Source organism: Aliidongia sp. (assembly GCF_035943795.1).
In the GTDB taxonomy this organism is placed as follows: Bacteria; Pseudomonadota; Alphaproteobacteria; order ATCC43930; family CGMCC-115725; genus Aliidongia.
Genome location: NZ_DASZBY010000100.1, coordinates 111,928 through 207,679, shown reverse-complemented (window position 1 = coordinate 207,679; position 95,752 = coordinate 111,928). Strand labels below are relative to the sequence as shown.

Sequence of the window (95,752 nt, the reverse complement as noted above, 5' to 3'; positions counted from 1 at the left end):
CTGACGGACAAAAGCAGCCATCCGCTTTGCGGCCTATTCACTATGTCAGCAACGAGCCTGCGAGCTTCCGGCAATCGCTGCTTTGCTTCCCGCTCAGCTATCCCGGTTGGTGCCACGCAATCCTACAAACTGCGGCAGAATGATAACCATGGCGAATAATCAGAGCGTGAGCACCGGTCGCGAAACATGCTCTTGCTTTTGGAACAAAACAGAAACATTATGACTGCCATCTTCAACCGACGGTGGATGGTATGGGTCGTTTTTCCCTAGCCGCTTTTGGCGGCATTTTCGGCTGGTTGTGGGCTCGCACCGCCGTAGCGTTGCCGGGCCACGGGGTTTCCGGCATCTCGGTGTCCTGTTATTTACGGGACGGTTTCGCCTTCATCCCGACCTTCGGGCGGGAGGACAGCGGGGTCAGGCGGATGGTCGAGCCCGTGGCCGTCGTGCCCGTGACGGACGGCGAAGCGCTGCACCAGGCGATCAGGCAAGCGATCGAGCGCGGTGAACCTCGCCTGCCCACCCTCGATCGCCGAAGGCGACAGGTAGCCTTGCCGCCGCTGCCCCGTTTGGCCGGGGTCGGAAGCTGGTCGTCGTTCTATGAGGGCGTCACGATCTGGCAGATCGAACGGCGGGGCGGCGCCTATCGGATTACCCCGAAATTGCTGGATAGGGCCAGCCGGCGATGGATTGCGGATGCCACCAACGCAATCCGGTTGCCGCCGGACACCGACCTCGACGCCCTGTGCGACCGTGCCGCCGCGATTTTCGCCGCCGAGTCTCCGATGCCGAAGCGCCAGCTACAGGCGATCTGCTACCTGAGGCGGGGCATTGTCTATGTTCCGAGCTATGGGCGGACCTCCACCGGCGTGCATCGGATGATCGAACCGATCGCGGCCATCCCGTTACAAAACACCGACGAGATCCGGGCAGCCATCGAAGATCGGTTTCGTCGCGGCAACCCAATGCTCGGGACAGAGCCGTCCCTCCGGGATGAAAAGCGGGACGCCTTACTGGTTCTCGCAGGCGCGGAAAGCTGGACGGCTTTCGATCGAAGCTCGACCGGCTCTTGGAAAATCGCCCATGACGAGGACGGGTTCAAAATCACCCCTGGACGCCTCTATTCCAAGAAAGGCGGCTGGACGACGGACGAGGACGCGGCCATTTCCCTGCCCACCGGCACTGCTGTTGAAGCGGCATGCGATTGCCTGATCGACATGATGCGCGCGACCGTGCCGCCGGAGTCCGGCATCCTCGAGCCGCACATGCCTTCGGCCGTCGAACAGCTTCGGACCGACCCCGAAGAAGAGCCATACGTGGTCTTGCCGATGTCACCCGATCGGATCGACGAACTGTCCGACTTCCTCGAATGGATCGCGAACGTCGAGCCCAAGGACGCGCCGACCATCCGCGACGAGATCAAACGCTACTACTACGATCACGGCGATGAGGAGGGCGGCGACGCGCTCAATCGAGCCCTCGATGAGGCGCTGGTCGCCACCCATCTCCTTGAACGCGCGAAGATCCTCGACCGATACGAACTTTACGTCCAGAAGGATTGGATCGAGGAGCACTGGACCGAGTGGGCTCAGCCGACGGCCAGTTCCAGCATCCTCAGTTCCTCGTCCACATAGCGTCCCGGTGCGAGCCTGAGCGCCTTGCGTTCGATGCCGAAGACCTCGAACCCGGCGGCGCCATAGAGCGCCTTTGCCGGCTCGTTCGTAACGGCGACGCCGAGCTGCAGGATCTCCAGTCCCTCGATCGTGCGGGCATGGGCGATCGCCGTGTCGAGCAGGCGGCGGGCGAGGCCCAGGCCGCGGGCGTCGGCTGCGACATAGACGCCCCAGATCAGGCCCTTATGCCGCTCCTTGGCGCCGGGCCGGACCGCGAGGCCGGTGAGCGCGACGAGCCGGCCATCGCGGAACGCGCCGAAGATCGCCGATGGCGGCGCGTCCGGAATGCGGCTGGCGAATTCCGCTTCGCCGCGCTCAACCTCGTCTTCATAGGCGGCACTGAACGCGTCCGGCGCCAAGCGTAAGCCTTCGAGCCGCAGGGCTCGGAAGCCGGCGGCATCGGCCTGGGTCAGCGGCCGGATCCCGATCGCGCTCACGGTCTCGCCCGCAGCAGCGCCACCACGCCGATCGCGACCGCCGTGCCGAGATAGAACCCTGCGATGATGTCGCTCAGCCAGTGAAAATCGGCGCCCAACAGGCCGATCACGACCAGCGCGATCAGGGCCGCCCAGACCGCGCGCAACCGCGGCACGCAGAGCCACAGCACGACCATCGGCGCCGTGATCAGGGTCGTGTGGCCCGACGGGAACGAGAACCAGCCGGCGCCGCCGTGGAACGGTTCGAAGCCGAACACGCCGTCCCTGATCCAGGACGGGTTGTTGTTGGTCCAGGTCTCGGGCCAAGTGCGGCCGAACAGGATCTTCAGCTCGTCCTTGATGACCAGGGCCGCGACGGTCGCCAGGCAGAACGCCAACAGCACCCGTCCGCGCGCACCCGGGCGCCAGCCGGCGACCACGGCGATGCCGGCACCGATCAGGCCCAGCACGGCCAGCGGCGGGATCGGGTCGACGATCCAGGTCAGCCAGATGAAGCCTTGCTGGCCATGGAGATGGGCGTGCGACCAGGTCGAGACCGGCCGGTCGGCGAACCCGATCGCCAGCAGCACCAGGACGGCGCAGCTGGCCGCCGCCCAGAAGAAGGATCGGGCGGACGGACGGACGGACGGGGGCATCGATGTCTCCGGCGAAGCGATGAATTCCGCCGGACGCTAGCATGGAATCGATGACGGATCGGAAACGCGAAACGCCGGCCCCTCGCGAGGCCGGCGTTCCGATATCAAGCGACGATCCTGGCCGGATTACTCGGCGAAGACCGGTTCCTTCTCCGCCGGTTCCGACCCGCCGCCGGGCTTCTCCGGGGCCGAGGCCTGGAACGTGAAGGCGAGCTTGTCGTCCTTGACCGTGACGGTGACGACGCCGCCCTTGGCCAGCTTGCCGAACAGCAACTCCTCGGCCAGAGGCTTCTTGATGCTCTCCTGGATGACCCGGCCCAAGGGCCTGGCACCATAGAGCGGGTCGTAACCCTTCTCGGCCAGGTGATCGCGAGCGGCCTGGTCGAGCTCGATCGTGACGCCGCGATCGGCCAGTTGCACTTCGAGCTGCAGGACGAACTTGTCGACGACCTTGTGGATCGTCTCGCGCGACAAGGCCGCGAACGAGATGATGCTGTCGAGCCGGTTGCGGAATTCCGGCGAGAACAGCCGGTTGATCGCCTCCTGATCGTCGCCGGTGCGCACGTTGCTGCCGAAGCCGATCGCCGGCTTCGCCATCTCGGCGGCGCCCGCATTGGTCGTCATGATCAGGATGACGTTGCGGAAATCGACGTTCTTGCCGTTGTGGTCGGTCAGCTTGCCGTAATCCATCACCTGCAACAGGATGTTGAACAGGTCCGGATGCGCCTTCTCGATTTCGTCGAGCAGCAGCACGCAATGGGGATGCTGGTCGACCGCGTCGGTCAGCAACCCGCCTTGGTCGAAGCCCACATAGCCTGGCGGGGCGCCGATCAGGCGCGAGATCGTGTGCCGCTCCATGTATTCCGACATGTCGAAGCGCGTGATCTCGATGCCGAGTGTGCGGGCCAGCTGGCGCGCGACCTCGGTCTTGCCGACGCCGGTCGGGCCCGAGAACAGGTAGGAGCCGATCGGCTTTTCCTGGTCGCGCAAGCCCGCCCGCGCCAGCTTGATCGCAGACGTGAGCGCCTCGATCGCGCTGTCCTGGCCGAACACCATGGTCTTCAGGTCGCGGTCGAGGTTCAGCAGCACTTCCTTGTCGTCGCGCGACACGCTCTTGGCCGGAATGCGGGCCATGGTCGCGATCACCGCCTCGATCTCCTTGTCGGTGATCGTCTTGCGGCGCCGGCTCTCGGGCAGCAGCATCTGGGCGGCACCGACCTCGTCGATCACGTCGATCGCCTTGTCCGGCAGCTTGCGGTCGTTGATGTAGCGCGACGACAGCTCGACCGCGGCCCGGATCGCCGCCGCCGTATAGCGCACCTTGTGGTATTTCTCGTAATAGGGCTTCAGGCCGCGCAGGATCTTGACCGCATCCTCGACCGACGGCTCGTTGACGTCGATCTTCTGGAAGCGCCGGACCAGCGCCCGGTCCTTCTCGAAGTAAGACCGATATTCCTTGTAGGTGGTCGAGCCGATGCAGCGGATCGTGCCGCTGGCCAAGGCCGGTTTCAGCAGGTTCGATGCATCCATGGCGCCGCCCGAGGTGGCGCCGGCGCCGATCACCGTATGGATCTCGTCGATGAACAGCACCGCATGGGGCTGCGCCTCGAGCTCCGACAGCACGGCCTTCAGCCGCTCCTCGAAATCGCCGCGATAGCGGGTGCCGGCCAGGAGCGAGCCCATGTCGAGCGAGTAGATCACCGCGTTCTGCAGCACTTCCGGCACTTCGAGCTGGACGATGCGGCGGGCTAGGCCCTCGGCGATGGCGGTCTTGCCGACGCCCGGATCGCCGACATAGAGCGGATTGTTCTTGGACCGACGGCACAGGATCTGGATGGTGCGGTCGACCTCCGCCTCGCGGCCGATCAGCGGGTCGATCTTGCCGGACTTGGCCTTTTTGTTGAGGTTGACGGTATAGGCGTCGAGCGCGTCATGACCGCGCTTGGCACCGCTCTTCTCGCCATTCTCGACCCGCTCCTCCTCGGCGCCCTGGACCCGGCGGGTCTCGGAGCGGCCCGGCGCCTTGGCAATGCCGTGGGAGATGTAGTTGACCGCGTCGAACCGGGTCATCTCCTGCTCCTGCAGGAAATAGACGGCATGGCTCTCGCGCTCGGCGAACATGGCGACCAGCACGTTGGCGCCGGTCACTTCCTCGCGACCGGACGATTGCACATGGATCGCCGCCCGTTGCAGCACGCGCTGGAAGCTGGCGGTCGGCTTGGCATCCTCCACATGGGGCGAGACGAGGCTCGCCAGTTCGTTGTCGACATAGCCGGCGAGATCCCGGCGCAGCTTGTCGACGTCGACCGTGCAGGCGCGCAGCACGGCGACAGCGTCCTGGTCCTCGGTCAGCGAGAGCAGCAGGTGCTCGAGTGTCGCGTATTCGTGACGCCGCTCGTTGGCATAGGCCAGGGCTCGATGCAGCGTCTTCTCAAGGTTCCGCGACAGCATGGGGCGCTATTCCTTCTCCAGAGTGCACTGCAAAGGATGCTGATGCTGCCGAGCAAAATCCATGACCTGCGTCACTTTTGTCTCGGCAACCTCGTAGGTGAAAACGCCACAGATCCCAACGCCACGACGATGCACGTGCATCATGATCGTGGTCGCCTCCTCCCGGTTCTTGGAGAAGAACCGCTCGAGCACGTGCACGACGAATTCCATCGGCGTGTAATCATCGTTCAGCATCAAGACCTTATAGAGCGAAGGCTTGCGGGTCTTGGGCTTGGTCTTGACGACGACGCCGGTCGAATGGTCGTCGTCGTCGCGTTTTTCGATGTCGCTCATCGTTGGCTCGGGGCAGGCAGTCTCGGGTGATCCATTGGGTCCGAAGGCGTCGCTAGAGGGAAAGGCTCGGGAGAAACTATATGGGATCGGATGGCGCGTACCCAAGCCCCTTGGGTCGTGCCGCGCCCGAATCCTGCATGTGCAAGGACCCGGAATCGAAAACGGCCCCCCGGCGTGAGCCGGGAGGCCGTCGGATCGATCGCCGCCATAGGGGAGGAATGGCAGCGACCGATGGCGCGAAGGAATGCGCTCGGGGAAGGACGGTCTCAGGCGACCGGCTTCAGAGCCTTTTCCGAAGCGGCGGTGACACGGGCGCCGATCGGCGCGCTCGAGTCGGTCGCCAGCTTGACGGTCATTTCGCCGATCTTGGTCGAATTGGCGACCAGCTTCTCGAACGAGGTCTTGGCGAAGTCGGCCTGCAGCTCGACGACGTCCTTGAGGGTCTTGGCGGCGAACAGCGCCTTGGTGGCGGCGGCGCTGCTCTCGAGCGACGACTGGGTCAGGCTGACGACTTCCTTCGACAGGGCCTCGAAGCCCTTGGCGAACAGCGTGTTGGCCTGAACGAAAGCCTCGAGATTGGCCTTACCGAAAGCGGCGAAGTCTTCGTAGCCCTTGAAGGTCTGGGTCGACATGGGGAACACCTTGATTTGGGGAGTGGAAAGGACGGGGGGGATCGTCGAGGCCTTTGGGGGAACGATTGACGGAACCGGCGCCTCGACGACCGGCTTCGAAACGTGCTTTTCAACCACGGCGGCGGCGGCGGCCGCCTTGACCACGGGTGCGACCGGCACCGGGGATTTCTCGATGGCGGCGGCCGGAGCGGCCGCCGGGGCCGCAACGACCGGCTCGATCCTGGGGGCGACCGGAGCCGGAGCCGCGACGGCGGCCGGGGCTGCGACGGGCCCGGGAGCCGGGGTCCTGGCCGGCGCGGCTTCGACAGCGACGGGCTTCGCGGCGGCGACCGGCTTGGCAGCGGCGACAGGAGGTGTCGGCGCCTTCACGGCGGCGGGCTGCGCAACGGCGGGCTTGGCGATGGGGGCTTTCGCGGCGGAAACCTTGGCGGCCGGCTTGGCAGCGACGGTCGCGCTCACAGCCTTGGTCGGCTTGGCGGCGACGGGCTTCACTGTCTTCTGATCCGAATTCGTCATCTCAGGTCCTCCACGAGCGGGTCCGGGGTGGGCTTGAATTCCCGCTCCCAGCGATTGCTGCACCGCAACACATCCCAGAGATAGGGGTACCCGTTCCTGGAGTCAATGATTTTTTTGTGCACTGCAACATAATCTGTGAAAAGGCACGAAATCCGCAGCCCCGCTTCCAACGCCCTCGACCTTGGGCAAGGCTTGATGCGAGACCGCCCCCTGAGGCATTCTCTGGTGCGCCGGGGGCTCGAGGGCGAGCGGACGGAACGAATGGGAAGAAGCGGTTGACCTATTGCGTCGGGATCAAGATTCGAGAGGGGCTGATCGCCCTCTCCGACGGCCGGGTGACCTCGGGCAACCAGGTGTCCCATGCCCGCAAGCTGACGCTGCACGGCGCCGAAGACGGCCGGTTCATGGTCATGACCTCCGGCCTGCGCTCGGTGCGCGACAAGACGCTGGCCTTTCTGGAGCGGGATATGCGAGCCCCCGGCGCCAAGCCGTTCCGCCGGATCCTCGACGCGGTCGATGGCTTCTGCACGGCCCTCCGCAAGGTCAAACTTGAGGACCAGGAGGCGCTGGAGGCCGCGGCCTTGCCGCTCAATCTGCATTGCATCATGGGCGGCAAGCTGGTCGACGATGCCGAGCCCGGCCTGTTCATGATCTATCCGGAAGGCAACTGGATCGCGTGCGACGAACGCACGCCCTATCTCTCGGTCGGCTCCACGTCCTACGGCAAGCCGATCCTCGACCGGGCCCTCAGCTACGACACGCCGATGCAGGCCGCCCTCAAGATCGCCTATCTGTCGTTCGATTCGACCCGGTTCAGTGCGGCCGACGTGGGGTACCCGATCGATCTCGCCACGCTCTCGACCGAGGACGGCAAGATCCGCCTGGCCGAACTGGACTATGACGATCTCATGGAACAGAGGCAGTGGTGGAACAGCCATATCACCCAGCTGGCCGGTCAATTGCCCGACGGTCCCTGGGTCGAAAAGCTGTTGCCCTAACCTTCTGAAATGAATCAATCAATCACCGCCCCGGCCCAGACGGGAGCGGTATTCCCGCACGTCGAAGTCAGAACAGACTCTGTGTTCGCGGCCGATCATTTGCGGTTGATCCGCCGGGTGCAGGGACTCGTTCCCGCTTTATTCCAGTCGATGGGGGGAGAGCGGCGACTTGTCGCGACGCAAAAGATTTCCACAGCTAAATTCAACTGATGCATCGAAAGATGATGGACAGAGATTCACTATTTTTTTAATGTCTCGTCGTATCGATACGATGGAACGTCTTTGTTGGGGGAGGCCGAGTTGAGCATCCATTCAATTCGGCGGTCGCGACGCCAGGGGGGCTTGGCAGTTGCAACCGTTCTTTTGGGCATGACCTGTCTAGCCGGCGGCTCTACTTCCGCCTGGGCCGGTTATGCCTCGATGGTCATCGACAGCACGACGGGGGAAGTGCTGAATGAGGTCAATGCGGATGAATTGAACCATCCGGCGTCGTTGACCAAGATGATGACGCTGTACATGACTTTCGAAGCCTTGCAGCGCGGCAAGATCACGCTAGATACGCGCATGCCGGTTTCCGAATTCGCCGCCGCGAAGATGCCGACCCATTTGGGCGTTCCGGCCGGCGACATGGTTTCGGTCAAGGAATGCGTCCTCGGCATGGTCGTGCTGTCGGCGAACGACTGTGCCGCCATCGCCGGCGAGTATCTGGCGGGCGGCAGCGAGACGGCTTTCGCCCGCATGATGACCGACAAGGCGCACGCGCTGGGCATGACCAACACGACCTTCCGCAATGCGTCCGGACTGCCCGACGACGAGCAGGTCACCTCAGCGCGCGATCTGGTCAAGCTCGCCCAGCATCTGCACGACGATTTCCCCCAATATTACCGCTTCTTCGCCACGCGCGAGTTCATCTTCCGCGGCCGGGTCATCAAAGGGCACAACCACCTGATGTACCGTTATGCCGGGATGGACGGGCTCAAGACCGGCTTCACGTCGGCCTCCGGCTTCAATCTGGCCTCGTCGGCCGAGCGTGACGGCCATCGCCTGATCGGCGTGGTCATGGGTTCGACCAGTGGCGGCGTGCGCGACAATCTGATGGCCACCCTGCTCGACAACGGCTTCGCCCATCGGCAGACCGACCCGATGCTGGTGGCCGAGGCCGGCGGCCAGAGTGCGCGGACGGCCAAGCGCCTGTTCGCCGGCGCCGGCAGCGTGCTGGCCGCCCTGTCGCCGATCCCGAAGGCGGAGGCCGCCACACCGGCCGCGACCCAAGCGCCGGCTTCGGCGCGGATCCTGCGCGCCCATGCCGCCAAGCCCGGCGGCATCGTGACCGCGGTGTCGAGCGAGCGCTGGGCCGTCCAGGTCGGCGCCTTCAGCAGCCATTCCCAGGCTGAGGAAGCCGCCGATCACGCGATCCGCCTCGCCGGCGTGCGTGGCCAGACCTCGATCCTGGCCCCGGAGAGGAACGAGAAGCACAAGATCTACCGCGCCCGCCTGAACGGCTTCTCGACGGAACGCCAGGCGCGCGACGCCTGCGGGGCGCTCCACAAGAAAGGCCACCTCTGCGTCGTGGTTCCTCCCGGCAAGGGCAGCGTCAAGCTCGCCCGAAACTGATCCCGCTCGCCCACGGCACAGTACGAAGCCCGTCCGGCACCCGGACGGGCTTCGTCGTTTCAGCCGTGCCGATCACGCGCGGCCGCTGAGGTCCGTATTCTTGATCGGCAGCGAACGGATGCGTTTGCCGGTCGCGGCAAAGATCGCGTTGCATAGCGCCGGCGCGATCGGCGGTGTGCCCGGCTCGCCGATGCCGCCCCATTTGGTGCCGCCCGACAGCGCCAGATAGGTCTCGATCACTGGCGCATCGGCGAAGCGCACCATTTCATAGGCATCGAAATTGGCTTCCTGGACCCGGCCGTCCTTGATGGTGATCTCGCCATAGAGTGCCGCGGTCAGGCCGTAGATCACGGCGCTTTCGATCTGCATCTCGACGGTGCGCGGATTGACGACATGGCCGCAATCGACCACGGCGACCACGCGCGGCACCTTGACCTCGCCCTTGGGACTGACCGAGACCTCGACGATCTCGCCGACGATGGTGCCGAAACTTTCGTGGATGGCGATGCCGCGGCCCTGGCCCGCCGGCAGCTTCTTCGACCAGTCGCCCTTTTCGGCGAGCGTATCCAGCACCTTGAGGAAATCGGGCTTGCCGGCCAGCAGCTCGCGCCGGAACCGATATGGGTCCTTGCCGGCCGCCACCGCCATCTCGTCGACGAAGCTTTCGAGCGCGAAGGCGTTCTGGGAACTGCCGACCGAGCGCCAGAACATCACCGGCACGTGGGTGTTCTTCAAAATACAGTCGACATTCAGATTGGCGACCGCATAGGGCACGTTCGACAGGCCTTCGACCGCCGAGGGCTCGACCCCGCTGGCGACCGGATCGCGGCCGAGCGAGCGGCTGATCGAGCCGACCGCCGTGCGCATGTCCCAGGCGACCGGCATTCCGTCGGTGCCCAGACCCGCCTTGAAGCGGATCGCCGCCTGAGGCCGGTAGCGGTCGTGCTGCATGTCCTCTTCGCGCGTCCACACCAGCTTGACCGGCTTGCCGACCGCCTTGGCGACGATGACCGCCTGCTCCAGCTCGTCGTTGATCGCGCGCCGACCGAACCCGCCACCGAGGAAGCAATTGTGGATGAAGACCTGTTCCGGCTTCATGCCTGCGGCCTTGGCCGCACGTTGCAAGGCACCATCCGGGTCCTGGGTGCCCATCCAGGCGTCGAGCCGATCGCCCTGGATATGGACGGTCGCGTTCAACGGCTCCATCGCCGCATGGGCGACGTGGGGGGCCTCATAGAGCGCATCGACCTTCTTTGCCGCCTTGGCCAGGGCCGCAGTGACGTCGCCCGCATGCTTGGCGTTGGCGGCCGGCCCGTCGAGGGTGTCGCGATATTCCTTGCGGAACTGGTCGCTGTCGGTGCCCGCCCCAGCGCCTTCGTCCCAGGTGATGACGAGGTCGGCAACCGCCTGCTTCGCACGCCAGAAACTGTCGGCGACCACGGCGATGCCGCCCGGGATCGGCACGATCTGCCGGATACCGCGCCGGCCCCTGACCTTGCTGTCGTCGACGTGACGGACCGTACCGCCGAATACCGGGCAGGTCGTGACCGCGGCATAGACCATGCCATCGATCCGGGTATCGATGCCGAACTTGGCTTGGCCGTTGACCTTGACCGGCGTGTCGAACCGGGCCTGCGGCTGGCCGATCAGGCGGAACTGGTCTGGAGTCTTGATCGCCGGCTCCTCGGCGAGCGCAATCTTGGCAGCCGCACCGGCCAAGGCGCCGTAACCCAGCCAGCGCTGGCTGGCCGCATGCGTGACCTTGCCGTCCCGGGCGCTGCAGTCGCCCGCCGGCACCGCCCATTGCTGGGCCGCCGCCGCGATCAGCCGGACCCGGGCGCTGGCGCCGGCCTGCTGCAGGAACTCACGCGAGCGCCGGACGGCGCCGCTGCCGCCGGTGCCCATGCGCCCATAGGGATGGCCATCGACCAGGTTGCGGTGCGCCTCGGCATATTCCGCGCGCACCTTGGTCCAGTCACACTCCAGTTCCTCGGCCACGATCATCGGCAGGGCGGTGAAGATGCCCTCGCCCATTTCCGACTGCGCGACGCGGATGGTCACGCTGTCGTCGGGCTCGATCAGGATCCAGGCATTGATTTCGGCCGCCTTGACATCGGTGATCGACGCCCAGGGCGCCGCATCGATCGCCAAGGCGTCGGCGCGACCGGGCAGCGCCAGGCCGATGGCGAGGCCTCCGGCGGCCGACAGGCCTGAGGTGATGAAGAAACGGCGCGAGAGCGGAACCAGATGGGTCATCGCATCCCTCCCCTAGCGCACGATCAGCGCGGCGGCGCGGTGGATCGCCTTGCGCATGCGCGGATAGGTGCCGCAGCGACAGATGTTGCTGAGGTTCCGGTCGATGTCGGCATCGGTCGGCCTGGGATTGGCCGCCAGGAACGCAGCCGCCGCCATGATCTGCCCGGACTGGCAATAGCCGCATTGCGGCACGTCCTCGGCGACCCAGGCTTTCTGGACCGGGTGGCTGCTGTCGGGGGACAGGCCCTCGATCGTGGTGATCCTGCCGCCGACCGCGGCGCTGACCGGCAGGGAGCACGAGCGTTGCGCCTCGCCATCGACGTGGACGGTGCAGGCGCCGCACTGACCGATGCCACAGCCGTATTTCGTCCCGGTCATGCCCAGTTCGTCGCGCAGCACCCACAAGAGCGGCATGTCGTCCTCGACATCGAGCCGATGGACCTTGCCGTTCACGGAAATCTCGATCATCGCCTGGTAGCCCCCGGTTAGCCCTAGGACGCGAAGTCGACTATCATGGACACACGGATGGAACGGCCTAGCGTCCACAGGCCTTTCTCCGCGACGGAATAAACTTAGATCACAAAGCGTCCCGTCGCGAGAGCGGGTTGTAACCTGCGACCCTTTGCCCGCAAAAAAGGCTGCCCTCTATTGCAATGCAACCGGGTTTCTTGACGTAGGGCGATCCGCACGGCTATGCCGTATTCTCTTGGCGAAGGAGTCGATCCGACCGTGACCATCTGGGCCCGCATCGTCGAAGGGGTGCAGGAGCTGTCCTGGGGCAATCTGTTCGGCCTCGAGGACGAGTCCATGCGCGCGCTCGATGCCGACGCGTCGCGCGCCCGGGACCTGGTCCGCGACGAGGACCGGCCACAGGCGACGAAGCAGGTGGGCTTCACCATCGCGGTGATCGCGCTGGGCGCCAAGATGGCCAAGGCCGACGGCACCGTGAGCCCGGTCGAGATCGAAGCGTTCCACCAGGTATTCAGCGCGCCCGAGGAAGAACGCGCCAACGTCGAGTTCTTCTTCAACCTGGCCCGGCGCAGCACGGTCGGCGCCGACACTTATGCCCGCCAGGTCAAGAAGCTGCTGGGTCACCACAAATCGGTGCTGGAAGACCTGCTGGGCGCCCTGTTCCACATCGCCAAGGCGGACGGCGTCATCACGCCGGCGGAAGATGCCTATCTGCGCTCGATTTCCGAGATCTTCGGGTTCGAGGAATATTGCTTCCGGCGCATCCGGGCCTATCACGTGGGCTCGGAGCATGCGCCGGTCGTCGAAGAGGATCCCTATCTGATCCTGGGCGTCGAGCCCTGGTCGGACATGGAGGTCATCAAGAAGCGCTGGCACGAGCTGGTGCGCGACAATCATCCCGACCGGGTCATGGCGCAGGGCCTGCCGGCGGAATTCGTCTCGATCGCGACCACCAAGCTGGCGCTGATCAACGCGGCCTACGACAGGCTCGCCAAGCAACACAAAGGGAAAGCCTGATGGCGGTTCAACCGCCGCTCCTAGCCCTGCAGAACGCGACCCTCACCTACGGCGGCAGACCTACCTTCCAGGAGGTATCGGTCGCCGTTGCGCGTGGGGAGCGGATCTGTCTGGTCGGCCGCAACGGCAGCGGCAAATCCACCCTGTTGAAATGTCTCGCCGGCACGATCGAACTCGACGCCGGCGACCGCTTCATCCAGCCCGGCGCCCATGTCGCCTACATGCCGCAGGAGCCGAATTTCGATCCGGCCATGACCATCGCGGACCATGTGGCGCTGGGCCTGCCCGGCCATGAGCAGGACGGCGCCACCCGCTACAAGGTCGAGGCGATCCTGGCCGAGGTCGGGCTCGATCCCGACCGAAAGCTGGTAGCACTGTCGGGCGGCGAAGGCCGCCGCGTCTCGCTCGCCCGCGTGTTCGTGGCCGAACCGGACGTGGTCCTGCTGGACGAGCCGACCAACCATCTCGACATTCCCGCGATCGAATGGCTGGAGGCGCGGCTCGCCGACTATCGCGGCGCGATCCTGATGATCAGCCATGACCGGGCCTTCCTCAACCGGCTGTCGCGCCGGGTCATCTGGCTCGACCGCGGCCGGCTGCTCTCGCTCGACCAGGGCTTCCTGGGCTTCGACGATTGGGCGGAGCGCGTGCTGGCGGCGGAGGCGGCCGAAGAGCAGCGGCTCGACAAGAAGCTGATCGCCGAGACCCTGTGGATGCGCCAGGGCATCTCGGCCCGGCGCACGCGCAACATGGGCCGGGTCCGGGCACTGCAGGACCTGCGCCAGGACAAGGCGGAGCGCGTCGGCATCCGCCAGGCCAAGCTTGGCACCGCCGCCTCGACCGAGACCGGCGGCCAGCTGGTCGTCGAGGTCAAGAACATCTCGAAGAGCTTCGCCCAGACCCTGCCCGATGGGACCAATGCCACCCGGGTGATCGCCCAGGATTTCTCGACCAAGATCGTGCGCGGCGAGCGGATCGGCATCATCGGCGCCAACGGCGCCGGCAAGTCGACCCTGCTGAAGATCCTGACCGGCGAGATCGAGCCCGATGCCGGCAAGGTCCGCTTCGGCGTCAATCTGGTGCCAGCCTATTTCGATCAGCTGAGGAGCCGCCTCGACGAAGAGGCGAGCGTGCGCGACAACCTGACCGAAGGCCGGGGCGACAGCGTGTTCGTGCGGGGCGTGCCGCGCCACGTGAATTCCTATATGCGCGACTTCCTGTTCGAAGATCGCCAGGCGCTGACCCCGGCCAAAGCGCTGTCGGGCGGCGAGCGCAACCGGCTGCTGATCGCCAAGGTTCTGGCCCAGACCTCGAATCTCCTGGTGCTGGACGAGCCGACCAACGATCTCGACATGGATACGCTCGAGCTGTTGGAAGAGGTGCTGGCCGACTACGAGGGCACGCTCTACCTGGTCAGCCACGACCGCGACTTCCTCGACCGGCTGGTGACCTCGGTCATCGCGGTCGAAGGCGACGGCGAGATCGCGGAATATGTCGGCGGCTATACCGACTATCTGCGCCAGCGGCCGACCAAGCTCGATCCGGTCAAGGCTGCGAAGCAGGCCGCGGCGCCAGCGCGGACCGACAAACCGAAGACCGCGCGGCTGGGCTTCAAGGAACAGCACGACCTGCAGCGCCTGCCCGGCGTGATCGAGAAGCTGGGCAAGGAGCAGGCGGCCCTGCAGCAGACGCTGGCCGACCCGAAGCTCTACGCTCGCGACCGGGCGGCGTTCGACATGGCGAGCGCGCGACTGGATGGCTTGCATGTCGAACTGGCCGAAGCCGAGGACCGTTGGCTGGAACTGGAAATGAAGAAGGCCGAACTGGGCTGATATGAGGAACCCCCTTCCCCGCGGGGGAGGGTCTGGAAGGTGGACGCATGGAATACGGCGAACTGCTCGAAAACATCGTCCACGAGATCCGCCCCTATTTCGGCAAGGGCAAGGTCGCGGATTATATCCCCGCGCTGGCGAACGTGCCGTCCACCAAGTTCGGCATGGCGATCGCGACGGTCGACGGCACGGTCCACACCATCGGCGACGGTGAGGAGCCCTTCTCGATCCAGAGCATCTCCAAGGCCTTCACCTTGATGCTGGCGATCAGCCAGGTCGGCGACGAATTGTGGACCCGGTGCGGCAAGGAGCCGTCGGGCAGCAAGTTCAATTCGCTGGTCCAGCTCGAATATGAAGAGGGCGTGCCGCGCAACCCGTTCATCAATGCCGGGGCGCTGGTCGTGACCGATTGCGTCATGTCCCATTCCCGGGCGCCGAAGAACACGATCCGCGACTATGTCCGGGTGCTGTCGCAGAACTTCGCCGTCGATTTCGACGAGGAGGTCGCCCGGTCGGAGCGCGAGACCGGCTTCACCAATGCGGCGCTGGCCAACATGCTGGCGAGCCACGGCCGGCTGGGCAATCCGGTCGCGGCCGTGCTCGATACCTATTTCCACCAATGCTCGCTCGCCATGAGCTGCGCCGATCTCGCTCGCGCCTTCCTGCCGCTCGCCAACCGCGGCCTGTCGCCGATCCTCGAAGAGGCCGTGCTGACCGAACGCCAGACCAAGCGCGTCAACGCGCTGATGCTGACCTGCGGCATGTATGAGTCGGTCGGCAGCTTCGCCTATCGGGTCGGGCTGCCGGCCAAGAGCGGAGTCGGCGGCGGCATCGTGGCGGTGCTGCCGTCGAAATTCTGCGTCGCGGTCTGGTCGCCGGAGCTGGACCGGTCGGGCAATTCGCTGGTCGGTACGGCGGCGCTCGAGGCGCTGACCCGCCTGACCCAGCTGTCGATCTTCTGATGATCGTCCGCGAGCGCCCCTCGCCCAACTTCGGCCCGCGCCCGCCCGGCACGCCGATCGACATGCTGCTGCTGCATTATACCGGCATGCAGAGCGCCGAGGCGGCACTGGTCCGCCTGTGCGATCCCACCTCAGAGGTCAGTTGCCATTGGCTGGTCGACGAGGACGGCACGGTCCACCGCCTGGTCGACGAGCGGATGCGCGCCTGGCACGCCGGCAAGGCGTTCTGGGCCGGGCGGCGCGACATCAACGACCGCTCCATCGGCATCGAGCTGGTCAATCCGGGCGAGGAATGGGGCTATCGGCCGTTCCCATCGGCCCAGATGGCGGCGCTGGCCGAACTGGCGAGGGGGATCGTCGCACGCCATCCCATTCCGGCCCATCGCGTGCTGGGTCATTCCGACGTGGCGCCCGACCGCAAGCAGGACCCGGGCACGCTGTTCGACTGGGCCTGGCTCTCTGCCCACGGCATCGGATTGTGGCCGGTGGCGGGCACACCCACCGCGCGGATCGACCCGGAACGGCAACTGGTCGGGATCGGGTTCGAAGCGGCGACGCCCCAGACGGTCGCCGCATTCCAGCGCCACTACCGCCCAACGGGGGTCGACGGGCGGATCGACGATGAAACCGCGCTCAAAATTGCCCAGGTCGCCACCCTGCATGGGATTTGATGGGCGAAACGCCCAATTTCGCCATCGGCATGGGAAAACATGGGACGATCGCGTGAACGGTCATTGACGCGGGTTCCCGGCGGCCTTAATCCAGCGCGACCAGACGGCCGGATGACCGCTGTCGGCTTCACGCCGGTAGAGGAAAGTCCGGGCTCCACGGAAAACACGGTGCCGGATAACGCCCGGCGAGGGCGACCTCAGGGAAAGTGCCACAGAGAGCAAACCGCCAACCCCAGGCCCATCGCGAGATGGCCGGGCGGCAAGGGTGAAAGGGTGCGGTAAGAGCGCACCGCGACCTCGGTAACGAGGGCGGCATGGCAAACCCCACCGGGAGCAAGACCAAATAGGGATGGCTGGCAGGCGGCGGCTTCTTCGGAGACCGTCGACCGGCAGGCGGGTTTTCCGCGCCGTCATCCGGGTCGGTCGCGCGAGGCGCCTGGCAACAGGCGTCCAAGAGGAATGGTCATCTCCTGCCCGCCTTCGGGCGAGCGGGGACAGAACCCGGCTTACAGGCCGTCTGGTGTTCTCTTCCCGGTTCCGCCGGCTCTTCGAGAACATACAGAGAACGCATCAAACTTTACCGAATGCTAAGAACTGGTGAGTCGGCCCGGCGCCGGACGTCGGATAACGACTGGCAGGTGCCGAGCGTGCACCCTCCCGTTTCTTTGTTTGACTGGTGTTTTACTGTCGGCGGACATTGACGGGCATACGAGCCCATGTTATCCCATGTCATCCCATGGCGGAGGGCGATTGGTTGGGGGAACTTCCAGTCGTCCGTGGCAGCCGCGCCTCGCCCCGGGATGCTGTTGGGGGAGCCCACGTGCGGCTTTTTCTGTCCACTTACGTGAACAAGATCGACCGGAAAGGGCGGGTCTCGGTACCCGCCCTCTTTCGGACCGTCTTGTCCGGACAGAACTCGACCGGCATCCTCGCGTTCCGCTCGTTCAAGCATGCCGCACTCGATTGCAGCGGCCTGGCGCGGGTCGAGGAAATGGCGGCTCAACTCGAGACTCTGCCGGAGTTTTCCGAAGAATACGAGAACCTGTCGGCCCTGTTCGCCGACATGAAGCAGCTGCAGATCGACGGCGAAGGCCGCATCACCCTGCCCGAGGAGCTGCTGCAGTTCGTCGGCATCACCGACAACGTCGCCTTCGTCGGCCAGGGCAAGAATTTCCAGATCTGGGAACCGGCCGCGCAGGAGGCGTTCCAGGCAGCCCGCCGGCAGAGCGCCCGCGACAACAAATTCATCATGCCGCCGACCGCCCGCATGCCGGCGCCTGCCGCCGAGGGCACGCCATGACCGAGGGCCTGCACATCCCGGTGCTGGTCGACGAGGTCGTGCTCGCCCTCGCCCTGGGTCCCGACCAGGTCGTGATCGACGGTACGTTCGGACGAGGCGGTTATTCCAAGGCGATCCTGGCGGCAGCCCCGGTGGCACTGGTTGGCATCGACCGCGATCCGACCGCGATCGCGAGCGGTGCGGCGATCGCGGCCGCCCATCCCGGTCGCCTGACCCTGGTCGAGGGCAAGTTCGGCGAGATGGCGCAATTGCTGAGCCGGCTCGGCATCGACCAGGTCGACGCGGTGGCACTCGACATCGGCGTGTCCTCGCCGCAGATCGACGATCCAGCGCGCGGTTTTTCGTTCCGGTCCGACGGTCCTCTCGACATGCGCATGGGCGGCGACGGTCCCGATGCGGCCCGTGTAGTGAACACCATGGGCGAGGCGGAATTGGCCGACATCATCTATCGCTACGGCGAGGAGCGCCTGTCGCGCCGGGTCGCCAAGGCGATCGTGACGGCCCGCACCGAAATGCCGATCGAGCGCACCGCGGCGCTGGCCCGCATCGTGCGGTCCTGCGTGCCGGCCAGCAAGGACGGCATCGATCCCGCGACCCGCACGTTCCAGGCGCTGCGCATCTATGTGAACGACGAACTCGGGGAACTCGCGCGCGGTCTGGCCGCGGCCGAGCGGCTGCTGAAGGCCGGCGGCCGGCTCGCCATCGTCTCGTTCCATTCGCTGGAAGACCGGGTCGTGAAAAACTTCCTGAAGGCCCGTGCCGGCGCCGAGCCCGCCGGCTCGCGCCACCTGCCCGACGCCACCGCCCAGCGCCGGGCGCCCAGCTTCCGGCTGATCCATCGCAAGCCGATCGTGGCCGGTCCCGAAGAATTGGCGCGCAATCCGCGTGCGCGCTCCGCCAAGCTGCGCGTGGCCGAGCGGACGGCCGCCCCCGCATGGCCAGCCCCGACCGGGGCGGAGGAGCTCGCCGCATGATGCGCTCATCGACATTCCTCTCGCTGATCCTGGTGTGCGGCCTCGGCTTCGGCCTGTTCAAGGTCAAGTACGAGGTCCAGTCGCTCGAAGACGAACTGGGCAAGATCAACCGCCAGACCGTGACCGACCAGGACGCCATCCACGTCCTGAAGGCGGAATGGAGCTATCTGACCCAGCCGGTCCGTATCGGCGACATGGCCGCGCGCCACCTGGCACTGCAGCCGGTGACCTCGGCCCAGATGGGCAGCTTCGACCAGCTGCCGCTGAAGTCCGATCGCCCCGCCATTGCCGACGGCGGTGACATCAAGATCGAGGCGGTGCTGAAGGCGATGCAGGTCGCGTCCAAGCCGAACCCCATCATCCATGCGACCAACGTCGCCGCCATCAAGCCCGGAGGCGATCGATGAAGCCGGTCGCCCCGCTCGAGAACGACGACAATCCCTGCCGTCCCCGGCATTTCAAGCCGACGATCGCCGCCCCGTCCGACGGGGACACGCGCGTCAACCGCTCGCTCGACATGAGCCGCAACCGGTTGCTGGTGACCGCGGGCGCCTTCCTGCTGGCTTTCACCATCATCAGCCTGCGCCTGGCCGACGTGACCCTGCTGAAGACGCCGGATCCGGAGATCGCCAAGCTGGGCCAGCCGGCTGCCGCCAAGGTCGCCCACTTCAGCCGCGGCGACATCGTCGACCGCAACGGCGTCGTGCTCGCGACCACGCTCGAAAGCTCGTCGCTGTTCGCCAACCCGCGCACCATCACCGAGCCGGCCAAGCTGGCCAAGCAACTGGCGAAGATCCTGCCCGGCGCCAAGGAAGCCGACCTCTATACCAAGCTCGCCTCGGACAAGAGCTTCGTGTGGATCCAGCGGCGCCTGACGCCGACCCAGGAATTCCAGGTCAATTCGCTGGGCGTGCCCGGTCTCGATTTCCAGCGCGAAGAGCGGCGGATCTATCCGCAAGGGCCGCTGGCCGCCCACGTGGTTGGCTATTCGGACCTGGACGGCAAGGGCCTGGCCGGCATCGAGCGTTCGTTCGACGCCGCTTTGAGCCAGTCGACCGAGCCGCTGAAGCTGTCGATCGACATCCGCCTGCAGGCGATCCTCAAGGAAGAGATCCAGAAGCAGATCGACGCCTTCACCGCCGTCGGCGGCACCGGCATCATCATGGACATCAAGTCCGGCGAAGTGCTGTCGCTGATCTCGCTGCCGGACTTCGATCCGAACGACCTCAACACGGTCGTACCGGAGACGATCTTCAATCGCGCGACGCTCGGCGTCTACGAGATGGGCTCCGTCTTCAAGATCTTCAACACCGCGCTGGCGCTCGAGAACAAGACCGCGACCCTGTCGAAGATGTACGACATCTCGAAGCCGATCACGATCGGCCGCTTCACCATCCACGACGACGAGCCGATCCATCACGCGATCCCCGTGGCGCAGATCTTCGCGGTCTCGTCGAACATCGGCTCGGTCCACATGATCCAGGAGCTGACGCCGGAGATCCAGAAGGAGTTCCTCGGCCGCCTGGGCCTGCTGCGCCCGGCCCAGATCGAGATCCCCGAGATCGGCAGCCCGCAGGTGCCGAACCCGTGGCGCGAGATCAATTCCTGGACGATCGCGTTCGGCCATGGCCTGTCGGTCAGCCCCGTGCAGCTCGCCGTCGCCGCGAGCGCCGTCGCCGACGGCGGCATCCTGCGCCCGGCGACCTTGATCAAGCGGCCGGCCGGCTTCGTGCCGCCGGGCCAGCGCGTGCTGTCGCCCCGCACGGCGGAACTGATGCGCGAGCTGTTCCGCTACGACGTGACCGACGGCACCGGCAAGAAGGCCGAGGTGCCGGGCTACCTGGTCGGCGCCAAGACCGGCACGGCCGAGAAGATCGGCGCGCATGGCGGCTATATGCACCATGGCAATCTGTCCTCGCTCATCTCATTCTTCCCGATGAGCGATCCGCAATACATGGTCTACGTCATCATCGACGAACCCCATGGCGACCGGAACAACAAGGCGCAGGCCTCCTACGGTTTCACCACCGGCGCATGGACGGCGGGTCCGGCGGTGCAGCGCATCATCGCCCGAATGGCGCCACTTTTGGGGCTTAAGCCCATCGAAGAGACGCCGGACATCCATCGTGCCCTCACCGTCGATATTCCCGGAATGGGCCCCAAAGTTGCGGCTAACTGATCTCATGACTGCGTGCGCCCCGAAACTTGCCGAATGGGCTGCCGCCAGGGACCCGGAAATCCGGTCGATCACCGCCGACTCACGCCTCGTTTCGCCCGGCACGCTGTTCGTAGCGCTGCCGGGCGTCGCCCTTGATGGGCGCCGCTTCATCGCCGACGCGATCGGCCGCGGCGCCGCCGCCGTCCTGACCGACGCTGAGGGGGCAGCCGCCCATGCCGGGGCGGCTGTGCCGGTGCTGGCCGACGACAATCCGCGCCGGTCGCTGGCCTTGTTCGCCGCCCGGCTGCACAGCCCGCAGCCCAAGACGGTCGCGGCGGTGACCGGCACGAACGGCAAGACTTCGACCGCCAGCTTCACACGCCAGATCTGGGCCGACGCCGGCGAACGCGCCGCCTCGATCGGCACGCTGGGCATCGAGGGGCCGGATGGCCTCAAGCCCGGCGCCATGACCACGCCCGATCCGGTGGCGCTGCATCGCGCGCTGGCCGACCTCGCGGCCGACGGCATCGATCACGCGGTGCTCGAAGCCTCGTCCCACGGGCTCGACCAATATCGTCTGGACGGCGTGCGCATCGTGGCCGGCGCCTTCACCAACCTGACCCAGGACCATCTGGATTATCACCGGACCATGGCGGCCTATCTGGCGGCCAAGCTCCGACTGTTCGAGCATGTGCTGGCACCGGGCGGCACCGCCGTGCTGAACGCCGACATCCCGGAATTCGCCGATGCCGCCGCGGTCGCGCGCGCCGCCGGCCATCCGATCCTCGATTTCGGCAGCCACGCCGGCGCGCTGCGCCTGGTCGACCGGACCTCGACGCCCACCGGGCAGCGGCTCGACCTGGAAATCCTCGGACGCCAGCGGACGATCGAGCTGCCGCTGGTCGGCACGTTCCAGGCGATGAACGCGCTGGCCGCCCTCGGCCTCGCGATCGCGACCGGCATCGATCCGGACCGGGCACTCGACGCACTGACCCGCCTGCAGGGCGTGCGCGGCCGGGTCGAACTGGTCGCCACCCTGGCGAACGACGCCGCCGTGTTCGTCGATTACGCCCATACGCCCGACGGGCTGGAGAAGATCCTGACCGCGCTGCGTCCGCACGCGACCGGCAAGCTGATCGTGGCGTTCGGGGCCGGCGGCGACCGCGATCCGACCAAGCGGCCCTTGATGGGCGCCATGTGCGCCCGTCTGGCCGACGTGCAGATCGTGACCGACGACAATCCGCGCAGCGAAGAACCGGCCCTGATCCGGCGCGCCATCCTGGCCGCCTGCCCCGATGCCATCGAGATCGGCGATCGTGCCGCGGCCATCGGCCATGGCATCGGCCTGCTCGACGCAGGCGACGTGTTCGTGATCGCCGGCAAGGGCCACGAGCAGGGCCAGACCGTCGCCGGCATCGTCCATCCGTTCGACGATGCCGAGGTCGCTCGCGCCGCCATCGACGCCCGCGGCCTGAAGCGATGACCGCCCGCATCCCCCCGCTCTGGACCCCCGCCGAGTTGGCGGAGGCGGTCCGGGGCGCGGCTTCGGGCCGTGCCCCCGAGAGCATTCCCGGCATTTCGATCGACAGCCGCACGGTCGCGGCCGGCGAGGCGTTCCTGGCGCTAGTCGGCCCGAATTTCGACGGACACGACTATGTCGCCAAGGCGTTGGCCCAGGGCGCCGGTCTGGCCATCGTCGCGCACCGGCCGGCGGATGTGGCCGAGGATGCGTCGCTCGTCCTGGTCGACGACACGCAGAGCGCGCTCGAGCGGCTGGGCGCCGTCGCCCGCGCGCGCGCGCGCGCGACAGCGCGCATCGTCGCCGTGACCGGCAGCGTCGGCAAGACCTCGACCAAGGAGGCGCTGGCCCATTGCCTGGTGCCGCAGGGCCGCACCCATTGGGCGACCGGCAGCTTCAACAATCAGTGGGGCGTGCCGCTGTCGCTGGGCCGCATGCCGCGCGACACGCAATATGGCGTGTTCGAAGTGGGCATGAACCATGCGGGCGAGATCCGCGCGCTGACCGCCCAGGTTCGCCCCGACGTCGCGATCGTGACCACGATCGAGCCGGTCCATCTCGAATATTTCAGCGGCATCGAGGCGATCGCCGACGCCAAGGCCGAGATTTTCGAGGGCATGGCGCCGGGCGCCGTGGCGATCCTGAATCGCGACACCCCGATGTTCGGCCGGCTGGCCGATGCCGCCCGGGCGCACGGCCTGCAGATCGTCTCGTTCGGCGAGCAGGCGCAGGCGGACGCACGGCTCGTCTCCGTGGCCTTGGGTGCGGAGGCGAGCGAGGTCGAGGCCGTCATCGCCGGCCGGCGCATCGCCTATCGCTTGGGCGTGCCGGGCAAGCATCTCGTACTGAACTCGCTGGCGGTTCTGGTCGCGGTCGAGGCGCTCGGCGCCGACCTGGCCCAGGCAGCCGCCGCACTGGGCACGCTCGCCGGCGTCACCGGCCGCGGCAAGTGGCTGACCCTCACCGTCGCCGGCGGCAGCGCCACTCTGATCGACGAAAGCTACAACGCCAGCCCCGTTTCCATGCGCGCCGCCTTCGCCGTGCTGGCGGCACAGCGTCCCGCAGGCCGCGGGCGCCGTATCGCGGTGCTGGGCGACATGCGCGAGTTGGGATCGGCCGGGCCGGCCCTGCACGAAGAGCTGGCGGCACCGCTGCTCGCCAGCGGCGCCGACCTGGTTTTCGCCTGCGGCCCGCTGATGCGCGGGCTGTTCGACGCCCTGCCGGCAGCGCTGCGCGGCGCCCATCGCGACAGCGCCGCAGAACTGGCGCCCCTGGTCGCGGGCGCCCTCGGCGCCGGGGATGTCGTCACCGTCAAAGGTTCGCTCGGCACCCGTATGGCCGACATCGTCAAGCCGCTCGTCAGCGGCACCGCATTCCTGAAGAGCCAGTCCGTATCATGTTGAATCTCCTGGCTCCCTTCGCCGACCAGTTCGTGCTGTTCAATTTGTTCCGCTACATCACGGTGCGATCGGGCGGCGCGTTCCTGACGGCTCTGGTCATCAGCTTCATCATGGGGCCGCACGTGATCGCCTGGCTGAAGTCCAAGCAGGGCGAGGGCCAGCCGATCCGGACCGACGGGCCGGAAGGACACCTGAAGAAGAAGGGCACGCCGACCATGGGCGGGTTCCTGATCCTGATGGCGCTGTCGATCTCGACCCTGGTCTGGATGGACCTGTCGAACGGCTTCGTCTGGGTCACCTTGTTCGTGACCATGGGCTTCGGCGCGGTCGGTTTCGCCGACGATTACCGCAAGCTGACCCGCCGGTCGCACAATGGCGTCTCCGGCCGCAAGCGCCTGCTGATCGAAGCCTTGATCGCCGGCATCGCCGCCGTCGCGATCGTGCAACTGACCGGCGACGGGCTCGCGACCAAGTTCGCGCTGCCGTTCCTCAAGAACGCGCTGTTCGAGCTCGGCATCTTCTTCGTGCCGGTCGCGATGTTCGTCATCGTCGGCGCTTCGAACTCGGTCAACCTGACCGACGGGCTCGATGGGCTGGCGATCGTGCCGGCCATGATCGCCGCGGGCTCGTTCGGCCTGATCGCCTATCTGGCCGGCAACGTCGTCTATGCCAACTACCTGCAGATCCATCACGTGCCGGGAACCGGCGAGCTCCTGGTGTTCTGCGCGGCGCTGATCGGTGCCGGCCTGGGCTTCCTGTGGTTCAATGCGCCGCCGGCCATGGTGTTCATGGGCGACACCGGCTCGCTCGCGATCGGCTCGGCGCTGGGCGCCATCAGCGTCATCACCAAGAACGAGGTGGTGCTGGCCATCATCGGCGGCGTGTTCGTGCTCGAGACCGTGTCGGTCATCGTCCAGGTCGCCAGTTTCAAGCTGACCGGCAAGCGCGTGTTCCGCATGGCGCCGATCCACCATCATTTCGAGAAGAAGGGCTGGCACGAGCCGACCATCGTCATCCGGTTCTGGATCATCGCCGTCATCCTCGCGATGATCGGCCTCTCGACGTTGAAGCTGCGATGATCGCCACCCTGCCCTTCCGCGATCGGACCGTGGCCGTGCTGGGCCTTGCACGCTCCGGCCTGGTCGCCGCCCAAGCGCTGGAGGCGTCCGGCGCCCGCGTGGTCGCCTGGGACGATGGGGAGAAGGGCCGCGCCGCCGGCCGCGCCGCCGGTCTTTCGCTGGCCAACCTCGCGACAGTCGAGCCGCTCGACTGGAGCGCGCTCGTCATGAGCCCCGGCATTCCGCTGACCCACCCGACGCCGCACCCGGCCGCCACCCGCGCGCTCGACGCCGGCATCGAGGTGATCGGCGACATCGAGCTGTTGGCCCGCGCCGGCACAGGCGCCCGGTTCCTGGGCATTACCGGCACCAACGGCAAGTCGACCACGACGGCCCTGATCGGCCACGTCCTGGCCGCCGCGCGTCGGCCCGCCGCCGTCGGCGGCAACCTGGGCATCCCCGCGCTGTCGCTGCCGGAACTGGGGTCGGACGGCCATTACGTGATCGAGATGTCGAGCTTTCAGCTCGACCTGGTCTCGACCCTGCGCTTCGGCACGGCGATCCTGCTCAACGTCACGCCCGACCATCTCGACCGGCATGGCGACATGGCGGGCTATATCGCGGCCAAGCGGCGGATCTTCCACAACCAGGTGGCCGGCGACACCGCGATCCTGGGCGTCGACGACGATCATGTCCGGGCGCTCGCCGCCGAACTGACGCAGGGTCCGGCACGACTCGTCCGGATCTCGGCCGAGGGGCCGGTCGCGGGCGGCGTCTCCGTCGTCGACGGCCGGCTGATCGACCATCTGGACGAAGCGCCCGTCGCGATCATGGACCTGCGCCCGGTACCGACCCTGCCCGGCCGGCATAATTGGCAGAACGCCGCCGCGGCCTATGCCGCCTGCCGCGTCGCCGGCGTGGCACCGGCCGAGATCGCCGCGGCGCTCGCGACATATCCCGGCCTGCCGCATCGCCAGGAGTTGGCCGCAAGCCTGCCCGGCCTGCGCTTCGTCAATGATTCCAAGGCGACCAACGCCGATGCGGCCGCCAAGGCGCTCGGCTGCTACGAGCGGATCTACTGGATCGCCGGCGGCCTGCCCAAGGCCGGCGGCATCGCCTCGCTCGCGCCCTTCTTTCCGCGCCTGGCCGGCGCCTTCCTGATCGGCCAGGCCAGCGACGAATTCGCGCGCACCCTGGACGGCCACGTCGCGGTCACGCGGTCGGGCGATCTGGCCACCGCCATCGCCGATGCCACGGCCGCCGCCCGCCGGGACGGCACCGCAGACGGACGCGGAGACGGCGTCGTACTGCTGTCGCCGGCCTGTGCGTCCTACGACCAATTCGCCAGCTACGAGGCGCGCGGCGACGCGTTCCGCGCCCTTGCCCGCAAGATTGTCGACGAGGCCCGCCGATGAGTATCGCCCGTACCGACCAAAGCATGATCGGCCGCTGGTGGTGGACGGTCGACCGCTGGACCGTGCTCGCGGTCGGCGTGCTGTGCGGCTTCGGCGGGCTGCTGATCCTGGCGGCGAGCCCGGCGGTGGCCGAGCGCATCGGCGCCGACAGTTTCTATTTCGTGCGCCACCAGATGCTGATCATGCCGGTGGCGCTCGGTCTCATGTTCTTCATCTCGCTGCAATCGCCGCGCACCATCCGGCGCGTGGCCATGGTCGGATTGGCAATCACCGTCGTCCTTCTGTGCATGACCTTCGTCATGGGCACCGAGATCAAGGGCGCCCGGCGCTGGGTCAGCCTGGCCGGCATCTCGATCCAGCCGTCGGAATTCGTGAAGCCGTTCTTCGCCATCGTCTGCGCCTGGCTGTTCGCCCAGCAGAAGAACCCGCATGTCGTGATCCCCGGCAATGCCATCGCCATCGCGCTCTACCTGCTGACCGTCGGCCTGCTGCTGAAGCAGCCGGACCTGGGTCAGGCGGTGGTGGTCAGCACGATCTGGTTCACGCAATTCTACCTGGCCGGCCTGCCGATCATCCTGGTCGGGCTGCTGGCGCTGGCCGGCGCCGGCGGCCTGGTCGGCGCCTATTTCATCTTCCCGCACGTGGCGAGCCGCATCGACCGGTTCCTCGATCCCTCGACCGGCGACAGCTACCAGGTCACCCGCTCGATGGAGGCGTTCGCCAACGGCGGCCTGTGGGGTCGAGGCCCGGGCGAGGGCACGGTCAAGGAATACCTGCCCGACGCCCATGCCGACTTCGTGTTCGCGGTCGCGGGCGAGGAATTGGGCCTGGTGATCTGCCTGGTCATCGTCGTGGTCTTCGCCTTCGTCGTGCTGCGTGGCTTCGCGCGGCTGTTCCACGAGAACAACCTCTATGTCGTGCTCGGCGGCACCGGCCTGCTGGTGCAGTTCGGGCTGCAGGCGGTCATCAACATGTCGTCGACCCTGCACATGATCCCGACCAAGGGCATGACCCTGCCGTTCCTCAGCTATGGCGGGTCGTCGCTGATCGCACTGGGCCTGGGCATGGGCATGCTGCTGGCCTTCACCCGGCGGCGCTATGGCACGGGAGAGCTGGTGTGACGGCTGCCCGTTCCTTGGTCGTGCTCGCCGCCGGCGGTACCGGCGGCCACCTGTTTCCAGCCGAGGCGCTCGCCCGCGCGCTGGTCGGGCGCGGGCGTCCGGTGGCGCTCGTGACCGACAAGCGCGGCAAGGAATTCCCGGTCGCCGGCGTGGATACCTACCGGGTCCGCGCCGGTCGGCTCGGCGGCGGGCTGCTGGGCAAAGTCCGGTTCGCGCTCGACCTGGGTCGGGGCATCCTCGAGGCACGCCGCCTGCTCGGCCGGTTGCGCCCCGGCGCGGTCGTGGGCTTCGGCGGCTATCCCTCGATGCCGACCATGGTGGCCGCGACCAGCCTGAAGCTGCCGACCCTGATCCACGACCAGAATGCGGTGCTGGGCCGGGCCAACCGGATGCTGGCGACCCGGGTGCGCGCCATCGCGACCTCGTTTGAACGGGTCTCGGGCGTGCCCGCGAGCGACCGAAGCAAGATCGAGCGTACCGGCAATCCGGTGCGTCCGGCGGTCGTCGCGGTGCGCGACCTGCCCTACGTGGCGCCGGACGCCGACGGTCCGGTCCGTCTGCTGATCATCGGTGGCAGCCAGGGCGCGCGCATCCTGTCGCGCGTCGTGCCGGAGGCGCTGAAGGCGCTGCCGGCCGCCCTCAAGGCCCGTCTCGTGGTCAGCCAGCAGGTGCGGCCGGAAGACCTCGATGCCGTCGAGGCCGCCTATCGCGACAGCGGCCTCGCCATCGAGACCAGGCGGTTCTTCGACGATATCCCCGAACGGCTCGCGGCCGCCCACCTGGTGCTGGCACGCGCCGGCGGCTCGACCACGGCCGAATTGACCGTCGCCGGCCGGCCGGCCCTGCTGGTGCCGTTCGCCGGCGCGATCGCCGACGAGCAGACCGCCAACGCGCGCGTGCTGGTCGAGGGCGGTGCCGCCTGGCTGCTGAGCGAGGCCGACTTCACCGTCGAGCGGGTCGCGCGCCTGCTGGGCGAGATCCTGACCGACGGCCCGGCGTTGGCGCGCGCCGCCGCCGCCGCCCGCGCCTTGGGCGAACCGGCGGCCGCCGAGCGGCTGGCGGATCTGGTGGAACGTTTGACCAAAGAGGAAGACCGGCCATGAGAGCGCTGCCGCTCAGCATCGGCACGGTGCATTTCGTCGGAATCGGCGGCATCGGCATGAGCGGGATCGCCGAGATCCTGCACAACCTCGGCTATTCGGTGCAGGGCAGCGACGTGTCCGAGGGGGGCAATACCCAGCGGCTGGTCAAGCTCGGCATCCCGGTCAAGATCGGCCATGTCGCCGAGAACATCGAGAATGCCCAGGTCGTCGTCGTGTCCTCGGCCATCAAGTCGGACAATCCGGAGCTGATGGCGGCCCGCGCGCGCCTGCTGCCGGTCGTGCGCCGGGCCGAGATGCTGGGCGAACTGATGCGGCTGAAATGGTCGATCGCCATCGCCGGCACCCACGGCAAGACCACGACGACCTCGATGGTCGCGGCCGTGCTCGACGCCGCCAACCTGGATCCGACCGTGGTCAACGGCGGCATCATCAATGCCTACGGCACCAATGCGCGGCTCGGCGCCGGTGAATGGATGGTGGCCGAGGCGGACGAGAGCGACGGCACCTTCACCCGCCTGCCGGCGACGATCGGCATCGTCACGAACATCGACCCGGAACATCTTGATTTCTATGGAAATTTCGAGGCGGTCCAGGCCGCGTTCGAGAGCTTCGTCACCAACATCCCGTTCTATGGCTTCGCGGCGCTGTGCGTCGACCACCCGGTCGTCCAGAGCATGATCCCGCGCGTGTCGGACCGCCGCATCGTGACCTACGGCCTGTCGCCCCAGGCCGACGTCCGGGCGACCAATGTCGAGATCGACCCGTCGGGTGCGGTCTATGACGTGGTGCTGACCGACCGGATCTCCGGGGTCCAGCGCACGCTCGACCGGGTCAAGCTGCCGATGTACGGCCAGCACAACGTGCTGAACTCGCTGGCCGCCATCGCGGTCGGCAGCGAGATGGGCATCGAGGACGCGGTCTTGAAGACGGCGCTGGCGAATTTCGGCGGCGTGAAGCGGCGTTTCACCAAGACCGGCGTCTCGGGGGGTGTGACCGTGATCGACGACTACGGCCATCACCCGGTCGAGATCTCGGCCGTGTTGAAGGCCGCGCGCCAGGCGACCCATGGTCGGGTCGTGGCCGTGGTCCAGCCGCATCGCTACAGCCGCGTCGCCAATCTGTTCGACGATTTCTGCCGCTGCTTCAACGACGCCGATCTGGTGCTGGTCGCCGACATCTATGCGGCGGGTGAAGCCCCGATGCCGGGCATCGATCGCGATCACCTGGTCCAGGGGTTGATCGCCCGCGGCCATCGCCATGTCCTGGCGCTGCCGAGCCCCGCCGAGCTGCCCGCCATGGTCAAGGATCTGACCGGCCCCGGCGACATGGTCGTGTGCCTGGGCGCCGGATCGATCACCAATTGGGCGAACGGCCTGCCGGCGGCGCTGGACCAGCTGGCCGGGGCGAAGGACGCACGATGATGCCCGCCCGCCAGCCCCTGAACTTGATCGAGCGCCTGCCCAAGGTGCGTGGCCGCCTGGTCGCCGATGCGCCCTTGGCGGCCAACACCTGGTTCCGCGTCGGCGGCCCGGCCGAGGTGCTGTTCCGTCCGGCCGACATGGCGGATCTGACCGATTTCCTGGCGGCGAAGCCCGCCGACGTGCCAGTGACCGTGATCGGCGTCGCGTCCAACCTGCTGGTGCGCGACGGCGGCGTGCCCGGCGTGGTCATCCGCCTGGGCCGCCCGTTCGCCGACGTCGCGGTCAAGGGCGACCAGGTCTATGCCGGCGCCGGCGCGCTCGACGCCAACGTCGCGGAAAGCTGCGCCCAGGCTGGTCTGGGCGGCCTGGAATTCCTGTCCGGCGTTCCGGGCACGATCGGCGGTGCCCTGCGCATGAACGCGGGCGCCTATGGTGCCGAGATCAGGGACGTACTGTCGGGCGCCGCGGTCATCGACGGCTCGGGCCATCACCTGGTCGTGACGCCGGACGAGCTCGACCTGGGATATCGCCATTGCGGTGCGCCGGCCGACTGGGTGTTCCTGCACGCGACCTTGAAGGGCGTGCCGGAGGATCCGGCGGTGGTCGCGGCACGCATCGCCGACATCCAGGCCCAGCGCCAGGCGACCCAGCCGATCCGGTCCCGGACCGGCGGCTCGACCTTCGCCAACCCGCCCGGCCACAAGGCGTGGGCGCTGATCGACCAGGCCGGCTGCCGCGGGCTGGTGCGCGGCGCCGCCATGGTATCGCAATTGCATACCAATTTCCTGATCAACCGCGGCGAGGCGACCGCCGCCGACCTCGAAGGCCTAGGCGAGGAAGTGCGCCGCCGGGTGTTCGAAACCAGCGGCATCACGCTCGACTGGGAAATCAGGCGGATCGGCCGCCCGCTGCCGGGCATCGAGGGGGTGGCGCCATGACCGCTGCCGCCAAGAAGAAGCGCGTCGCCGTGCTGCGCGGCGGCTGGTCGGCCGAGCGAAAGGTGTCGCTGTCGACCGGCCGGGGCTGTGCCGACGCGCTGCGCCAATCGGGCTATGACGTGGTCGAGATCGACCCGCCGCGCGACCCGGCGACCTTCGCCACCCTGCTGCTGCCGCGGCCGGACGCGGTATTCAACGCGCTGCACGGGCGCGGCGGCGAAGACGGCCATATCCAGGCCATGCTCAACCTGCTGGGCATTCCCTATACCCATTCCGGCCTGCTCGCCTCGGCCGTCGCCATGGACAAGCCGATGGCCAAGGCACTGTTCGCCGCCGCCGGCCTGCCCGTGGTCGAGGGCCGCGTCGCCAGCCGCGAGGAGATCCTGGCCGGCACGGTCATGGATGCCCCCTATGTGGTGAAGCCGGCGAACGAGGGCTCCTCGGTCGGCGTGATCATCGTGCGCGAAGGCGAGAACCGGTCGATCGCCGCCAACGAGATCAAGGACACCATGCTGGTCGAACGCTTCATTCCGGGGCGCGAGTTGACCGTCGCCGTGATGGGCGACCGCGCCTTGGGCGTGATCGAGATCGTCGCGCGCGGCACCTGGTACGATTACGAGGCGAAATATGCGGCGGGCGGCTCGTCCCACATCTGCCCGGCCGAGCTGCCGCCCGCGATCTACGCCGAGGCCGAGCGTATCGCCGTCGCAGCACATCAGGCGCTGGGCTGCCGGGGTGTCAGCCGGGCCGACTTCCGCTACGACGACACCGTCGAAACACCGGGCCGGCTCTACCTGCTCGAAGTCAACACGCAACCCGGCATGACGCCGACGTCCCTGGTGCCCGACGCGGCCAAGGCGGCGGGCATTTCCTATGCCGAACTGTGCGCCTGGATGGTGGAGTGTGCCGCATGCGACGCGTGAAACCGGCGGCGAAGAACCTCGAAGGCGCGAAGCGCCTGCTGCTGAAGCGGCGGATCGTGCGCTGGCTGCCCCGTCGGCCGACGCGCGTGCTGGCCGCCGGCCTGGGCGTGGGCGCGGTGATCTTCCTGGCCATCGCCGCCGCCGACCAGCTGGATCACGGTTCGCGCCTGTCCGGCGCCCTGCTGGCGACGACCGCCGCGGCCGGTTTCACGGTCCAGGCGCTCGATGTCGAGGGCCGCGAGATGACGACGCCCGACGAGATTCTGGCCGCGGTCAACGCCAAGCGCGGCGCGCCGATCTTCGGCGTCAGCCCGGCCGCCGCCAAGCTGCAGCTCGAAGCGTTGCCCTGGGTCCGCACCGCCGCGGTCGAGCGCCAGCTGCCGGGCCGCCTCTATGTCAAGCTGACCGAGCGCAAGCCGCTCGCCCTCTGGCAGCGCCACGGCAAGATGGTGCTGATCGACCAGGACGGCGTGGTCGTGGCGACCGAGCATCTGGATCGCTATTCGAACCTGCTGCTGGTCGTGGGCGACGACGCACCGAAACATGCCCAGGCCCTGATCGGGATCCTGGGCGCGCAGCCGGACCTGATGAAGAAGATCCAGGCCGCGGTCTGGATCAACGATCGGCGCTGGAACCTGAAGCTGGACAGCGGCATCGACATCGAACTGCCCGAAACCGGCGTGGCCGAGGCCTGGACCCATCTGGCGGCAATCGATCGCGACCATGGGCTGCTGGCCCGCGACATCGAGCGGGTCGACCTGCGGCTGGCCGACCGGGTCGTCGTCAAGGTGAGCCAGGAGCCCGCCAAGGCGCCGCAGGGCAAAAACTCCAAGCCGGCGGCAAAGAAGACATGAGCAAAGCCGCATCCCGTCCCCGCGGCGCGCTGATCGCCGCCGTCGACATCGGCACCACGAAAGTGTGCAGCTTCATCGCGCGCCGCGAGACCGGCGGCCCGCGCGTGCTGGGCATCGGCCATCAGGTGTCGCGCGGCGTGCGAGCCGGCCAGATCGTCGACCTGGACGCAGCCGCGACCTCGATGCTGAACGCCGTCCATGCAGCCGAGCAGATGGCGGGCGAAACCATCACCCAGGTCGTGGTCAACCTGTCGGGCGGCTTTCCCGCCTCGCGCATCGTGCCGGTCGAGATTCCGATCGGCGGGCGCGAGATCGTCGATGCCGACATGAAGCGCGTGCTGAACCAGGGCCATGCCTATCGCGAGCCGACCGACCGCCAGATCATCCATTCGATCCCGGTCGGGTTCTCGATCGACGGCAGCCGGGGCATCCGCGACCCCCGCGGCATGATGGGCGAGCGCCTGGGCGTCAACATGCATGTCGTCTCGGCCGGCTCCGCCGCCGTGCGCAACATGATGGCGGCGGTCGGCCGCTGCCACCTCGAAGTCTCCGGCATGGTGGTCTCGCCCTATGCGGCGGGCCTGGCCGCCCTGGTCGACGACGAGATGGAGCTGGGCGTCACGGTCATCGACATGGGCGGCGGCACGACCTCGATCGCCGTATTCTACGACGGCTCCATCGTCTATGCCGACACGGTGCCGGTCGGCGGCGTCCATGTGACGAACGACATCGCGCGCGGCCTGTCGACCCCGATCAGCCACGCCGAGCGGATGAAGACGCTCTACGGCAGCGCCATTCCGTCCCCGGCCGACGAGCGCGAGACGATCAGCGTGCCGGTCGTGGGCGAGGAAGAGGACGGCCACACCAACCACGTGCCGAAATCCCACCTGATCGCGATCATCACGCCGCGCCTGGAAGAGACGTTCGAGCTGGTGCGCAACCGGCTGGAGACCTCGGGCTTCGACAAGCTGGCCGGCCGGCAGGTCGTGCTGACCGGCGGTGCCGCCCAATTGCCCGGTACGCGCGAGCTGGCCGGCATGATCCTCGACAAACAAGTGCGAATCGGCAAGCCGACCCGGATTTCAGGGCTGGCCGAGGCGACCGGCGGGCCCGCCTTCGCGACCGCGGCCGGGCTGCTGCATTTCGCCACGTCGGAACGGGCCGAAACCCGAGGCCGGGACCCGAATGCACCGGATGCGCCCAAGGGCATGTTCGGTCGGATCGGTGGTTGGCTGAAGGAGAATTTGTAGTATGCCGACACCGTTTTTACTACCGCCTATTGATCTGGCCAGCCGATTCGAGCAGAATCGCAGCATCTGGCGAGGGGCCGGACAGATCAGACTTCGCGTTCGATTCGCCCTAGTTGCTGAACCCCGTAACCGACTGCTCGGCGGCTGTGCCCTGACCCGGAGGACCCCATGACCATCAATCTCAGCATTCCCAAGGAATTCAGCGACCTGACCCCGCGCATCATGGTGGTCGGCGTCGGCGGCGCCGGCGGCAATGCGGTCAACAACATGGTCCGCGCCAATCTGGTCGGCTGCGAGTTCATCGCGTGCAACACGGACGCCCAGGCGCTGCAGCATTCGCTGGCCGACCGCAAGGTCCAGCTGGGCCAGTCGGTCACGCGCGGCCTCGGCGCCGGCGCCCGGCCCGACGTCGGCCGCCAGGCCGCCGAAGAGGCGGCCGAGGAGATCCTGACCCACCTGAACGGCTCGAACATGGTGTTCATCACCGCGGGCATGGGCGGCGGCACGGGTACGGGAGCGGCCCCGGTCATCGCGAAGATGGCGCGCGAGAACGGCATCCTGACCGTCGGCGTCGTGACCAAGCCGTTCCAGTTCGAGGGTACCAACCGCATGCGGCTGGCCGAGGCCGGCATCGAGGAACTGACCAAGTTCGTCGACACCTTGCTGATCATCCCGAACCAGAACCTGTTCCGGGTCGCCAACGAGCGCACAACCTTCGCCGAGGCCTTCAAGATGGCCGATGACGTGCTGTATGCCGGCGTGCGCGGCGTGACCGACCTCATGGTCATGCCGGGCCTGATCAACCTCGATTTCGCCGACATCCGCGCCGTCATGAGCGAGATGGGCAAGGCGATGATGGGCACGGGCGAGGCCGCGGGCGAGAAGCGCGCGATCGATGCCGCGGAAGCCGCGATCTCGAACCCGCTGCTCGACGACGTGTCGATGCGCGGCGCGCGCGGCGTTCTGATTAACATCACCGGCGGTTCGGACATGACTCTGTTCGAGGTCGACGAGGCCGCGAACCGCATCCGCGAGGAAGTGGATCCGGAAGCGAACATCATCTTCGGCTCGACCTTCGACGAGAAGCTGGAAGGCAAGATGCGCATTTCGGTCGTGGCGACCGGCATCGACGCCGAAGTGTCGAACGCGGCGCGCGCCATGGTCGCGGCCCAGGCGTTGGCCGCCCAACAGCAGGCCGAACGGCAGAAGGCCGCGATCTCGACCCCGCTCGCCGCCGCCTCGGAAGCCCTGGGCGAGACCTCGGGCGGACGGCTCGACGAGCCGGCATCGATCGCCAACCTGACCCGCAAGGCGACGACCGCCGTCCATACCATGGGCGAGCTGCCGATCCAGACCCCGCAGCAGCGGGCACCGGCCGCCCCGGTCGAGCAGCGCCCCTCGGCCGAAGTAGCCGGCGACGCGTTCCTCGCCCCGCGCCCGATGCAGCCGGCCGCAACGCGCGGCGACGCGGACCAGCCGCTGGGCACCATGCGCGCGACCCAGCCCCAGACCACGGCGAAGCGCCAGGGCGGGCCGAGCCTGTTCCAGCGCATCATCGGGCGCGGCCATGTCGAGCCGCCTCGCGCGCCGCAGCAGCCGGCACCGCGAACCCAGCCCCCGGCGGCACCGCGCCTGAACGGCGTCGATCCGGCGGAGCGTGCGCCGCAAAGCAGCGAAGAGGACTACCTGGACATCCCGGCGTTCCTGCGCCGCCAGGCCAACTGATCCCCTAAGGATCGGTCTCGACTGACGAGGGCGTCGCCGGCAACGGCGGCGCCCTCGTTTTCACAACCGCAGGAAATCGGTCGGACCGTTGACATCTCACAGCAGAGTCGCAAAATAAGCCTTTGTTCTGGAACCAATATTTTACCACTCGCGCTGCAACATTCGTTCATCAAGAGTGATTTGTTAGAGACGAGGCCAATCGCTATTCATTAAGCACCGATGAAGGCCCGCTGCCCTCACGACATAGATTCGGGTTTGGTCATGTTTCACAAGGGTGCCGTCCTGCAGAAGACGCTGAAGGCGCCGATCCATTGCACCGGGGTCGGGCTTCATAGCGGCATCAAGGCAGCGATGACCCTGCGTCCGGCGCCGGCCAACACGGGTATCGTGTTTCGCCGCCTGGACGTGGCAGGCGCGCCGGTCGAGATCAAGGCCGATTGGCGCCATTCGGTCGAGTCGGCTTTGTGCACCGTTCTGACCGACGGCAACGGCACCACGATCATGACGATCGAGCATCTGATGTCGGCGCTCGCCGGCTGCGCCGTCGACAATGCGATCGTCGACATCATCGGCCCCGAGGTGCCGATCATGGACGGTTCTGCCGCCCCCTTCGTGTTCCTGATCGAATGTGCCGGCACGATCGAGCAACTGGCGGCGCGCCGCTTCGTCAAGGTGCTGAAGCCGATCCATGTCGAGCAGGGCCAGAGTTCGGCCGACCTGGAGCCGGGCGACGGCTTCTCGGTCGATTTCACCATCGATTTCGCCAGCAAGGCCATCGCGCGCCAGACCACGCACGTGACGGTCGAGCCCGGCATCTTCAAGACCGAGATCAGCCGCGCCCGCACCTTCGGCTTCCTGGCCGAGGTCGATCAGCTGCGCGCGGCCGGTCGCGCGCTCGGCGGCTCGCTCGACAATGTCATCGTGATCGACGGCGACAAGGTGTTGAACGAGGGCGGCCTGCGCTATCCCGACGAGTTCGTCCGTCACAAGGCGCTGGACGCGATCGGTGACCTCTATCTGGCCGGCAGCCCGATCCTCGGCCGGTTCGAAGGCGTGCGGTCGAGCCACGCGCTCAATCGCCGGACGCTCGAAGCGCTGTTCGACGACGCCGACGCCTGGTGCTACGTCACGCTGGCCGAGGCCGAGTCGCTCGACGCCTGGCAGGAGCCGGCGCGCGCCACCGCCTGATCGGTGTCGAAATCGGCGCGGACACCTGTCCGTACCGCCCCTCTCGCCGAAGCCGCATGACTGTGCTAAGAGACCCGCTCTGCCGGCGTGCTAGCCCGGCCTTGCCGGCGGCTCTACGCCCTCCGGCATCACTGAAGGACCATGTAGCGGGATGCTGAGACTTCGGACCGGCCGTGTTTTGGCCGCCCTTGCTCTGATGTGCGGGCTGGCTCTCGCCGGATGCTCCGATACGGACAAGGACACCTATAAGGACCAGCCGGTCGAGACGCTCTACAACGCCGCCGTCGACCAGATGGGCGACCAGCATTGGGCGACGGCCGGCAAGCTGTTCGACGAAGTCGAGCGTCAGCATCCCTATTCGGTCTGGGCGACCAAGGCCCAGCTGATGCAGGCCTATGTCCAGTACCAGGGCGACAAGTACGACGCCGCCATCACCGCCGCGGACCGCTTCATCCAGCTGCATCCGGGCCATCGCGACGTCTCCTACGCCTATTACATCAAGGCGATCTCGTACTACGAGCAGATCGTCGACGTGGAGCGCGACCAGCATGATACCGAGCTGGCGCTGAAGGCACTCGACGACGTCATCACCCGTTTCCCCGACTCCCGCTACGCCCGCGACGCGCGGCTGAAGATGGACCTGACGCGCGACCATCTGGCCGGCAAGGAGATGGAGATCGGCCGCTATTACGAGAAGCAGGCGCAATATGTCGCGGCGATCAACCGCTTCCGCAAGGTCATCGGCGATTTCCAGACGACCAGCCACGTGCCGGAAGCGCTTGCCCGCCTCGCCGAATGCTACACCGCCGTCGGCTTGAACGAGGAAGCCAAGCAGACCGCAGCCGTGCTGGGCTATAATTATCCGGATAGCCCCTGGTACCAGGACACTTACGACCTGGTCGGCGGCCGCCGCGTCGTCGCCGAGGACAGCAAGCCCGGCTGGTTCAGCCGGACCTTCAGCTCGATTTTCTGATCCGGCCGGCGCACCCGGCGCGCGCCGCCGGACCTCCTGCCGGCTCTAGCTCCCGATCCCGTTCGCTTGTATGGTCGGCCCTGCCATGAAGCCGCCCAGCGTGTCGCCCGACCCATGCTCTTGAGCCTGACGATCCGCGATGTCGTTCTGATCGAGCGGCTGGATCTGGCCTTTCCCTCTCATCTTTCCGTGCTGACCGGCGAAACCGGGGCCGGCAAGTCGATCCTGCTCGACGCGCTCGGGCTGGCGCTGGGCGCACGTGCCGAGAGCGGCCTGGTGCGGCGCGGGGCCGCCCAGGCGATCGTCGCCGCCGAATTCGACATCGGTCCGGATCATGCCGCCCGCGCCATCCTGGCCGAACAGGGCATCGAGGCCGAGGACACGCTCGTGCTCCGCCGGGTGCTCGGCACCGACGGGCGCTCGCGCGGTTTCGTCAATGACCAACCGGTCGGTGTCGGCCTGCTGAAGCAACTGGGCGATACCCTGGTCGAGATCCAGGGCCAGTTCGAGCAGCGCGGCTTGATGGATCCGGCGAACCACCGCTCTCTGCTCGATGCCTTTGCCGGCGCACGCGGCGATGTCGAGGCAGTGCGGACGGCCTGGCAGGCCTGGCGCGACGCGCGGACCGAGCGCGAAACGGCGGAGGCCGCCCGGACCAAAGCGGCGGCCGACGAGGAATTCCTGCGTCATGCGTTGGGTGAGCTGGATGCGCTGAAGCCCCAGCCGGGGGAGGAAACGCAACTGGCCGACCAGCGCGCGCGCCTGATGCACCGAGCCCAGGTCGCCGAAGCGATGGCGGCCGCGGCCCATGAGCTGGCGAGCGACCGCGGTGCCGAACATGCGCTCAACGTCGCCGCCCGTGCGTTGGAGAAGGTACGCGACAAGGCCGGCGGCACGCTCGAACCCGCGATCGCGGCACTCGAACGCGCTTTGGTCGAGACCGAGGAGGCGCGCGCGGCGCTCGACCAGGCGATCGGCGACCATGAGCGCGACGGCGATCTGGAAAGCGTCGAGGAGCGCCTGTTCAACCTGCGCACCCTCGCCCGCAAGCATGGCGTCTCGGTCGACGCGCTGGCGGCCCTGCGCGACGAGATCGCCGGCCGCCTCGGCACGCTCGAAGACGGCGAGGCCGGTCTGAAGCGGCTGACCACCCGGGAAGCCGAGACGCGCGCACGGTACGCCGCTGCAGCCGAGCGGCTGACCCGCCTGCGCCGAACCGCCGCCGGCAAGCTCGACCGGGCGGTGCAGACCGAACTGGCCCCCCTGAAACTCGACCGGGCGCGCTTCTCGACCACCCTCGCGACGCTGGAACCAGCGGATTGGGGACCGGACGGGGCCGAGCGCGTCGCGTTCGAGGTCGCGACCAACCCCGGCGCCGCACCCGGGCCGATGACCAAGATCGCGTCCGGCGGCGAGCTGTCGCGTTTCCTGCTGGCGCTCAAGGTCGTGCTGGCCCGCGTATCGAGCGTCCCGACCATCGTGTTCGACGAGGTCGACAGCGGCATCGGCGGCGCCGTCGCCGCCGCGGTCGGCGAGCGGCTGGCGCTGCTGGGCCAGGAGTTGCAGGTCCTGGTCGTGACCCACAGCCCCCAGGTGGCGGCACGTGGCCGGCACCACTGGCGCGTCGCCAAGAACCAGGCCAAGGATACGACCGTCACTCGGGTCGACCGCCTGGACGAGGCGGAGCGGCGCGAGGAGATCGCCCGCATGCTGTCCGGCGCCAGCATCACCGAAGAGGCCCGCGCGGCCGCCACGAGCCTGCTGTCGGCCGGCGCGGCACTCTAGAGAGTTTCGTCCGCACGATCTTTCCTGGTGTCGATGCGGCGCCCGCAATCTTAGCTTTCTGTGCGCAACCGGTATCGTGAGGCACCTTGGTTCACCGCTTCCACCCGCTCGTCCTGGCGATCCTGTCGAGCGTTCCGATCTGGACGGCGCCAGCCCTGGCCGAACCGTGCACCCTGAAGCAATTGGCGTCGATCGATACCGAAAGAGCCGAGGGACGACTGATCATACCGGTCGGACTCGACGGCCGGGCCAGTCGCCTGTCGGTCGATACGGGCGCGCCGATCGGGATATTGCGCGCGAAACTGGTCGACGATCTGGGTGCCTCCCGACGAACGCTGGACAAGGGCGCCGTGATCGATATCGCCGGCGTCAGCTTCGATCAGGCCGCGAGCGTGCACGAGTTGAAACTTGGCGAGATGACCGCCCGCGATGTCGAGTTCCTGATCCATCGCGACCCCGCGCGGGACGGCGGAGCGGACGGTACCTTCGGCGCCAATTTCCTGACGGCGTACGACGTCGAATTCGACTTCGGTCGCAACAAGATGAACTTGTTCCTGAAAAACACCTGCGACGGCTCGGCCGCCTATTGGTCGCGCCACGCCACGAAACTGCCACTTCGGGTCGACGCTTCGCTGCACACGTTCGTCGAGGTCACGCTCGACGGCCAACTCCTGCTGGCGATGATCGACACCGGCTCGAGCGAGTCGATCCTGTCGCTGACGCGGGCCAGGCTGCTCTTCGGGATCGATCCCGTGGCGGCGAAGCTGGCGACCGACGGCACGATGCGAAGCGGCACCGGCGAAAAGCTGCCCTTCTACCGTCATCGCTTCGGGGCATTGGCCCTCGGCAACATCGAGATCCGGAATACCGAAATGGTACTGACCGACGACCGGCTCGCCGACTTCTATCGAACGACCAGAATGGTCGGCGACCACCCCGACTGGGAAAAGTCGTTGCATCCGGACCTGATCCTTGGCCTGCACCATCTGGAGCGGCTGCACATCTATCTGGGCTACGGCAAGAACCTCGCCTACCTGACCGCTGACGGTTCCTAACTCGGCGGCTCGCCGCCCGGGTCGGCGACCAGCCCGGCGGCCGCAATGCCGGCGAGCGCGCAGGCCTCGTCCAGATCGGACCGGTCGCCGCTGATGCCGACCGCGCCCAGCAGCCGGCCGGCCTGGTCGCGGATCAATACGCCGCCCTGGACCGGCACCATGTTGCCGCCGGCCAGCTCGGTCAAGGTCGCGAAGAAGGCCGGATTGGCCGCAGCGCGCCGGGCCAGCTCCCGGCCGCCGAAACCCATGCCAAGCGTGCCCCAGGCCTTGCCCGTCGCGATCTGCGGCCGGAGCAGGCTGGACCCATCCTCGCGCTTCAAGGCAACGAGGTGCCCGCCGGCATCGAGCACGGCGACCGTGAGCGGCTGCAGTCCGCGGGTGCGCCCTTCGGCGAGAGAGACGTCGATGATCTGGGTAGCGGCGGCGAGCGTCAGCATGGGACCTCCAGGGATCGGGAAGAACGCCAGGGCACGATCCGGTTTCGTCGGACCGCGCGGAACAACAAGACCACGCCGAACAGAACCCATACGGCAAGGCCCGGTACCGAGGCTTCGGGCCCGAAGGCGCCGCCGGTCAACCAGCCGGGACCCGCGATCCGGGCATCGATCAGGCTGGGAAAAGACGCGCCGGAATCGAGCAGGCCAAACAGCGCGCTCTGGGCGAAGTTCCAGCCGAAATGCAGGCCGATCGGCAACCACAGCCGCCGGGTCGCGAGATAGGCGGCGCCGAGGGTGACGCCCGCGCCCAGCGACAAGGCGATCACCGGCCAAGCCCCGGCTCCGGTATTCTCGATATGCGCCGCTCCGAACAGGATGGCGGACGACACGAGTGCCACCCCGCTGCCGGCCCACCGCTCGATCAGGCCCAGCACGAAGCCCCGGGCGATGATTTCCTCCATGACGCCAGCACCGATCGCCATCAAGGCCGGTGCGGCGAGATCGAACGGACTATGCCAGCCGACGATGCGATAACACCCGGTGACGGCGAGCAGCAGGACGACCAGGGCCGCGAAAATGATGCCGAGCGCGGCGCCGACGCCCGTTTCGGCCACGGCAGGCCGAAGCGCCAGCTCCGAGCACGGTCGCCGCTCGACGAAACGAACTTGCAGGCCGTAGGCGACGGCGATCGCGCCGGCCAAGGCCAGATAGGCAAGCCAGATCCGGAGCGGCCAAACCTGGCCCGCCACGAGTTCGGGCGCCGGGCCGAACAGCATCCGGTTGCCGACGACCACCGCCCCGCCACACAGCGAAATCAGCGCGACCGCCGCCAGCCCGTAGAGCAGCAGCATCCCGAACGAGAGCCGCTCCGGCGGAGAATGTGCTGCTTCATAGAACTGCATGGCGGGGTTCGTTCCGATATCGGCGAGATTCAGTCGGAAAATATCAGCAGGCCTACACGAAAGACGATCGAGAAGATAAGCCATGCCTCTTCTCCGACCGATCACTTCGCGCTAGAGGAAGAACAGCAGCTGCCCGCCCTGGAGAAACGATGACCGCGCCCAGCCTTCGCCACCAGTCGACCGATAGTGCGGCACTGACCCTGGAGGAAGCGGCCGAAGCCGCGGCCGACCTGGGTGCGGCGATCGAGTACCACGGCCGGCGCTACCATGCCGAGGACGCGCCCGAAATCTCCGATGCGGAATATGACGCGCTCTATCGGCGGCTGCAGGCGATCGAGGCCCGGTTCCCGGAGCTGATCCGCGAGGACAGCCCGACCGCGCGCGTCGGCGCCGCACCCTCGTCCGGATTTCGCAAGGTTCGCCATGCCATCCCCATGCTGTCGCTCGGCAATGCGTTCAGCCGCGAGGACGTGCTGGGCTTCCTCGACAGCGTGCGCAATTTCCTGGCCGAGCTGCGCGCCGATCCGGAGCAGGCGGTCGAGGTGATCGCCGAGTTGAAGATCGACGGGCTCAGCTGCTCGCTGCGCTACGAGGGCGGCGTGCTGGTCCAGGCGGCGACGCGCGGCGACGGGCAGGAGGGCGAGGACGTGACCGTCAACGTCCGGACCATCGGCGACGTGCCCAAGCGCCTGCCCGCGGGCGCGCCCGACGTGCTGGAGGTACGCGGCGAGGTCTATATGACCGACGCGGATTTCCTGGCGCTGAACGAACGCCAGCAGGCGGCGGGCGGCAAGCTGTTCGCCAATCCGCGCAATGCCGCCGCCGGCAGCCTGCGCCAGCTCGATGCCGCGATCACCAAGGCGCGGCCGCTGCGTTTCTTTGGCTATGCCTGGGGCGAGGTCAGCCAACCGCTGGGCAAGACCCAGGCCGAGGCCCGTGCGGCATTGCAGGGCTTCGGCTTCACGCTCAACGAACCGAGCCGGATCTGCCGTTCGGTCGACGAGATGATCGGGTTCTACGACGAGATCGGCGATCGGCGGGCGACGCTCGGCTTCTCGATCGACGGCATCGTCTACAAGATCAATCGGCTGGACCTGCAGCATCGGCTGGGCTTCGTCTCGCGGGCGCCGCGCTGGGCGATCGCCCACAAGTTTCCGCCGGAGCAGGCGCGGACCCGGCTGAATGCGATCACGCTCCAGGTCGGCCGGACCGGCGCCCTGACCCCCGTCGCGGAGCTGACGCCGATCAATGTCGGCGGCGTGATGGTCGGCCGTGCCACGCTGCACAACGAGGATTACATCGCCGAGAAGGACATCCGGGTCGGCGACATGGTCGTGGTGCAGCGCGCCGGCGACGTCATTCCGCAGATCGTCTCGGTCGTCCCAGAGTCGCGCGCGGGCGACCCGCCGAAATGGGAACCGCCGCAGGAATGCCCGATCTGCCACAGCGCCGCCGTGCGCGAACCGGGCGAGGCCAAGCGCTTCTGCACCGGCGGGCTGGTGTGCGAGGCCCAGGCGGTCGAGCGGCTCAGGCATTTCGTGGCGCGCGACGCCTTCGACATTGAGGGGCTGGGCACCAAGACCGTGACCGAGTTCCACGAGGCCGGACTGATCAAGACTCCGGCCGACATCTTTCGCCTGAAGCGCGGCGACATCGAGGGGCGCGAGGGGTGGAAGGAGCTGTCGATCTCCAAGCTGCTGAAGTCGATCGAGGACCGCCGCACCGTTCCGCTCGACCGCTTCATCCTGTCGCTGGGCATCCGCCAGACCGGGCAAACGACGGCGCGGCTGATGGCCAAGCACTACCGGACGCTGGCCCATTGGCAGGAGGCGATGACGGCGGCGGGCGATCCGGAAAGCGATGCGTACCAGGAACTGCTGAACATCGACGGCATCGGCGCCGACACGGCCAAGGACATGACCGACTTCTTCGCCGAGAAGAATAATCTCGACGCCCTCGCCGATCTCGAAAGCCTGCTGACGGTCGAGGATTTCATGCCGCCGGCCGGGCGCGAGGGTGGCGCGCTCGACGGCAAGGTCGTGGTCTTCACCGGCACGCTCGTGCAATTGAGCCGGGGCGAAGCGAAGGCGCGTGCCGAGGGCGCCGGCGCCAAGGTGACGGGATCCGTTTCGGCCAAGACCGACTATCTGGTGGTCGGCGCCGACGCCGGGTCGAAGGCGGCCAAGGCCGAGGCGCTGGGCGTCAAGACCATCAGCGAGGACGAGTTCATCGCCCTGGTCGCGGGATGAAGCGCCGCGAGGAGACAGCATGACGACAGAAACCCTGGGCTTTTCCACAGAGCGGCTGCAGCGCATCACCGCCGGTTTCGAGGCTGGTGTCGCGGCGGGGCGGATCGGCGGCGCGGTCGCGGCCGTGATGCGCCGGGGCGAGACCGCCTATTTCGAGGCGACCGGCTATCGCGACAAGGCGGCGGGCGACGCCATGGCCAAGGACGCGATCTTCCGCATCTATTCGATGACCAAGCCGCTGACCAGCGTCGCCGCCATGATTCTGGTCGAGCGCGGGCAGCTGCTGCTGGGCGATGCGATCTCGAAATACCTGCCGAGCTTCGCCAACCAGCAGGTCGCGGTCGTGCCCGAGGGCGGCGGCCCGCTGGTCCTGGAACGCGCGCGCCGGCCCGCGACGATCCAGGACCTGCTGCGACACACCTCCGGCCTGGTCTACGACATGCTGTTCGAGACCACGCCGGTGAAGCGGCTGTATCGCGAGGCCGAGATCTCGACCGCGCGCGAGTCGCTGACCGACAAGGTCGACCGCCTCGGCCGCCTGCCGCTGGCCCATCAGCCGGGCGAGGTGTTCGAATATGGCTATTCGACCGACGTGCTGGGCCGGGTGATCGAAATCGTCGCGGGCCAGCCGCTCGACGCCTTCATCGCGGCCGAGGTCACCGGGCCGCTCGGCATGGTCGACAGTGGCTTCTGGGTGCCGCCCGCCCAGATCCATCGCCTGGCCGAACCGGTCGCCGACGCGGCCGGCAAGATCCCGCCGTTGCGCAAGGTGACCGAGCCGCCGTTGATGCTGTCGGGCGGCGGCGGCATGGTCGGCACCACGGCCGACTATCTGCGCTTTTGCACCATGCTGCTGAACGGCGGCGCGTTGGACGGAGTGCGCATCCTGGGCGCGAAGACCGTCGCCTACATGACCACGGACCATCTGGGCACGAAGCGGCGCGACAACAGCACCGGCCGCCATCTGCTGGGCGCCGGCCACGGCTTCGGCCTGGGCTTCTCGATCCGGCTGGCCGACGGCGAGAGCGACATGCCGGGCAGCGCCGGCGACTATTCCTGGGGCGGCTATGCGGGCACCCAGTTCTGGGTCGACCCGAAAGAGCAGCTGATCGCCGTCATGATGATCCAGCAGCCGAACGAGTTCACCGACTATTGGCGGCTGTTCCGCAACCTTGTCTACCAGGCGATCGTGGCGTGAGCTGGTGACCCGCCTGACCCTGCGCATCGATTTCGGGCCCGAGGACGCGATCGGGCCGGGCAAGATCCGGCTGCTCGAACTGCTGGCCGAGACCGGTTCGATCGCGGCGGCGGGGCGCGCCATGGACATGTCCTATCGCCGGGCCTGGCTGCTGGTCGCCGCCCTGAACGGCATGTTCCGCGAACCGGTCGTGGCGACCAAGCTGGGCGGCAAGGCCGGCGGCGGGGCCGAGATCACCCCGTTCGGCGCCGACGTCATCGCGCGCTATCGCGATATGGAGCGCCTGGCCAAGGCCGCGATCGCCCCGCACCTGACCGAGCTGGAAGCGGCGCTGAAGCGGAGCTGACCGCCCACGTCAGCGTCGCGCCGCCGCCCTCTCCAGTTCCTCGATGAACAGGCGCAGCCCGCGGTCCAGCATCTTCGCGCTGCGCATGACATAGCCGAGGTCACGCGAGACGGCCGGCGCCAGCGGACGGACGACCGTGCCCGGCACGGGATCCGGCAGGGCCAGTTGCGGCATGACCGAGGCGCCGAGCCCGCTGCCGACCAGCATCTTGATCGCCTCGATGCTGCCCAGCGCCATGATCGGGCGGGGCCGGATGTCGCCCTGGCGGAACCAGCCGTCGATGACGCTGCGCGTCTTGCCGCCCGGTTCGTAGAGGATGAGCGGCAGTGCCGCGAGATCGGCTGGCGACAGGATCGCGGCCGCCGGTGCCATCGCGGTCGGCAGCAAGGCTACCAGCGGATCGACCAGCACCCGCGTGGCGCTGAGCGAGCGCCCGACGCCGGGCGACAGGGTGGCCAGCACGATGTCGAGATCGCCGGCCTCGAGCCGCTCCAGCATGTCCTCGCTGTTGCCGGTCGAGATGATCACGTCGAGGCCCGGCATGCGCCGCTTCATCGCGGCCAGCACCTCCGGCAGCAGGTAGATGCAGGCGGTCGCCCCTGTGCCCAGACGGATGCGGCCGGTCTCGCCGGCGCGGTGCGCCGCCACGGCCGTCATCGCCTCTTCGACCGCCGCCTGAGCCCGGCCGGCCGGGCCGATCAACGCCTCCCCAGCCGAGGTCGCCGCGACACGCCCCCCGGCGCGGACCAGCAGGCGCGCGCCGAGGATCCGCTCCAATTCACGCAATTGCTGGCTGGCCGCCGGCTGCGTCACGTTCAGCGATCGGGCCGCGGCAGTGACGCTGCCGGTCTCGATCGCGGCCAGGAAGATCCGAAGCTGACGCAGGCTGGGACTGGGCATAAGGAAAAATAATTCTGATGCGCCGCATTGGAAAGTTTTTCTTCTCACGGATTTGAGATGGGTGCAGCCTTGGCGAACCAAAACACCCCCATGAGCCCGCCTCGATGACCGACCGAACCTTGCCCATTTCCGCCGCCACGATCCGACCGAGCCGGGAAGACGACATGGCTGCGATCGCCGCGATCTATTGCCATCACGTGCTGACCGGCACGGCCTCGTTCGAGACCGAGGCCCCCGACGTCGCGGAGATGGCCCAGCGGCGCGCCGATCTGCTGGGGCGCGGCATGCCGCATCTGGTGCTGGAGCAGGACGGGCTGGTTCGCGGCTACGCCTACGCCGGTCCCTATCGGCCGCGCGCCGCCTATCGCGACACGGTCGAGAATTCGGTCTATCTGGCACCCGACGCCATCGGCCTGGGCTTCGGCCGCCGCCTGCTGACGGTGTTGATCGAGGAATGTACCGCGCGCGGCCTGCGCCAGATGGTCGCCGTCGTCGGCGACAGCGCCAACCTGCCGTCGATCCGGCTGCATGAGCGGATGGGTTTCCGCAACGTCGGCACGCTGGCGGCGGTGGGCTATAAGCATGGCCGCTGGCTCGATACCGTGCTGCTGCAGCGGACACTCGGTGCCGGCGATGCGGCCCCGCCGATCGACCGGGCGGAATGAGCGGAAACCCGCGCCGCCTGACCGTCGCTCTCGGCGCGACGCAGCTGGTCTCCTGGGCCACCAGCTTCTACATGCCCGCCGTCGTGGCGACGCCGGCCTCGGCGGACCTCGGCATGAGCCGGCTCGCGATCCTCGCCGGATTTTCCTGGGCTTTGCTGGCGGCAGGTTTCTGTGCCCCCCATGTCGGCCGATGGATCGGCACCCATGGCGGCCGGGCGCCGCTGACCGTCGGCAACCTCGCTATGGCGATCGGGCTGGGGTTGCTGGCAATGGCGCACGGCCCGGCGCTGTGGTACGGCGGCTGGACGATCATGGGCATCGGCATGGCGCTCAGCCTGTACGACGCCGTGTTCGCGACCTTGGGCCGCATGCTCGGCGCCGACGCCGGTCCCGCCATCACCGGCGTCACGTTGATGGGCGGCTTCGCCAGCACCGTCGGTTGGCCTGCCGGCGCGTACCTGGTCGAGACGGTCGGATGGCGCGACACCCTGCTCGTCTACGCGGCGGTTCAGCTGGCCGTGAACCTGCCGATCATACTGCTGATGGTGCCCCGGCAGGGCGTCGCGCGAGCGTCCGGACCGGCCGCCGCCACGAGGCCGGTCGGACGGAGCCGGCACCAGGCGCTCGCCTGCCTGGCCGGCTTCTTCACGATCCGCTGGTTCGTAACGTCGGCCCTCGCCGTCGCCATCCTGCCCCTGCTGGGCGGCATGGGCCTGACGGCCGGCGAAGCGATTGGCGCCTCCGCCCTGATCGGACCGGGACAGGTCGCGGGACGGCTGCTGGAATGGTCGTCGGGCGGACGTTTCGGCTTGATCGGCCGCGCCGCGCTCGGCGCCGGCTTGGCGCCGGTCGGCATCGTCGTCCTGCTGTGGGGCGGCGGCATCGTCGGGGCTGCACCGGCTGCCTGCCTGTTCGCCCTGCTCTATGGGATGAGCAACGGCATCATGACCATCAATCGCGGCACCCTGCCGCTCGCGATCTTCGGCCCGGACAATTATGCCGCCCTGCTCGGCTGGCTCGCCGTTCCGGTGCTGCTGGCCCAGGCCGTGGCGCCGACCCTGACCGCGCCGCTCGTCACGCGCCTGCCCGCGACCGAAATCTTCGGCGCGGCCGGCCTCCTGGCCGGCGTCGCACTGCTGCTGTTGCTGCCGCTCCGCCCCAAACGGGCGGTTGCGGCCGAATAGTGGACCTCGACTATTCCCGCCAGAACGGCTTGCGGATTTCGCTGAGGGCGGCCGCGCGCGAAACGCCCATGTCCTGGAGATCGCGGTCGTCGCACTGGGCCAGTTCGGCCCGCTCGCGGGTACGCTGAACCCACAGTGCGAACACTTCACGGAACTGGGCGATGCGGCTGGTCTGGTCGATCGACGGGGCCAGGGAAACGGTCGGCGCGGCTTTGAAGGAAATGCTCATGTCATGCTCCTGACGACACGGCGTTTCCACCCCGGGGGCTTATAAACTTGCCCATATACTGCGATGCAACATGCAATAGGTAGCAGTTCTCCTGGCGCTTTCAACAGCAATTTTTGCGCTGCACAAATATCCGGCATGCGTTTCCGCCATGGCAAAGCCGTCACATGCCGACCAGCAGGGCGGCCAGCCTGGGCGCCCGATATTCGATCCCGGCCTCCGTTCCGGTCGGGAAGTTCAGCTGTCCGGCCTGGTCGAGTGTGACGCCTGCTGTCCGTCGTGCCGACCATGAAGATCATCGCCTGGCGCAAGCGCGCGCCCATCTTGCCCGGCGACGCCGAGGTCGCGGTGGTGCGCCGCTGGCTGGCGGCCGAATGGGTAGTGTTCGCCTGTATTTCCCTGCTGGCGGCCGCCCTGGGACTGGGGCTTGAGCGCTGATCGCTAGTCGATGAACAGCATGCCCTGGCGCTGCCGCACGGTTTCCGTCAAGGCCGCCAGCCCGTCGAATGCGGCGGTCCCATGGGCGATCAGCCATTCACCATCTTTGCCATCGATCGCCGCGCGCAGCATTTCCGCCTGGCCGGCCAGCCGGCGGTCGATCGCCAGCAGGATCACCAGGGTCGCCGCTTCCTGCCGGTGGCGTTCGATCATCCGGTCGTTTTCGGGCACGGGCAGCGCCCGGATCTGCCCCTCGACGGCACCGATCGCCTGGGACAGCCGCTCCAGCGCCTGCGCGCCGGCAACAGCATCGGGATCGGGCCGCGGCTGGGCGCGCGACGGCGGCGGCAGGAAGGTTCGCCGATAGGCGCTTTCCGCCGCCTCGACCGAGGATCGTGCGCTGCCGAGCAGCCAGCAGACCTTGTTGCGGATCAGCAGATCGTCGGTCCGCAACTGGTTTTCGAGCCGATAGAAATTATAGCCCCAGCCGTGGAACAGGTTGATCGCGATCTGGTCGATCTCGTCGGTATCGGCGTAGAATGCCGAAGGCCCCGTCATTTGCGCGCCGCTTCCGGCACGCCTGTCTCGATGCTGAGCGGATAGATGCCACCGGCCGCTCCGCCAATGTTGAATGGCAGGCCTGCCGCGGCATTGGGTGCCGAAACCAGGCCCATGTCGGCCATGCGCAGGGCCAGGTAGTAGCGCACCGCCTCCATCGGCGTCAGACCCAGCGCCTGCAGCGAGATCAGCTCGCGCATCCGCTCGTCCTTCGGCAGGATCAGCACTTTCAGGTCGTTCAGCATGATGCCGTAGACCTTGAGGAAATCCGCGAGGTGGACCTTCACGCCTTCGCGGATCTCGTTGATGTGCTCGTTGATGTTTTCCATCTTGGTGACCTGGACGACCTGATTGATCGCCTGCTCGATCGCGGGGCCGGCATAGTCGGCCACTTCCTGGATGTCGATGGTGTTGCCGTTGAACGGCAGATGGGTGATCAGGTCGAGGGCCGCCGCTTTGCTGTCGACATGGACGTAATAATCGACCTGGTAGGCCATCTCCGCCATCTCGGCGCTGGTCGCAACACCCTTGCTGCGCACCAGCAGCTTGGAGCGGTTGATGTAGATCACCTCGAACACCCAGGGCGAGGCGCCGCCGAAGAAACCCTGGACGATCGAGCCGACCAACGGCTTGTCGGGGGTGGTGAGCGCATATTGCCCGGTCTCGTAGATGTCGAGCACGGCGCCACGCGACTTCAGCACGCAGAAATGATTGCTCTCGACGGTCAGCAGCGAGCCGGAGACGATGCTCTCGTCCACGATCTTCACCGCCAGCACCTTGGTGCCGAGCATGTCGGTGCCGTCGCGCTGCAGCGACGTGATGACTTGACGCGTGATGGCCATGGATTGATCCCCGAGATGATGCCGAGGGCGATCGGCGCCCGCCATACCTATACGTGCGTCGATCGTCCGCGGCCACCTCCGAGCAGGGAGCTGTCTGTGTTATCTCAGGGGCCGCCGAGACGACGCCCTTGCGTCAGTTGCTGGTGCGCACCGCGACGCTCGTCACTCCGTGGGACGTGCCACCCGAGTCGTTGAATCGCACGAACAGCCGAGACGTCGCCGGGGCGAACGGGACGGCGCCGGTTGCCGTGACGAAGATCGAGAAGGTCGGCGTCGCGTTGGCGGGAAATCCGACGGAGATCGAGGCGGCCGGCGGCGCTAAGCATTGCGCTGTGACCGGGTCGCTCTGGCAGATCGTCGCCGTTACCGGCAACGCGGCAGCGCCGGTGTCGACGGACGCGATGATCAATCCCGCGGCACCATTGTTGTCGGACGCCACGGCGAACGATCCCGGCACGCCGCCCGAGAGCGGCACCGTCACGACGCCGTCGCCCGAGGTCGTCGCGGCGAGCGCGATGATGTCGCTGACGGGGGTGGCCGAGTAGAGCAGATCGACGGTATTCACGCCGGCATAGATCGGAGCAGATCCCACGCCATCACAACCAAATGCGACAGACTGAGTGATTCCGACGACCGCAGAAGCAGACTCGAACGACAGCAGGAAGGTCTGGGAGCCGTTCGGTGCCAGCGTCACCGGCGTATCCAATTGCCCGACCAGGGCGTTGGTCGACGGGTTCGTCGTCTGATAATGGAATGAAACGCCGTTGACGCCGCCGAGCGGCAACGCGACCGAGCAATTCGATAGCGCCGTGGAGCCGGAGTTGAGGAGGGTCGCGAAAACCGTCGCATTGGTTCCCTCAGTGACGGACCGGCCATCTGGCAGAACCGCCGCGGCCAGCGGGCTGGTCGACGCAGGACCGACGAAAGCGCCGACCGCTACAGCCCCTGCGGCAACCGGAATCGACGCATCGAGAACGCCGCTCTTCGCATCCATCTCACCGACGAAGCCGTTTTGGTAGCTGGTGAAATAGATCTTCTTCCCGTCGGGAGCGAGCGCGATGGAGGCGATGGTGAACCCGCCGGCGTTGTTCGGAAGGGTGGGAATGAGCACGTTCTGAAAGGTCGAATCCGCCACACGGAAAATCAGGATGGCATTGATGTTGAGGTAGGCAAGATCACCGTCCGGTGAGAACGCGATCGCGTTGGGCGATCCCTGCCGAACAGTGGTCTTGACGACGCTTGTCGCGGTGTCGATGACGCTGAAGCCCGATCCGTTCGACGCATAGACGGTCTTTCCATCCGGCGTCACGGCGATGCCGCCTTGAGGCAGACCGAATTCGCCGGAAATCCGGATATCGATCGCAGTAACGAAGCTGTTCGTCGTGGCATCGATGACGGAAACCGATTCGTCGGAATCGTTTATGACATAGAGGCGCGATCCATCGGCGCTGAGAGCCGCATTGGCCGATCCGCCGGCAGGCACGTTACCGACGCGCGAAATAAGTGGAATGGTCGCCGAGACGACGTCATGGGCGAGATCGACGACCGAGACCGAACTGTCGCCGCCATTGACGACATAGGCTTTTGTCCCATCAGACCTGACGACCACTGCGTTCGGCTGGCGTCCCACGGGCACTGTGGCCGTTACCGTATTGGTCGATCCGTTGATGATCGAAACCGTACCGTCGGTCTGGTTGGTGATGAGGACCGCGGCCCCGTCCGGCGTGATCGCAACACCGAGCGGGCCATGGCCGACCTGGATCGTTGCCTTGACCCGATGACTCGTCGCATCGACAACCGAAACGGATGGTGAGCTAGGACTGGGCAAATAAGCGTTTTGCGCGCGTGCGCCTGTCGCCAAGAGGAGGAACCCGCCACCGAGAAGCGTGACGGCAACCAGAATTTGCTTGTGCAACATGGAAACTACCTTGGTAAGCGGCGATCAGGTGTCCCTTCGACGTCCTCTCGAACCGGCGCCCTCAACTTCACATTCTTATGCCAACACGAGCCAGCGTTAAAGTTGCATTTTTAGAAACCGCCGATTCCGCGAGGAAGCAGCAGACTTGACGCCTGCTGTCCATGCTTCCCGGCCCGGCGGCACCGGCTCAATCGACGGTGCGCACCGCGACGCTGGTCCCGCCGTGAGACGTGCCACCCGAATCGTTGAACCGCACGAATAGCCGGGACGTCGCTGGGGCGAAGGGGACAGCTCCGGTCGCCCTGACAAAAATCGAGAACGTCGGCGTCGCGTTGGCGGGAAATCCGACGGAGATCGATGTCGCCGGCGGCGCGAGGCACTGCGCTGTGACCGGATCGCTTTGGCAAATCGTCGCCGTCACCGGCAGCGTGGCGTCGCCGGTATCGACGGAAGCGATGATCAGGCTGGGGGCGCCATTGTTGTCGCTGGCGACGGCAAAGGCGCTTTCCGCTCCGGCGGACAACGGCACGGTCACGATGCCGTCGCCGGACGACGTAGCCGCAAGCGCGATGATGTCGGGTACCGCAGTCGCGGAATAAAGCAGGCCGACCGTGTTCACCCCTTCGGTGATGGGGGCAAACCCAGTGCCGTGACAGCCGAAGGCCAGCGATTGAGACAACCCCGAAACGGCGGAGGCAGTTTCGAAAGACAGCACGAAGGTCTGTGAGCCGTGCGCCGCGATCGTCACGGGTGTGTCCAGCTGTCCGACGAGCGTGTTCGTCAATGGATCGGTCGTCTGATAGTGGAACGAGAGGCCGTTGACGCCGCCGAGCGGCAGGGCGACCGAACAACTCGCCAGGTCGGTGGAACCGGTGTTGAGCATCGTCGCGAAGACAGTCGCCGTCGTGCCCTCGGTGACGGACCGCCCGCCCGGAAGAACGGCCGCGGCCAAGGACGAGGGAGCGTCCGGACCGATATATGAGCCGAGGAACGGCACCCGCGTGCCGGAAACATCGGTCAACGAGTCGACGATCCCTACCTTGGTATCCATTTCGCCCAGGGCATTGCCGAACGGGTCCATGAAAAATAGTTTGCTTCCATCCCGCGACACGACGAGCGAGGTGTTGAAAACGAGAGTCTGGCTGTTAATCTGGCTACTCAATATGGTCTGATAGCTGCCATCCGACGTCCGATGGACCGCAAGTCCCGCCGCAGTCATGTAGGCGAGCGTGCTGTCGGGCGAAATCGTGATGCTGCCGGGCGACCCTTCCCGCACATTGATCCTGATGCTGTTGGTCGCGGTGTCGATGATGCTGAAACCCATGGCGTTGGCCGCAATCACCGTCTTGCCGTCCGGCGTGACGGCGATGCCGTTTTGCGGAAGTCCGGCTTCTCCGGGCACCTGCAAGTCTATGGCCGTGACGAACCGATTGGTCATCGCGTCGATCACGGAGACCGACTCGTCGGATGTGTTCATCACATAGACACGCGAGCCGTCGACGGTGATGACGGCATTGGCCGACCCGCCGGCCGGTACGTTGCCCACGCGCGAAATCAGGGGGATCGTGGTGGTCACCACGTCCCGCGTCAGGTCGACGACGGACAGGGTGCTGTCGCCGCCATTCACCACATAGGCGCTCGACCCATCGGGCTTGACCACGACGGCATTCGGCTGGTGCCCGACCGTCACGGTCGCCAACACCGTATTACTGAAACCGTCGATGACCGAGACCGTTCCATCGGTCTGGTTGGTCACCAGAACGATCGCGCCGTCCGGCGTTATGGCAACGCCGAACGGGCCATTGCCGACGGCAATCGTCGCCAGCAGCTGATGGCTGACTGTATCGACGACCGATACGGAAGGCGAAACGCCGTTTGGCAGATAGGCATTTGCCGCGCGTGCGGCAGGGGTCGAGAGAAAGAGGCCGATGCCCAGAAAGGCCGCGGTGAGCAGAACGGGCGTGCGAGACATCGGAAATTACCTGAAGAAGCAGCGAGAAAAGAGCGACCGTTCAGGCTTCGTTGCCTCGATGCGTCGCACAACCTATCCTTTGTAAGCGAAGATCGCTCAGCGTTAAACTTGTATTTTCAGATCAAAGCGGCGCGGTCGTGGCCTCCAGCCAGGCGCGTGCCGCCGGGTCATCGAGAAGCGGCAGGACGATCTCGCGCGTTTTGGCGTGGTAGGTGTCGAGCCAGGCGATCTCGTCCACCGTCAGCAGCGACAGATCGATCGGCGTGCGGTCGATCGGGCAGAAGGTGATGGTCTCGAAGCCGTACATCTCGCGCTCCGCACCCGGGATATCGAGTGTGGTCACGACGATCAGGTTCTCGATGCGGATGCCGAAATGGCCTTCCTTATAGTAGCCGGGCTCGTTCGAGAGGATCATGCCGGGCATCAGCGGCTGGGTATCGGCGAAGGCGGCGATGCGCTGCGGACCTTCGTGGACGCTGAGGTAGCTGCCGACGCCATGGCCGGTGCCGTGGTCGAAATTGACGCCGGCCTGCCAGAGCGGCAACCGGGCCAGCACGTCGATCGCGCCGCCGGTCGTGCCCTTGGGGAAGCGTGCCATCGACAGCGCGATATGGCCCTTCAGCACGCGGGTATAGCGATCCTTCATCTCCGCCGTGGGCGAGCCGATCGCGATCGTCCGCGTGATGTCGGTCGTGCCGTCGAGATATTGCGCGCCCGAATCGATCAGATAGAGCGTGCCCGGCTCGAGCGACCGCTCCGTCTCGGGGCCGGAGCGATAATGCGGCAGGGCCGCGTTCGGGCCGGCCGCCGAGATCGACGGGAACGACAGGTCGCGGAACCGGGCGCCCTCGGCCCGGAAGGCTTCGAGCCGGTCGGAGACGGCGATCTCGGTCAGGCCACCCTTCGGCGCCTCGGCGGCGAGCCAGGCCAGGAAGCGCACCATGGCGGCCGCATCGCGCCGGTGGGCGCGGCGCGAGCCGTCCAGTTCGACCTCGTTCTTCACTGCCTTGGGCAGCTTGCAGGGATCGGCCGCCCGCACCAGCTTGGCGCCGGCGTGGCCCAGCCGATCGAACACCCAGGAGGCGGTCGTCGCCGGATCGACCTGGACCACCTTGCCGCCCATCGCATCGAGCGCCGGGCCGAATTCGGCCATGTCGCGCACGGCGACGCTGTTGCCGAGATGGGATTCGAGGCCGGGCGCCAGTTTGCGCCGGTCGATGAACAGGTCGAGCTGGCCTTCCTTGTCGAGGATGGCCAGGCCGAGGGCCAAGGGCGTATGCGGCACGTCGGAGCCGCGGATGTTCAGCAGCCAGGCGAGGCTGTCGGCCATGGTCAGCACCGTCGCGTCGCGCTTGTCGGCGCCCAGCGCCTCGCCGATCTCGCGGCGCTTGTCGGTCGAAGACTTGCCGGAGAATTCCAGGTCGTGCGGACGGACGGGCCCGAGCGGAGCGGCCGGGCGACGCTCCCAGGCGGCGTCGAGCGGATTGGTCTCGACCGGCACCAGCTCGGCACCGGCTTTCGTAACGCCGGCGCGCAGCTTGTCGACCTGGGCCGGGGTCAGCAGCCAGGGATCATAGCCGAAGCGCTGGCCGGCCTTGAGCGCGGTCGCGACCCATTCCTCCGGTGGTTCGGTAATGAAGTGCCGGAATTCGAACAGGTTGGCATCGACCTCGGCACGGACCTGCACCGTATAGCGGCCATCGACGAAGATCGCGGCCCGGTCGGCCAGCACGACGGCGGCGCCGGCCGAGCCCTTGAAGCCGGTCAGCCACTGCAGGCGCTCGTTGCCGGCCGGCACGTATTCGTTCTGGAACTCGTCGGCGCGCGGCACGAGGAAGCCGTCGACCCCGAGCTTGGCAAGCCCGGCGCGGACCGCGGCCAAGCGCTTGCCATGGGTCGCGGCCTCGACCGGCGCCGGGGCCTCGTCATGGGCGACCTGGTCCTTGAGTGCCACCAGCTGCGCCACGAGCGCCGACGAAAGCGACGAGGCGACCAGCACGCACCAGGCTTCCGGATCACGCTCCTCGGCGGAACCCAGGACACCCGAAATCAGGCTGCGGACCTCGGCGACCGTGTAAACGGACCCTGCCTTGGCGAGCAACCCCGCCAAAACGGCGTCGCCCTGATAGGTCAGCCGACAATCCTTCTTCTGCATCATAGCACCGTAGACTTAGCGACATGCCGGCACCATTACCGGCGGCGAGAGGCTAGAGGCCGCAGGATTGCGGCACAAGAGCCCTGATTCTTACCGGTTTATTGCAGTGCGTCATGCGCGGACCCGTGAGCTGGAGTGCGCTAGACCCTCTGCCGTTTCGCGCGAAGCTGCCTATTTTGTGCGTTGCGGCATAATTGAAGTCGCAAATATCTTTCTGGAGTAACTTCGTATGTTCACGATCCTCTCGGCCGCCGTGCGTGGCTTTCGTGTCTGGCAGGAACGCCAGCGCGTTCTGAACGAGCTTTATTCGATGGACGACCGTTCGCTCGCCGACATCGGCCTGCGCCGTGCCGACATCCCGTTCGCCATCAGCCCGAAGACCGACCTCGCCGTCGAAGCCCGTCCGGTTTTCGCCAATGTCGGCCATGTCGCCGCCAACAACAGCGTCAAACAGCGCGCCGCGTAATCCGCGACGCCCCGTCCGCCGGTTCGGCCAGACGGGTTCTATATTCATCCCAAGGGGGGATGATCCGATGAGTAACGTAGCGACCTTGACCATCTCGGGATCCAGCCAGTCCGGCGGCCCGATCCACCTGCTGCTGACGGCCTATCGCCACCTGGCGCTGCGTATCGAGCGCGCCCGCGTGAGCGGCCATCTCGCCGACCTCGACGACCGCCTGCTCGCCGACATCGGCCTCGCCCGTCGCGACATCGCGAAGCTGCTCCGCTAGAGAGCAGACGAGGAACGCTGCTTCCCGCGTTCCTCCAGACTGCAAGCCACCCGCCGGCGCCAGGCGGTCTCGTCCCTCGAGATCTCCCAACGCGTCGGCCAGGGTGGTGTGCGCCCCTTTCCCTACCGCGCCTTCTCGAACACCAGCGTGTGCCAGCCGGCACGCGGCAGACGGCCCATGAAGGTCAGTCCCGCGTTGCGATGGGCGGCCGCGACGTAGGTTTCCTGACCGGCCAGCAGGCCCGACAGGATGGCGACGCCGCCCGGCGCCAGGTTGCGCGCCAGGTCCGGCGCCATCTTGGCCAGCGGCCGCGCCAGGATATTGGCGAAGATCAGGTCGTAGGGACCCCGCGCACGCACGACCTGGGCGTGATAACCGTCGCTCTCGCGGCTGGTCACCAGATGCTGCACCCCGTTCGCCACCATGTTTTCCGCCGCGACACGCACGGAATTGCGATCGATGTCGCAGGCCAGCACCGGCACGTGCCAGGTCTTGGCCGCGGCGATCGCCAGGATGCCGGTGCCCGAACCCATGTCGAGCACGCGCCGCCGCTTGCCCCGCCTGGCAAGCCGGCTCAGCGCCAGCAGGCAGCCGGCCGTGGTCGCATGCTCGCCGGTGCCGAAAGCGCTCGCGGCATCGATCTCCAACCCGATCGTACCGGCCGGCGGCGCCTCGGCGATGTGCGAGCCATAGACGAAATAGCGGCCGATGCGCAGCGGTGGGAAACTCTCCTGGTTCTCGCGCACCCAGTCGACGTCGGGCAGCTGCTCCAGCACGATTTCAGGCTGGTCGATCCCGAATTGCAGGGCGATGAGCGCCAGCCCGCCTTCGACCGGGGCCAGGTCCGGCTTGCCTTGGACGAAGCTCTCGACCTTCCACGGCCCTTGCGGGCTGGTCTCGAACGCGCTGATGGCGCCGCCCAGCGCTTCGAGCACCTGGGCGAAGCCCTCGGCCGAGAATTCGTCCGGCGCTTCCAGCAGCACGCGCCACAGCGGCGCGCCGCCCTTGGGCCAGGTCGAGGTCGGAATCATCGAAGCCAATATCCTTTGTCTCTCAGGCCTTCTGCACGAAGCTGTCCATGACCCGCTTTTCGCCGGCATGGTCGAAATCGATCGTCAGCTTGGCATCCTCGACCTCGCGCACCGTGCCGGTGCCGAATTTCTGGTGGAACACCCGGTCGCCCTCGTGGAAGCCACCGACGGCGCGGATCTCGCGACCCTCGCGCGGCCCGCCGCCGTCCATCGGGCGCACGATCCTGCGATAGCCGCCGAAGGCGGAGGTTGCAATGTCGTCGAACGCCCCGCGGCCGGCAGGTGCGCGCATGCCGTACATGCCGGTCGCGGCCTCCGCCTCGATCTGGTCCTGCGGCAGTTCCTCGACGAAGCGGGACGGCAGGCTGCTCTGCCATTGGCCGTGGATGCGCCGGTTCGCGGCGTAGGACACGTCGGCGCGCTGCTTGGCACGGGTGAGGCCGACATAGGCGAGACGGCGCTCTTCCTCGAGCCCGGCCTGACCGGTCTCGTCGAGCGCGCGTTGATGGGGAAACAGCCCCTCCTCCCAGCCCGGCAGGAAGACATGGCCGAACTCCAGGCCCTTGGCGGCATGGAGCGTCATCAGGCTGACCAGGTCGCCGCCGGCGTCGGCCGCATTGTCCATGACCAGGCTGACATGCTCGAGGAAGCCCGCGAGGGTCTCGAACTCCGCCATGCCGACGATCAGTTCCTTGAGGTTTTCCAGCCGCCCTGGCGCCTCGGGCGTCTTGTCGGCCTGCCACATGGCCGTATAGCCCGATTCGTCCAGCACGATCTGGGCGAGCTCGGTGTGCAGGATACGGTCCGATTCGCGCCGCCAGCGATCGAAATCCCGCACCAGCAGGGCCACGGCCTTGCGGGAAGCCGGCTTCAGCTCGTCGGTTTCGACCACGCGCCGCGCCGCCTCCATCAGCGACACGCCGGTGGCGCGGCCGAGCGCGTGGAGCGTCTGCATCGTCGCATTGCCGATGCCCCGGCGCGGCGTATTCACGATGCGCTCGAACGCCAGATCGTCGTCGGGCTGGTAGATCAGCCGCAGATAGGCCAGCGCATCGCGGATTTCCTGCCGCTCGTAGAAGCGCGGGCCACCGATGACCCGGTAGGGGATGCCGGTCGTGATGAAGCGCTCTTCGAACTCGCGCATCTGGAAGCTGGCGCGGACCAGGACGGCGATCTCGGAGAGGCGGGTGCCCTGGCGCTGGTCGGTCTCGATCTCGTCGGCGACCCAGCGCGCCTCTTCCTCGCCATCCCACATGCCCTTGACCCGGACCCGCTCGCCGGCCTCGCCCGCGGTCCACAGCGTCTTGCCGAGCCGGCCGTTGTTATGCGCGATCAGGTGGCCGGCCGCATTCAAGATCTCCGGCGTCGAACGATAGTTCTGTTCCAGCCGGATGATGACCGCGCCCGGAAAATCCGCCTCGAAACGCAGGATGTTGCCGACCTCCGCGCCGCGCCAGCCATAGATCGACTGATCGTCGTCGCCGACGCAGCAGATGTTCCGGTGGGTTTGGGCCAGCAGGCGCAGCCACAGGTATTGCGACACGTTCGTGTCCTGGTACTCGTCGACCAGCAGATAGCGGAACTTACGTTGATAATCGGCCAGGATCGCCGGCTGGCCGAGGAAGATGGTCAGATTGTGGAGCAGCAGGTCTCCGAAGTCGGTCGCGTTCAGCACGCGCAGCCGCTCCTGATACTGGCGATAGAGCGCCACCATGCGGCCGTCGGCCAGCTCGCCCGCGTCCTCGCCGTCCACCTTGTCGGGCGTCAGGCCGCGATCCTTCCAGCGCTCGATCGTCGCCAGCACGGCGCGCGCGGGCGAGCGCTTGTCGTCGATGCCCTCGGCCACGAGCAGCTGCTTGATCAGCCGGATCTGGTCGTCGGTATCGAGGATGGTGAAGTTGGACTTCAGCCCGACCGCCTCGGCATGGCGCCTGAGGATGCGCGCGGCCAGCGCATGGAACGTGCCCAGCCACATGCCCTCGCTGTCGGCGCCGATCAGCCGTTCCAGCCGGTCGCGCATCTCGCGCGCCGCCTTGTTGGTGAAGGTCACGGCCAGCACCTGGCTGGGGTACGCCCGCCCGGTCATGAGGATATGGCCGAGGCGCGTGGTCAGCACACGCGTCTTGCCGGTGCCGGCGCCGGCCAGCACCAGGACCGGACCGTCGAGCGTCTCGACGGCTTCGCGTTGCGGCGGATTGAGGTTGGCGAAATAGGACGGCTCGCCCGGGCGATCTGACATGAGGGACATGGCATCCACCTTACCGGAGAGGCAACCCGTGTTCAAAGTGCCACGATCCGCGCTCAGGTCGCCTATGCGGGGGTAACGGAGCCGTTTAGCGCCTTCCGCTCGTGCGCGAGTTCGGCCACGCTCTGCCCCGTTGCATTTCCTGTCGGGTCGCCTCGGTCGCGACGTCCGACCGGTTGCTTTGCCGAACGAGAAGTCCGGGCCCGCTTCGCGATGACTGCCGTCAAGATCTACGTCATCTTCCTGTTGACCTATGGCGGCATGGCGGCCGGGCGGCTGCCGTGGCTGCGCGTCGACCGCACCGGCATCGCGCTGCTGGGCCTGATCGCCCTGCTGGGCACCGAGGCGCTGAACCTGGACGAGGTCGGTGCGCGCATCGACATGCCGACCTTGGTCCTGCTGTTCGCGATCATGATCATCTCGGCCCAGTTCATCGCGTCGGGCTTTTGCGACTCCGTGATCCGCCGCATCGGCCAGGCGCCCGGCAGCCCGCTGCGGATCCTGGGCCTGACCGTCGCGGCCTGCGGCGGCCTGTCGGCGTTCCTGGCCAACGACATGCTGGTCTATTGCATGACGCCCCTGCTGGTGGATGCGGTGCGCGCCCGGGGCCTCGATCCCCGCCCCTACCTGATCGCGATGATCGCGGCCGACAATGCCGGCTCCGCCGCCACCATCATCGGCGCACCGCAGACCATCCTGGTCGGCCAGCTGGGCAACCTGCACCTGCCGACCTATCTGTGGGCCTGCGGCGTGCCGGCGATCGTCAGCCTGGGCATCGTGTTCGCCGTCGTGGCCTTCCTGTGGCGCGGCAAGCTGGAGCTGGCGACCGACGGGTTCGCCGAGGAGGCGCTGCCGCCGCTCGCGTTCCGGCCCCACGACCGGACCCAGACCAACAAGGGCATCGCCGCCGTCGTCTGCCTGCTGGCGCTGTTCCTGACCGACCTGCCGCGCGACGTGTTCGCCCTGTCGATCGCGGCGCTGCTGCTGCTCAATCGAAAATTCACGTCGGCCGCGATGATCGCGGCGATCGACTGGCCGCTCTTGCTGCTGTTCGCCTGCCTGTTCGGCGTGACCGGCGCGCTCGGCAACACGGCCTTGCCCGGCATGCTGATCGACGGGCTGCAATCGATCCACCTGCTGCCCGACAGCCTGATCGTGCTGGCGCCGCTGACCCTGTTCCTGTCGAACACGATCGGCAACGTGCCGTCGGCGGTGCTGCTGCTGCAGGTCTGGCTCGATCCGCCGCCCGGTGCGCTCTACGGGCTGGCGCTGCTGTCGTCGCTCGCCGGCAATTTCCTGCTGATCGGCAGCCTGTCCAACCTGATCATCGTCGAGCGTGCGCTGGAGCGCGGCGTCAAGCTGCGGGCGAATGAGTTCGCCCGCGCCGGCATTCCGATCACGCTCGCCTCCATGGCGGTCGGCGTGTTCTGGCTCTACCTTACCGGCATCATGCCGTGGCTGCCGGTAGTGGACGCGGCGGCGAATTGAGGTTGCTCCCATGAAGTCCGTCGAGATCAAGCGCCTGGGGCCGTCGAGCCCGGGCACCAGCCGGCATCTTAAAATTCTGCGCTACGGCGCGCCCGGCGCCACGCCCAAGGCCTACCTGCAGGCATCGCTCCATGCCGACGAGCTGCCGGCCATGATGGCGGCGCACCACCTGACCGGGCTGCTCGATGCCGCCGAGGCCGCGGGCGGAATCCTGGGCGAGATCGTGCTGGTGCCGGTCGCCAACCCGATCGGTCTGGCCCAGGTCATCGACGGCTCCCATCTCGGCCGCTACGACCTGGCCTCGGGCGAGAACTTCAACCGGTCCTTCCCCAATCTGGCGGCCCTTGCCGCCGAGCGTCTGGCCGGCAAGCTGGGCACCGACCCGGCAGAGAACGTGCGCACGATCCGGACCCTGCTGGTGGCATTGCTCGACGAGCATCAGCCGCTGGGCGAACTCGCCAGCCTGCGCCGGATCCTGATGCGCGAGGCAATCGACGCCGACTACGTGCTCGACCTGCATTGCGACAATGACGCGCTGCTGCACCTCTATCTTGGGACCGCGCGCTGGCCCGACGGCGCCGACCTGTCGGCCGACCTCGGCAGCGCCGCGACCCTGCTCGCCGCGGACTCGGGCGGCACCCCGTTCGACGAGACGTTCAGCAACCTGTGGGCGGAGCTGCGTCGGCGCCTGGGCGCGGATGCGCCGATCCCGGACGCCTGCCTTGCCGGCACGGTCGAATTTCGCGGCCAGGGCGACGTCTCGGACGCGCTGGGTGCCCAGGACGCGGCGGCCCTGCTGCGCTTCCTGCAGCGCCGCGGCGTGGTCGCCGGCGATCCGGGTCCCTTGCCGACGGCGCTATGCGACGGCACGCCGCTCGACGGCGTCGACGTGCTGCGCGCGCCGGTCGGCGGCATGGTGGTCTACCATGCGGAGCTGGGCGCCAGGGTCACGGCGGGCCAGATCGTGGCCGAGATCATCGATCCGCTGGCCGAAGATCCGGCATCTGCGCGGACGCCGGTCAGGACCATCGCGGACGGGCTGTTCTTCGCCCGCAAGATCGAACGCCTGGCAAGGCCGGGCCAGGGCATCGGCAAGATCGCCGGCGCCACGCCGCTGCCGACCCGGACCGGCGCCCTGCTCGACCCCTGAGACCGGAGTGCCCATGGCGAAGATCCACCTGCGCGACGCGTCTCCTGAAGATGTGCCGACCATCCTGGCGCTGATCAAGGAACTGGCGATGTTCGAACGGGAGCCCGACGCCGTCGTCGCGACCGAGGACGACCTGCTGCGCGACGGTTTCGGACCTGAAAAGCGGTTCGGCTGCCGCGTGGTCGAGCTGGACGGGCGGGTGGTGGGCTTCGCGCTCTGGTTCTTCAGCTATTCGACCTGGCTCGGCCGCGCCGGGATCTACCTGGAAGACCTCTATGTAGCTGAGGCGGCACGCGGCCATGGGCTGGGCCGCAGGTTGATCATCGACATGGCGCAGGTCGCGGTCCGCCACGAGGCCCCGCGGCTCGACCTGTCGGTGCTGGACTGGAATCCGGCCCGCGGCTTCTACGAACGGCTGGGCATCCAGCATCGCGCGGACTGGGCGCCCTACCGGATCGATGGCGAGGCGCTGCGGCGCCTGGCGGCTGATGGATCATAAAAAATCTTTATGGTCCATTAGCCGACCATAGGATTGTATCGGTCGCAACCAAACCTTAGAGTGCTGCCGCCCGCAACGAGCGCGGGGCAGGTACGTTCGCGCAATGTGAGGTTGGAGTTCATGACCAGGGGAATGCCGCTCGCCGTCGCGGGCATCGTCATTCTCTGCTGTGTCGGGGGCGGATTGTGGCTGCGGGCCGGGTCGGCGACCGCCGATGGCGGGGCCGCCACCGTGCCGGTCATCCCCAAGATCGACGTCGCGACGGCCCGGACCCAGGACATGCCGGTCTATGTGCGCGGCACCGGCACCGTCGAGCCGTTCCAGCAGGTGACGGTCAAGAGCCTGGTCGACGGCCAGATCACGGCGACGCATTTCGAGGAAGGCCAGATGGTCAAGGCGGGCGATCCGCTGTTCACCATCGATCCGCGTCCGTTCGAGCATCAGGTCGAGCTGGCGACGGCCAACCGCGCCAAGGATCAGGCGCAACTGGCCGCCGCCCAGGCGCAATTGGCGCGCTCGACCAGCCTGCTGCAGCATAATTTCGTCTCCCAGCAGGATTTCGACACCCAGAAGGCCACGGTCGGGCAGTTGCTGGCGGTGGTCAGGGCGGACGAGGCCGGGATCGGCAGTGCCCAGTTGCAGCTCGACTATTCGACGATTCGCGCACCGATCGCCGGGCGGGTCGGCAAGCGCATGGTCGATGTCGGCAACGTCATTCACACCGCCGACGACACGGCGCTGGTCGACCTCAGCCAGATCCAGCCGATTTCGGTCAGCTTCACCGTGCCCCAGGAGCGCCTGCCCGACATCCAGCGCGAGGCGGAGGCGGCGGTCCTGAAGGTCGAAGCCCGCGCCGCCGACGACGAGCATGTGCTGGGCGTCGGCGACCTGAAGCTGATCGGCAATGCCATCGACCGCTCGACCGGCACGATCGCGCTCAAGGCCGTTTTCGGCAATGCCGACCGGCAACTCTGGCCCGGACAATTCGTCAATGGCCGTCTGGTGCTGCGCACCCATCGCGACGCGATCGTCGTGCCCGGCACCTGCGTGCGCCCCGGTCCGGAGGGTCCGGTCGCCTATGTGGTCGACGCCCAGAACCGCATTCGGGTCCGCCCGGTCAAGCTGGGCGAAAAGGCGCATGATCTGATCGCGATCCTCGACGGCATCAAACCCGGCGACCGGGTCGTGCTGCACCGGCAGGAAGGGTTGGCCGAGGGCACCGAGGTCGAAATCCGGCCGGCCGCCGGCGGCTCCTAGGACCCATCCGATGATCGACTATTTCGTGACCCGGCCGGTCGCGGCCCTGCTGGCGGTGCTGGGCCTGCTGGTGTTCGGCATCGCCGCCTGGACCCTGCTGCCGATCGCGGCATTGCCCGAGGTCGATTATCCGACGATCGAGGTCGATGTCTCCTGGCCGGGCGCCAGTCCCGAGGTGATGGCGTCGAACGTCGCCTCGCCGCTGGAACAGCAGTTGATCTACACCCAGGGTATCCGGCAGCTGACCTCGGTCAATACCCAGGGCAATACCGAGATCCGCGTCGAACTGTCGCTCGAGACCGACATCAACGCGGCCTATGCCGAGGTCCAACACAACATCGACGCCGCCGCCGGCGACCTGCCCGCCGATCTGCCGAACCCGCCGGGCGCCTACAAGGGCAACCCCAGCGACTGGTCGGTGCTCTATGTGGCGCTCAGTTCCGACACGCTGCCCCTGGCCGAGGTCGGCCGCTACACCGACACGCTGGTGCTGCGCCGCGCCTCGCTCATCCCGGGCGTCCGGCGCGGCCAGATCCAGCAGAACATCCGCTCGGCGATCCGGGTGCGGGTCAACCCGACCGCGCTCGCCGGCCGCCAGCTGTCGCTCGAGGACGTTCGCCAGGCGCTGCTGCAGGCGAGCCAGAACCGGCCGAAGGGCAGCCTGGACAACGGGGTGGCGACGGCGCAGGTCGACAGCAACGACCAGCTGAAGGACGTCGAGGAATTCCGCGACCTGGTCGTCGCCTTCCGCAACAATGCCGCGGTGCATCTGAGCGACGTCGCGACCGTCGAGGAAGGACCCGAGGACGAGGTCCAGCGGTCCTGGATGAACGGCCGGCCGGCCCATGTCATCGGCTTTAAAAAGACGGCCGGCGCCAATGTGGTGCGCACGGTCGACGGCATCCGCGCGGCGCTGCCGGGCGTCACTGCCGCCCTGCCCCCCGGCATCAAGCTGGAAGTGTTCTCGGATCGGGCCGGCCTCATCCGATCGGCGGTCGGCGAGGTCGAGTTCACGCTGCTGCTGACCACGGGCCTGGTCGTGCTGGTGATCTTCATCTTCCTGCGCAATCTGGCGGCCACGGTCATTCCAGGCATCACGATCCCGCTGTCGATCCTCGGCACCTTCATGGTGCTGTTCGCCTGCCGCTACTCGCTCGACAACCTGTCGCTGATGGCGCTGATCGTCGCGGTCGGCTTCGTCGTCGACGATGCGGTCGTCGTGATCGAGAACGTGTCCCGCCATGTCGAGGCCGGCGAAGCGCCGCTGACGGCGACGATCCGCGGCACGAAGCAGGTGGCATTCACCATCGTCTCGATGACCGCATCGCTCGTTGCCGTGTTCATCCCGGTGCTGTTCATGGGCGGCATGGTCGGCCGTCTGTTCCGCGAGTTCGGCGTCGCCGTCAGCGCCGCGATCCTGATCTCGGCCCTGATCTCGCTGACCTTGACCCCCGCCATGTGCGCACGCTTCATCCGCCCCCATCGACCGGGACGGCAGAATGCCGTGGTCCGCGCCTGCGAGGCGGCGGTGACCGGCATGACCAACGGGTATACGCGCAGCCTCGCCTGGTCGCTGCGCCATGCCAAGCCCATGCTGGCCCTGTTCGTCGGCACGATGCTGGTCACGGGCTGGCTGTTCCATGCCATTCCCAAGGGATTCTTCCCGCAGCAGGACAACGGCCAGATCGACGTGACCCTGGATGCGCCGCCGGACACGTCGGCGGAGACCATGATCGCCGTCTCCCGGCAGATCGACGCCGTGCTGCGCGCCGATCCTGCTGTGGCCACGGTCTGGACCGGGCTGTTTTCGACGAAGGACGGCAACAGCTGGGTCGTCCTGAAGCCCGCCGCCGAACGGCCGAGCACGCTCGAGGTCGCGGCACGCCTGCGCAAGGCGACCGCTTCGGTCAGCGGCATCAAGACCTATGTGCGGGCCCAGCAGGAACTGGTGATCGGCGCCACGCCGACCAGCGGAGACTATATCTACCAGATCACGGACCCCTCGGCGACGGAGCTCGACCAGTGGGTCCCGGTGCTGACCGACGCGCTGAAGAAGCTGCCGCAACTGCGCGACGTGGCGTCCGATGCCGCCAAGCGCATCCCGACGGTCAAGCTGGTCGTCGACCGGCCGACAGCGGCCCGTCTGGGCGTACATATCCAGGCGATCGACAACACGCTCTACGACGCCTTCGGGCAGCGCAAGGTTCTCGAAATCTACGGTGATTCGCTGCAGAGCTACGTCATCATGCAGGCCGACCCGAACTTCCGGCTCGACGAACGCGCACTCGAAACGCTGTACGTGGCATCGGACACCGGCACCCTGGTGCCGCTCAGCACGGTCAGCCACATCGAGACCGGCACCGCACCCCTGGTGATCTACCACCGGGCGCAACTGCCCTCCGCCGTCGTCAATTTCTCGACCGCGCCGGGTGTCGCGCTGGGCGATGCGGTCGAGGCGATCCATCGGATGGAGAACCGGGTCGGCAAGCCGCCCGGCCTGCAGACCTCGTTCGACGGCAATGCCGGCGAGTTCGAGCGCTCGCTCGCGTCCCAGCCCTGGCTGATCGGCGCCGCGATCCTGGTCGTCTATATCGTGCTGGGCATCCTCTACCAGAGCCTCGTCCATCCGCTGACGATCCTGTCGTCGCTGCCCTCGGCCGGCCTGGGCGCTCTCGTCATGCTGATGCTGACCGGCTACGACCTCAGCGTCATCGCGGTCATCGGCATCATCCTGCTGATCGGCATCGTCAAGAAGAACGCCATCATGATGGTGGATTTCGCGCTGCAGGCCGAGCGCGAGGGTGCGGCACCCGAGGCCGCGATCTTCGACGCGGCCCGTGTGCGCTTCCGGCCGATCATGATGACGACCTTCGCTGCCCTCATCGGCGCGCTGCCGCTGGCGCTGGGCTCGGGCGCCGGGTTCGAGCTGCGCCGGCCGCTGGGCATCGCCATCGTCGGCGGCCTGCTGATCTCGCAATTCCTGACGCTCTATACGACGCCGATCGTCCACCTGACCCTGGCCCGCCTGGCGCGCCGCCTGCCCGGCACCGTGCGGCAGCATCCGTTCCCGCCGGCGGCATTGCCCCATCCGGGCGAAGATTAAATCCGCAAATCCGGTCGCGCCCCGATGCGGCCGTGATGGCATACTGCCTTCGGACTTCAACGATCGGCCGGAGACGATGCGGGAGACGACGGAGCGGGACTATAGACGACGCATCCTGAAAGTAATGAACCGCCTGCGGACCGATCTCGACGACGACATGTCGTTCGAGCGGCTGGCCGAGGTCGCGTGCTTTTCGCCGTTCCATTTCCATCGGATCTATCGCGGCATGACCGGCGAGACGATTGCCGACACGGTGCGCAGGATGCGCCTGCTGCAAGCCGCGACGGCGCTGACGACGAGCGAGCGCGCGGTGATCGACATCGCGGTCGAGGCCGGCTTCGACAGCGGGCGCGGCTTCACCCGTGCCTTCAGCGCCTTTGCCGGCATGACGCCGTCCGGCTATCGGTCCCGGCACGCCCGGATCGATCGCGCCATCCGGGAAGGGGATCCCATGGAGGTGGAGATCAGGGAACTTCCGGCCCGCCGCGTGCTGGCCATGCGCAAGCTGGGCCCCTATCCGCAGGTTCCCCAGGTCTGGGACGCCCTGTGGCTGTGGATGCGCCAGCGGGGGCTGATCGGCCGGATCGAAAGCTGCATCGGCCTGCCCTACGACGATTCGGAGCAGGTGCCTGGCGATCGGATCCGCTACGACGCGTGCGTCGGCCTCATCCCGGGCCTCGAACCCCCGTTGCCGGACGACGAGGTGCGCTGGCTCGACATCGAAGGTGGACCTTATGCGGTCTATCGCCATGTCGGCCCCTGCTCGCTGATCAGCGAGGCGTTCGGGCGGCTGTACGGCCTCTGGCTGCCGCAAAGCGGCATCACCTTGCGCGCGGCGCCACCGCTGGAGATCTACATCAACGATCGCTGGACCACGCCGCCGGACCGGCGGATGACCGAGTTGGCCCTGCCGATCGAGGCCTGACCGTCAGGTCTTGGGCGGCACGGACCCGGCGAACAGATTGGAGCCTCCGCCGCCTTCGCTGCGCCGACGCTCCAGCTCCTGAGTATAGCGGCGCAGCGCGTAGGCTTCGGTCAGGTAGCCGATGACCTGCAGGCCGTCCGGATCGTCGACCACCGGCAGCGCTTCGAGGCGGGCCTCGCTGAAGCGGGCCAGCGCCTGGCGCACGCCGTCGCCCGGCAGCAGGAAGGGCGCCTTGTGCACCAGGCCTTGCGCCGTCTGCACCGCCGGGTCACCTTCGAGGTCGGGTCCGTGGACCTCGGACAGGTCGATCAGGCCGGCCAGCTTGCCGTCCTCGATGGCAAAGACCTGCTTGGTGCTGCCCAGCGGATAGGCGCGGCGCAGCGCAGCGACCGTGATCTCGACCGGCACGGTCTTCGGATCGCCGCGCATCAGGCGGCCGACCTTGATCTCGTCGAACCAGCCGATGTCCTCCGGGCTGCGGATCTTGAGGCCGCGCAGATGGAAGCGCCAGGTCGCGAAGGAATAACCGAACCAGTGCCGGACCGCGACCGAGGCCGCGACCACGCCGACCATGACCCCGACCGTGGCCGAGAAGTCGCCGGTCGTCTCCAGCACCAGCAGGATCATCGCGGTCGGCGCGCCGACGATCGCGGCACCGACCGTGCCCATGCCAACCAGCGAATAGGCCAGCGGATCCAGCACGGCCGAGGGGATCACGCGGTCGATCAGCATGGCGAGGGCACCCCCCATCAGGCTGCCGATGAACAGGGCCGAACTGAACAGGCCGCCTCGGAAACCCGCGCCGATCGAGATCGCAGACGCGGCGATTTTGGCCAGGACGAGCCCGATCATGAACGGCAGGGTGAGGGCGATGTGGAGATCGAGTTCGATGCCACCATGGCCGCTGCCCAGCACCTGAGGCCAGACCAGGGCGATCAGTCCGACCGGAATGGCCCCGATGCCCGGCCGCAGCCAGAACGGGATCGACCATCGGCGAAACCAGCCCTCGGTCGCGGTCACGCCACGCATGACGACGATGCCGAGCCCAGCCGACAGCAGCCCCAGCGCCAGGAACGCCGCATAGTCCCAGCCGCCGATACGGACCGCCTGGCTGACCGTGAAGACCGGATCCGCGCCAAATACCCAGCGCGCCGTGAAGGTGCCGGTCAGGGCGGCGATCGTCACCGGCGCCAGGCCCGACAGCGTATAGCTGCCGAGGATCAGCTCGAACGCGTAGAACGCACCGGTCAACGGCGCGTTGAAGGCGGCGGCGATGGCGGCGGCGGCGCCGCAGCCGACCAGCATGCGCCGGTCGTCGCGCCGCAATTTCAGGATCCCCGCCAGTCGCGACGCCAAGCCGGAACCGACCTGGGTATAAGCCGCCTCGAGCCCGACCGAAGCGCCGACACCCGAGGATAGGATGCTCTGCAGCGCCAGGTTGAGGCTGTCCAGTAACGACATCCGGCCGCCGTAGAGGGCGTTCGCCTCGATCGCATCGACGATGTCGTGGGGCCGCCAGCGGCGCAATGCCCAGGCAACGCCGCCGATCACGACGCCGCCCACGACCGGCACGATCAACACCAGCCGCCAATCCTGGACGCCGCCCACGCTCAAGTGCTGATCGGTCGGGATGCCGAAGGCGAGCGTATGGATCGTCGTGACCGCAAGCCGCAGCAGGACGACGCTGAGCGAGGCCAGCACGCCCACGAGGGCGGCCAGTCCGAGGAAGGCCAGTTCGTCGTCGCGGAGTGCACTGTGCGACAAGGCGCGCTGCAACAGTTTCCAGCGCAGTTCGAGCCAGCGCCGGCGTGTCGCGAAGAAGCCGATCGGCGCGGCGGCGGAGGCGTGGGGCATGGTCCCTCGTCCCTAGCGCTTATGCCGCGTCAGCGAGACATGGCGACCGACCCAATCGGCGGCGGGCAAGGCCGCGTGCGCCGCCACGGCGCGCTCGATCGCCTGCTGCCGTTCGGGCGGAAAGGCCGAGGTCCGTCGCGTGGCAAGGTCGACATGCACCGCCATCAGTTCGATCGTGGCCGCACGCCACCCTTCGGCGGCATGGAACATCTCATGACCGAAATGCAACCGCTTGCCGTCGCCGCCGAGCACGCGGCTCTCGACCCGCAGAAGATCGCCTTGCGCCACCTCGCGGGTATAGAGGATGTGCGATTCGACCGCGAACAGGGTGAGGTCGTTCGCATGGCGGTAGGTCGGGCCGAGGCCGAGCGCCTCGAACAGCGCATCGGTCGCGTGGTCGAACACCAGCACGTAATAGGCGACGTTCATATGGCCGTTGTAGTCGATCCATTCGGGTCGAACCGTCTCGGCATGCACGGCGAAGGGCGTGGGAAATTCCATGGTGCGCGGGACTATACGCCGGATGGCCGGCCGGCCGGAATGCCGGTTATGGGAAATCGCGCCGGCCGCGGCATTCGATCCCCGGCATCGACGGAAATCCGAAATATCGCACGGCTCGGAAAACGAGAAAAAACCCTATAACCGAATAAATTTTTTGAACAAGACAGCAAACATCATCACAACTATTGTATCCGCCTGGATCGCCGCATATACGGTGCCTCGAACGTCGGTAGACTCGAGATCACGGCCATCCTGAACCCGGCTTTTGAAGAAGATCGCTCGAATATATAGTCCGATACTCCGGAATGAAGCACATTAGAATGTTAAATCCGACAGGATATTTCAAACCACCCTACCGTTCAGAGAATAAATCCTGGCGGCCCTCCAGATCCATTTCCAGCCGCGCCCCCGGGCGAGGGTCCGCTGCGCGGACCGGAGGCGATTTCGTCGAAGAATGGGCGCGCCGCGGGACGGCCGCGACCGGAACGCCGAATTGCGGCGCTCCCCGCCTCCGGGTGCGGTTTGACAGGTCGTGCAAAGGTGGTCTAATGCACGCTCCCAAGAGAGAAGCGACGGCGAGTGTCGGGGGACATCATCGCCAGGACGCCCGGTATAAACCGACAGAGGAGATCACGTTAGGATGACCTACAAGGCCATGGCTGCAGCCTGCGCGCTCGCGGCATTCGGGTTCATGGGTGCGGCGAGCGAGGCGCAAGCCGCCAAGACGCTCGTCTATTGCTCGGAAGGCTCGCCGGAAAACTTCAATCCGCAGATCAACACGACGGGCACGACCTTCGATGCCAATCTGCCGATCTACAACAAGCTGGTCGAGTTCAAGCGCGGCACGACCGAGATCGAGCCTGGCCTGGCGGAGAAATGGGACGTTTCGGCCGACGGGACCGTCTATACGTTCCATCTGCGCAAGGGCGTGAAGTTCCATTCCAACGCCGATTTCAAGCCGACGCGCGACTTCAACGCCGACGACGTGATCTTTTCTTTCGAGCGGCAGTGGAAGGACGACAACGCGTTCCACAAAGTGTCGGGCGGCAGCTACGACTATTTCAACGACATGAGCTTTCCGAAGCTCCTGAAGACGGTCGAGAAGGTCGATCCGCTGACCATCAAGGTCACGCTGACCGGCCCGAACGCGCCGTTCCTGGCCGACATGGCCATGGATTTCATGTCGATCCAGTCCAAGGAATATGCCGACGCGCTGGTGAAGAAGAACAAGCCGGAGCAGATCGACCAGACGCCGATCGGAACCGGTCCGTTCGAGTTCGTGCAGTACACCAAGGATTCGACGATCCGTTACAAGGCGTTCAAGGATTTCTGGGGCACGAAGCCGAAGATCGACAACCTGGTGTTCTCGATCAACAAGGACCCGGCGGTTCGCCTGGCCAAGCTGCGTGCGAACGAATGCCAGGTCATTGCGTTCCCGAACGTCGCCGACCTGCCGTCTATCAAGACCGACAAGACCCTGCAGCTGCAGGAGCAGCCGGGCCTGAACATCGGCTACCTGGCCTTCAATACCCAGAAGAAGCCGTTCGACAACAAGCTCGTGCGCATCGCCATGAACGAGGCGATCGACAAGAAGGCGATCCTCGACGCGGTCTACCAGGGTGCGGGCTCGCCGGCCAAGAACCTGATCCCGCCGACGCTCTGGGCCTACAACAACGACGTCCAGGACTTCAAGTTCGATCAGGCGGATGCCAAGAAGAAGCTGGCCGAGGCCGGTTTCCCCGATGGCTTCGAGACCGACCTCTGGGCCATGCCGGTGCAGCGTCCGTACAACCCGGACGCCAAGCGGATCGCCGAGTTGATGCAGTCGGACCTGGCCAAGGTCGGCATCAAGGCGAACATCGTCAGCTATGAATGGGGCGAGTACCGCAAGCGCGTCCAGCAGGGCGAGCATCAGGCGGCCGAGCTTGGCTGGACCGGCGACAACGGCGATCCGGACAATTTCTTCGTCCCGCTGTCCAGCTGTGCGGCGGCCCGTCCGGGCGGCGGCAGCGCGTCGAAATGGTGCAACCAGCAGTTCGACGACCTGATCAGCAAGGCCGCGACCATCACCGACCAGGCGGAACGCAAGAAGCTCTACCTGCAGGCCCAGGTGATCATGCATGACGAGGCGCCGTTCTTCCTCATCGCGCATTCGGTCGTGTTCATGCCGATGCGCGCGAACGTGACGGGCTATATCATGAGCCCGTTCGGCAAGCATCAGTTCGACCAAGTCGACCTGAAGTAACGATCCCGAGGCGGGGTCCGATCATCTTGATCGGATCCCGCCTCGACCATCGATCTTCGACTCTCTTTTCGAGTATCGGGACACCTTGCTCCAATTCATCCTCCGGCGGATCAGCCTGATCATTCCGACCTTCATCGGCGTGACCCTGCTGACCTTCGCGCTCATCCGGCTGGTCCCGGGCGACCCGATCGAGGTCCGCTTCGGTGAACGCGGCATCGCGCCCGAACGGCTGGCGGAGTTGCGCCACGAGGCTGGCCTCGACCAGCCGCTGTGGAAGCAGTTCCTCGACTATGAGGAGCAGGTCGCCACGGGCGATCTCGGCACCTCCGTCGTCACCAAGCAGCCGGTCTGGCAGGAATTCACCCAGCTGTTCCCGGCCACCATCGAGTTGGCGGTCTGCGCCATCATCTTCGCCATCGCGATCGGACTGCCGCTGGGCGTCATTGCGGCGGTGAAGCGCGGGTCTCCGTTCGACTATGGGCTGATGGGCCTGTCGGTAACCGGTGCCTCGATGCCGATCCCCTGGTGGGGATTGATGATGATCCTGATTTTCTCGGTCGGGCTGGGCTGGACCCCCGTTTCGGGCCGGATCGCCGACGCCTTCTATATCGAGCCTTACACCGGCTTCATGCTGATCGATTCCTGGTTTTCCGACGATGACGGCGCCGTGCTGTCGGCGATCAGCCACCTGATCCTGCCGGCCATCGTGCTGGGCACCATCCCGCTGGCCACCGTCGCGCGCATGACCCGGTCCGCCATGCTGGAAGTGCTGAACGAGGATTACATCCGCACCGCGCGCGCCAAGGGCCTGGGCGCCATGCGGGTCGTGCTGATCCATGCGCTGCGCAATGCCCTGATCCCGGTCGTGACCGTGATCGGCCTGCAGGTCGGCACCTTGCTGGGCGGCGCCATCCTGACCGAGACGATCTTTTCCTGGCCCGGCGTCGGCCATTGGCTGGTCGAATCGGTCCAGCGCCGCGACTATCCCGTGCTGCAGGGCGGCGTGCTGCTGGTCGCCAGCCTGGTCATGCTGGTGAACTTCGGCGTCGACCTCACCTATGGTTTTCTCAATCCCAGGATCCGACGCTGATGGCGACGATCGACACCGGCGCCGCGCGCGTCGCGGTACGCCCGCCGCCCAGCCGCGCCGTCGCGTTCTGGAATTCCTTCGCCGAGAATCGCGGAGCGATCGTTGGGCTCGGCATCATGATCGTGCTGATCGTGATCGCGATCGGCGCCGACTATGTGGCACCTCATTCGCCGATCGAGCAGTTCCGCTCCTCGTTCATCGTCCCGCCCGCCTGGGTCGAGGGCGGCAGCCTGGACTTCCCGCTCGGCACCGACGACCTGGGCCGGGACATCCTGTCGCGCCTGATCCACGGCGCCCGCCTGTCGCTGATCATCGGCGCGATGGTCGTGACCCTGTCGCTCGCGGTCGGTACCCTGCTGGGCCTGTCCGCCGCCTTCGCCGGCGGCCTGGTCGACATCGCGCTGATGCGGCTGATGGACGTGCTGCTGGTGTTCCCCAGCCTGGTGCTGGCCGTGGTGATCGTCGCGATCCTGGGTCATCCCAGCCTGCTGAACGCCATGTTCGCCGTGTCGATCGTCACCCTGCCGCACTATACGCGCCTGGTGCGCGCCGCCGCTCTGTCGGAGCTGGCGCGCGACTACGTGACGGCGACCCGCTGCGCCGGCGCCGGCACGCTGCGGCTGATGCTGATCACCGTGCTGCCGAATTGCGTGGCTCCGCTGATCGTGCAGGCGACACTCGGCTTTTCCAGTGCCATCCTGGACGAGGCGGCCTTGAGCTTCCTCGGCCTCGGCGCCCAGCCGCCGACGCCGGAATGGGGCACGATGCTCGCCGGCGCCTTGCAATATTACCAGCGCGCCTGGTGGATGCTGACCTTCCCCGGCCTCGCCATCCTCATCACCGTCCTCGCCTTCAACCTGTTCGGCGACGGGTTGCGCGATGCCCTCGATCCGAAGCTGAAGCGCTGATGTCCGCTCTCGAAATCCGTAACCTCACCGTCGAGTTCTCGACCTCGCGCGGGTTGTTCCGTGCCGTCGACCGCCTGGACATGACCTTGGACCCGGGCGAGATCCTGTGCGTCGTCGGCGAATCCGGCTCCGGCAAGAGCGTGTCGATGCTGGCGCTGATGGGCCTGATCGGCTATCCGGGCAAGGTCACCGCCGACGTCATGAAATTCGACGGCATCGACCTGTTGGGCATCTCGGCGCGCGAGCGGCGCCGGCTGGTCGGCAAGGACATCGCCATGGTGTTCCAGGAGCCGATGTCGTCGCTCAACCCCTGCTTCCCGATCGGCTGGCAGATCGGCGAAGCGCTGACGACCCATGGCGTGGTACCGAAATCGGGCGTGCGCGACCGGGTGGTCGAGCTGTTGCACCAGGTTGGGATTCCCGCACCGGAAACCCGGCTCAAGTCGTTTCCCCATCAATTGTCCGGCGGCATGAACCAGCGCGTGATGATCGCCATGGCGATCGCCTGCAACCCGCGCCTGCTGATCGCCGACGAGCCGACCACGGCACTCGACGTCACCATCCAGAAGCAGATCCTGGACCTGCTGGTCTCGCTCCAGCGCGAGCGCGGCATGGGCCTGATCCTGATCACCCACGACATGGGTGTGGTTGCCGAGACCGCCAAGCGCGTCCAGGTCATGTATGCGGGCCAGATGGTCGAGGAACAGTCGACCGACGCGCTGTTCGCCGCGCCCTTGCATCCCTATACCGCGGCGCTGCTGGACGCCTTGCCGGAGCGGGCGATCGGCAAGCGGCGCCTGCCGACCATTCCCGGCGTCGTGCCCGGCATCGACGATCGGCCGGAAGGCTGCCTGTTCAACCCGCGCTGCCAGTTCCAGGTCGAGGTCTGCACGCGGCGCCAGCCGCCGCTCGTCGGCCCCGCCGGTGCCCGCGCCCGCTGCCTTTTCCCGCTGGATGCGGCAGGGCGGCCGACGAACGACTATCCCGGCCGGGTGGAGGCCGTGCGATGAGCGCCACGCTGATGGAAGCGCGGGACGTCCGGCGCCACTACGAGATCGGCGGCGGCCTGTGGGGCAAGAAGGCGCTGGTCAAGGCGGTCGACGGCGTGTCCTTTACCTTGAACGAAGGCAAGACCCTGGCCGTGGTGGGCGAGTCCGGCTGCGGCAAGTCCACGCTCGCCCGGATCGCGACCCTGCTGGAGACACCGACCGACGGCGAACTGTGGATCGACGGCAAGGCGACCGTGGGCGTGGGGGCCGCGGCCCTGCGCCACCTGCGCCTGTCGGTCCAGATGGTGTTCCAGAACCCCTATGGCTCGCTGAATCCGCGTAAGACCGTCGGCTCGATCCTCGAAGAACCGCTCGCCATCAACGATCGCGGCAATGCGGCCGAACGCCAGGAGACGGCGCGCGCCATGATGGCCAAGGTCGGCCTGCGCCAGGACCATTACGGCCGCTATCCCCACATGTTCTCCGGCGGCCAGCGCCAGCGCATCGCGATCGCGCGCGCGCTGATGCTGCGGCCCCGCGTGGTCGTGGCCGACGAGCCCGTGTCCGCCCTCGACGTCTCGATCCAGGCCCAGGTGCTGAACCTGATGATGGACCTGCAGGAGGAGTTCCGGCTCGCCTACCTGTTCATCAGCCACGATCTGTCGGTCGTGCGTCACATCGCCGACGAGGTCATGGTCATGTACCTGGGCCGGCCGGTCGAGCAGGGTCCGAAGGCAACGATCTTCTCGCATCCGCGCCACCCCTATACCAAGATCCTGCTGGCGGCGACGCCGTCGGTCGACCCCGCCCATCGCCAGACCGCCATCGCGGTCAAGGGCGAATTGCCTTCCCCGCTCAATCCGCCGACCGGCTGCGCCTTCCACAAGCGATGCCCATTCGCCGCCGACCGCTGCAGCACCGAACGCCCGGAGCTGCGCCCGGTCGAGGGCCATATGGTCGCCTGCCACTACGCCGAAGCGATCGCCTGAGGCGACCCGGCGCGCCGCCTTCGCGCGCCGGGTCGATCCGTATCAGACCGAGAAGTATTTCGCCTGCGGGTGGTGCAGGACGATCGCACTGGTCGATTGTTCGGGATCCAGTTGGTCCTCGTCGGTCAAGGTCAGCCCGATCTCGTGCGCTTTCAGCAGTTCCAAGATGACCTTCTGGTCGCCGACATTCGGGCAGGCCGGATAGCCGAAGGAATAGCGCGAGCCGCGATAATGCTGGCTCAGCATCGCATCGAGATCGCGTGGCTCGTCGCTGGAAAAGCCCAGCTCGGCGCGGATCCGCTTGTGGACATATTCCGCCATCGCCTCGGCCATCTCGACCGACAGGCCGTGCAGATACAGATAGTCCTGGTAGCGGTTCTCGGCGAACCATTCGCGCGCCACAGTCGAGGCACGCTCGCCCATGGTCACGACCTGCAGTCCGATCACATCGCGCTGCGGATCCGCGACGTCGCGGAAGAAGTCCGAGATGCACAGCCCGCCATCCTTGGCCTGGCGCGGAAAGTTGAAGCGCGAGATCTCGCGCTTGCCGTCTTCCTCGAACAGGATGACGTCATTGCCCTCGGCGGCGCATTTCCAGAAGCCGTAGGCCGCCTGCGGCACCAGGATGTCGTCCTTCTGCACCAGGTCGAGCATCCGCTGCAGGGTCGGGCGCAGCTCCTTGTGAGCCCAGGCCTTGAACTCGTCCAGCGTGCGCCCGTCCTTGCGGAAGCCCCATTGGAATTGATAGAGCATCCGCTCGTTCAGGAACGGCACCAGCGCCTTGACCGGCGCGCGGGCGATGACGCGGGCGCCCCAGAACGGCGGCACCGGCACGGGCATGTCGCGATGCAGTTCGGCCCGGCGCAGGCGGATCTCCTCGACGTCGACCGGCCGCAGCGGCTTCGCCGGCTCGGCCGCCTGGCCCAGCTTGCGCCGATCGTTGACCGGCCGCCCGACCCGCTTGGCGCGTAGCTCGGTCAGGTAATTGTCGAACTGGCCGCCCACGACCCGCTCCATCATGGCGAGGCCGTCGAACGCATCGCCGGCATAGGCGACCCGGCCGGACCCATAGGATTGGGCGCAATCCTCCTCGACATAGCGGCGCGTCAGCGCGGCCCCGCCCAGGACGACCGGCACGTTCAGACCCTGGCGCGTCATCTCCTCGAGATTTTCGCGCATGACCACGGTCGACTTGACCAGCAGGCCGGACATGCCGACCACGTCGGCCTTGTGGTCGATCGCCGCTTGCAGGATCGACTGGATCGGCTGCTTGATGCCGAGATTGACGACCTTGTAGCCGTTGTTGGTCAGGATGATGTCGACTAGGTTCTTGCCGATGTCGTGCACGTCGCCCTTCACGGTGGCGAGCACGATCGTGCCTTTCTCCTGGCCCTCGACCTTCTCCATGTGCGGCTCCAGGAAGGCGACGGCGGCCTTCATGGTCTCGGCCGATTGCAGCACGAACGGCAATTGCATCTTGCCGGCGCCGAACAGCTCGCCCACCACCTTCATGCCGTCGAGCAGAAGGGTGTTGATGATGTCGATCGGCGCATAAGTGCTCATAGCATCGGTCAGGTCGATGTCGAGCCCGATCCGGTCGCCATCGACGATGCGCAGCTTCAGCCGCTCCTCGACCGTTTCGGGCCGGCTCTTCTTCTCGGCCTTGGCGGCCGTACGATTCTCGAACAGCGCCAGGAACGCCTGCAGCGGATCGTAGCCTTCACGCCGGCGGTCGAAGATCAGATCCTCGGCGATGCGGACTTCCTCTTCCGGGATCTTGTGCAGCGGCATGATCTTGGAGACATGCACGATGGCGCCGGTCAGGCCGCGCTTCAGGGCGTGATCCAGATAGACCGAGTTCAGCACATGGCGCGCCGCCGGGTTGAGGCCGAACGAGATGTTCGACAGGCCCAGGATGATCTGGCACTCCGGCAGTTCCTTCGCGATCCGCTCGATCGCGTCCAGGGTCTCGTAGCCGAGCCTGCGATCGTCCTCGTTGCCGGTCGCGATGGTGAAGGTCAGCGGATCGAACATCAGGTCGGCGGCCGGCAGCCCATGCTTGACGCAGGCGAACTCGTAGAGCCGCTTGGCGATGCGCAGCTTCTCGTCGGCATCTTTCGCCATGCCGACTTCGTCGATGGTCAATGCGATGACCGCCGTGCCGAACCGGCGGGCCAGCTCCATGCGCTTCTCGGCCGGGACCTCGCCATCCTCGAAATTGATCGAATTCAGGATCGGCTTGCCGCCATAGAGCTTCAAGGCCGCTTCCAGCACCGGCAGTTCGGTCGAATCGATCACCAGCGGGGCCGAGACCGACCCGCGCATGCGGCTCACGACCTCGGTCATGTCGGCGATCTCGTTGCGTCCGACGAAGGCGGTGCAGACGTCGAGCGTGTGCGAGCCTTCCTTGACCTGCTCGCGGCCGACCTCGACGCAGCCGTCCCAGTCGCCGGCATCCTGCAGCAGGCGGAATTTCTTGGAGCCGTTGGCATTACAGCGCTCGCCGATCGACAGGTATGCATTCTCCTGCCGGTAGGGCACCTGGCCATAGAGCGAGGCGACGCCGGGCACCCAGAACGAGGTGCGCTTGACCGGCGCCGGGCGATGCTTGTCGCCGCCGATCCGGCGCAGCATCCGGTCCAGCGCCTGGATATGCGGCACGTCCGTGCCGCAGCAGCCGCCGATCATGTTGATGCCGTCTTCGCGGATGAACCGTTCCAGCCACTGGCTGAGCTCGTCGGGCATCAGCGGATAATGCGCCTTGCCGTCGACCAGCTCGGGCAGGCCGGCGTTGGGCAGCACGGAGATCAGGCCCGGCCAATTCTCGCCGATCCACTTCACATGCTCGGCCATTTCCTGCGGGCCGGTGGCGCAATTGAGCCCGATCAGCGGCACGTCGAGCGCGTTGATTACGGTCGCGGCGGCGGCGATGTCGGCGCCGACCAGCAGGGTGCCGGTCGTCTCGACCGTCACCTGGACCAGGATCGGCGTATCGGTCCCGGCCAGAGCCCGAGCGCGCTTGGCACCGTTGACGGCGGCCTTGATTTGTAGCGGATCCTGGCAGGTCTCGATCAGGATCGCATCGACGCTGCCGTCGATCAGGCCCGAAGCCTGGATCGCGAGCCCGTCTTCCAGGGTCTGGTAATCCACGTGGCCCAGGGTCGGCAGCCGGGTACCCGGTCCGACCGAGCCCAGCACGAAGCGCTCGCGCCCGTCGGAGAAGCTTTCGACCGCTTCGCGAGCCAACTCGCCGGCGCGTCGGCTCAGTTCATAGGATTTGTCCTGCAGGCCGAACTCGCCCAGCGTCAGCGGCGACGAGCCGAAGGAATTGGTTTCGACCATGTCGGCGCCGGCTTCGAGATAGCCGATATGGATGTCGCGGACCAGGTCCGGCCGGCTTTCGCACAGGATGTCGGTACAATTCTCATGACCGAGATAGTCGCGATCGACGTCGAGCTCGGTCGCTTGAACGCGCGAGCCCATGCCGCCGTCGCACAGCAACACGCGGTCGGACAAGACGTCGAGGAAATGGGCCATCGGGGAACGTCCTAAAATCTGATGCTAAACGGCGAGGGCCGGCGCGGGGGTCGCGGCTTGCGGCGCACGAACGCCCAGCATATGGCAGATCGCGAGCGTGAGTTCGGCGCGATTGAGCGTGTAGAAATGGAATTCTTCGACGCCGGCAGCCTGCAGCTTGTGCACGAGGTCGACCGCTACGGTCGCCGCAACCAGCCGCCGGGTCTCCGGATCATTGTCGAGCCCGTCGAATGTGTGTGCCATCCAGTCCGGGACGCTGGTCCCGCAGCCTTTGCAGAACTTCGCGACCTGAGCGAAATTCGTCACCGGCAGGATGCCGGGCACGATCGGCACGGTGATGCCGGCGCGACGCGCCCGGTCGACGAAACGCAGGTAGGTATCCGCCTCGAAGAAGCTCTGGGTGATCGCGCGCGTGGCGCCTGCGTCGATCTTGCGCTTCAGATTGTCGAGGTCGGCCTCGGCGCTCGGCGCGTCGGGATGGGTCTCGGGATATGCGGCGACCGAGATTTCGAAATCGGCGATGCGGCGGATGCCGGCGACCAGGTCGGCAGCGAAGTCGTAGCCGTCCGGGTGCACGGCGTAGCCGGCGGCGTCGCCTGGCGGGTCGCCGCGCAGCGCCACCAGATGGCGGATGCCGGAGGCCCAATAGTCGCTGACGATGGCGTCGATCTCGGCGCGGCTGGCGCCCACGCAGGTGAGATGGGCGGCCGGCTCGAGCGCGGTCTCGTGCCGGATCCGGCGCACCGTCGAATGGGTACGCTCGCGCGTCGACCCGCCGGCGCCATAGGTGACCGACACGAAGCGCGGGCTGAGCGGCGCCAGGCGCTCGACGACCTGCCACAGCTTCTGTTCCATCTCCGCGGTCTTGGGCGGGAAGAATTCGAACGAAACGGCGACGGGTGCCGAATTAAACTTCGTCATGGATGGACCTCCCCCAAAATTCTCGGCACCGCAATGCCCTCGCCGGCCAGCGACAAGCCGGCCTCGGCGGCGCGGCGTTCGGCCGGCCAGATCGCAACGGTCAGCGGATCGCCGGGCAGGTGAACCGGCGCCTGCGGCGTCAATCCGGCCTTGGCGGACCATTCCCGCACCTCGGCGTCGGCAAATCCCAACCGCCGGTGGGCGTGATCCTCGCGCAGCGTTTCCAGCTGATGTGGCGCGAAATCGACGATCAGCAGGCGCCCGCCTGGACGCAGCACGCGCGCCGCCTCGGCCACCGCCTCGGCAGGACGCTCGGCGAAATGCAGGACCTGGTGCAGGATCACCAGGTCGAACGACGGCATGGCGAACGGCAGCGCATACATGTCGCCCAGACGGACCGTGCAGTTGCGCAGCATCGCCCGTTCCAGATTGACGCGCGCGACCGCCAGCATGTCGCGCGACAGGTCGAGGCCGACGGCACGCTCGACCCGGGGAGCGAACAGCTCGAGCATCCGCCCAGTCCCGGTGCCGATGTCGAGCAGATCGCGCACCGATCGCCCGGCGAGGCAGACGTCGAGGGCAGCCTCCACGTCGCGCTCGTCGACGTGCAGGCTGCGGATGGCGCCCCACTGGTAGGCGTTCTGCGCGAAATAAACCGACGCCGCCCGCTCGCGCTCGCGCTCGATTTCCCCCAGGCGCTCGCGGTCTCTGAGGATGGTCGGATCATCGGCCGGGAGCAGCGAGGCCAACCGCTCGGCAAGGCCGCGGCCACCGAGGCGTGCCAACCGGTAGAACACCCAATTGCCCTCGCGAAACCGCTCGAGCAGCCCGCCCTCGCACAGCAGCTTCAGGTGCCGCGACACGCGCGGCTGGCTCTGGCCGAGGATCGTTGTGAGCTCGGTCACCGTTAGCTCATTTTCGGAACAGAGCGCCAGCAGCCGCAACCGCGTCGGTTCTGCGACCGCCCTCAGCCCGGTCAAAAGCTCTTCCACGGTCCGCACCTCGATCACGAACGCCCGATTTTCTATAGGTCTATATAAACATGTCTTTATGTGGAGACAAATAAAATGTGCAACGAAGCCACGCTCGCTGAAATTAGATAGCTGGGCCCGTGTGTTCGCCGTTCTCATCCACAGCGCTCGGTGGCAATTGATTGCGCCTATGGTATGACCCATATGACTTCGGTGCCGTCTGAAACCGCACCGGCTGGGTCGCGGAACGAGAAAGCATATTCCGCCGTTCCGGCTATAACCCGGATCGGCCAAAGTCCGATTTTTTCCTCCCGAAATCCGAGAGCGAGCCTCGACCCATGGTTTCCCGCCGGCTTCTGTCCGCACCGACGACCGCGCTCATGCTGAGCGCGATGCTGCTCGCGTCCTGCGCCTCGGCTCCGCCGGGCCCCTCCGACGCCGCCGACGATACGAACGACCCGTACGAGAGCGTCAATCGGGTGATCTTCGACGTCAACATGTCGATCGATAAGTATTTCTTCGAGCCGGTTGCCGAGGGTTATCGCTGGGTGCTGCCGACCGTCGTGCGGACCGGCATTTCCAACGTGTTGCGCAACCTCAAGGGCCCGCTCATCATGGCCAACGACCTGCTGGAAGGGAATCCCCAGCGGTTCGGCGACACGTTCGGTCGCTTCATGATGAACACGTTCTTCGGCCTGGGCGGCCTGATCGACGTCGGTACCGATGCCAAGATCCCGTATCACGATGCCGACTTCGGCATGACGCTGGCGGTGTGGGGCGTCGGCTCCGGCCCCTATCTGGTCCTGCCGCTGCTGAATTCGTCGAACCCCCGCGACGGCATTGCCTACGGCCTCGAAAGCTATGCCGATCCGGTCAGCATCGAATTGCGCGCCCACGACATGGGCGAGGGCAATTACGTCCGCCTGGGCGTCGGCCTGATCAGCGAGCGGGCGAACCATATCGAGGACATCGACGAGTTGAAGCGCAGCTCCCTCGATTTCTATGCGACGGTGCGCAGCCTGTACTGGCAGAGCCGGAACGCCGATATCGAGGCGGCGAAGTCGCCATCGAACCCGGCGCAGCCGAAATCCGTTTCCTACGATCCGGGTCCCGCTCCGACGGCGACCCCGACCGCGTCACAGACGACTCCGGCGACCACGACCGCCGATGGAAAAGCGAAGGCTGATTGACGATGTGGAAGTATCTCTCCCGCTATCTCGCCCTGGGCGCCGCCCTGCTGATCGCCGTATCGGCGACGCCCGCCCGGGCGGCCGATGAACCCGGCGCATTCATTCAGGGACTGGGCGATCAGGCCATCCAGATCCTGCAGAATAAGCAGCTGGGCCAGAAGGAACGGCAGGCCGCGTTCAACAAGCTGTTCACCGAGGGCTTCGACGTGCCCGAGATCGGCAAGTTCGTGCTCGGCCGCTATTGGAACGTCGCGTCGCCGACGCAGCAGCAGGAATATCTGAAGCTGTTCGGCACCTACGTCGTGGCCGTCTATGCCAACCGCTTCAGCCAATATTCCGGCGAGAAGTTCACGGTCGCCGGCAGCCAGACGACACCCGATGGGGCGTCGGTCGCCTCGCAGATCATCCGGCCGAACGGCGGCCCGCCGATCAACATCGTCTGGAAGATCTCCAAGCAAGGCGCCGCCTACAAGATCCGCGACGTCGTCGCCGAGAATCTCAGCATGGCGGTGACGCAGCGCGCCGAATTCAGCTCGGTCGTCGAGCGTGGCGGCGGGGGTGCGGCCGGCGTGGACGCGCTCAACAACACGCTGAAGCAGAAGATCGCGGCCAACGGCGGCTGATCCCGACCCGATCCAAACCGGCACGAAAAATTGGCCGCCGTTCCCGAAAAGAGCGGCGGCCTTTTCTCATGACGCCTTGTGCAGCTTCGCGATGATGGCCTCGGCCGCCTTGCGGCCCGTCTCGACCGCGCCGTTCATGTAGCCCTGGGACTGGGCGCTGCAATGCTCGCCGGCGAAATAGAGGTTGCCGACGGGCGTGCCTTGCCAGCCGGCGACGGTGGTCCACTGGCCGGGCTTGTAATAGGAATAGGAGCCGCGAAACAGCGGATCGACCCGCCAATCGGTCGCGATGCTGACGCCGCTGTAGGCATCCTGCATGCCGGGAAACATCGGATCCGCCGCGCGCAGCCAGGCATCGGCAGTGAGGGCGGGGTTGGCGGCGGTCAACTGCGCGCCGGTGGTGCCGCCAAGGAAGAACGCATAGGCGCCGCCGACACCCTGCAGGCGGCCGGCATCCCACCCGGTCTGGAACGGCGCGTCGGAATACATGCCCCCGTCTCGACCCTGATCGCGCCAGACCGGCGAGCGCAGACCGACGATGAGCTTCTCGTTGGTGCCATAGCCGAGCGTGTCGATGGCATGCCGCTTCAGCGGTGGCAGCGAGGGCGGCAGCTCGACTTCGCGCAGCACGGAAAAAGGCATCGCCAGGACGACGACATCCGCCGCCACAGTCTTCCGACCGCCACCGGCGCGGGCGAAGTCGAGATGGAAGCCCGTGCCGGCTTCGCGCACCGCCTCCAGCCGATGCTCCAGCTCCAGACGCCCGTCCAGTTCAGCCGCCAGGGCATGCGCCACCTGGTGGTTGCCGCCACGGATCTTATAGCGCTCGTCGCTGTCGCCGAAGATGCTGAAGCCTTCGGACGTGTCCAGCGACACCAGGGTAAGCAGGTTGAGGCAGGATTGTTCCTCCACCTCGGCCCCGTACTCGGTCAGGTAGCCGACCTCCAGCAGGCGCCGCATCCAGCCGCCGGCACCGATCCGATCGAGATATTCCGCGATCGACAGACGGTCGAACCGAACATCGGCGGGCGAATGGGACGCTGCCGTGATGTCGGACGACAGCGTCGCCAGATCGGTCCGCATACGCTCGGCCAGCGGCGCGAATTCGTCGATGACCTGCTGTTCCGAACAGTGCCGGCCGCCGAAATAATAGGTTTCTTCGAGCGTCTGCTCCGACGCCGCCTGGGTGTCGATCAGCGGCAGGCCGAACTCGCGCACAAGCGTCAGCATGTCGGCATGGCGACTGTCGATGAATTCGCCACCCAGCTCGGTGACGAGGCCAGGACCCAGCTGGCCAACGACCGAGTGAACCCGGCCACCAACCCGGGCGGACCCTTCATAGAGCGTGACGTCCACGCCGGCGCGCCGGAGAGTCCGGGCGGCCATCAGGCCTGCGAGACCAGCACCGACCACCACCACCTTGGGGCCGGTCGGCGCAACCGGCCGCGTGTCGGCCCCCTGCTCCCGTTCGTTTGCCATCCGCGCACGCCCCCTCGCCTCGACCGGTCATCGACCGTGACCTTACCATCCGCCTCCGAGCCTGCGGCAAGTCACGCCCGCTGGGCAATCCGGTTGCGCTCGATGCGCAGCAGAAGCTCGTCGCGCTGGCATTCGTAAAACGGAGGCTCCCCCGCGAGCAATGGTGACACGTCCGAGAGATACGGTTTCACGTCCCGCTTCAGATCCTGATGCAGCAGTCGCATGATCAGATAGACATATTCCAGCAACCAGCAATCCTGCGCCTCCGCGACCCAGACATTCAGAATATCGCACAATTCCCGGTTGTTCAGAATCCGCGCACGCATTGCGCCGTCCCCCATGCGGAGCCAAGCCAGGAAATCATCGGCGCAGATCCCGCGGACACGGCTGCTGGCGCTTTTTGCATGGAGCTTGATGGCAGTCTCGAACAGACCATAGTCGTCGCGGCCCGCGACGTTGTAGGCGGCGTCGATCGCCGCATACGAGACTCGCCAATGAGCTTCGGTGTCTCTCAACAGATCGCCGATGATCGACATGTGCTCGATATCGCTTTCGACCAGACGTTCGATGACCGAAGCGACCGCTTCCGACACCTGCCACATCGGATGCCGGGTCAGTACTTTGAGAATATCCAGTCCGGTCGATCGATCGACACCATCCAGCAACGCCCGCAGCTGCGCGAAAGCCTTGCCTTCGCCGATCCGACTGGCGTCGTGCCCCAATGCCGCGAAGCCTTCGACCGTAAGCAAGCGGATCAGGGCGGGTCGGTCCTGCACGGTTTTGCGGGTGAGCAGCGTCGCCAGTTGCCCCTGCAACTGCTGAGCGTCCCCGGCAGAAGCGGCCAGCGAGGCATCGTCCCGAGCAGCGGCGAGCGCCGGCCATTCCGTCGGCGCTGCCATCTGCACCCGATAGGCAGCGAGTTCGATGCGATGATAATCCCAGATCGGCTGCCAGAACGCGGGATAGTCGCCGGACGGTAGCGCTGCCTGTATCTGTAATGCCTGTTTCGGGTGCTCTCCTGCCAGGCCGAGGATCAATTCGCAAAGGATCATGCGCTCGATGTTGATTTCGGATCGGGCCCACTGCTTCACGACGTCGAGATTGCCTTCGATCGTCTCGGGTGCTTCCAGGAAGATCTGCGAGAGGGCGTAGCCTGCAACTTCTCGTTCTTCGAGGCGGGAATCCGCGGCCATCGTCAGGAGCTGGTCGAAACGATTGCCCCGCTCTTCGGGGCCGGCGTGTTTCCAGAGTTCCGCCAGGACCTCTCCGGTGTCGACGCGCAGCACCATGTCGTAGAGCGAGTGAAGCTTGGGCCGCAGGCTGTCCCAGATGTCCGTATGCAATTCAGCCAGCACGCGAATGGCGCCCTGGCGGGTCGCGGTCTCGTAGATCGCGTGATTGAGCACGAGAAGACCGTCGATTGGCAGCGCCGCCGCGCGCTGACGCGCCCGCTCCCGCACCGCCGGCTCCTGGTCGCCGCCCATCTGGTCCACCAAACCGTTTACGGCGTCGGCGATCCGTTTGGCCATGACCGTAAGGGCGACCGGCTGCAGGTCGTGGCGATCGAGCTCGGTCCCTTCCGCCAACGTCTCATAGAGACGCAGCGCCCGCGCGATGCCGTTATAGTCCGGGTCGAGGCGGTCGATCTCAAGGAGATGATCGATGCCATTGTGCGCCACATAGTCGGCAAATGAGCCGGCGTGGGCGATCCCCTGCTCGGCAGCCTCGCTGCACTTGTCGCAAAGCCATCGCTTGGCGCTGAAGATCGATGTCTTGACGTCGTCGCTGCGAGCGAACCGCACCTCTGCCTTGGGCGTCGACTGGGCGGCGGGTGGATCCAGATAGTCGCGAAACGACTTATGATAGATCGTGTAGCCCGGCACTTTGCGGCGGTCCTGCGATGGACGCAGCATCGGCGAGAGATGAACCAGAGCCTTTTCCACATCGTGCGTCGCATCCTGATGCCTCAGGTAATGCAGATGTTCGCGCGCACGGGTTTCGAGTTGCTCGTTGCTGATCGAATCCCGCGCCACGGCAATCAGGCCGATCATCGGCGTCAGCAATGTCGCGACATCGCCGATGCGGCTGCGCTCGATCAGTTTCTGATAGAACGCCTCCAGCGAGACCGGCAGTTTGTAGGCCTCGAAACTGGCGCTGTCGCCGCCGGCGAGGATGTCGTTGATGACGCACCGCACGTAGATCGGCAGCCCTTTCGACCGGCCGGCGATCTCGTGGATGTAGGGACTGTCGACCTGATCCGCGTGCACTTTCAGGGTGGATTTCCCGCGATCGAGATCGACGAAGAACATCTGATGGCCGTCATTGTCGTCGATCAGCCATTTCCGACCCGGTGCGATGGCGAGCACGCGCGGCCGGTGCTGCAGGGGCGACAGGGCGTCGGCGCCAGATCTCGGCCTGCAGATCGCGAGGATTTCATCAGGGATCTGTTCCCTGTCCAACGCCTGTACGAGGGCCGGCGAGACGGCGATCTGGTCGAGCTTGCGGCTCGTGACGCGATCATGTTTCAGCAGGTGCGCGCGAGCCTTGCCGACACGATCCAGCAGCATGGCGCGGATGTCCTGCTCGCTCATGCCCGGCAATCCATGCTCGAACAGCCTTATGGCGCCGCCCTGCAGCATGCGCGGGGTCAGCTGCCTGCGGCCGGCGCAGATCCAGGTGACCCGCCCGGCGCCGGCGTCCAGGCGCGCGGGCTTCAGCTCGCCCACCAGGCGCAGGCACACGTCGGCGACGAAGCCCTGTTCCACCGAATCGATTTCGTCCAGGCCGTCCAAGACGAGCACGCAGTCGGTGCCGCCGGCGACCGCGGCCCTCAACGCCTCGGCCGTGCTGGTCACGCTGTAGGCGCGATGCGCAGTCAGGGCCAATGCGGGCGCGATCGCCTGCTCGATCAGCTGAAAGAACATCTGTGCCGAGCACCGCCCGTCGCCGACCTTGAAACGAAACGGCAGCACCCGTGGGCGGTTCTCGCCGACCGCCTCGTCGGCCTCATCCCGCAATTTCGTGGCCAGCTTGGCCATCAACGTCGACTTGCCGCTGCCTGGCTCGCCATCGAGCCAAAGCAGGTCGCCGCGATGGTTCTCCAACGCCTCCCACAGATGGCGCAACTCGTTCTCGCGCCCGATCATCTGCTTGCCGTCCCGGCGCAGTTCGTCGGCAAACCTATCGGCCGCCCCGACCGCCCGCTCCGCCGCGGCAGCGAGTTCCTTGCGCTTCAGAATGTCATCCAGCACGCGGGTGGCACGCTCGTCCCCGAAGCTCCAGTAGGCTTCGTCGGTATCGAGCGGGGTGTATTGCAACGTGTCGATCGCGCTGCGGCGCGCATACAGCTGGATCGCAGGCTTGGTCGCCGAATGCTCCGTCAGCCGCGGCAGGCCATAGCAGACCATCGGCCAAACCTGCAGTTCACGCGCGCCCCGCGTCACCATCATCATGTCGCCGCCGGGCCACGCATGCCGATGTCCGTCCGGCAGCGGTCGTGGCACCAATCCGCGCAATTCGCACAGGCGCCCTTCGACGTCGCGACCGACGAACGACAACTCGCACATCCAAAGGTTTTCGTGGAGGAAATGGTTGATGCGCTCCGTCCATCTGCTCAGCAGATCGGCGGCGGAGCCGTGCGCGAGACCGGCGCCATGCGCCAGCCGGTTGCGCAGGGCCAGGAACGACTGCAACGGGTCGTCGTGGGCGCCCGCCGCTCCCCGGGCGCCGCTGAAGAAGCTTTCCAAGGGCCAGCCCGCATCGGATTGCGCCTTCAATTCAGGCAGCATGGTATCGACGCTTAATTGACTGGCCAGCGTGCCGAGCAGCCTGCGCCATTGCCCCAGCGTGGGCCGGTCCATCGCACGGGCCAGTTCGCCTGCCACCGCGTCGAGCCTCTTCTGCTGGTGGAGCTCGGCGATCGAAATGAACACCAGCAACCGCAGGATCGACTCGACCGTGTCGCACGCGTGCCACAAGACGTTGAGAGAACCGTTGGCATTTTTCCCGCACGCTCGCGCAGCTTCGGCCAACTGCTGCACCGGAATCGCGATGGGCGTCGGCAGCGCCGCGATCGTTTTCCTGTCGAAGCCCAGCGCGAAAGAGGCAACCATGCGATGTTTCTCCGAGCGCGAGCCTCACGCGCTGTACGTCGCAGGCTCATGGCTAGATTGCCTGCGGTGCATCGAAAGAAACAAGCATCTGGAGAGAATCAGGCCCAGGAAAGCCTGGCACTTTGCGGTCCCCCGGAAGACGTGGCCGGTCATCAGGATTGGGGGGGCGGAGCTTCGAGAAAGCCTGGTGTGGCAGAGGGGTTCAGCTTGGTCGTAATCGAGGAGGCCGATCGATGCTCTGCGGGATAGCGGAACGAGCCGCAAAACCCTACGGCGGACAAGGAGCGGAAATTCCACTCCCTGCCCGCCGTCCCGGATCGTTCAGACGCAGTAGGTCCTGAGCGGCTCGAAGCCGTTGAAGCAGACGGCCGAGTAGGTCGACGTGTAGGCGCCGGTTGACAGGATCTCGACCTTGTCGCCGATCTGCAGCGAGAGCGGCATCAGGTATTCGGTCTTCTCGTACAGGATGTCGGCGCTGTCGCAGGTCGGGCCGGCCAGCACGACGGGGCCGCCTTCCTTGCCGTCGTGCGGGGTGCGCAGATTGTACTTGATCGCCTCGTCCATCGTCTCGGCCAGGCCGCCGAACTTGCCGATGTCGAGATAGACCCAGCGCTTCTCGTCGCCGATTTCCTTGGTCGAGATCAGCACGACTTCGCTCTGGATGATGCCGGCGTCGCCGACCATCGAGCGACCGGGCTCGATGATGATCTCGGGCAGGTCGTTGCCAAAATGCTTGGTGATCGCGGTCATGACCGTGTCGGCATAGCGCTCGATCGGCTCGACGCCCGCGCGGTAATGCGCCGGAAAGCCGCCGCCCAGGTTGACCATCTTGAGCGCGATCTCGCGTTCGGCCAGCACCGAGAACATCGCGGCAGCGCGGCCGACGGCCGAGTCCCATTGCCCGAGGTTGGTCTGCTGAGAGCCGACATGGAACGAGACACCGTAGGGATCGAGACCGAGCTCGCGCGCCTGGGACAGCAGCTCGACCGCCATTTCGGGCGAGCAGCCGAACTTCTTCGACAGCGGCCATTCGGCCCCTTCGCACTCGACCAGGATTCGGCAGAACACCTTGGCGCCTGGCGCCGCGACCGCGATCTTTTCCAGTTCGGGCGCGCTGTCGAACGCGAACAGGCGCACACCCTTTTCATAGGCGAAGGCGATGTCGCGCTGCTTCTTGATCGTGTTGCCGAACGAGATCCGGTCCGGCGTGGCGCCAGCCTGCAGCACCATCTCGATCTCGCCGCGGCTGGCCGTGTCGAAGCTCGACCCGGCCGCGTTCAGCCGATCGAGGATCGGGGCCGCCGGGTTGGCCTTGACCGCGTAGAAGATGCGCGCAAGCGGCAGAACCGCGTGCAGCGTCCGATAGCTTTCCTCGACGATGTCGAGATCGACGACCAGGCAAGGGGTCGGCGGCTGGGTGTCTTCGAGGAAGCGGGCAATCTTGGCGGTCATGGCAGTCGTTCCTTCATCGGTAGCGCCCCTGCTGAGTGCGCCACCGTCAAATCCATCGGGATCCCCGGGGTGTTTCGAAATGGCTCGTCTTCAGGCCAAGGCGGTGATGAGCGCCGGATTGCCGACGGTCGCGCCTTGGCCATCCAAGTGGCCGGGTGTGGAGAGCATCGGCTCGTCGCGGACCTCGGTCATGAGGGTCCGATCGAAGCCGTTGAACGCGGTGCGCAGGCAGGCGCCATAGGCGCCCAGCTGCCCCAGTTCGATCCAGTCGCCCGTCTTGACGTCGGACGGCAGGTAGAACGGGCCTTGCATGAAATCGGCGCTGTCGCAGGTCGGGCCGTAGAAGGCGAAAGCGGTGGTCGCGGCATCGGCATCGACCGCCGAGCCATCGGCCCTGCGGGCGAGGCGGGCCGGAAAGCGCCATTTCGGCACGCCGGCATCCGACAGGCTGCCGTAGACCCCGTCGTTGATATAGAGCACGTCGCCGCGGCGGGCCTCGACCTGGACGACCAGCGACGCGCCGGCCGCGACCAGAGCCCGGCCGGGCTCGCACCACAGCCGGGTGCCGGCAGGCAGGTCGAGCTTGGCGAAGCCGCGCCGGATCGCCTCGAAGTAAAGGCCGAGTTCCGGCGGGGTGACGTCGGGATAGCTGACCGGAAAACCACCGCCGACGTCGATGCCGTCGATCGCGACGCCGGCCGCAGCGATCACCTGGCCTGCGAGGTCGAGCGCCCGCTCGTACACGGCCGGATCCATGCATTGCGAGCCGACATGGAAACAGACGCCCAGGACCTTGGCGGCATCCCGCGCCTGGCGCAACAGGGCGGGCATTTCGGCGGCATCGGCACCGAACTTGCCCGACAGGTCATAGACCGTCTGGCCCTTCGGCATCGCCAGCCGGACATAGATGCCCAGATCGCCGGCGCCATCGGTGGCAGCCACGACCTTCTCGATCTCCTCGGCCGAGTCGACCGAGAAATCGCGCACGCCGAATTCCTCGTACGCCTGGCGGATCGCCGCCGGCATCTTGATCGGATGCATGTAGTGGATCTGCGCATCGGCGAACAGCGAGCGCACCGTGCGGATTTCCTGCAGCGAAGCGCAGTCGAAATGGCGCACGCCCCCGCGCCACAGCGCACGCAGCACGGTCGGTTCCGGGTTGCATTTGACGGCATAGAGCACGTCACCCGGAAAGCTCGTGACGAAGCGCTCCGCCGTCCGGCGCAGGGTGCGCGGACGGATGGCCAGCATCGGCTCGGCCGGGCGCAGTTCGTCGACGAGAGCGTCGACCGACGACAGCGGAATGGGGGTAATGACGGGACGACGAAGCGGGCCGACCGCAACGCGGGAGCGAACCTTGAGCATGTAGACGCACCCCTCTTCGAGCCTGGATACTTCACCAGGACAAAGGAAGTGGAAAACCCACCAGAGACCTAACGGTCAAAGGCTGTGATTTATTCTGCGGTTTTTTTGTGAAACCGCCTCAGCACGAACTTCGACTACTGTCGGCTAGAATGCCGTCCAATAGGTTTTCGTTCCGCGGAGCGGACCAGGACCATACGGCCCTGCCATAGTTAGCAAACATACCGACTTCCCTCTCGGGACCGGTCCACTAGACCGGTTCTGCCAAAAAGGACGCGTTACGTCGTTGCATAACCACGAAGGGCCATAGGCACGTGCGAGTGCGTCGAACAAGGGTGTAAATACGCCATCGACGCCGTGATGCAAGTGAAATTCGTAGGCTCGAATATGTTTTTGACGCATGGCTGCGGCGTTGCGGCTTTCCTGGGTTTTCTGCCGGTTTTTTTATGGTTTTTTAGGGGCCTTGGCGTGGGATTCGCAGGGCGCGTATCAGTGCGCTGCCAGGCGACTCGCCGCGTCAACGAAGGTTGCCACGTCTGATGCAGCGGTGTTCCAGGCCGTCACCAGGCGAACGCAGGTGCTGGCGGCCCCCTGCCAACGATAGAACTGCCCCCCCGCCGCGAACAAACCGACGATCATCGCTTCCGGCATCTCCACGAACAGTTCGTTCGCCTCGACCGGATGGCGCAGCGACACGCCGGGCAGGACGCTCAACCCCCCGGCCAACTGCGTCGCCGCCGCATTGGCATGGCGGGCGTTGCGACGCCACAGGTCGTTCGTCACATAGGCGTCCAGCTGCGCCGACAGGAAACGCATCTTGGAAAACAGATGCCCGGCACGCTTACGACGGAACGCCAGCTCCCGTCCGCGTTGCACGTCGAAGAAGACGATCGCCTCGGCTCCGAGCGCGCCGTTCTTGGTGGCGCCGAGCGACAGCACGTCGACGCCGGCCCGCCAGGTGAGCTCGGCCGGGCTCGCGTCCAGATGCACCATCGCATTGGCGAAGCGCGCGCCGTCCATGTGGACGGCCAGGCCGTGGCGATGAGCCACGTCGGCGATCGCAGCGATTTCGGCGGGGCGATAGACCGTCCCGCATTCGGTCGCCTGGGTCAGGCTGACGGCCGCCGGCTGGGCATGGTGCACGTTGCCGAGATCGCCCGGCAGCAGCGCCGCGAGGTCGTCGGCGACGAGCTTGCCGTCCGCACCGGGCACCGAAACGAGCTTGGCGCCGCCGGTGTAGAATTCCGGCGCGTTCGCCTCGTCGCACGTGATGTGGGCCAGCGGATGGCACAGCACGGCGCCCCAGGGCGGCGTCACGGCCGCGAGGGCCAGTGCATTGGCGGCGGTGCCGGTCGCGACCGGGAAGACCGCGACCTCGTGCTCGAAGATTTCGGCGAGCTTGGCCTCGAGCCGCGCGGTAATCGGGTCGGCCCCGTAGGAGGCGGCCGCGCCCTCGTTGGCGTCGGCGATGGCCGCGAGGATTTCGGGCGAGATGCCTGCCGTATTGTCGCTGGCGAAATTCATGGAATGCTCCCGGGGGTCAGGGTACCGGATGAAGGGCGATGGTCAGCGTGACCTTACCGGTCGCGGGATCGAGCAGCATCAGGCTCTCGTGCCCGTCAGGCGCGACGAGATGCAGCACCAGCCGTCCCTCGGCGCCGGTCACGTCCTTGAGCACGGCGCCGGGCGGCAGTGCGACGTCGACTGACAGCGGGCCGACGTCTTGGCGGCCGGGCACGGCGGGCGCACCGATCGTCGCCGGCACCTCCGCCGGTTTCGCCGCCGTCATGCGCCGGAAGATCGTCACCACGATGGTGACGAGCATCGCGACGATCATGATGCCCATGATAATGACAGCGGCCTTGAGCCAACGCATGAGTTCGGTCCACCCTGCCCCGCATGAACGAAAATTCCGCGCCCCCGGCCGACCAATCGGCCGATATCACCGTCGAGACCGAAGATGCCGGGCAGCGGGTCGACCGCCTGTTGGCGGAGCGGCTGGCCGACCTCTCGCGCTCGCGCCTGAAGGCGCTGATCGAGGATGGCCGGCTGACGGTCGACGGCGCGACCATAACGAACCCGTCCATGAGGGTCAAACCGGGCCAGCGCCTGCTGCTCCGGCCGCCGCCGCCGGTCGACGACCGCCCCCTGCCCCAGGCGATGGACCTGGTCATCGTCTATGAGGATGCCGAACTGCTGGTGCTCGACAAGCCGGTCGGGCTGGTCGTCCATCCCGCCGCCGGCAATCTGGACCATACGCTGGTCAATGCGCTGCTCGCCCATTGCGGCGATGGGCTGACCGGCATCGGCGGGGTCAAGCGGCCGGGCATCGTCCATCGGCTGGACAAGGACACCAGCGGGCTGATGGTGGTGGCCAAGAGCGAACGCGCCCATGTCGCCCTATCCGCCGACTTTGCCGCGCGCACGATCGAGCGCGCCTACTGGGCCGTGGTCT

Annotated in this window: 78 protein-coding genes and 1 other RNA gene (1 of these 79 cut by a window edge); 50 read left to right on the top strand and 29 right to left on the bottom strand. The window is 66.8% G+C overall.

The features are described from left to right. Positions 1-251: 251 nt before the first annotated feature. Complete coding sequence (locus VGV37_RS19545) at positions 252-1,631, top strand: hypothetical protein (RefSeq protein WP_326881416.1); 1,380 nt, start codon at positions 252-254, stop codon at positions 1,629-1,631. Here the strand turns inward: VGV37_RS19545 and VGV37_RS19540 are convergent. From VGV37_RS19540 to VGV37_RS19520, 5 genes are all read right to left on the bottom strand, one after another. After that, complete coding sequence (locus tag VGV37_RS19540) at positions 1,586-2,107, bottom strand: GNAT family N-acetyltransferase (protein ID WP_326881415.1); 522 nt, start codon at positions 2,105-2,107, stop codon at positions 1,586-1,588. The two genes, VGV37_RS19545 and VGV37_RS19540, sit on opposite strands and share 46 nt — an antisense overlap. Continuing rightward, a complete protein-coding gene (locus VGV37_RS19535) occupies positions 2,104-2,742 on the bottom strand; it encodes a phosphatase PAP2 family protein (protein ID WP_326881414.1) in 639 nt (212 codons plus the stop codon). Before VGV37_RS19535 ends, VGV37_RS19540 begins: the two co-directional genes overlap by 4 nt. Positions 2,743-2,868: 126 nt before the next feature. After that, positions 2,869-5,193 (bottom strand): ATP-dependent Clp protease ATP-binding subunit ClpA, encoded by a 2,325-nt coding sequence (gene clpA, locus VGV37_RS19530; RefSeq protein WP_326881413.1) that lies wholly within the window; start codon positions 5,191-5,193, stop codon positions 2,869-2,871. A 6-nt stretch (positions 5,194-5,199) separates the two neighbouring features. After that, on the bottom strand, positions 5,200-5,526 hold the full coding sequence (gene clpS, locus VGV37_RS19525; protein WP_326881412.1) for an ATP-dependent Clp protease adapter ClpS: 327 nt from the start codon (positions 5,524-5,526) through the stop codon (positions 5,200-5,202). A gap of 266 nt (positions 5,527-5,792) precedes the next feature. Then, on the bottom strand, positions 5,793-6,674 hold the full coding sequence (locus tag VGV37_RS19520; protein WP_326881411.1) for a phasin family protein: 882 nt from the start codon (positions 6,672-6,674) through the stop codon (positions 5,793-5,795). A 275-nt stretch (positions 6,675-6,949) separates the two neighbouring features. Here VGV37_RS19520 and VGV37_RS19515 point away from each other — a divergent pair, with 275 nt between their 5' ends. After that, on the top strand, positions 6,950-7,672 hold the full coding sequence (locus tag VGV37_RS19515) for a peptidase (RefSeq protein ID WP_326881410.1): 723 nt from the start codon (positions 6,950-6,952) through the stop codon (positions 7,670-7,672). 369 nt (positions 7,673-8,041) lie between these two features. Next, the gene (locus VGV37_RS19510) at positions 8,042-9,286 is read left to right on the top strand and encodes a D-alanyl-D-alanine carboxypeptidase (protein ID WP_326881409.1); all 1,245 of its coding nucleotides are present in this window, start codon (positions 8,042-8,044) and stop codon (positions 9,284-9,286) included. Between the two features lie 72 nt (positions 9,287-9,358). Here VGV37_RS19510 and VGV37_RS19505 read toward each other — a convergent pair whose 3' ends face one another. Beyond that, complete coding sequence (locus VGV37_RS19505; protein WP_326881408.1) at positions 9,359-11,542, bottom strand: xanthine dehydrogenase family protein molybdopterin-binding subunit; 2,184 nt, start codon at positions 11,540-11,542, stop codon at positions 9,359-9,361. Between the two features lie 12 nt (positions 11,543-11,554). Then, a complete protein-coding gene (locus VGV37_RS19500) occupies positions 11,555-12,010 on the bottom strand; it encodes a (2Fe-2S)-binding protein (protein WP_326881407.1) in 456 nt (151 codons plus the stop codon). A 261-nt stretch (positions 12,011-12,271) separates the two neighbouring features. On the opposite strand from VGV37_RS19500, the gene VGV37_RS19495 reads away from it, so the two are divergent. From VGV37_RS19495 to VGV37_RS19375, 25 genes are all read left to right on the top strand, one after another. Beyond that, entirely contained in the window at positions 12,272-13,030 is a 759-nt protein-coding gene (locus VGV37_RS19495; RefSeq protein WP_326881406.1) for a molecular chaperone DjiA, read from the top strand. Further along, positions 13,030-14,862, top strand: coding sequence for an ATP-binding cassette domain-containing protein (locus tag VGV37_RS19490; protein ID WP_326881405.1), 1,833 nt, complete (start codon positions 13,030-13,032; stop codon positions 14,860-14,862). The genes VGV37_RS19495 and VGV37_RS19490 overlap by 1 nt, the downstream gene beginning before the upstream one ends. Positions 14,863-14,909: 47 nt before the next feature. Continuing rightward, the gene (locus VGV37_RS19485) at positions 14,910-15,824 is read left to right on the top strand and encodes a glutaminase (RefSeq protein WP_326881404.1); all 915 of its coding nucleotides are present in this window, start codon (positions 14,910-14,912) and stop codon (positions 15,822-15,824) included. Continuing rightward, the gene (locus tag VGV37_RS19480; RefSeq protein ID WP_326881403.1) at positions 15,824-16,495 is read left to right on the top strand and encodes an N-acetylmuramoyl-L-alanine amidase; all 672 of its coding nucleotides are present in this window, start codon (positions 15,824-15,826) and stop codon (positions 16,493-16,495) included. Before VGV37_RS19485 ends, VGV37_RS19480 begins: the two co-directional genes overlap by 1 nt. Positions 16,496-16,594: 99 nt before the next feature. Beyond that, positions 16,595-17,020, top strand: an RNA gene (gene rnpB, locus VGV37_RS19475) — RNase P RNA component class A. A gap of 295 nt (positions 17,021-17,315) precedes the next feature. Next, complete coding sequence (locus tag VGV37_RS19470) at positions 17,316-17,795, top strand: division/cell wall cluster transcriptional repressor MraZ (RefSeq protein ID WP_326881402.1); 480 nt, start codon at positions 17,316-17,318, stop codon at positions 17,793-17,795. After that, the gene (rsmH, locus tag VGV37_RS19465) at positions 17,792-18,769 is read left to right on the top strand and encodes a 16S rRNA (cytosine(1402)-N(4))-methyltransferase RsmH (protein WP_326881401.1); all 978 of its coding nucleotides are present in this window, start codon (positions 17,792-17,794) and stop codon (positions 18,767-18,769) included. Before VGV37_RS19470 ends, rsmH begins: the two co-directional genes overlap by 4 nt. After that, positions 18,766-19,176, top strand: coding sequence for a cell division protein FtsL (ftsL, locus tag VGV37_RS19460; RefSeq protein WP_326881400.1), 411 nt, complete (start codon positions 18,766-18,768; stop codon positions 19,174-19,176). The genes rsmH and ftsL overlap by 4 nt, the downstream gene beginning before the upstream one ends. After that, positions 19,173-20,948, top strand: a complete 1,776-nt coding sequence (locus VGV37_RS19455) for a penicillin-binding protein 2 (RefSeq protein ID WP_326881399.1) — start codon at positions 19,173-19,175, stop codon at positions 20,946-20,948. The genes ftsL and VGV37_RS19455 overlap by 4 nt, the downstream gene beginning before the upstream one ends. A 4-nt stretch (positions 20,949-20,952) precedes the next feature. Further along, positions 20,953-22,410, top strand: coding sequence for a UDP-N-acetylmuramoyl-L-alanyl-D-glutamate--2,6-diaminopimelate ligase (locus VGV37_RS19450; RefSeq protein WP_326881398.1), 1,458 nt, complete (start codon positions 20,953-20,955; stop codon positions 22,408-22,410). After that, on the top strand, positions 22,407-23,849 hold the full coding sequence (locus VGV37_RS19445) for a UDP-N-acetylmuramoylalanyl-D-glutamyl-2,6-diaminopimelate--D-alanyl-D-alanine ligase (RefSeq protein ID WP_326881397.1): 1,443 nt from the start codon (positions 22,407-22,409) through the stop codon (positions 23,847-23,849). Before VGV37_RS19450 ends, VGV37_RS19445 begins: the two co-directional genes overlap by 4 nt. Further along, the gene (gene mraY / locus VGV37_RS19440) at positions 23,843-24,925 is read left to right on the top strand and encodes a phospho-N-acetylmuramoyl-pentapeptide-transferase (RefSeq protein WP_326881396.1); all 1,083 of its coding nucleotides are present in this window, start codon (positions 23,843-23,845) and stop codon (positions 24,923-24,925) included. The genes VGV37_RS19445 and mraY overlap by 7 nt, the downstream gene beginning before the upstream one ends. Beyond that, the gene (murD, locus tag VGV37_RS19435; protein WP_326881395.1) at positions 24,922-26,319 is read left to right on the top strand and encodes a UDP-N-acetylmuramoyl-L-alanine--D-glutamate ligase; all 1,398 of its coding nucleotides are present in this window, start codon (positions 24,922-24,924) and stop codon (positions 26,317-26,319) included. Before mraY ends, murD begins: the two co-directional genes overlap by 4 nt. Next, positions 26,316-27,440: a putative peptidoglycan glycosyltransferase FtsW gene (locus tag VGV37_RS19430; protein ID WP_326881394.1), complete on the top strand. Its 1,125-nt coding sequence runs from the start codon at positions 26,316-26,318 to the stop codon at positions 27,438-27,440. Before murD ends, VGV37_RS19430 begins: the two co-directional genes overlap by 4 nt. Next, positions 27,437-28,543, top strand: coding sequence for an undecaprenyldiphospho-muramoylpentapeptide beta-N-acetylglucosaminyltransferase (gene murG, locus VGV37_RS19425; protein WP_326881393.1), 1,107 nt, complete (start codon positions 27,437-27,439; stop codon positions 28,541-28,543). Before VGV37_RS19430 ends, murG begins: the two co-directional genes overlap by 4 nt. Next, on the top strand, positions 28,540-29,964 hold the full coding sequence (murC, locus tag VGV37_RS19420; protein ID WP_326881392.1) for a UDP-N-acetylmuramate--L-alanine ligase: 1,425 nt from the start codon (positions 28,540-28,542) through the stop codon (positions 29,962-29,964). Before murG ends, murC begins: the two co-directional genes overlap by 4 nt. Continuing rightward, entirely contained in the window at positions 29,964-30,902 is a 939-nt protein-coding gene (gene murB / locus VGV37_RS19415; RefSeq protein WP_326881422.1) for a UDP-N-acetylmuramate dehydrogenase, read from the top strand. The genes murC and murB overlap by 1 nt, the downstream gene beginning before the upstream one ends. Further along, positions 30,899-31,825 (top strand): D-alanine--D-alanine ligase, encoded by a 927-nt coding sequence (locus tag VGV37_RS19410; RefSeq protein ID WP_326881391.1) that lies wholly within the window; start codon positions 30,899-30,901, stop codon positions 31,823-31,825. The genes murB and VGV37_RS19410 overlap by 4 nt, the downstream gene beginning before the upstream one ends. Continuing rightward, positions 31,813-32,679, top strand: a complete 867-nt coding sequence (locus VGV37_RS19405) for a cell division protein FtsQ/DivIB (protein ID WP_326881390.1) — start codon at positions 31,813-31,815, stop codon at positions 32,677-32,679. The genes VGV37_RS19410 and VGV37_RS19405 overlap by 13 nt, the downstream gene beginning before the upstream one ends. Continuing rightward, the gene (gene ftsA, locus VGV37_RS19400) at positions 32,676-33,929 is read left to right on the top strand and encodes a cell division protein FtsA (protein ID WP_326881389.1); all 1,254 of its coding nucleotides are present in this window, start codon (positions 32,676-32,678) and stop codon (positions 33,927-33,929) included. The genes VGV37_RS19405 and ftsA overlap by 4 nt, the downstream gene beginning before the upstream one ends. A gap of 168 nt (positions 33,930-34,097) precedes the next feature. Next, positions 34,098-35,654, top strand: a complete 1,557-nt coding sequence (ftsZ, locus tag VGV37_RS19395) for a cell division protein FtsZ (protein WP_326881388.1) — start codon at positions 34,098-34,100, stop codon at positions 35,652-35,654. Positions 35,655-35,915: 261 nt separating this feature from the next. Continuing rightward, positions 35,916-36,842, top strand: coding sequence for a UDP-3-O-acyl-N-acetylglucosamine deacetylase (lpxC, locus tag VGV37_RS19390; protein ID WP_326881387.1), 927 nt, complete (start codon positions 35,916-35,918; stop codon positions 36,840-36,842). Between the two features lie 151 nt (positions 36,843-36,993). Then, positions 36,994-37,815, top strand: coding sequence for an outer membrane protein assembly factor BamD (locus VGV37_RS19385; RefSeq protein ID WP_326881386.1), 822 nt, complete (start codon positions 36,994-36,996; stop codon positions 37,813-37,815). A 114-nt stretch (positions 37,816-37,929) separates the two neighbouring features. Beyond that, a complete protein-coding gene (gene recN, locus VGV37_RS19380) occupies positions 37,930-39,600 on the top strand; it encodes a DNA repair protein RecN (RefSeq protein ID WP_326881385.1) in 1,671 nt (556 codons plus the stop codon). A gap of 86 nt (positions 39,601-39,686) precedes the next feature. Continuing rightward, positions 39,687-40,655 carry a retroviral-like aspartic protease family protein gene (locus VGV37_RS19375; RefSeq protein WP_326881384.1) on the top strand — a complete coding sequence of 323 codons (969 nt, stop codon included), beginning with the start codon at positions 39,687-39,689 and terminating at the stop codon, positions 40,653-40,655. On the opposite strand, the gene VGV37_RS19370 is transcribed toward VGV37_RS19375, so the two are convergent. Together VGV37_RS19370 and VGV37_RS19365 are read right to left on the bottom strand one after the other, a co-directional pair. After that, the gene (locus VGV37_RS19370; RefSeq protein ID WP_326881383.1) at positions 40,652-41,092 is read right to left on the bottom strand and encodes a GlcG/HbpS family heme-binding protein; all 441 of its coding nucleotides are present in this window, start codon (positions 41,090-41,092) and stop codon (positions 40,652-40,654) included. The two genes, VGV37_RS19375 and VGV37_RS19370, sit on opposite strands and share 4 nt — an antisense overlap. Beyond that, entirely contained in the window at positions 41,086-41,994 is a 909-nt protein-coding gene (locus VGV37_RS19365; protein ID WP_326881382.1) for a CPBP family intramembrane glutamic endopeptidase, read from the bottom strand. The genes VGV37_RS19370 and VGV37_RS19365 overlap by 7 nt, the downstream gene beginning before the upstream one ends. A gap of 149 nt (positions 41,995-42,143) precedes the next feature. Between VGV37_RS19365 and ligA the strand changes: the two genes are divergently transcribed. Genes ligA through VGV37_RS19350 form a run of 3 tightly spaced genes read left to right on the top strand, consistent with a single transcriptional unit; the run spans position 42,144 to position 45,787 of the window. Beyond that, entirely contained in the window at positions 42,144-44,243 is a 2,100-nt protein-coding gene (gene ligA, locus VGV37_RS19360) for an NAD-dependent DNA ligase LigA (RefSeq protein WP_326881381.1), read from the top strand. A gap of 19 nt (positions 44,244-44,262) precedes the next feature. After that, a complete protein-coding gene (locus tag VGV37_RS19355; RefSeq protein ID WP_326881380.1) occupies positions 44,263-45,441 on the top strand; it encodes a serine hydrolase domain-containing protein in 1,179 nt (392 codons plus the stop codon). Between the two features lie 4 nt (positions 45,442-45,445). Then, positions 45,446-45,787 carry a LysR family transcriptional regulator gene (locus VGV37_RS19350; protein WP_326881379.1) on the top strand — a complete coding sequence of 114 codons (342 nt, stop codon included), beginning with the start codon at positions 45,446-45,448 and terminating at the stop codon, positions 45,785-45,787. A 9-nt stretch (positions 45,788-45,796) separates the two neighbouring features. Here VGV37_RS19350 and VGV37_RS19345 read toward each other — a convergent pair whose 3' ends face one another. After that, positions 45,797-46,687, bottom strand: a complete 891-nt coding sequence (locus VGV37_RS19345) for a LysR family transcriptional regulator (protein WP_326881378.1) — start codon at positions 46,685-46,687, stop codon at positions 45,797-45,799. Between the two features lie 104 nt (positions 46,688-46,791). Here VGV37_RS19345 and VGV37_RS19340 point away from each other — a divergent pair, with 104 nt between their 5' ends. Both VGV37_RS19340 and VGV37_RS19335 read left to right on the top strand, forming a co-directional pair. Further along, positions 46,792-47,352, top strand: coding sequence for a GNAT family N-acetyltransferase (locus tag VGV37_RS19340; RefSeq protein WP_326881377.1), 561 nt, complete (start codon positions 46,792-46,794; stop codon positions 47,350-47,352). Next, positions 47,349-48,536: an MFS transporter gene (locus VGV37_RS19335; RefSeq protein WP_326881376.1), complete on the top strand. Its 1,188-nt coding sequence runs from the start codon at positions 47,349-47,351 to the stop codon at positions 48,534-48,536. Before VGV37_RS19340 ends, VGV37_RS19335 begins: the two co-directional genes overlap by 4 nt. A 10-nt stretch (positions 48,537-48,546) precedes the next feature. Here VGV37_RS19335 and VGV37_RS19330 read toward each other — a convergent pair whose 3' ends face one another. Continuing rightward, positions 48,547-48,765 (bottom strand): DUF1127 domain-containing protein, encoded by a 219-nt coding sequence (locus VGV37_RS19330; RefSeq protein ID WP_326881375.1) that lies wholly within the window; start codon positions 48,763-48,765, stop codon positions 48,547-48,549. A 285-nt stretch (positions 48,766-49,050) separates the two neighbouring features. Between VGV37_RS19330 and VGV37_RS19325 the strand changes: the two genes are divergently transcribed. Next, a complete protein-coding gene (locus VGV37_RS19325; protein WP_326881374.1) occupies positions 49,051-49,200 on the top strand; it encodes a hypothetical protein in 150 nt (49 codons plus the stop codon). Positions 49,201-49,203: 3 nt separating this feature from the next. Here VGV37_RS19325 and VGV37_RS19320 read toward each other — a convergent pair whose 3' ends face one another. From VGV37_RS19320 to VGV37_RS19300, 5 genes are all read right to left on the bottom strand, one after another. Continuing rightward, a complete protein-coding gene (locus VGV37_RS19320; protein ID WP_326881373.1) occupies positions 49,204-49,758 on the bottom strand; it encodes a hypothetical protein in 555 nt (184 codons plus the stop codon). Next, positions 49,755-50,600 (bottom strand): SPFH domain-containing protein, encoded by an 846-nt coding sequence (locus tag VGV37_RS19315; RefSeq protein ID WP_326881372.1) that lies wholly within the window; start codon positions 50,598-50,600, stop codon positions 49,755-49,757. Before VGV37_RS19315 ends, VGV37_RS19320 begins: the two co-directional genes overlap by 4 nt. 133 nt (positions 50,601-50,733) lie before the next feature. Continuing rightward, a complete protein-coding gene (locus tag VGV37_RS19310) occupies positions 50,734-52,518 on the bottom strand; it encodes a YncE family protein (RefSeq protein ID WP_326881371.1) in 1,785 nt (594 codons plus the stop codon). A 187-nt stretch (positions 52,519-52,705) separates the two neighbouring features. Further along, positions 52,706-54,490, bottom strand: a complete 1,785-nt coding sequence (locus VGV37_RS19305) for a YncE family protein (protein WP_326881370.1) — start codon at positions 54,488-54,490, stop codon at positions 52,706-52,708. A gap of 121 nt (positions 54,491-54,611) precedes the next feature. Next, on the bottom strand, positions 54,612-56,645 hold the full coding sequence (locus VGV37_RS19300) for an aminopeptidase P family protein (protein ID WP_326881369.1): 2,034 nt from the start codon (positions 56,643-56,645) through the stop codon (positions 54,612-54,614). A gap of 229 nt (positions 56,646-56,874) precedes the next feature. Between VGV37_RS19300 and VGV37_RS19295 the strand changes: the two genes are divergently transcribed. Continuing rightward, positions 56,875-57,111, top strand: a complete 237-nt coding sequence (locus tag VGV37_RS19295) for a DUF1127 domain-containing protein (protein WP_326881368.1) — start codon at positions 56,875-56,877, stop codon at positions 57,109-57,111. 67 nt (positions 57,112-57,178) lie between these two features. Beyond that, complete coding sequence (locus tag VGV37_RS19290; protein ID WP_326881367.1) at positions 57,179-57,376, top strand: DUF1127 domain-containing protein; 198 nt, start codon at positions 57,179-57,181, stop codon at positions 57,374-57,376. 122 nt (positions 57,377-57,498) lie between these two features. Here the strand turns inward: VGV37_RS19290 and VGV37_RS19285 are convergent, their stop codons facing one another. Beyond that, complete coding sequence (locus VGV37_RS19285) at positions 57,499-58,407, bottom strand: 50S ribosomal protein L11 methyltransferase (protein ID WP_326881366.1); 909 nt, start codon at positions 58,405-58,407, stop codon at positions 57,499-57,501. Positions 58,408-58,429: 22 nt separating this feature from the next. Then, entirely contained in the window at positions 58,430-60,655 is a 2,226-nt protein-coding gene (locus VGV37_RS19280; RefSeq protein WP_326881365.1) for an ATP-dependent helicase, read from the bottom strand. 210 nt (positions 60,656-60,865) lie between these two features. Here VGV37_RS19280 and VGV37_RS19275 point away from each other — a divergent pair, with 210 nt between their 5' ends. The 6 genes from VGV37_RS19275 to VGV37_RS19250 all read left to right on the top strand — a co-directional run bounded on the left by VGV37_RS19275 (position 60,866) and on the right by VGV37_RS19250 (position 69,074). Beyond that, a complete protein-coding gene (locus VGV37_RS19275; protein WP_326881364.1) occupies positions 60,866-62,140 on the top strand; it encodes an SLC13 family permease in 1,275 nt (424 codons plus the stop codon). Between the two features lie 10 nt (positions 62,141-62,150). After that, entirely contained in the window at positions 62,151-63,290 is a 1,140-nt protein-coding gene (locus VGV37_RS19270) for a succinylglutamate desuccinylase/aspartoacylase family protein (protein ID WP_326881363.1), read from the top strand. 13 nt (positions 63,291-63,303) lie between these two features. Next, on the top strand, positions 63,304-63,789 hold the full coding sequence (locus VGV37_RS19265; RefSeq protein WP_326881362.1) for a GNAT family N-acetyltransferase: 486 nt from the start codon (positions 63,304-63,306) through the stop codon (positions 63,787-63,789). A 120-nt stretch (positions 63,790-63,909) separates the two neighbouring features. Then, positions 63,910-65,046, top strand: a complete 1,137-nt coding sequence (locus VGV37_RS19260; protein ID WP_326881361.1) for an efflux RND transporter periplasmic adaptor subunit — start codon at positions 63,910-63,912, stop codon at positions 65,044-65,046. A gap of 10 nt (positions 65,047-65,056) precedes the next feature. Then, positions 65,057-68,149: an efflux RND transporter permease subunit gene (locus VGV37_RS19255; protein ID WP_326881360.1), complete on the top strand. Its 3,093-nt coding sequence runs from the start codon at positions 65,057-65,059 to the stop codon at positions 68,147-68,149. Between the two features lie 124 nt (positions 68,150-68,273). Continuing rightward, a complete protein-coding gene (locus VGV37_RS19250) occupies positions 68,274-69,074 on the top strand; it encodes an AraC family transcriptional regulator (RefSeq protein ID WP_326881359.1) in 801 nt (266 codons plus the stop codon). 3 nt (positions 69,075-69,077) lie between these two features. On the opposite strand, the gene VGV37_RS19245 is transcribed toward VGV37_RS19250, so the two are convergent. Together VGV37_RS19245 and VGV37_RS19240 are read right to left on the bottom strand one after the other, a co-directional pair. Then, complete coding sequence (locus tag VGV37_RS19245) at positions 69,078-70,928, bottom strand: chloride channel protein (RefSeq protein WP_326881358.1); 1,851 nt, start codon at positions 70,926-70,928, stop codon at positions 69,078-69,080. A 12-nt stretch (positions 70,929-70,940) separates the two neighbouring features. Next, positions 70,941-71,429 carry a thioesterase family protein gene (locus VGV37_RS19240; RefSeq protein WP_326881357.1) on the bottom strand — a complete coding sequence of 163 codons (489 nt, stop codon included), beginning with the start codon at positions 71,427-71,429 and terminating at the stop codon, positions 70,941-70,943. Positions 71,430-72,069: 640 nt separating this feature from the next. Here VGV37_RS19240 and VGV37_RS19235 point away from each other — a divergent pair. The 5 genes from VGV37_RS19235 (at position 72,070) to VGV37_RS19215 (ending at position 77,650) form a co-directional block, all read left to right on the top strand. Further along, the gene (locus VGV37_RS19235) at positions 72,070-73,674 is read left to right on the top strand and encodes an ABC transporter substrate-binding protein (protein WP_326881356.1); all 1,605 of its coding nucleotides are present in this window, start codon (positions 72,070-72,072) and stop codon (positions 73,672-73,674) included. An 85-nt stretch (positions 73,675-73,759) separates the two neighbouring features. After that, positions 73,760-74,764 carry an ABC transporter permease subunit gene (locus VGV37_RS19230; RefSeq protein ID WP_326881355.1) on the top strand — a complete coding sequence of 335 codons (1,005 nt, stop codon included), beginning with the start codon at positions 73,760-73,762 and terminating at the stop codon, positions 74,762-74,764. Next, a complete protein-coding gene (locus VGV37_RS19225) occupies positions 74,764-75,672 on the top strand; it encodes an ABC transporter permease subunit (RefSeq protein WP_326881354.1) in 909 nt (302 codons plus the stop codon). The genes VGV37_RS19230 and VGV37_RS19225 overlap by 1 nt, the downstream gene beginning before the upstream one ends. Further along, positions 75,672-76,682 carry an ABC transporter ATP-binding protein gene (locus tag VGV37_RS19220; RefSeq protein ID WP_326881353.1) on the top strand — a complete coding sequence of 337 codons (1,011 nt, stop codon included), beginning with the start codon at positions 75,672-75,674 and terminating at the stop codon, positions 76,680-76,682. The genes VGV37_RS19225 and VGV37_RS19220 overlap by 1 nt, the downstream gene beginning before the upstream one ends. Further along, positions 76,679-77,650 carry a peptide ABC transporter ATP-binding protein gene (locus VGV37_RS19215; protein WP_326881352.1) on the top strand — a complete coding sequence of 324 codons (972 nt, stop codon included), beginning with the start codon at positions 76,679-76,681 and terminating at the stop codon, positions 77,648-77,650. The genes VGV37_RS19220 and VGV37_RS19215 overlap by 4 nt, the downstream gene beginning before the upstream one ends. Positions 77,651-77,692: 42 nt before the next feature. Here the strand turns inward: VGV37_RS19215 and metH are convergent, their stop codons facing one another. The 3 genes from metH to VGV37_RS19200 are packed head-to-tail and all read right to left on the bottom strand — an operon-like array spanning position 77,693 to position 83,238. Then, complete coding sequence (gene metH / locus VGV37_RS19210) at positions 77,693-81,187, bottom strand: methionine synthase (RefSeq protein WP_326881351.1); 3,495 nt, start codon at positions 81,185-81,187, stop codon at positions 77,693-77,695. A 24-nt stretch (positions 81,188-81,211) separates the two neighbouring features. Beyond that, positions 81,212-82,108, bottom strand: a complete 897-nt coding sequence (gene metF / locus VGV37_RS19205) for a methylenetetrahydrofolate reductase (RefSeq protein WP_326881350.1) — start codon at positions 82,106-82,108, stop codon at positions 81,212-81,214. Continuing rightward, positions 82,105-83,238, bottom strand: a complete 1,134-nt coding sequence (locus tag VGV37_RS19200) for a metalloregulator ArsR/SmtB family transcription factor (RefSeq protein WP_326881349.1) — start codon at positions 83,236-83,238, stop codon at positions 82,105-82,107. Before VGV37_RS19200 ends, metF begins: the two co-directional genes overlap by 4 nt. 221 nt (positions 83,239-83,459) lie before the next feature. Between VGV37_RS19200 and VGV37_RS19195 the strand changes: the two genes are divergently transcribed. Both VGV37_RS19195 and VGV37_RS19190 read left to right on the top strand, forming a co-directional pair. Beyond that, on the top strand, positions 83,460-84,269 hold the full coding sequence (locus VGV37_RS19195; protein WP_326881348.1) for a VacJ family lipoprotein: 810 nt from the start codon (positions 83,460-83,462) through the stop codon (positions 84,267-84,269). Positions 84,270-84,271: 2 nt separating this feature from the next. Continuing rightward, positions 84,272-84,892, top strand: coding sequence for an ABC transporter substrate-binding protein (locus VGV37_RS19190; RefSeq protein WP_326881421.1), 621 nt, complete (start codon positions 84,272-84,274; stop codon positions 84,890-84,892). A 66-nt stretch (positions 84,893-84,958) separates the two neighbouring features. On the opposite strand, the gene VGV37_RS19185 is transcribed toward VGV37_RS19190, so the two are convergent. From VGV37_RS19185 to VGV37_RS19160, 6 genes are all read right to left on the bottom strand, one after another. Then, positions 84,959-86,371, bottom strand: coding sequence for an NAD(P)/FAD-dependent oxidoreductase (locus tag VGV37_RS19185; RefSeq protein WP_326881347.1), 1,413 nt, complete (start codon positions 86,369-86,371; stop codon positions 84,959-84,961). 71 nt (positions 86,372-86,442) lie between these two features. Further along, positions 86,443-90,483: an ATP-binding protein gene (locus tag VGV37_RS19180; RefSeq protein ID WP_326881346.1), complete on the bottom strand. Its 4,041-nt coding sequence runs from the start codon at positions 90,481-90,483 to the stop codon at positions 86,443-86,445. A 321-nt stretch (positions 90,484-90,804) separates the two neighbouring features. After that, entirely contained in the window at positions 90,805-91,935 is a 1,131-nt protein-coding gene (locus VGV37_RS19175) for a type III PLP-dependent enzyme (RefSeq protein WP_326881345.1), read from the bottom strand. Between the two features lie 90 nt (positions 91,936-92,025). Next, entirely contained in the window at positions 92,026-93,300 is a 1,275-nt protein-coding gene (locus VGV37_RS19170; protein WP_326881344.1) for a type III PLP-dependent enzyme, read from the bottom strand. A 486-nt stretch (positions 93,301-93,786) separates the two neighbouring features. Beyond that, a complete protein-coding gene (locus VGV37_RS19165; RefSeq protein WP_326881343.1) occupies positions 93,787-94,821 on the bottom strand; it encodes a low specificity L-threonine aldolase in 1,035 nt (344 codons plus the stop codon). Positions 94,822-94,837: 16 nt separating this feature from the next. Beyond that, positions 94,838-95,173, bottom strand: a complete 336-nt coding sequence (locus VGV37_RS19160; protein ID WP_326881342.1) for a hypothetical protein — start codon at positions 95,171-95,173, stop codon at positions 94,838-94,840. Between the two features lie 23 nt (positions 95,174-95,196). On the opposite strand from VGV37_RS19160, the gene VGV37_RS19155 reads away from it, so the two are divergent. Further along, positions 95,197-95,752: the 5' portion of an RluA family pseudouridine synthase gene (locus VGV37_RS19155; RefSeq protein ID WP_326881341.1), read on the top strand. 425 nt of this gene lie beyond the right edge of the window; only the first 556 of its 981 coding nucleotides appear in the window; its start codon is at positions 95,197-95,199; its stop codon lies beyond the right edge, outside the window.

Coding starts and splice junctions, on each gene's coding strand:
- VGV37_RS19545 (WP_326881416.1), top strand. CDS start 252: ATGGGTCGTTTTTCCCTAGCCGCTTTTGGCGGCATTTTCGGCTGGTTG.
- VGV37_RS19535 (WP_326881414.1), bottom strand. CDS start 2,742: ATGCCCCCGTCCGTCCGTCCGTCCGCCCGATCCTTCTTCTGGGCGGCG.
- clpA (WP_326881413.1), bottom strand. CDS start 5,193: ATGCTGTCGCGGAACCTTGAGAAGACGCTGCATCGAGCCCTGGCCTAT.
- clpS (WP_326881412.1), bottom strand. CDS start 5,526: ATGAGCGACATCGAAAAACGCGACGACGACGACCATTCGACCGGCGTC.
- VGV37_RS19520 (WP_326881411.1), bottom strand. CDS start 6,674: ATGACGAATTCGGATCAGAAGACAGTGAAGCCCGTCGCCGCCAAGCCG.
- VGV37_RS19510 (WP_326881409.1), top strand. CDS start 8,042: ATGACCTGTCTAGCCGGCGGCTCTACTTCCGCCTGGGCCGGTTATGCC.
- VGV37_RS19505 (WP_326881408.1), bottom strand. CDS start 11,542: ATGACCCATCTGGTTCCGCTCTCGCGCCGTTTCTTCATCACCTCAGGC.
- VGV37_RS19500 (WP_326881407.1), bottom strand. CDS start 12,010: ATGATCGAGATTTCCGTGAACGGCAAGGTCCATCGGCTCGATGTCGAG.
- VGV37_RS19490 (WP_326881405.1), top strand. CDS start 13,030: ATGGCGGTTCAACCGCCGCTCCTAGCCCTGCAGAACGCGACCCTCACC.
- VGV37_RS19485 (WP_326881404.1), top strand. CDS start 14,910: ATGGAATACGGCGAACTGCTCGAAAACATCGTCCACGAGATCCGCCCC.
- VGV37_RS19480 (WP_326881403.1), top strand. CDS start 15,824: ATGATCGTCCGCGAGCGCCCCTCGCCCAACTTCGGCCCGCGCCCGCCC.
- rsmH (WP_326881401.1), top strand. CDS start 17,792: ATGACCGAGGGCCTGCACATCCCGGTGCTGGTCGACGAGGTCGTGCTC.
- ftsL (WP_326881400.1), top strand. CDS start 18,766: ATGATGCGCTCATCGACATTCCTCTCGCTGATCCTGGTGTGCGGCCTC.
- VGV37_RS19455 (WP_326881399.1), top strand. CDS start 19,173: ATGAAGCCGGTCGCCCCGCTCGAGAACGACGACAATCCCTGCCGTCCC.
- VGV37_RS19450 (WP_326881398.1), top strand. CDS start 20,953: ATGACTGCGTGCGCCCCGAAACTTGCCGAATGGGCTGCCGCCAGGGAC.
- VGV37_RS19445 (WP_326881397.1), top strand. CDS start 22,407: ATGACCGCCCGCATCCCCCCGCTCTGGACCCCCGCCGAGTTGGCGGAG.
- mraY (WP_326881396.1), top strand. CDS start 23,843: ATGTTGAATCTCCTGGCTCCCTTCGCCGACCAGTTCGTGCTGTTCAAT.
- murD (WP_326881395.1), top strand. CDS start 24,922: ATGATCGCCACCCTGCCCTTCCGCGATCGGACCGTGGCCGTGCTGGGC.
- VGV37_RS19430 (WP_326881394.1), top strand. CDS start 26,316: ATGAGTATCGCCCGTACCGACCAAAGCATGATCGGCCGCTGGTGGTGG.
- murC (WP_326881392.1), top strand. CDS start 28,540: ATGAGAGCGCTGCCGCTCAGCATCGGCACGGTGCATTTCGTCGGAATC.
- murB (WP_326881422.1), top strand. CDS start 29,964: ATGCCCGCCCGCCAGCCCCTGAACTTGATCGAGCGCCTGCCCAAGGTG.
- VGV37_RS19410 (WP_326881391.1), top strand. CDS start 30,899: ATGACCGCTGCCGCCAAGAAGAAGCGCGTCGCCGTGCTGCGCGGCGGC.
- VGV37_RS19405 (WP_326881390.1), top strand. CDS start 31,813: ATGCGACGCGTGAAACCGGCGGCGAAGAACCTCGAAGGCGCGAAGCGC.
- ftsA (WP_326881389.1), top strand. CDS start 32,676: ATGAGCAAAGCCGCATCCCGTCCCCGCGGCGCGCTGATCGCCGCCGTC.
- ftsZ (WP_326881388.1), top strand. CDS start 34,098: ATGACCATCAATCTCAGCATTCCCAAGGAATTCAGCGACCTGACCCCG.
- lpxC (WP_326881387.1), top strand. CDS start 35,916: ATGTTTCACAAGGGTGCCGTCCTGCAGAAGACGCTGAAGGCGCCGATC.
- VGV37_RS19385 (WP_326881386.1), top strand. CDS start 36,994: ATGCTGAGACTTCGGACCGGCCGTGTTTTGGCCGCCCTTGCTCTGATG.
- recN (WP_326881385.1), top strand. CDS start 37,930: ATGCTCTTGAGCCTGACGATCCGCGATGTCGTTCTGATCGAGCGGCTG.
- VGV37_RS19370 (WP_326881383.1), bottom strand. CDS start 41,092: ATGCTGACGCTCGCCGCCGCTACCCAGATCATCGACGTCTCTCTCGCC.
- VGV37_RS19365 (WP_326881382.1), bottom strand. CDS start 41,994: ATGCAGTTCTATGAAGCAGCACATTCTCCGCCGGAGCGGCTCTCGTTC.
- ligA (WP_326881381.1), top strand. CDS start 42,144: ATGACCGCGCCCAGCCTTCGCCACCAGTCGACCGATAGTGCGGCACTG.
- VGV37_RS19355 (WP_326881380.1), top strand. CDS start 44,263: ATGACGACAGAAACCCTGGGCTTTTCCACAGAGCGGCTGCAGCGCATC.
- VGV37_RS19345 (WP_326881378.1), bottom strand. CDS start 46,687: ATGCCCAGTCCCAGCCTGCGTCAGCTTCGGATCTTCCTGGCCGCGATC.
- VGV37_RS19340 (WP_326881377.1), top strand. CDS start 46,792: ATGACCGACCGAACCTTGCCCATTTCCGCCGCCACGATCCGACCGAGC.
- VGV37_RS19335 (WP_326881376.1), top strand. CDS start 47,349: ATGAGCGGAAACCCGCGCCGCCTGACCGTCGCTCTCGGCGCGACGCAG.
- VGV37_RS19330 (WP_326881375.1), bottom strand. CDS start 48,765: ATGAGCATTTCCTTCAAAGCCGCGCCGACCGTTTCCCTGGCCCCGTCG.
- VGV37_RS19325 (WP_326881374.1), top strand. CDS start 49,051: ATGAAGATCATCGCCTGGCGCAAGCGCGCGCCCATCTTGCCCGGCGAC.
- VGV37_RS19320 (WP_326881373.1), bottom strand. CDS start 49,758: ATGACGGGGCCTTCGGCATTCTACGCCGATACCGACGAGATCGACCAG.
- VGV37_RS19315 (WP_326881372.1), bottom strand. CDS start 50,600: ATGGCCATCACGCGTCAAGTCATCACGTCGCTGCAGCGCGACGGCACC.
- VGV37_RS19310 (WP_326881371.1), bottom strand. CDS start 52,518: ATGTTGCACAAGCAAATTCTGGTTGCCGTCACGCTTCTCGGTGGCGGG.
- VGV37_RS19305 (WP_326881370.1), bottom strand. CDS start 54,490: ATGTCTCGCACGCCCGTTCTGCTCACCGCGGCCTTTCTGGGCATCGGC.
- VGV37_RS19300 (WP_326881369.1), bottom strand. CDS start 56,645: ATGCAGAAGAAGGATTGTCGGCTGACCTATCAGGGCGACGCCGTTTTG.
- VGV37_RS19295 (WP_326881368.1), top strand. CDS start 56,875: ATGTTCACGATCCTCTCGGCCGCCGTGCGTGGCTTTCGTGTCTGGCAG.
- VGV37_RS19290 (WP_326881367.1), top strand. CDS start 57,179: ATGAGTAACGTAGCGACCTTGACCATCTCGGGATCCAGCCAGTCCGGC.
- VGV37_RS19285 (WP_326881366.1), bottom strand. CDS start 58,407: ATGATTCCGACCTCGACCTGGCCCAAGGGCGGCGCGCCGCTGTGGCGC.
- VGV37_RS19280 (WP_326881365.1), bottom strand. CDS start 60,655: ATGTCCCTCATGTCAGATCGCCCGGGCGAGCCGTCCTATTTCGCCAAC.
- VGV37_RS19275 (WP_326881364.1), top strand. CDS start 60,866: ATGACTGCCGTCAAGATCTACGTCATCTTCCTGTTGACCTATGGCGGC.
- VGV37_RS19270 (WP_326881363.1), top strand. CDS start 62,151: ATGAAGTCCGTCGAGATCAAGCGCCTGGGGCCGTCGAGCCCGGGCACC.
- VGV37_RS19265 (WP_326881362.1), top strand. CDS start 63,304: ATGGCGAAGATCCACCTGCGCGACGCGTCTCCTGAAGATGTGCCGACC.
- VGV37_RS19260 (WP_326881361.1), top strand. CDS start 63,910: ATGACCAGGGGAATGCCGCTCGCCGTCGCGGGCATCGTCATTCTCTGC.
- VGV37_RS19255 (WP_326881360.1), top strand. CDS start 65,057: ATGATCGACTATTTCGTGACCCGGCCGGTCGCGGCCCTGCTGGCGGTG.
- VGV37_RS19250 (WP_326881359.1), top strand. CDS start 68,274: ATGAACCGCCTGCGGACCGATCTCGACGACGACATGTCGTTCGAGCGG.
- VGV37_RS19245 (WP_326881358.1), bottom strand. CDS start 70,928: ATGCCCCACGCCTCCGCCGCCGCGCCGATCGGCTTCTTCGCGACACGC.
- VGV37_RS19240 (WP_326881357.1), bottom strand. CDS start 71,429: ATGGAATTTCCCACGCCCTTCGCCGTGCATGCCGAGACGGTTCGACCC.
- VGV37_RS19235 (WP_326881356.1), top strand. CDS start 72,070: ATGACCTACAAGGCCATGGCTGCAGCCTGCGCGCTCGCGGCATTCGGG.
- VGV37_RS19225 (WP_326881354.1), top strand. CDS start 74,764: ATGGCGACGATCGACACCGGCGCCGCGCGCGTCGCGGTACGCCCGCCG.
- VGV37_RS19220 (WP_326881353.1), top strand. CDS start 75,672: ATGTCCGCTCTCGAAATCCGTAACCTCACCGTCGAGTTCTCGACCTCG.
- VGV37_RS19215 (WP_326881352.1), top strand. CDS start 76,679: ATGAGCGCCACGCTGATGGAAGCGCGGGACGTCCGGCGCCACTACGAG.
- metH (WP_326881351.1), bottom strand. CDS start 81,187: ATGGCCCATTTCCTCGACGTCTTGTCCGACCGCGTGTTGCTGTGCGAC.
- metF (WP_326881350.1), bottom strand. CDS start 82,108: ATGACGAAGTTTAATTCGGCACCCGTCGCCGTTTCGTTCGAATTCTTC.
- VGV37_RS19200 (WP_326881349.1), bottom strand. CDS start 83,238: ATGAGAACGGCGAACACACGGGCCCAGCTATCTAATTTCAGCGAGCGT.
- VGV37_RS19195 (WP_326881348.1), top strand. CDS start 83,460: ATGCTGAGCGCGATGCTGCTCGCGTCCTGCGCCTCGGCTCCGCCGGGC.
- VGV37_RS19190 (WP_326881421.1), top strand. CDS start 84,272: ATGTGGAAGTATCTCTCCCGCTATCTCGCCCTGGGCGCCGCCCTGCTG.
- VGV37_RS19185 (WP_326881347.1), bottom strand. CDS start 86,371: ATGGCAAACGAACGGGAGCAGGGGGCCGACACGCGGCCGGTTGCGCCG.
- VGV37_RS19180 (WP_326881346.1), bottom strand. CDS start 90,483: ATGGTTGCCTCTTTCGCGCTGGGCTTCGACAGGAAAACGATCGCGGCG.
- VGV37_RS19175 (WP_326881345.1), bottom strand. CDS start 91,935: ATGACCGCCAAGATTGCCCGCTTCCTCGAAGACACCCAGCCGCCGACC.
- VGV37_RS19170 (WP_326881344.1), bottom strand. CDS start 93,300: ATGCTCAAGGTTCGCTCCCGCGTTGCGGTCGGCCCGCTTCGTCGTCCC.
- VGV37_RS19165 (WP_326881343.1), bottom strand. CDS start 94,821: ATGAATTTCGCCAGCGACAATACGGCAGGCATCTCGCCCGAAATCCTC.
- VGV37_RS19160 (WP_326881342.1), bottom strand. CDS start 95,173: ATGCGTTGGCTCAAGGCCGCTGTCATTATCATGGGCATCATGATCGTC.